The 85,900-nt window shown below is 48.1% G+C and carries 95 protein-coding genes, 3 tRNA genes and 5 pseudogenes (2 of these 103 running past the window's edge); 44 read left to right on the top strand and 59 right to left on the bottom strand.

The window, feature by feature from the left end; all coding sequences use genetic code 11:
- From mer to FZP57_RS01345, 3 genes are all read left to right on the top strand, one after another.
- A protein-coding gene (gene mer, locus FZP57_RS01355) for a 5,10-methylenetetrahydromethanopterin reductase (protein ID WP_074358437.1) crosses the window boundary here: on the top strand, positions 1-104 show its end. It extends 862 nt beyond the left edge of the window; 104 of the gene's 966 nt are visible here — the last part of the coding sequence; the start codon falls outside the window, past its left edge; it ends in the stop codon at positions 102-104.
- Between the two features lie 175 nt (positions 105-279).
- Positions 280-1,347 carry an archaeosine biosynthesis radical SAM protein RaSEA gene (locus tag FZP57_RS01350; protein ID WP_074358436.1) on the top strand — a complete coding sequence of 356 codons (1,068 nt, stop codon included), beginning with the start codon at positions 280-282 and terminating at the stop codon, positions 1,345-1,347.
- A 27-nt stretch (positions 1,348-1,374) separates the two neighbouring features.
- Complete coding sequence (locus FZP57_RS01345; protein ID WP_191216352.1) at positions 1,375-2,658, top strand: adenylyltransferase/cytidyltransferase family protein; 1,284 nt, start codon at positions 1,375-1,377, stop codon at positions 2,656-2,658.
- Between the two features lie 52 nt (positions 2,659-2,710).
- Here the strand turns inward: FZP57_RS01345 and FZP57_RS01340 are convergent, their stop codons facing one another.
- From FZP57_RS01340 to FZP57_RS01305, 8 genes are all read right to left on the bottom strand, one after another.
- Positions 2,711-2,902 (bottom strand): hypothetical protein, encoded by a 192-nt coding sequence (locus tag FZP57_RS01340; protein WP_074358434.1) that lies wholly within the window; start codon positions 2,900-2,902, stop codon positions 2,711-2,713.
- A 145-nt stretch (positions 2,903-3,047) separates the two neighbouring features.
- Positions 3,048-3,857 (bottom strand): NAD(P)-dependent oxidoreductase, encoded by an 810-nt coding sequence (locus FZP57_RS01335; protein ID WP_074358433.1) that lies wholly within the window; start codon positions 3,855-3,857, stop codon positions 3,048-3,050.
- A 50-nt stretch (positions 3,858-3,907) separates the two neighbouring features.
- Positions 3,908-4,501 (bottom strand): cytochrome c biogenesis CcdA family protein, encoded by a 594-nt coding sequence (locus FZP57_RS01330; protein ID WP_191216351.1) that lies wholly within the window; start codon positions 4,499-4,501, stop codon positions 3,908-3,910.
- Positions 4,502-4,510: 9 nt separating this feature from the next.
- Positions 4,511-4,945 (bottom strand): thioredoxin family protein, encoded by a 435-nt coding sequence (locus FZP57_RS01325; RefSeq protein ID WP_074358431.1) that lies wholly within the window; start codon positions 4,943-4,945, stop codon positions 4,511-4,513.
- Positions 4,946-4,954: 9 nt separating this feature from the next.
- Positions 4,955-5,815, bottom strand: a complete 861-nt coding sequence (locus FZP57_RS01320) for a DUF89 domain-containing protein (protein ID WP_074359695.1) — start codon at positions 5,813-5,815, stop codon at positions 4,955-4,957.
- A gap of 16 nt (positions 5,816-5,831) precedes the next feature.
- Complete coding sequence (locus tag FZP57_RS01315; protein WP_074358430.1) at positions 5,832-6,032, bottom strand: MoaD/ThiS family protein; 201 nt, start codon at positions 6,030-6,032, stop codon at positions 5,832-5,834.
- A 35-nt stretch (positions 6,033-6,067) separates the two neighbouring features.
- Complete coding sequence (locus FZP57_RS01310) at positions 6,068-6,988, bottom strand: TIGR00269 family protein (RefSeq protein WP_074358429.1); 921 nt, start codon at positions 6,986-6,988, stop codon at positions 6,068-6,070.
- Positions 6,989-7,126: 138 nt separating this feature from the next.
- Entirely contained in the window at positions 7,127-8,698 is a 1,572-nt protein-coding gene (locus FZP57_RS01305) for a dihydropteroate synthase-like protein (RefSeq protein WP_074358428.1), read from the bottom strand.
- A gap of 86 nt (positions 8,699-8,784) precedes the next feature.
- Between FZP57_RS01305 and porC the strand changes: the two genes are divergently transcribed.
- The 7 genes and pseudogenes from porC (at position 8,785) to FZP57_RS01270 (ending at position 13,411) form a co-directional block, all read left to right on the top strand.
- Positions 8,785-9,318 carry a pyruvate synthase subunit PorC gene (gene porC, locus FZP57_RS01300; protein ID WP_074358427.1) on the top strand — a complete coding sequence of 178 codons (534 nt, stop codon included), beginning with the start codon at positions 8,785-8,787 and terminating at the stop codon, positions 9,316-9,318.
- 5 nt (positions 9,319-9,323) lie between these two features.
- Positions 9,324-9,569: a pyruvate synthase subunit PorD gene (gene porD, locus FZP57_RS01295; RefSeq protein WP_074359694.1), complete on the top strand. Its 246-nt coding sequence runs from the start codon at positions 9,324-9,326 to the stop codon at positions 9,567-9,569.
- Between the two features lie 12 nt (positions 9,570-9,581).
- A complete protein-coding gene (gene porA, locus FZP57_RS01290; RefSeq protein ID WP_074358426.1) occupies positions 9,582-10,733 on the top strand; it encodes a pyruvate synthase subunit PorA in 1,152 nt (383 codons plus the stop codon).
- Positions 10,730-11,596 (top strand): pyruvate synthase subunit PorB, encoded by an 867-nt coding sequence (porB, locus tag FZP57_RS01285; RefSeq protein ID WP_074358425.1) that lies wholly within the window; start codon positions 10,730-10,732, stop codon positions 11,594-11,596. Before porA ends, porB begins: the two co-directional genes overlap by 4 nt.
- Positions 11,597-11,608: 12 nt before the next feature.
- Positions 11,609-12,097: a 4Fe-4S dicluster domain-containing protein gene (locus FZP57_RS01280; RefSeq protein WP_074358424.1), complete on the top strand. Its 489-nt coding sequence runs from the start codon at positions 11,609-11,611 to the stop codon at positions 12,095-12,097.
- Positions 12,098-12,108: 11 nt separating this feature from the next.
- Complete coding sequence (locus FZP57_RS01275; RefSeq protein WP_074358423.1) at positions 12,109-12,540, top strand: 4Fe-4S dicluster domain-containing protein; 432 nt, start codon at positions 12,109-12,111, stop codon at positions 12,538-12,540.
- A gap of 29 nt (positions 12,541-12,569) precedes the next feature.
- Positions 12,570-13,411: pseudogene (locus tag FZP57_RS01270) on the top strand (fumarate hydratase).
- 250 nt (positions 13,412-13,661) lie between these two features.
- On the opposite strand, the gene phoU reads toward FZP57_RS01270, so the two are convergent.
- The 8 genes from phoU to FZP57_RS01230 all read right to left on the bottom strand — a co-directional run bounded on the left by phoU (position 13,662) and on the right by FZP57_RS01230 (position 19,744).
- Positions 13,662-14,321, bottom strand: a complete 660-nt coding sequence (gene phoU, locus FZP57_RS01265) for a phosphate signaling complex protein PhoU (RefSeq protein WP_074358421.1) — start codon at positions 14,319-14,321, stop codon at positions 13,662-13,664.
- Between the two features lie 11 nt (positions 14,322-14,332).
- Entirely contained in the window at positions 14,333-14,767 is a 435-nt protein-coding gene (locus FZP57_RS01260; RefSeq protein ID WP_074358420.1) for a DUF2226 domain-containing protein, read from the bottom strand.
- Positions 14,768-14,805: 38 nt separating this feature from the next.
- On the bottom strand, positions 14,806-15,453 hold the full coding sequence (locus tag FZP57_RS01255) for a phosphate uptake regulator PhoU (RefSeq protein WP_238338031.1): 648 nt from the start codon (positions 15,451-15,453) through the stop codon (positions 14,806-14,808).
- A 23-nt stretch (positions 15,454-15,476) separates the two neighbouring features.
- Entirely contained in the window at positions 15,477-16,229 is a 753-nt protein-coding gene (gene pstB / locus FZP57_RS01250) for a phosphate ABC transporter ATP-binding protein PstB (protein WP_074358418.1), read from the bottom strand.
- Between the two features lie 10 nt (positions 16,230-16,239).
- Positions 16,240-17,091: a phosphate ABC transporter permease PstA gene (pstA, locus tag FZP57_RS01245; RefSeq protein ID WP_191216350.1), complete on the bottom strand. Its 852-nt coding sequence runs from the start codon at positions 17,089-17,091 to the stop codon at positions 16,240-16,242.
- A 10-nt stretch (positions 17,092-17,101) separates the two neighbouring features.
- Positions 17,102-17,977 (bottom strand): phosphate ABC transporter permease subunit PstC, encoded by an 876-nt coding sequence (pstC, locus tag FZP57_RS01240; RefSeq protein ID WP_074358416.1) that lies wholly within the window; start codon positions 17,975-17,977, stop codon positions 17,102-17,104.
- An 11-nt stretch (positions 17,978-17,988) separates the two neighbouring features.
- A complete protein-coding gene (locus FZP57_RS01235) occupies positions 17,989-18,816 on the bottom strand; it encodes a phosphate ABC transporter substrate-binding protein (protein ID WP_074358415.1) in 828 nt (275 codons plus the stop codon).
- A gap of 112 nt (positions 18,817-18,928) precedes the next feature.
- Entirely contained in the window at positions 18,929-19,744 is an 816-nt protein-coding gene (locus FZP57_RS01230) for a phosphate ABC transporter substrate-binding protein (RefSeq protein ID WP_191216349.1), read from the bottom strand.
- A gap of 177 nt (positions 19,745-19,921) precedes the next feature.
- Between FZP57_RS01230 and FZP57_RS01225 the strand changes: the two are divergent.
- Positions 19,922-20,798, top strand: a pseudogene (locus FZP57_RS01225) (citryl-CoA lyase).
- Positions 20,762-21,031 (top strand): annotated as a pseudogene (locus FZP57_RS09270) (2TM domain-containing protein). Before FZP57_RS01225 ends, FZP57_RS09270 begins: the two co-directional pseudogenes overlap by 37 nt.
- A 31-nt stretch (positions 21,032-21,062) precedes the next feature.
- Here FZP57_RS09270 and FZP57_RS01215 read toward each other — a convergent pair.
- The 5 genes from FZP57_RS01215 to FZP57_RS01195 form a co-directional block, all read right to left on the bottom strand.
- Positions 21,063-21,980 (bottom strand): phosphate uptake regulator PhoU, encoded by a 918-nt coding sequence (locus FZP57_RS01215; RefSeq protein WP_074358412.1) that lies wholly within the window; start codon positions 21,978-21,980, stop codon positions 21,063-21,065.
- Positions 21,970-22,584, bottom strand: a complete 615-nt coding sequence (locus FZP57_RS01210; RefSeq protein WP_340222511.1) for a hypothetical protein — start codon at positions 22,582-22,584, stop codon at positions 21,970-21,972. The genes FZP57_RS01215 and FZP57_RS01210 overlap by 11 nt, the downstream gene beginning before the upstream one ends.
- 158 nt (positions 22,585-22,742) lie before the next feature.
- A complete protein-coding gene (locus tag FZP57_RS01205) occupies positions 22,743-23,531 on the bottom strand; it encodes a metallophosphoesterase (RefSeq protein ID WP_074358410.1) in 789 nt (262 codons plus the stop codon).
- Between the two features lie 24 nt (positions 23,532-23,555).
- A tRNA-Thr gene (locus tag FZP57_RS01200) sits at positions 23,556-23,628 on the bottom strand.
- A gap of 35 nt (positions 23,629-23,663) precedes the next feature.
- Positions 23,664-23,746, bottom strand: a tRNA-Leu gene (locus FZP57_RS01195).
- A 101-nt stretch (positions 23,747-23,847) separates the two neighbouring features.
- On the opposite strand from FZP57_RS01195, the gene FZP57_RS01190 reads away from it, so the two are divergent.
- The 5 genes from FZP57_RS01190 to FZP57_RS01170 are packed head-to-tail and all read left to right on the top strand — an operon-like array spanning position 23,848 to position 29,069.
- Positions 23,848-24,000, top strand: coding sequence for a 4Fe-4S binding protein (locus FZP57_RS01190; protein WP_202879477.1), 153 nt, complete (start codon positions 23,848-23,850; stop codon positions 23,998-24,000).
- Positions 24,000-25,160 carry an NAD(P)/FAD-dependent oxidoreductase gene (locus FZP57_RS01185; protein ID WP_238337943.1) on the top strand — a complete coding sequence of 387 codons (1,161 nt, stop codon included), beginning with the start codon at positions 24,000-24,002 and terminating at the stop codon, positions 25,158-25,160. Before FZP57_RS01190 ends, FZP57_RS01185 begins: the two co-directional genes overlap by 1 nt.
- Positions 25,161-25,200: 40 nt before the next feature.
- Entirely contained in the window at positions 25,201-25,734 is a 534-nt protein-coding gene (locus FZP57_RS01180; protein WP_074358409.1) for a glycosyltransferase family 39 protein, read from the top strand.
- Between the two features lie 53 nt (positions 25,735-25,787).
- Entirely contained in the window at positions 25,788-27,701 is a 1,914-nt protein-coding gene (locus FZP57_RS01175; protein ID WP_191216348.1) for a DMT family transporter, read from the top strand.
- A 51-nt stretch (positions 27,702-27,752) separates the two neighbouring features.
- A complete protein-coding gene (locus tag FZP57_RS01170) occupies positions 27,753-29,069 on the top strand; it encodes a HEAT repeat domain-containing protein (protein ID WP_238337942.1) in 1,317 nt (438 codons plus the stop codon).
- Positions 29,070-29,122: 53 nt separating this feature from the next.
- Here FZP57_RS01170 and FZP57_RS01165 read toward each other — a convergent pair whose 3' ends face one another.
- From FZP57_RS01165 to cdhA, 7 genes are read right to left on the bottom strand one after another with little or no spacing between them, the layout of a single operon-like run.
- Positions 29,123-29,581: a 4Fe-4S dicluster domain-containing protein gene (locus FZP57_RS01165; RefSeq protein ID WP_202879483.1), complete on the bottom strand. Its 459-nt coding sequence runs from the start codon at positions 29,579-29,581 to the stop codon at positions 29,123-29,125.
- A gap of 17 nt (positions 29,582-29,598) precedes the next feature.
- Complete coding sequence (gene acsC / locus FZP57_RS01160; protein WP_074358405.1) at positions 29,599-30,978, bottom strand: acetyl-CoA decarbonylase/synthase complex subunit gamma; 1,380 nt, start codon at positions 30,976-30,978, stop codon at positions 29,599-29,601.
- A 12-nt stretch (positions 30,979-30,990) separates the two neighbouring features.
- Positions 30,991-32,145 (bottom strand): CO dehydrogenase/acetyl-CoA synthase subunit delta, encoded by a 1,155-nt coding sequence (gene cdhD, locus FZP57_RS01155; RefSeq protein ID WP_074358404.1) that lies wholly within the window; start codon positions 32,143-32,145, stop codon positions 30,991-30,993.
- A gap of 10 nt (positions 32,146-32,155) precedes the next feature.
- Positions 32,156-32,911, bottom strand: a complete 756-nt coding sequence (locus tag FZP57_RS01150) for an AAA family ATPase (protein ID WP_074358403.1) — start codon at positions 32,909-32,911, stop codon at positions 32,156-32,158.
- Positions 32,912-32,926: 15 nt separating this feature from the next.
- Positions 32,927-34,309 carry a CO dehydrogenase/CO-methylating acetyl-CoA synthase complex subunit beta gene (gene cdhC, locus FZP57_RS01145; protein WP_074358402.1) on the bottom strand — a complete coding sequence of 461 codons (1,383 nt, stop codon included), beginning with the start codon at positions 34,307-34,309 and terminating at the stop codon, positions 32,927-32,929.
- 12 nt (positions 34,310-34,321) lie between these two features.
- Positions 34,322-34,834 carry a CO dehydrogenase/acetyl-CoA synthase complex subunit epsilon gene (gene cdhB / locus FZP57_RS01140; RefSeq protein ID WP_074358401.1) on the bottom strand — a complete coding sequence of 171 codons (513 nt, stop codon included), beginning with the start codon at positions 34,832-34,834 and terminating at the stop codon, positions 34,322-34,324.
- Between the two features lie 4 nt (positions 34,835-34,838).
- On the bottom strand, positions 34,839-37,187 hold the full coding sequence (gene cdhA, locus FZP57_RS01135) for a CO dehydrogenase/acetyl-CoA synthase complex subunit alpha (protein ID WP_084531115.1): 2,349 nt from the start codon (positions 37,185-37,187) through the stop codon (positions 34,839-34,841).
- Between the two features lie 335 nt (positions 37,188-37,522).
- Between cdhA and cbiM the strand changes: the two genes are divergently transcribed.
- From cbiM to FZP57_RS01115, 4 genes and pseudogenes are all read left to right on the top strand, one after another.
- Positions 37,523-38,173, top strand: coding sequence for a cobalt transporter CbiM (cbiM, locus tag FZP57_RS01130; protein WP_074358399.1), 651 nt, complete (start codon positions 37,523-37,525; stop codon positions 38,171-38,173).
- A complete protein-coding gene (locus tag FZP57_RS01125) occupies positions 38,170-38,490 on the top strand; it encodes a PDGLE domain-containing protein (protein ID WP_074358398.1) in 321 nt (106 codons plus the stop codon). The genes cbiM and FZP57_RS01125 overlap by 4 nt, the downstream gene beginning before the upstream one ends.
- Positions 38,491-38,522: 32 nt before the next feature.
- Complete coding sequence (gene cbiQ / locus FZP57_RS01120) at positions 38,523-39,308, top strand: cobalt ECF transporter T component CbiQ (RefSeq protein WP_074358397.1); 786 nt, start codon at positions 38,523-38,525, stop codon at positions 39,306-39,308.
- Between the two features lie 62 nt (positions 39,309-39,370).
- Positions 39,371-40,305 (top strand): annotated as a pseudogene (locus FZP57_RS01115) (energy-coupling factor ABC transporter ATP-binding protein).
- A 32-nt stretch (positions 40,306-40,337) separates the two neighbouring features.
- On the opposite strand, the gene FZP57_RS01110 reads toward FZP57_RS01115, so the two are convergent.
- Positions 40,338-41,444 carry a type II secretion system F family protein gene (locus FZP57_RS01110; protein WP_191216347.1) on the bottom strand — a complete coding sequence of 369 codons (1,107 nt, stop codon included), beginning with the start codon at positions 41,442-41,444 and terminating at the stop codon, positions 40,338-40,340.
- 12 nt (positions 41,445-41,456) lie between these two features.
- On the bottom strand, positions 41,457-43,028 hold the full coding sequence (locus FZP57_RS01105; protein ID WP_191216346.1) for an ATPase, T2SS/T4P/T4SS family: 1,572 nt from the start codon (positions 43,026-43,028) through the stop codon (positions 41,457-41,459).
- A 41-nt stretch (positions 43,029-43,069) separates the two neighbouring features.
- Between FZP57_RS01105 and FZP57_RS01100 the strand changes: the two genes are divergently transcribed.
- Positions 43,070-44,017 carry a hypothetical protein gene (locus tag FZP57_RS01100; RefSeq protein ID WP_238337939.1) on the top strand — a complete coding sequence of 316 codons (948 nt, stop codon included), beginning with the start codon at positions 43,070-43,072 and terminating at the stop codon, positions 44,015-44,017.
- 69 nt (positions 44,018-44,086) lie between these two features.
- Here FZP57_RS01100 and FZP57_RS01095 read toward each other — a convergent pair whose 3' ends face one another.
- The 5 genes from FZP57_RS01095 to pth2 all read right to left on the bottom strand — a co-directional run bounded on the left by FZP57_RS01095 (position 44,087) and on the right by pth2 (position 46,824).
- Positions 44,087-45,325 (bottom strand): tripartite tricarboxylate transporter permease, encoded by a 1,239-nt coding sequence (locus FZP57_RS01095; RefSeq protein ID WP_191216564.1) that lies wholly within the window; start codon positions 45,323-45,325, stop codon positions 44,087-44,089.
- A gap of 18 nt (positions 45,326-45,343) precedes the next feature.
- Entirely contained in the window at positions 45,344-45,613 is a 270-nt protein-coding gene (locus FZP57_RS01090; RefSeq protein ID WP_074358395.1) for an elongation factor 1-beta, read from the bottom strand.
- Positions 45,614-45,661: 48 nt separating this feature from the next.
- Positions 45,662-45,823, bottom strand: a complete 162-nt coding sequence (locus FZP57_RS01085; RefSeq protein ID WP_010877306.1) for a zinc finger domain-containing protein — start codon at positions 45,821-45,823, stop codon at positions 45,662-45,664.
- A complete protein-coding gene (locus tag FZP57_RS01080; protein ID WP_238337938.1) occupies positions 45,824-46,390 on the bottom strand; it encodes a delta 1-pyrroline-5-carboxylate synthetase in 567 nt (188 codons plus the stop codon). It abuts the gene before it with no gap.
- A 95-nt stretch (positions 46,391-46,485) separates the two neighbouring features.
- Positions 46,486-46,824, bottom strand: coding sequence for an aminoacyl-tRNA hydrolase (gene pth2 / locus FZP57_RS01075; protein WP_074358392.1), 339 nt, complete (start codon positions 46,822-46,824; stop codon positions 46,486-46,488).
- A gap of 30 nt (positions 46,825-46,854) precedes the next feature.
- On the opposite strand from pth2, the gene FZP57_RS01070 reads away from it, so the two are divergent.
- From FZP57_RS01070 to FZP57_RS01060, 3 genes are all read left to right on the top strand, one after another.
- Positions 46,855-47,076: a hypothetical protein gene (locus FZP57_RS01070; RefSeq protein ID WP_191216344.1), complete on the top strand. Its 222-nt coding sequence runs from the start codon at positions 46,855-46,857 to the stop codon at positions 47,074-47,076.
- Positions 47,077-47,080: 4 nt separating this feature from the next.
- Complete coding sequence (locus tag FZP57_RS01065) at positions 47,081-47,287, top strand: histone family protein (protein WP_191216343.1); 207 nt, start codon at positions 47,081-47,083, stop codon at positions 47,285-47,287.
- 121 nt (positions 47,288-47,408) lie between these two features.
- A complete protein-coding gene (locus FZP57_RS01060; RefSeq protein WP_191216342.1) occupies positions 47,409-49,184 on the top strand; it encodes a ribosome biogenesis/translation initiation ATPase RLI in 1,776 nt (591 codons plus the stop codon).
- 95 nt (positions 49,185-49,279) lie between these two features.
- Here the strand turns inward: FZP57_RS01060 and FZP57_RS01055 are convergent, their stop codons facing one another.
- The 3 genes from FZP57_RS01055 to FZP57_RS01045 form a co-directional block, all read right to left on the bottom strand.
- Entirely contained in the window at positions 49,280-50,440 is a 1,161-nt protein-coding gene (locus tag FZP57_RS01055; protein WP_191216341.1) for a pyridoxal phosphate-dependent aminotransferase, read from the bottom strand.
- Positions 50,441-50,625: 185 nt separating this feature from the next.
- On the bottom strand, positions 50,626-51,330 hold the full coding sequence (gene radB, locus FZP57_RS01050) for a DNA repair and recombination protein RadB (protein ID WP_074359690.1): 705 nt from the start codon (positions 51,328-51,330) through the stop codon (positions 50,626-50,628).
- An 81-nt stretch (positions 51,331-51,411) separates the two neighbouring features.
- Positions 51,412-52,029, bottom strand: a complete 618-nt coding sequence (locus FZP57_RS01045) for an L-threonylcarbamoyladenylate synthase (RefSeq protein ID WP_074358387.1) — start codon at positions 52,027-52,029, stop codon at positions 51,412-51,414.
- Positions 52,030-52,171: 142 nt separating this feature from the next.
- Here FZP57_RS01045 and pgsA point away from each other — a divergent pair, with 142 nt between their 5' ends.
- The 4 genes and pseudogenes from pgsA to FZP57_RS01025 all read left to right on the top strand — a co-directional run bounded on the left by pgsA (position 52,172) and on the right by FZP57_RS01025 (position 54,294).
- Positions 52,172-52,741, top strand: coding sequence for an archaetidylinositol phosphate synthase (pgsA, locus tag FZP57_RS01040; protein ID WP_074358386.1), 570 nt, complete (start codon positions 52,172-52,174; stop codon positions 52,739-52,741).
- 27 nt (positions 52,742-52,768) lie between these two features.
- Positions 52,769-53,002, top strand: a complete 234-nt coding sequence (locus FZP57_RS01035; protein ID WP_074358385.1) for a DUF357 domain-containing protein — start codon at positions 52,769-52,771, stop codon at positions 53,000-53,002.
- Between the two features lie 9 nt (positions 53,003-53,011).
- Positions 53,012-53,664: pseudogene (locus tag FZP57_RS09685) on the top strand (TIGR00153 family protein).
- Entirely contained in the window at positions 53,665-54,294 is a 630-nt protein-coding gene (locus FZP57_RS01025; protein WP_074358383.1) for a DUF434 domain-containing protein, read from the top strand. It begins immediately after the preceding pseudogene.
- A gap of 40 nt (positions 54,295-54,334) precedes the next feature.
- Here FZP57_RS01025 and fbp read toward each other — a convergent pair whose 3' ends face one another.
- The 12 genes from fbp to FZP57_RS00965 all read right to left on the bottom strand — a co-directional run bounded on the left by fbp (position 54,335) and on the right by FZP57_RS00965 (position 66,197).
- Complete coding sequence (gene fbp, locus FZP57_RS01020) at positions 54,335-55,432, bottom strand: fructose-1,6-bisphosphate aldolase/phosphatase (RefSeq protein WP_074358382.1); 1,098 nt, start codon at positions 55,430-55,432, stop codon at positions 54,335-54,337.
- A gap of 107 nt (positions 55,433-55,539) precedes the next feature.
- The gene (thiI, locus tag FZP57_RS01015) at positions 55,540-56,640 is read right to left on the bottom strand and encodes a tRNA uracil 4-sulfurtransferase ThiI (RefSeq protein ID WP_238337935.1); all 1,101 of its coding nucleotides are present in this window, start codon (positions 56,638-56,640) and stop codon (positions 55,540-55,542) included.
- A gap of 157 nt (positions 56,641-56,797) precedes the next feature.
- Positions 56,798-58,039 carry a methanogenesis marker 16 metalloprotein gene (locus tag FZP57_RS01010; RefSeq protein WP_191216340.1) on the bottom strand — a complete coding sequence of 414 codons (1,242 nt, stop codon included), beginning with the start codon at positions 58,037-58,039 and terminating at the stop codon, positions 56,798-56,800.
- A 1-nt stretch (position 58,040) separates the two neighbouring features.
- A complete protein-coding gene (alaS, locus tag FZP57_RS01005; protein WP_191216339.1) occupies positions 58,041-60,740 on the bottom strand; it encodes an alanine--tRNA ligase in 2,700 nt (899 codons plus the stop codon).
- Positions 60,741-60,830: 90 nt separating this feature from the next.
- The gene (gene rpl12p / locus FZP57_RS01000; RefSeq protein ID WP_191216338.1) at positions 60,831-61,139 is read right to left on the bottom strand and encodes a 50S ribosomal protein P1; all 309 of its coding nucleotides are present in this window, start codon (positions 61,137-61,139) and stop codon (positions 60,831-60,833) included.
- 49 nt (positions 61,140-61,188) lie between these two features.
- Positions 61,189-62,196: a 50S ribosomal protein L10 gene (locus FZP57_RS00995; RefSeq protein WP_074358377.1), complete on the bottom strand. Its 1,008-nt coding sequence runs from the start codon at positions 62,194-62,196 to the stop codon at positions 61,189-61,191.
- Entirely contained in the window at positions 62,197-62,835 is a 639-nt protein-coding gene (locus FZP57_RS00990) for a 50S ribosomal protein L1 (RefSeq protein ID WP_074358376.1), read from the bottom strand. It abuts the gene before it with no gap.
- 78 nt (positions 62,836-62,913) lie between these two features.
- Complete coding sequence (locus FZP57_RS00985) at positions 62,914-63,396, bottom strand: 50S ribosomal protein L11 (protein WP_074358375.1); 483 nt, start codon at positions 63,394-63,396, stop codon at positions 62,914-62,916.
- Positions 63,396-63,875, bottom strand: a complete 480-nt coding sequence (locus tag FZP57_RS00980) for a transcription elongation factor Spt5 (RefSeq protein ID WP_074358374.1) — start codon at positions 63,873-63,875, stop codon at positions 63,396-63,398. Before FZP57_RS00980 ends, FZP57_RS00985 begins: the two co-directional genes overlap by 1 nt.
- Before the next feature lie 48 nt (positions 63,876-63,923).
- Complete coding sequence (locus FZP57_RS00975; RefSeq protein WP_074358373.1) at positions 63,924-64,103, bottom strand: protein translocase SEC61 complex subunit gamma; 180 nt, start codon at positions 64,101-64,103, stop codon at positions 63,924-63,926.
- Between the two features lie 120 nt (positions 64,104-64,223).
- Positions 64,224-65,369 (bottom strand): cell division protein FtsZ, encoded by a 1,146-nt coding sequence (gene ftsZ, locus FZP57_RS00970; protein ID WP_191216337.1) that lies wholly within the window; start codon positions 65,367-65,369, stop codon positions 64,224-64,226.
- Positions 65,370-65,636: 267 nt separating this feature from the next.
- Entirely contained in the window at positions 65,637-66,197 is a 561-nt protein-coding gene (locus FZP57_RS00965) for a pyruvate kinase alpha/beta domain-containing protein (protein WP_191216336.1), read from the bottom strand.
- 222 nt (positions 66,198-66,419) lie between these two features.
- Here FZP57_RS00965 and comA point away from each other — a divergent pair, with 222 nt between their 5' ends.
- The 12 genes from comA (at position 66,420) to FZP57_RS00905 (ending at position 75,105) form a co-directional block, all read left to right on the top strand.
- A complete protein-coding gene (comA, locus tag FZP57_RS00960; protein WP_074358371.1) occupies positions 66,420-67,196 on the top strand; it encodes a phosphosulfolactate synthase in 777 nt (258 codons plus the stop codon).
- Positions 67,196-67,975 (top strand): ATP-binding cassette domain-containing protein, encoded by a 780-nt coding sequence (locus FZP57_RS00955; RefSeq protein ID WP_074358370.1) that lies wholly within the window; start codon positions 67,196-67,198, stop codon positions 67,973-67,975. The genes comA and FZP57_RS00955 overlap by 1 nt, the downstream gene beginning before the upstream one ends.
- Positions 67,976-68,019: 44 nt before the next feature.
- A complete protein-coding gene (locus tag FZP57_RS00950) occupies positions 68,020-68,721 on the top strand; it encodes a GTP-binding protein (RefSeq protein WP_074358369.1) in 702 nt (233 codons plus the stop codon).
- 16 nt (positions 68,722-68,737) lie between these two features.
- Entirely contained in the window at positions 68,738-69,415 is a 678-nt protein-coding gene (locus FZP57_RS00945) for a (Fe-S)-binding protein (RefSeq protein ID WP_191216335.1), read from the top strand.
- Between the two features lies 1 nt (position 69,416).
- A complete protein-coding gene (locus FZP57_RS00940) occupies positions 69,417-70,256 on the top strand; it encodes a coenzyme F420-0:L-glutamate ligase (RefSeq protein ID WP_084531105.1) in 840 nt (279 codons plus the stop codon).
- A 109-nt stretch (positions 70,257-70,365) separates the two neighbouring features.
- The gene (tfe, locus tag FZP57_RS00935) at positions 70,366-70,884 is read left to right on the top strand and encodes a transcription factor E (RefSeq protein WP_315901950.1); all 519 of its coding nucleotides are present in this window, start codon (positions 70,366-70,368) and stop codon (positions 70,882-70,884) included.
- Between the two features lie 23 nt (positions 70,885-70,907).
- Positions 70,908-71,384, top strand: a complete 477-nt coding sequence (locus FZP57_RS00930) for a TIGR00295 family protein (RefSeq protein WP_074358366.1) — start codon at positions 70,908-70,910, stop codon at positions 71,382-71,384.
- 218 nt (positions 71,385-71,602) lie between these two features.
- Positions 71,603-73,048 (top strand): glutamate synthase-related protein, encoded by a 1,446-nt coding sequence (locus FZP57_RS00925; RefSeq protein ID WP_074358365.1) that lies wholly within the window; start codon positions 71,603-71,605, stop codon positions 73,046-73,048.
- Between the two features lie 14 nt (positions 73,049-73,062).
- Positions 73,063-73,977 (top strand): DUF5591 domain-containing protein, encoded by a 915-nt coding sequence (locus FZP57_RS00920; protein WP_191216333.1) that lies wholly within the window; start codon positions 73,063-73,065, stop codon positions 73,975-73,977.
- Between the two features lie 111 nt (positions 73,978-74,088).
- Complete coding sequence (locus FZP57_RS00915) at positions 74,089-74,382, top strand: metal-sulfur cluster assembly factor (protein WP_074358363.1); 294 nt, start codon at positions 74,089-74,091, stop codon at positions 74,380-74,382.
- Between the two features lie 5 nt (positions 74,383-74,387).
- Positions 74,388-74,945: an adenylate kinase gene (locus FZP57_RS00910; RefSeq protein ID WP_074358362.1), complete on the top strand. Its 558-nt coding sequence runs from the start codon at positions 74,388-74,390 to the stop codon at positions 74,943-74,945.
- Positions 74,946-75,031: 86 nt separating this feature from the next.
- Positions 75,032-75,105: transfer RNA gene (locus tag FZP57_RS00905), tRNA-Ile, on the top strand.
- Positions 75,106-75,168: 63 nt separating this feature from the next.
- Here FZP57_RS00905 and trpD read toward each other — a convergent pair.
- The 7 genes from trpD to trpE all read right to left on the bottom strand — a co-directional run bounded on the left by trpD (position 75,169) and on the right by trpE (position 81,876).
- Positions 75,169-76,254 (bottom strand): anthranilate phosphoribosyltransferase, encoded by a 1,086-nt coding sequence (trpD, locus tag FZP57_RS00900; RefSeq protein WP_238337934.1) that lies wholly within the window; start codon positions 76,252-76,254, stop codon positions 75,169-75,171.
- Between the two features lie 14 nt (positions 76,255-76,268).
- On the bottom strand, positions 76,269-77,060 hold the full coding sequence (gene trpA / locus FZP57_RS00895) for a tryptophan synthase subunit alpha (RefSeq protein WP_074358361.1): 792 nt from the start codon (positions 77,058-77,060) through the stop codon (positions 76,269-76,271).
- 37 nt (positions 77,061-77,097) lie between these two features.
- On the bottom strand, positions 77,098-78,276 hold the full coding sequence (gene trpB, locus FZP57_RS00890; RefSeq protein ID WP_191216332.1) for a tryptophan synthase subunit beta: 1,179 nt from the start codon (positions 78,274-78,276) through the stop codon (positions 77,098-77,100).
- Positions 78,277-78,347: 71 nt separating this feature from the next.
- On the bottom strand, positions 78,348-79,052 hold the full coding sequence (locus tag FZP57_RS00885) for a phosphoribosylanthranilate isomerase (protein WP_074358359.1): 705 nt from the start codon (positions 79,050-79,052) through the stop codon (positions 78,348-78,350).
- A gap of 49 nt (positions 79,053-79,101) precedes the next feature.
- Positions 79,102-79,932 (bottom strand): indole-3-glycerol-phosphate synthase, encoded by an 831-nt coding sequence (locus FZP57_RS00880; RefSeq protein ID WP_238337933.1) that lies wholly within the window; start codon positions 79,930-79,932, stop codon positions 79,102-79,104.
- A gap of 4 nt (positions 79,933-79,936) precedes the next feature.
- Positions 79,937-80,515, bottom strand: coding sequence for an aminodeoxychorismate/anthranilate synthase component II (locus FZP57_RS00875; protein ID WP_074358358.1), 579 nt, complete (start codon positions 80,513-80,515; stop codon positions 79,937-79,939).
- Positions 80,512-81,876, bottom strand: a complete 1,365-nt coding sequence (gene trpE, locus FZP57_RS00870) for an anthranilate synthase component I (protein WP_074358357.1) — start codon at positions 81,874-81,876, stop codon at positions 80,512-80,514. Before trpE ends, FZP57_RS00875 begins: the two co-directional genes overlap by 4 nt.
- A 105-nt stretch (positions 81,877-81,981) precedes the next feature.
- Here trpE and FZP57_RS00865 point away from each other — a divergent pair, with 105 nt between their 5' ends.
- Positions 81,982-82,485 carry an amino acid-binding protein gene (locus tag FZP57_RS00865; protein WP_074358356.1) on the top strand — a complete coding sequence of 168 codons (504 nt, stop codon included), beginning with the start codon at positions 81,982-81,984 and terminating at the stop codon, positions 82,483-82,485.
- A gap of 104 nt (positions 82,486-82,589) precedes the next feature.
- On the opposite strand, the gene FZP57_RS00860 is transcribed toward FZP57_RS00865, so the two are convergent.
- Positions 82,590-82,838 (bottom strand): HypC/HybG/HupF family hydrogenase formation chaperone, encoded by a 249-nt coding sequence (locus FZP57_RS00860; protein WP_074358355.1) that lies wholly within the window; start codon positions 82,836-82,838, stop codon positions 82,590-82,592.
- Between the two features lie 123 nt (positions 82,839-82,961).
- On the opposite strand from FZP57_RS00860, the gene FZP57_RS00855 reads away from it, so the two are divergent.
- Positions 82,962-84,245, top strand: a complete 1,284-nt coding sequence (locus FZP57_RS00855; RefSeq protein WP_074358354.1) for an NAD(P)/FAD-dependent oxidoreductase — start codon at positions 82,962-82,964, stop codon at positions 84,243-84,245.
- A 54-nt stretch (positions 84,246-84,299) separates the two neighbouring features.
- On the opposite strand, the gene FZP57_RS00850 is transcribed toward FZP57_RS00855, so the two are convergent.
- Positions 84,300-85,355 carry a glycosyltransferase gene (locus FZP57_RS00850; RefSeq protein ID WP_074358353.1) on the bottom strand — a complete coding sequence of 352 codons (1,056 nt, stop codon included), beginning with the start codon at positions 85,353-85,355 and terminating at the stop codon, positions 84,300-84,302.
- Positions 85,356-85,468: 113 nt separating this feature from the next.
- On the opposite strand from FZP57_RS00850, the gene FZP57_RS09255 reads away from it, so the two are divergent.
- On the top strand, positions 85,469-85,900 hold the beginning of the coding sequence (locus FZP57_RS09255; protein ID WP_238337932.1) for an AarF/ABC1/UbiB kinase family protein. It continues 567 nt past the right edge of the window; the window shows 432 of its 999 coding nt (coding positions 1-432); the start codon lies at positions 85,469-85,471; the stop codon falls past the right edge of the window.

Genomic DNA, 85,900 nt, shown 5'->3' with positions numbered 1-85,900 from the left:
CTCTCGGTGAAATGGGCGTAACCCAGTATGTTGCTGGTTCACCAATAGGTCCGGACAAAGAAAAATCAATAAAACTCCTGGGAGAAGTTATAGCAAGCTTCTAAACTCCCTGAATTTTTCTTTTTTTAATTATAATCTTTCTTTATAAACCTGCTAACTGATTTTTATACTAATCTCAAAGACCCGCGTCTTATTTATCCATATAAATTTCAGTATTAAAAGTTTATATAAATCAGAATCAGATCTATCAACAATAAGAACTATTTTCAAGAGATTAAAATGATGGGTAAACTCGTATTCAGAAACAGGAAAAGGGCCATTAAAAGGATGAAGAAGAGGAGCCCTGAAGAACTGGCAACAGCCTGGATGCAGAATGACCTGCTCTATTCTGGGCCTGGAAAGGCAATATTCATGATACTCCCAACCATCGGGTGCTCATGGGCCCTCTCCGAGAGTGGCGGCTGCACAATGTGCAGTTACATATCAGATTCACACCTTGAACCTGTAGGATCAGATAAAATCATTGAAATCTTCGAGAAACTCATCTCAAGGTACGATATACAGGAAAAGACCGCTGTGAAGATATTCACATCAGGAAGCTTCCTGAACCCCGCCGAATTCCCTGAAGATGCAAGAAACCACATACTGGACCACCTTAACACAGTTGATGGTGTTGAGGAGATAATATTCGAATCAAGGCCAGAGTATGTTAAAGAAGAGATACTCAGGGAATGCTGTGCCAGGGCCCCTGATAAAATCCTTGAGGTCAGTATGGGTCTTGAAACACTGGATGAGCGGACAAGACTCATTAAGATAAACAAGGGCTTCAGTAACAGGGACTTTGAAGATGCTGTTAAGATTATAAACAGATTAAAGGATGGATTCATGGTAAAATCAAAGGTTTACATCCTTGTAAAACCCATACTCACCTCAGAGAAGAATGCTATAAAAGAGGCCGTTGATACGGCAGTCTACGCTGAAAAGATTGGTGTTGACAGGGTTTCATTCTGTCCTGTGACCATACACCGGGGAACTTTGCTTGAGGATCTCTGGCGGAGGGGTGCCTACAGACCGCCATGGATATGGAGCCTTGTTGAAATAATAAACAGGACACGTGAATCAGTTTCAATACCATCAATAATGGATACATCGGGTTTTGGAACTTCAAGGGGGCCTTTCAACTGTAAAAAATGTAACAGAGACCTTAAAAAGCTTATAATACGGTCCAACCTTGAACAGGTCCCTGTTCCTGAATATGAATGTGAATGCAGGGCCAGGTGGAGTGCTGAAAGGGAATTTTCAGAGCTCACGGGTTCAGTTGAAATAAGGTACAGTGAAGACACCTGAAACCCTATAGATCATTCGAGGATTCATATGATAGGTATAAGTGCTGATTTTGACCCGGTCCATCTTGGACATGTCCGGCTGATAGAGAAGGGACGGGAAATAGCTGATGAAACAGGAGACGAAGTGGTTATATACCTTAACAAGGATTTCAGTGCAAACCACGCCCCATTCTTTGTCCCCTACCATGCCCGTAAGGAAATGGCCCTTGCTGCAGGCGCTGACAGGGTTGTGCCCATAGAAGGCCTTCATTACAGGCTCACACTGGCCTACACCGTCCCCATACGGATAGCCATGATGATAGAGGATGGAGTGGTTGACTATGTTGATGCTGCCAACGTATCCCCTGACCTGATAATCCGGAAGGCCAGGGATTTCGCATCAAGGGGCATATTCAGCGGCATACCCCGTGAACTGCCAAACAGGAACGTTATAAGATGGTTTGCGGTTAATGAATTCCTTTACGGTAAATACGGCAGAAAGATGAGATTCCATATAATCCCCGAGCTCACGGTTAATGGTTCAAAGATTTCAGGGAGAGAGATAAGGCAGCGCATAATTGAAAATGATATGGAAATACCTGAAGATGTGCAGAAACTCCTACCAGAGACCACGGTGAAGATCCTTGAAAGGGAAATAGATAGGGGAACCGTACCAGGCAGGAGGGACCTTGAAGCCATAACCGGCAGGATGAACAACCTCTCCCAGGCGGATCTCATGAAAATCGCCTACCTGAATGCTGATGCCGTTAACTCCATCATAAAAAACAGGAGATACTACCGGGAGAATCAGATATGGGCTGCCTTCAGGAGGGCAGGTTACGGTCCGGTCCTGACCAGACTTGCCATGAGTTCCCTTGAGATGAACGTTGAAAGGTCTGAGGTGAAGGACCTCATTGACCATTATACAGTAAAGGGGTGGATCCCTCCCGAGCAGAGCACTGAAAGTGTGATGAAAAGGGCATGGTTTGTTTCAGAGAAGGTAAGGGAAGGTATGGATTCCCGTGAAGCCAACAGGATATTTATGGAGAAGCGCCCTGATGTTACCCCCATCAGGTCCTTTGAGGCTGGCTTAAATCTCAGAAAACATGAGGTTAAAGTCCTGAGGGATGGTATGGATGCGGGGATCTACGTGGACCGGCAGGGTGTTCTATCATGTCAGATAAGGGATGGTGTTAAGATAAGGAGCCCCCTTCACCTCAGGGCTCAGCTTGCAACCTACCTGAGATTCATAATCGACTCACATATAATACCATTCCATGGGAAGGTTTTAAGGAAGAAGGAAGGTTTCAGGATTCTTATAGATATCGGTTAAACTCAAGTATTCCCTTTTTTCAGCAGCTCCCGGCCTGATTTGTCAATTATCATCATTTATTCCTTTTTTCAACAACAGGACATTTCCAGTCCCTGCAGAAAGTCATAACCATCTTACCGGAATCTGTGATGATATAAATCCGCCAGCACTCATCGTCATACACCTTAAACCTGACATCAACCACCTTTCTGCCAACGAGCTCCATAAGATTTTCAGCACATTCCCTCTCAAAGCTGGATGTCATCTAGTCACCATAGGGTTATATGTGTCTCCTTATTTATATCAGTGTCTATAATTACATGACCAGCCCATGGCGGCCCCCAAGGAACTGATAAATGGATAATCACCCGCCTACTCCTTCATCTCAGCAGATGCCATTAGATTCCTAATCACCTTACTGCTTCAAGTATGTCCCTGTAATCTTCACTTTCATGGGGTAATTCCATACTTGAGATTCTCTTAAAGACCTTCATGATACAGCCGGTCATGACAGGGTCCATCACGGTTGATAGCATTTTTTCAATTTCATGAATTTCCTCGTAACGTCTTTCTGCGTGTCCTGCTGAACTCTTAATCCTTGAAATGGATGATTTCCTGAAATCATCCCCTTCAGTATATTCAAGGACCTCCAGAACGTCCTCTTCCAGACCCATCCGGTATGCTGCAAGGAGTGTCTCCCATAGGAGTGCTGAAACACCCTTGGTGTAGCTGCTACGGAGCATTTTAAGGGCCGATGCATCCCCCACCCTGGAACCCCTCAACTCAATATTGAGGCCGTAGTCGTTGAGTGCCATGAAATCCCCTGCATGTTCACCGGAGGCTATTATCCTCACATCCGCCCCTTTTCTCCTTACACTGCCCATTATGGCTGCATCCACAACCCTCCCATTTTCTATGTATGAAAGGGCCCTTTTAACTGTCAGGGGTGCGATATTATTTACATCAACATATGTTCCCCTCACATGGGCTCCTGCCATCCTTGCAGCATCAACTGCAGAGGCCGGTGTTACAGCGGATATTATTATATCTGCAGAATAGACCTCCTCTGGTTCTGAGTCAGTTACACCAAGTTCCCGTGCTCTCCTCATGGTCCCCGGGCTTCTGCCCTCCAGGGATGTGAATACCTCGGCCCCCTCCTGGATCAGACGAGCAGCCAGTGTGTGGGCGACCTCACCGAAGCCTATGAATCCAACCCTCAAAGATATCACCTCTTCCTATGATCCTATTGAATCATCATTAATTAAATACATCACCGGATGATGAGCTGGTAGAGCATGTAGACCCCTGCAGTTATTATCAGGGCACCTGAGAACTTCCTGATGTATTCAGTCCCTGCCATGACCCTTCTTATGGTGATATCTGCTGCCAGGTAGACCATGAATAGGGCTGACCAGAATCCTGCTGTGTAAAGGCCCATGTTAACTGCGCTGAAGATTACAGCTTCTCCTGCAGCAGAGTATGCCATGAGACCAAGGAGGTAGGGACTGTAACATGGCGTCCATGCAAGGGAAGTTAACAGTCCCTTCAGGAATGGATTTTCTGTTAAAGGGACTCTGAAGGACACTCCTGGAGTCCATTCAGTTAAAAGTAAGTAACCCATCAGAATCAGAAGAGAGGAGCTTACAATCCTTGCATAGAGGAGATAGTGGGTGACTGCTGCTGTGAATATGGCTGTGAGTGTGATTATGAAGATAAATATGGTCATGAAACCAGCGAAGAAGATTATCGTGTCCTTCCCCCCGCCCCTTACCGCCTCTGAAATAAGGACCGGTACGAGGGGTATTATGCATGGTGACAGGACCGAAAGGACGCCTGCCATGAATGAAAGGATGTATGTCTGCATTTGGACTCCTCAGAGGAAGGACATGAGCTCCTGGGGGCTCATATAGCCCTCAGATCTCCTTATCTGGTTTCCAGATGAGTCGAGTATTATTATGGTTGGAACACCGTATATCCTGTACTCTGATGATAATTCAGGGTTTGAGTCTACATCGATTCTGACACCGATATAGTTCTCTGAAATCCTTTTCATTACCTCATCATTCTGAAGGGTGTCCTCCTCCATCTGCCGGCACGCAGGACACCACGAAGCGGAGAATATAACCAGAACATCCTTACCGGTCACTGATGCCTTCTCAAGGGCCTTATCAAGGCTTGTGTGCCATTCAAATCCATCTTCCTTCACTGCAGGGTCAGGGCTGCTGTGGGGCTGTGAAAAGTAAATTATAAGCACAGCAAGGACTCCCATCAGAAGACCTGCCATGACCCATTTTTTTAACTCATCCATAAATGACTCCTAAATTTTTACTGCGACATTATCTCCCCTTTCAACTCCCATGTCCCTTGCAATTGCATGGCACTTGGCATTGAGGAGGCAGAATGTTTTCCTTGAGACCTCAGGCATCTCAGTGAGGCCCTCGTAGTTGCCCATGCCCTTTGCAATTACAAGTTCTGCTTCCTCAAGGGTTTTCCTGAATTCATCTGAGATTTCACTGTAGACAACACCGACCGAGTCCGTGCCTGTTGTAATGATGTCAGCCAACTCATCTATACCCGCCTCAAGGGCATCCTCCATGCATGCATCATTGAGTATGGGTCTGCCCTTAACAGCAACCTTCACGCTGACATCATAGTCGAGTAGTTTTTCGATGAGAACCCTGTCAAAGAGTATCTCACCGGTATTGTCCACCAGGTAGAGGACCTCACCGGCATCATCCAGCATCTCCTCAAGGAGGGGGACATGGTTTATCCTGAGGGGTGATCTGAAGGATTCCTCTATACCTGTATGGTGGTCGAAGTCCATGCCGAGGGCTCCGAAGTCTATTATGTTTCCTGTTATAGCAACCCTGACGTGGCTTTCAAGGTCCCGGTGTTTCCTGAGGTACTTCTCTGCCACGGGAATGAATTTCCCTGCAATATCAGTGGATCTCCTCTTGAGGGGGAGGTAAGGATCCTTTATACCCGTCATTTCCTTTATTAATCTGTGGACTGCGGTTCCAATTTCATTTGAGACCATCCCATCAGTGAACCTTTCATTTAAGAGTTCAAGGATCTTCTCCATGACCCTGAGTTTGAGTTCTTCATCATCGGTTGCAAGGTCCAGGGCCTCCCTTGCCTGCCTCATGAAGCATGGTGCGCATTCATAGTAGACCTTCATCCTGATAACCCCCGGTTCATCCACCGTATATTACCCTTATAACCTCAATGATGTCTCCATCACTGATTTCATCTTCCTCGATTATCAGTTCACCGTTCTTCCTGATAACAACAGTTTCGATGGGAATTTCAAGTTCATCCAGAACATCCTTAACTGTTTTGTTCTCTTCTGATTCCATTATCCTCTTTTCATCATCGATTATGACCGTGAATTTCATGCTTACACCACCTTTTTGCTCATATCAGGGTGCCTTCAGTCCTCACCCTTCAGTTCTGAGAGGAAAGTGCATGCCTTGCACAGGTCTCCTGCTGAGGGTTCACCGCATTCCATACAGGTCCCTGATTTCTGTGTGGATGAGAACTCTGCCCTGATGACGTCCCTTATCCTATCAAATCCCCTGAGGGTGGAGTACATTATTGTTGGTCTCTTGACGGATATCTGTTTCAGGAAGTCCCCAATCTCCCTTCTGAAGGATCCTGATGCATAGGGACATCCTGCCAGGTGAGCTTCAAGTCCCCTGGCAAGGACATAGAGGCCCACCTCCCTTTCCGGGATCTCCCTGAGGGGTTTTATCTTCGGTATAAATTTTCCGCCGGCGGATGACGTTATGGGACCTATCCTTGTGAGGTTCTCGATGTTTCCTTCAAGGTAGTTCATGACTATGGCCTGGGTTTCATCGTCCAGGTTATGGCCTGTGGCTATCTTTGTTGCCCCTATCTTTTTAGCCTCCCTGTTGAGTATCCACCTCCTGAAGACACCGCAGTAGGTGCAGGCCCCCCTTGAGGGGTTCTGCATGATCTCATCAAGGGTTATGCCGAGGTATTCCCTGAAGCTCACAGTCCTGTGGGGTATCTCCCTCTCAGTGCAGAACCTTTCAGCTATCCTCACACCGTCCTCACGGTAGCCTCCTATGCCCTCGTCTATGGTTACCGCTTCCAGTTCTATCATGTTTCTCTGCCGGAGCTCGTCAAGTATATCCGTGACCATGATACTGTCTTTTCCTCCGGACAATCCCACAAGTACCCTGTCACCGCGTTCTATGAGTCCCTGTCTCCTTATATCCCTCATAACCTTCTTTCTGGTGGTCTCTATGAAGCACTGGCTGCAGAGTACCTGTCCTGAATATTTCCTATTTATTATAACCTTTTCAGAGCCACATCTCGTGCACTGCATCAGTTAAACTCTCCCTGTAAAACCTTTATCCAAACCACATCCCGTAAATGCAACGGTTGAACTCTCCCTGTGAAAGCCTTATCCAAACCACATCCCGTACAATACATCAGTGAACTCTCCCTGTGAAAATGAGTGCATTTACATGGGAAAGAGTTTTCTGAAGAGTTCAAAGTCCTGTACGTAACCTTTACCTGTCTTCAGGGCGATTTCAGCCTTCTGTAGTTCTGCCCCAAGGTATGCTGCATGTTCCATTCTGCTTACAAGATTTCTATTGATGATTTCCTCATATATTTTTTTAGCACTGTCTGATGTGATGGTCACCACAGGCTCCATTTTATCGTATAGAACCGCCCTTATCATCCCATCCTCCACCGTAATCTTGAAGCTGCCCTTCCTGTCCCTTACGAATTTCATACCCCCCTCGGCCATGATTACAGGTACATTGATGTCCTCCTTTATCCCCCGAACCGGTCTTTTGTCCTTGAAGAGTACAAGGTTTATTCCAAGGTCCTTGGGCACGGATCCCCTGTTCTCTGCAAGGAACATCATCTTGGATGCCACAGAGAGTTCATAGACGCTTCCCCTTGTCTTGCCGCTCTCTTCGGGTGTGAAAAGTACGCTGACACCAAGTTCCATTCCAATACTTGCAAGGAGTGCGTTGACACCTGTTGAGTCTGTATCAAGGAGTTCTGTGACGTTCCCGATTCCAAAGAATACAGGTTCAGGGTTTCTTTCAGCATAATTCCTGCAGGCGATGATGGATTCCACTATGCTTCTGCTGTTAACCGGGTCAAGGACAGGGTCTGCAATAACATCCAGTCCATGGCATTTTCTCCGGAGCTCCTCAAGGGATCCAACCCTCTCCTCAGGTGTCTCAGGGACCCACCCCTCACTGTAATCTGTTGGGAGGATCACCGCCGGCACACTGTTCTTTTTAAGGACACCCATGACCTCCCTGTAGTTTCCATGGTCAAGGCTGAGGATCATGTCAGCACCGCATTCTGCCGCGACTTCAATTTCAGAGGGGTTGAGGCTGTCAATGCTGACCGGTGTGTTGCCTGCAGCCGAACGTGCAGTTTCAATTATCTCCGGGATCATGTCTGAATTGTCCTCTCCTGCTATCATTCCAAGGTCGATCATGTCTGCGCCGCTTCTTATGAAATACTCTATCCTTGCCTTCAGTTTTTCCTCAGACAGGAAGGGTGCGTTTGCAACCTCTGCAAGGACCCTCATTGGAAAGTCCCTTCCAACAGGCAGTCCGCCGACAAGTATGTTTTCATCCCTTTCAAGGAGCCTCTTCCTCCTTTCAACATCCTTTTCAAAGTCTTCTATGAACTTCAGGGCTCTTTTTCTCTGCTCCTCCTCTATTAATTTATCTGCAGGTTTCTTTGTTGATAGTTTAAGTTTTTCAAGGAGGTCCAGGACTATGGGGAGGTCAGCTGCATCTGTAGGGCCCTTATAGGCAGGTATCCCTGTTTCGTCCTTTATTATTCCGGCATCCTTCGGTATGAGTCCTGGTATGATTATGATGTCTGGTTCATCTGATGCCGAAAAGTTCATCTTACTGATCTCAGATATTATCCTTCGTGGTGTTAAAAAGGCCGCGATCGGGATTTCAACGACGTGAACATGAACCTCATGGTCTGAAACAGATGATGCCTGCCTCACGGTGCTTTCTGCGAGTTTTCCTGTGATTATAAGGACCTTCATTTCATTACCCCTATTAATTTTAATGGACCAACATGTATATATATTAAAAATTTATAATGATTAACAATGAGAAATGGAGGTAAACTATGATCGAAATTCGCTTTCATGGACGCGGTGGGCAGGGCGCTGTTACAGCGGCAGAGATTCTAGCCAAAGCTGCCTTCGAAGATGGTAAATATTCACAGGCATTCCCCTTCTTCGGTGTTGAACGTAGAGGCGCTCCCGTTATGGCATTCACAAGAATTGATGATAAGCCAATAAGAAGGCGTTATCAAGTTTATAATCCTGATTATGTACTTGTACTTGACGAAGGACTTCTTAATGTTGTTGATGTATTCTCAGGTATAAAGGATGGGGGTGTGGTCTTACTGAACACCGCAGGGACTTTCAGTTCAGAGAAGGCCGAGGTGTACACAATCGATGCCACAGGAATAGCCCTTGAGAAACTTGGAAGACCCATCGTAAACACGGTGATGCTTGGTGCCTTTGCAGGGGCAACAGGTATCGTTGGTATTGACTCCCTTATAAAGATCATAAAGGAAACCTTCCCCGGCGCCATAGGGGAAAAGAACTCAGAGGCTGCTGAGGTCGCCTATGAAAAAATGAAGGGTTCAAGGTGAAGATGATGGAATCACTTGGAGCAACTGTCAGGGAACCAGGAAGCACACGTAAAAATAAGACGGGCAGCTGGAGGACATTTAAACCTGTTCTCGATAAGGATAAATGTATAGACTGTGATAACTGCATCCTTTTCTGCCCCGAAGGCTGCATAAATAAGGAACATGACATTGACTATGATTACTGTAAGGGCTGCGGGATATGTGCAGAGGAATGCCCCGTTAAAGCAATCAAAATGGAGAGAGAAAAGTAGGAGAGACTTTAAATGGTTCTTAAAGTTATATCCGCAAATCAGGCCGTTGCAGAGGCTGTTAAACTTGCAAAGCCAGAAGTCATCCCGGTCTACCCCATAACCCCCCAGACATCCATATCAGAGTACCTTGCAAAGTTTGTAGCCGACGGCGAACTCAGAGCAGAATACATAAGGGTTGAATCAGAGCACAGCGCCATGAGCGCATGTGTGGGTGCTTCAGGCGCCGGTGCCCGTGTATTTACAGCCACATCATCCCAGGGGCTGGCACTCATGCATGAGATAATCTATGCGGCAGCAGGGCTCAGGAACCCTATTGTAATGGCAAATGCAAACCGTGCCCTCTCAGCCCCGCTTAGCATATGGAACGACCAGCAGGACTCAATAGCTGAAAGGGACTCTGGATGGATGCAGATATACGTGGAGAACGGGCAGGAAGCCCTTGACTCAGTACTCCTATCCTACAGGGTCTCGGAGGACAGCGACGTGCTCCTGCCAAGCATGGTCTGCTTGGATGGATTCATACTGACCCATACAGTTGAACCCGTAGATATACCCTCCGAGGATGATGTCGCGTCATTCCTGCCCGAATTCCAGCCACAGGCTGTCCTTGACCCTGAAACACCCATGTCACTGGGGACCTTCACGGACCCTGAATATTACATGGAGGCACGATACGAGATTGAAATGGCCATGGAGAATTCCAGAAAGGTCATTGAAAGGGCTAACAGGGAGTTCATGGAAATATTTGGCAGGGAATACGGTTTTGTTGAGGAATACAGGTGTGAAGATGCAAGCATAGTGCTTGTGGCTATGGGATCAGTCTGCAGCACCATAAGGGAGGTTGTTGATGACCTCAGGGACAGGGGAGTTAATGCCGGACTCCTCAAGGTGAGGATACATAGACCATTCCCTGTCAAGGAGATTGAGAAGGCTGTTAGGAATGCTGATAAAATCGCGGTGCTTGATAAAAACATAACCTTCAGTGTTGGAGGAGCCCTCTACACAGAGATCAGGGCAGCCCTTCCTGATAAAGAAGTTTATGGCTTCATAGTGGGTCTCGGTGGACGGGACATCACACCGGCACATATTGAGGAGATTGTTGAAAAAACAGAGAATCCTGAAAGGAATGTTACATGGATTGGCCTCAAGGAGGAATCACGATGAAAATACCTGAAGAAGAATTTCTGGCCCCCGGACACCGCGGATGCGCTGGTTGCGGTGCAACAGTTGGAGTCAGACTTGCGCTAAAGGTTCTGGGTAAGAACACGGTCGCGGTTTCAGCCACAGGATGCCTGGAGGTTATAACAACCCCCTATCCTGAAACTGCATGGGAAATACCCTGGATACATGTGGCATTTGAAAACGCTGCTGCGGTGGCATCAGGGGTTGAGAGAGCCCTAAGGGCAAAGGGAAAGGACGATGTTAATGTTGTGGCCTTTGCAGGTGATGGTGGAACAGCAGACATCGGACTGCAGGCACTCTCAGGTGCAATGGAGAGGGGCCATAACATAATCTACATCTGCTATGATAACGAGGCCTATATGAACACGGGTATACAGAGGAGCGGTTCAACACCCTACGGTGCCTCAACAACAACATCACCCCATGGAAAGGAAAGCTTCGGTGAGGACAAGCCAAAGAAAAACATGCCCCTTATAATGGCGGCCCACGGGGTGCCCTACGTTGCAACAGCATCCATATCCTACCCTGAGGACTTCATGGAGAAGGTTAAAAAGGCAGCTGAAACAGATGGTCCCGCATACATACACCTCCATCAGCCATGCACAACAGGGTGGGGCTTTGATCCGTCAAAGACCATCGAGCTTGGAAGGCTTGCAGTTGAGACAGGATCCTGGATACTGTATGAGATAGATGATGGGGAGTTCAGGGTCACCTACAGGCCCGTCCAGAGAAAACCAGTTGAGGAATACCTGGACGCCCAGAAGAGGTTCAGGCACCTTACAGAGGAAGAGAAGGCGAAGATCCAGGAGTATGTTGACAGGGTCTGTGCGGATCTCAGGATATGAGGGGGATGTGGTTTGCAGAAAATCGTTATTCAGCCAGAACTCTGTGATGGCTGCAGGGACTGTGAGGAGGCCTGTGAAAAACTTTATGGCGCCTCAAGGATAATGATCCGGGAGGTTGAAGGAGTATACTATCCAATAATATGCCAGCAGTGCGAAGACGCCCCCTGCAGAACAATATGTCCCACCGAGGCCATTGATGATGACGTTAACCCTGAAAGGTGCATCGGATGCGGGCTCTGCATGCTGGTATGCCCCTTCGGTGCCGTGGTTATGGAGGGCCGCAAGGCCCAGAAATGCAACCAGTGCCCTGACCTTGATACACCTGCATGTGTAAAGGCATGTTCAAAGAGGGCCCTCAGCAAGATAGACACTGAGAAACTCAAACTTGAAAAACAGAACAGGTTCATATCAAAAATGTCAGGTGTAAGTAAGGGTCAGAGGAGATCCGACGTCCTGGACATCCTCACAGCCAAGAGGAAGGCCCGGCAGAAACTTGAATAGGAGGATAAACAATGAAAGAACTGGTTTCAAGCCCGGAACTCTGTGACGAGTGCATGCGCTGTGAAAGGATCTGCCCCAGAAACGCCATAAGGGTCATAGATGGTGTTCCTGTTTTCTGCATGCACTGTGCCCCTGAGAGAGCCCCCTGCCTTAACATATGCCCTGAGGATGCCATAACTGAAATCGATGGGGCCATAGTCATCCTCCAGGAGAAGTGTATTGGTTGCGGACTCTGCCGGGACGCATGCCCCATAGGCGCAATAACCATCAACGAGAGGGGCTGTGCAGTGAAATGCGACCTCTGCGTGGACAGGGAGAAACCCCTCTGCGTTGCTGTATGCCCGAAGAACGCCCTCAGTGAAAGTTCGGAGGACATGATGGCAGCGAAGAGGGAGAAGATAGCGGAGGAGCTCAGCCGCCTCAAAAAGATAATGAAATACTAAACTTTTTTTTAGATTTATATGGTGATTCCATGATAGGTCAGGAAAGAATCCAGGAGACAGTGTGCCGTTTATTTAAGGAGGCCGTTACCAGTATACCAGAAGACGTTACCCTTGCACTTAAAAAGGCCTATCTCAGGGAGGAAGATGAGCTGGCCCTCCTTAACCTGAAGGCAATCCTTGATAACATCGAAATGGCCCGAAAGGAGGAGGTTCCTGTGTGTCAGGACACGGGACTCCCCATAGTATTTGTAAGGCTCGGTGACGTGAAGGTTGAAAACCTCTATGAAGCCGTGGCTGAGGGTGTTAGAATGGCCACCATGGAGGTGCCCCTCCGACCGAACGTTGTGGATCCCCTTAGCAGGGAGAATACAGGGACAAACACCGGCCACCTCATACCCCAGATTGATGTGGAACTCGCTGACACCGACAGCCTCGAGATAACGGTGCTGCCCAAGGGCTTTGGTTCTGAAAACAACAACGCCCTCATGATGGGTCTTCCTGGAGATGGAATTGATGGTGTTAAGGACTTTGTGGTCAGGACCGTGCTTGCTGCCGGTGGAAAGCCCTGCCCCCCGTGATTGTTGGCGTTGGTATCGGGGGATCATCAGACCTTGCAATGAAACTCGCCAAGAAGGCCCTTCTTGGACGCGTGGGTGAAAGAAACCCTGATGAAACCCTCGCAGCCCTTGAAGAGGATATACTGAGATCAATAAATGACTCAGGGATAGGACCCATGGGTATGGGTGGGAGGACAACCGCCCTGGATGTTAAAATAAAAACAGCCCATACGCACACTGCGGGTCTCCCTGTGGGTGTCTGCATACAGTGCTGGGCGGCAAGAAGGTCAACCACAATCCTCAAGGATGAATAATCAGTATGCGAGTGCTGATTCAGTTCTTAATTTTTCCAATCCACCAAGTTAAATCATTATTTTTTAAGTGAATAACAGAATCTGATGTGTGGGTTTAGAAATATATTATTTTAAGTGAATAACAGGATTTATCTGATTTAGAAGGCTAAATCATTATCTGGTACTGAAAAAAAGCCATCAGTGAAGAGCAGAAAGCACCTTAACTGAATAAAAAACATATGAGGAAAAATAAAAGGTGTGAGTGTCAGGTTTATGGTTTTTCACAGGTTATCATGAAGATTGTCCTGTTGGCTATGCTGACTGCCCTGTCCCCGACCCTCTCAAGGAATCTTGCTATGAATAGGAGGTTAACCAGGTAGGATATTGCCTCCTTATCCCTGAACATGCTTGCTGTTACATGTTCAAGGGTCTGGTCGAAGAGATCATCAACCTTGTCATCGTCGTGTCTGAGTTCCCTTGCCATGTCCATGTTCTGGTCAAGGAAGGCGTAGATACCCTTTGAGAGCATCATCTGGACAAAGTCAGACATGTGCTTCAGGTCCTCAAGGGGTTTTTTCGGTATCTCCTCATCCTTCAGCTTCTCAGCGGCCTCTGCTATGTTGGCTGCCAGATAACCTATCCTTTTAAGATGGCTTCCAACCTTGATACATGCCTCTATGAATCTCAGGTCACCTGCAACTGGCTGTTCAGCTGCAATAAGGCTTATTGATTTTCTTTCAAGGTCGAATACCATTTCATCGATGAGCTTGCTGTTTCTGATGACCTTTTCCTTCTTTTCATCATCATACTCCATGAGGAGGTCAACAGCGAGTTTATGAGTCTTCAGAGTTTTCTGTGAAACCTCCTCCATGTCCTTTCTGAGATCCTTAAGTCTTTTGCGGAACAATATCCGCGGGTATTTCTTTTCCATTAAAAACCCTCCTATGATTTATAATCGTTGATAAGTCTTTCAATGGCCTCGTCACCTGGGACCTGTATCCTGTACTTTTTAAGGAGTTCCTCCCTGGAGGATACATCAGGAAACATCTCATTGAGTATAATTTCTGCCTCAATGGGTATTGAAAGTTTTGATTCATCGTTCAGTTCAATGAGTGTCCTGAAAAGATCCTCATCGGCTTCATACACCTCAATGAGTGAATCCTGGTTTATTTCAATTTTTTCCATGGCAGTATGGCCATTGTTCTCCTCAAGGGTGTTGAGGTCAAGGTGCCATGCCCACACTATCCTTTCATTCTCAAGGAATACTATGGACTCGGTGTCACCGTTAAGTACCCTTATATATGCAAATTCAGGGAGTGATGACCTTTTAAGGACGCTGTAATCCATCTTCTTTGGGTTGTCAAAGGGTAACCACATTTAATCCTCCCAATACTTGCAGTAGAACACCATTAGACCTACTTCATGAGCACACTGTAGAAGACCTTATGATGTATCACCCGTTTACCCACTATCATGTATGCTATCCTGTCATCCATACCCAGTACATGGTGGCCCATACTGAGAAGGTTCCTTGCAACAAGAAGGAGGTTGCCTGATGATTCGATGAAATCCTTCTGGGATTCATAGAGCTGATTATAGAACTCCTGAAGCTGAAGGTAATTCTTTGTGGAACGTTTAAGGAGCTGGATGTCCCTGTTCATAAGGGCACCCAGACCATCCTTTATCATCTCCTGTACCGTCTGGGACATGAACTCGATGTGGGGGGGTATTACAGAATCCTGGCTGTCAATGGCATACCTTGCAATATACGCTGACAGTATGTTTATCCTTTCAAGTTCTATGGCTGTTCTAAGTATGCTTGACGCCAACCTGAAGTCCTTTGCAACCGGCTGGTGCAGTCCGAGTATTTTAAGGCATTCATCCTCTATCCTGTAGCTCCTCTCATTAACACCGGATGTTGTCTCTATTAGTTTCCTTGCAGCCTTCACATCCTTTTTAATATAAACTGATACGGATCTCCCCACCCTGTCTGAGGTTTCCGCACCATACACCACAGCCTCATTAGCCACCTTTAAAAGCTTGTTCTCAAGGATAACACCCATCAATTAGTTCACCATTAAAATTTTTAGCCGAATCTGCCGGTTATATAATCCTCAGTCCTTTTATCCTTGGGCTCTATGAATATCTTCTCTGTAAGGCCGCTTTCAACGATTTCACCGTGCAGGAAGAAGGCCGTGTACTTTGAAACCCTCGTTGCCTGCTGCATGTTGTGGGTTACGATGATTATGGTGTAGTCCCTTTTCAGTTTATGTATAAGGTCCTCTATCTTGGTGGTTGATATCGGATCAAGGGCTGAGCATGGTTCGTCCATCAGTATAACCTCAGGTTCAATGGCTATGGTCCTTGCAATGCAGAGCCTCTGCTGCTGACCCCCTGAGAGTCCGAGGGCTGATTTATCAAGTTTGTCCTTGACCTCATCCCAGAGGGCGGCTGCCCTGAGGCTCTCCTCCACCCTTTCCTCTATGAAGTCCCGGTCGGTGTAACCGTGGACCCTGAGACCGTATGCAACGTTCTCAAATATGGACTTGGGGAAGGGGTTGGGTTTCTGGAATACCATCCCCACCTTCTTACGTAGCTCAACAACGTCCATGTCAGGGTCGTAGATGTCCTTTCCATCAAGGTAAACCTTTCCCTCATGTCTGAAACCGGGGATTACATCATTCATCCTGTTAAGGGTCCTTACGAAGGTGGATTTGCCGCACCCTGATGGTCCTATAAGGGCTGTGACCGTGTTAGTTGGAATCTTCAGATTTATGTCCTTCAGTATATGGGCCTCGTCAAAGTAAACATTGAGGTCTTCAACTTCGATTCTGTACATTTTATCACCTCTATCTTCCCATCATCTTCTGCCTGTACCTGTCAACGAGGGTATTGGTCAGGACCGTGATTGCAAGGACGATTATCACCAGGACCGCCGCGGTTCCATAGGCATTCTGAAGTGAAAGTCCCTCCGTGGCAAGGATGTACAGGTGAAGCGGCAGGGGCCTTCCAGGGTCGAATATCGAGACAGGCATTGCAAGGGCTGATCCCACAACGAACATCACCGCCGCTGCCTCTGATATTGCCCTCGCCATCCCCAGGATGACACCCGTTGTTATACCTGGCAGGGCTGCCGGTACAACGACACGGTAAATTGTCTCCCATTTTGTTGCCCCCAGTGCAAGGCTCCCCTCCCTGTATGACTGGGGAACTGTCTCAACCGATACCTGTGCAACCTGGAATATTGTGGGGAGGGCCATGAGGGCCAGTACAAGGCCCCCTGAGAGGATGGTCCATCCAAGACCCAGGAAAACCACGAAGAATGATAGGCCGAAGAGCCCGAAGACTATGGATGGGATGGATGCCAGTGTCTCCGCGCCGAACTTTATGAGTTTCACTATCCGTTCTTCTGTGGCGTATTCTGTCATGTATATTGCCGCACCCACTCCCATTGGTGTTGCGATTATACCTGCAATGAGGGTTACGTAGATGCTCGATACTATCATGGGGGCGATTCCGCCGGCCCTTCCAGAGTCAACCGGTTCTGATAGGATGAACTCTGGGGTCAGTGCCGGGAACCCCTTTAAAATTATGTAACCGATTATAACGAGGAGTATGAGTACCGTTACAAGCCCTGAAGCCCAGAATACTGCGTTCATGATTTTCTGGCTCGTCTTTGGTGATATTATCTTGAATGACATGGTTATCCTCCTAGAGGTATCCTCCACCCACCACTATCTTCTTCTTGTAGTGGAAGTAGTTTGCAATGACAAGAAGGACCATTATCATCACAAAGAGGATTATGGCTGTCCCGAAGAGGGCGCTGTAGTGCAGTCCTGTTGCGTATCCCATTTCAAGGGCTATGTTTGATGTCAGGGCCCTTACAGGGTCTAATATGGATGATGGGATCTGGGTAACGTTTCCTGCGACCATTATAACGGCGAGGGTCTCCCCGATTGCCCGGCCCATCCCGAGGATTATGGATGTGATTATGCCTGGTATGGCTGCCGGGAATATGACTCGCCTTATGGTCTGCCACTGGGTTGCTCCCAGGGCTAGGGATGCCTCCTTGTATTCAAGGGGCACCGATCTTATGGCGTCCTCGGATACGCTTATTATCGTTGGCATTATCATGACTGTGAGTATCAGTGATGCTGTGAGCATCCCGAAGCCTGTGCCGCCAATGTTTTCCCTCACAAAGGGGACCAGTATTATCAGGCCAAAGAAGCCGTAGACAACTGAGGGTATTGCGGCAAGGGTCTCTATAACAGGTTTCAGGATTTTGCGCATCAGTTGAGGCGCCACCTCAGCCATGAATATTGCGCATAGAATTGATAATGGAACTGCTATTGCAAGGGAGAGGAGGGTGATGCAGAGGGATCCTACAATCATGGTGAAAACACCATATTTACCATCAGATGGCGCCCAGTCCAGTCCAAATATGAACTGAAGGACCCCATATTCCTGCAATACCGGGAATCCTTCCCTGAAGATGAAGATTATGATGAGAAGGATCGTGATGATGGAAAAGATTGCGGCTATAAAAAGACCCCTCTCAATCAACATTTCCCTTGTTCTGCTAATCATTCCTATACCTCCTATGTGTCATCTGAAACATTTGCTATTGCAGGAACAACCTTCTGGCTCCTGACGATTGCCTGACCCTCAGGTGAAAATACCCAGTCTATGAAGTCCTTAACAGCACCTTCCGGTTCTCCCTTTGTAAGGAACTCGAAGGGTACAACAAGGGGGTAAGAACCATCTGCCACCGTGGTCTCTGAGGGTGTGACACCATTCACCTCAAGGGCCTTTACATCAGGGCTCATGTGGGCCATTGAAACAAATCCTATGGCATACGGATCACTCTTTACTGTCTGCTTTACAGACTCGGTGGATCCCTGTACGATTGCATCGGATCTTATCTTCGTATTCTTCATCACAAGACTCACGAATGAACTCCGTGTTCCTGATCCTTCCTCACGGACTATGACATGTATCTCGGCATCAGGACCGCCAACTTCCTTCCAGTTCCTGATCTTGCCGCTGAATATGTCCCTGAGCTGTTCATCTGTAAGATCATCAACGGGGTTTCTGTGGTTTACCGCTATTATTATGCCATCCTTTCCTATTACGTACTCCCTGAGATCATCCTTTTCTTCAGGTTTAAGGGCCTTTGAACTTGTTCCTATATCAACCACTCCCTGCTGAGCCGTCCTTATACCCATACCTGAACCGCCACCCTGAACATTTATCCTTACGTTTGGGTGTTTCTTCATGTATTCAGCGGCAAGTTTCTCTGCCACCGGCTGAACAGAGGTTGAGCCTGCAATTTTGATTCTCTCATAGTTGGCTCCTGGCTTTATCATGAAGTAAGCAAGGGCTATGATAATGATGATTATGATAAGGTTCCTGATCTTTACATCCATCTCCATCACCTTCACTTTATGATTTCACCTATTGCCTAATAAAGTTCACCGGAGTGGAGGTGACGGGATGAAAAATAAATAATGTACCGGGCCCCTGAGGGCCGCTTTAAGATCATGCCTTTGCAGGTACAACCTTTTCTGATTTGACTATTTCCTGACCTTCGGGGCTGAGTACCCAGTCAATGAAGTCCTTGACTGCTCCCTGGGCACTTCCCTTAACCAGGAAGAGGAATGGCCTCTGTATCTTGTAGGATCCATCTGCCACTGTCTGCTCAGATGGTGCTACTCCACCAATCTTCAGGGCCTTTACTGTTTCATCGAGGTTTGCAAGGGATATGAAGCCTATGGCATTAGGGTCCTGTTTCACTGCCTGTTTAACAGCCTCTGTTGAGCTTTCGACGATTGCGTCCTTCTTGATCTTGGTTTCCTTGCCCATGACTATTTCTTCAAAGGCCTTCCTGGTTCCTGAACCATCCTCACGGGTGACAACTGTTATCTTTGCATCTGCTCCGCCGACTTCTTTCCAGTTGGTTATCTTACCACTGAATATGTCCTTCACCTGGTCGGCTGTAAGGTCTTCCACGCTGTTCTTGCTGTTTACGATGATTGCTATTCCGTCCTTTCCTATGAGGTACTCTGTAAGACCCTTTTTCTCATCATCCTTGAGTTCCTTTGAACTTGTTCCAATGTCTGCTGTGCCATCCTGGGCACTCTTTATACCTACACTGGAACCCCCACCCTGAACGTTTATTTTAACGTTCGGGTGTTTCTTCATGTATTCAGCGGCAAGTTTCTCTGCCACCGGCTGAACAGAAGTTGAACCAACGATATCTATCTTTTCCTGCTGTCCGCCACCTCCAAGTGCCAGTACAGCTCCTGCAATTATTACAATTGCAACGACTACTCCTATGATCAATCTGGTGTCCATTTTATCACCTCACACTTTACCTTGTCACGACCCTATTTAAAATTTACTATTTTAGTGTACTTGATTACCTATTTTGTGAACTAAATTTCTGACAGGGATAATTTGGTTCACAATAAGTGAAAACTGATACACCAAATGTACCAAAATATAAATACGGGTAGATATTATAGGAGATCCATGATAACTGAAGGAATGATAAACGATATACTGAGAACCCGAAACCCAAAGTGGAGGACTTCTATTACTCGTGTTGAGCCTAATCGTATTGTTACCAGGGGTTATTCTCAGGAGGAGCTTATTGGTGGTGTTTCTTTTTCTGAGATGGTGTATCTTCTGATCAGGGGTGAGCTTCCCTCTGAGAATGTGGCCAGGATGCTGGAGGCTGTTCTGGTTTCCTTCTGTGATCATGGTGTTACTCCTCCCAGTACTCAGGCTGCGCGTATGATTGCTTCTGCCGGTTCTCCGGTGCATGCCTGTATCGCCGGGGGGGCTCCTGGCCTTTGGTAAGAACCATGCAGGGGCCATTGAGCGTTCCATGAAGCTCTTCCAGGACACCATCTCAAAATGCAGCTGTGAGGATGATATACCCTCTGCTGCCAGGGAACTGGTTGACGACCACCTCAGGAGGAACCGGAGGATTCCTGGTTTCGGTCACAGGTACCATAACGCCGATCCCCGCGCCATCAGGCTCCTTGACCTGGCCGAGGAGTACAGCTGCATAGGACCCCACACCCGCCTGGCTATGGAGGTCCAGGAGATACTTGTTGAGGAGAAGGGCGTCCGGATGAACGTTGACGGCGCCAACGCAGGAATACTCTCGGACATGGGATTCGACTGGAGGACAGGAGCAGGATTATTCATGATAGGACGCCTGCCAGGACTCATATCCCACGTATACGAGGAGAAGGTCAGGGAACCCGCCTTCAGGAAATTCTTCGACATCGAAGAAATACACTACGACGGAGAAGAAGAAAGAATAATAGGAAGTTCAGAGAAAACACTTTATGGTGTTGAAAAATGCAGGACCCATACGAGAAAGCCCGGAAAAGAGTGAAGGAACTTAAGGAATTCTACATGCACCTATCTGTTTTTGCAGCCGTCAACCTCACCCTTTTCCTCATAAATCTTGTTTCAACCCCCGGACGCTGGTGGTTCTACTGGGTGACGGTATTCTGGGGTATAGGACTGATATAGCACGCCTTCGGCGTATTCATAGAGGATAGATTATTCGGGAAGGAATGGGAGGAGAAAAAGATAAGGGAGTACATGGAGAAGAACAAAAAATAATTTTTTTCTAAACCCCCAGATTTCTAAAGGCTTATTCAAAATCAAACTCTTTCTCCCGTCTTCTGAAGCGTTCAGGTGTTGTGGTCCTTGGAATGTTTCTGTAGTACTCGCCTGCCGTGTCAAATATCTCTATGGATATATCCGCAATCCTCTCAAGGGTTTTAACGATCCTTGAAAGGGAAATATAATAGGTTGAACGCTCCTTATCCTCAAAGGGTGTCTCCGCCATCTGAGTCGCCACACAGTTAAGGGCGCTCTTCTGGACCCTGTGTATCTCATCTTCAAGGGACATGAGGCGGCCCTTGAGTTCAAGCTTCTCATTCAGAAATGCTTCCATTGCGGTTTCCAGCATTTCAATGGCGATGGAAAACATTTTCCTGAGGTAATCCATCATTGCAGGGTCAACCTCATAGGCCTCCTTTATAACAAAGTTCGGCATTATTGCAGAGTGGTCACCTATCCTTTCAAGGTCATAGGCTATCTCGGTGAAGTTCATGGTCTTGCTGAACTCTGAGTATGGGTTCATTGATATGGCGGTATCAACAGACGCCCTGACCTTCTCATGCATCGTGTTTGTTATGTAATCCATCTTAAGGGCATCATTTGCAAGTTCCTCATCGTATTCCTCAAGGGATTTAAAGGAAGCCCTGAGCTGTTTGCAGACATGACTGGCCATGTCCCTCAGCATCTCCTTTATGAAGAAGCTTCCAGCATATTCCCTTGAGGTTATCTCCTCATCAAAAAGATTAGGGAACTCCTCTAATCTCTTGATGTCCACTATATACGCCCTTCTCACCAGGCCCTCCTTTATGAGTGGCTGGAGGAGCTTGGTAACGTACCTTCTTGTTATCCCAAGGCGTTCCGCGATTTCATCCTGGGTTGATGGACTCTCATAGAGTATAACATCTATTATGGATTTGAGTGTTGCATTCTTTGTCTTATTTTTCATTCTCTTCAGACACCTCTTCTTCCCTTACGATAACAACTGAATCCTTCAGTATTGATATGACCATGTAACTCAGGACCAGGATCACTGCTAAAGCAATCAGGATATCAAATTCATAGAAAACCGTCCTGTAAATTGTCACAATGGGTGACTGCACATCCACAAGGCCCCTCAGGAGAATGATAAATCCCATGATGATGAGGATGTGTCCATAGGACTTCTTTATGGTCTCAGGCTGCAGAAGCGGATATATCCCCATCACCATAAGCCCGACCCCCACCGACCTGAAGAGGTTCCATGCTGTTGCCTCCTCAAGCAGGTAGAATATCTGCTGGGGCTTCCAGTAGAAATTGCCGAGGAGGTATATGGCTTCAATTACTACTATTATCATGAGGGGAATTGCAAATACAACTCTGCTCTCAACCCTTTCAGTTTTAACATTCTTGAGGGGCTCCCTGAAGTAGTATGAAAGGAGCTGATATAGCATTGACCCTATAACGGCACCTATAACTGTTCCTCCGACTCCTATCTTTGAGGTTGTGAATGCGACTATTCCTGATATGATCCCCGCCATGATTATGTCAAAGGCCCTGGTCAATGCAACCACCCTCTTCATATTTTGAGTATTTAGTTTCTCTATTAGAGAACATTAGGTCATGGTTATATTAATCCTTTGCCATGATATGCCCAGATATTGGTGATGAAAAAACATGAGCCAATTTCTTCAGCTGCATGTGCATGCTGAACACATCTAGGAGAACATCATCATACTGAATGTCTGTAGGAGCATATCCGGTACTCATCATTCTCCACACTGACAGAATAATTTGCGATCTCCCTCTTTGAACCATTCTCAGTATTTATAAGGTCCACTGCAATCATTTCATCGTTTATTCTGAGCTGGTTATGGGATGGGAATGTTTCACCCCTCAGTTTCCTTGTTGTCGCTGTTCCCGAGTTGAGTGTCACCATACCCTCAATCATCCAGACATTTGGGACATGTTTGTGGCCGTTAAGGACAAAGTCAACGCCGTATTCATTAAGAAGCCTTAGAAGATCCCCTGAATCAAGGAGTATGTTCCTTTCACGACCGGTGTTGGGTATGGGAAGGAGGTGGTGGTGGAAGGTGACTATCTTACAGAGATGATCAGGGACTCTATCCAGCTCCCTTCGAAGCCACTCGAGCTGATCCATACCTATCTGGCCATCATTTATATCGGGTTCCGATGAATCCAGGCCTATAACTGCAAAGTCTGAGTCATGGTGGACAAACTTCCTGTTGCCTATGAGCTTCTCGAAGTGTACAAGTCCAACATTCCTAGCATCATGGTTGCCCGGGATTATGTAGGTTGATGTTATCTCCCTCAGCGCATCTGCAAAGGCAGCTGCAAGTTCATATTCATGGGCATAGCCCTCTGTTGTCAGGTCACCTGAAACAACTATGAGGTCCGGGTTTTCATCCTCAAGCTGCCTGATAAGGTTATCCTTGAGGGTGTCTGAGAAATTCTTTTCACCGAAGTGTATATCAGAAATCTGTGAAATCTTTTTATCCATTAAAACACCTTAAAATCAATGAAAAGCCTTAGGCGGGATTCGAACCCGCGACCTATGCCTTACCAAGGCATCGCTCTACCACCTGAGCCACTAAGGCACTGTATTTTAAATAATAAGGGTTGAAATTCATAGTGCAGGGGAAGGGATTCGAACCCTCGAAGGCCTGCGCCAGAGGATCTTAAGTCCTCCCCCTTTGGCCGCTCGGGCACCCCTGCATAGTAATTGATAGTAGTAAAAAGTGATATATTAATTTAACGGTCATAATAAACTGACCGTATAATAAATATGATCATCATATCTACTCATGGTGATCTCCTTGAAGCATGAAAGGTCAAGGTGTATGCTCTGCGGTGCGTGCGAAAACGTCTGTCCATATGACATAATCGAAGCCGGAGCGAAGCCTAAAGATGAATGCAGAGGCTGCGGACGCTGCGCAGCAGTCTGTCCCGTGGATGCTATTGGGTGTTGATGATGAACTACGATGTGGTTGTTGCCGGTGGACGGGTGGCTGGATCCATATTCGCATATCATGCTGCAAAGAAAGGGCTGAGGGTGATTGTGGCTGAAAAGAACCCTGAAATAGGAGTCCCTGTCCAGTGTGCAGGAGGAGTCAGCGACAGTTTCTTCAGGTCCATGGACATCAAACCCCTCCCTGAATTCACCTACACAAGGATAAGGGCCGCGGCCATCAACTCCCCATCCGGTGCAAGGATAATAACAGAAAACCCCATCATAAGGGGATATACAATTGAAAGGAAGGTCTTCGACAGGTACCTTGCATTGAGGGCTGCTGAAGCTGGGGCCGACATAACCGTAAATACAAGGGTGGAGGGCCTACTCCTCGATGAAGGCTCCGTCACCGGTGTGAATCTCAGGGGGCCAGATGGCAGCAGGGATGTGAGATGCAGGATGGTCATTGCAGCGGATGGCATCAGCTCCAGGGTTGCCAGGATGGCCGGACTGGACACTCGATTCAGGCCAGAGGACATCTGCTCCTGTGCCCAGTACGAGATGGTGGGTGTTGATGTTGAGGATGATATGATGGAATTCTACTTCGGTAGCCAGGTGGCGCCCTCAGGTTACCTCTGGGTGTTTCCCCGGGGCGATGGGAAGGCTAATATAGGACTAGGTATGCGGAGAAGGAGCTGCTCAGAAAGGGGGCCCCTCCATTACCTGAAAAGATTCACGGAAGGAATGGGATATCAGAGGACAGAGTTTGTTGCTGGTGCAGTTCCTGTTGGAGGTCCTGTGGAGAAAACATACACAGATGGCATCCTTGTTGTGGGTGATGCTGCAGGACAGGTAGACCCCCTTACAGGTGGAGGCATACACATCGCAGCAGAATGTGCAAAAATAGCGGCAGATGTGTCTGCAGATGCAATAGAAAGTGACAGGACAGATAGCGAGTTCCTTTCAGAGTATCAGAGAAGATGGTATGATAAAATCGGGCGCAACCTTAAAAGATCACTTAAATATAGGAGGGTCCTTGATGATCTTGGTGACGATGAACTTGATCAACTCATAGGATCCTTAGAAGGAAAAGACTTAAGTTCAATCTCAAAGATATCTCTTCTGAAAGCCCTCAGGGAATATCCTTCAATAATTAAAATACTGAAGGAGATGCTCTGAAACTAATAATTCTAAAACATATATCATTACAGGTGATTCTGTGTTCAAAGCTGGAAGGGAAAGGCTGTACCTTGCAATTATACTGTTAGCTTCATTCATAGTGCGACTTATACCAAGCAGAAACCTCTCATTTGCAGGTAATGATGCCTATGTACACCATGATATCGTGATGAGAATCGTTACAGAGGGTCCCGGAATAGTTTCACATGACATCCCGTCACTTATGGGCCTCAAAGCATATGCATACCCCCCATTATTCCATCTGATAGCCTCCGCACTATACACGGTATCAAGATCAGACGCCGTATTCTTTCTCCTTCCTGCATTTTTCGGAACGGCAGCCGTCCTTGTAATCTACATGATCTCCCTTGAGATCTCGGGTAACCATGAGCAATCACTCCTATCAGCCCTTCTTTTCTCCATGACCCCATCCTTTGTTACAAGGACCTCCACATTCATGCCTGAATCCCTCGGTATTCTGCTATTCACCGGGATCCTGTGGATGATTGTAAGATACATTAAAACCGTGCCGGGTACCCGGATATCAATAACTTTGAGCTTGGAGGGTTTCTGAACCTCTTCAAGGGTAATGCGAGGTACCTCCTTGGAGCTTCAGTTATATTCATAATGTACCCCTTCACCCACAGGGGGTGGATTTTCCTTGCAATCGCGGTCCTGATCCTTATTGCCACATTCCTGACACCCTCATTCAGGAAAAGGCCCCTTGAATTTGGCTTGATATTTGCAGCCATGGTAGTCTTCCTCGTTGAGTTCATAGCATTCGCTGCAAGATTTCAGGCCGTGCCTGTTACAATACTTGGATTCCCAAAGTGGATGGGAGTACTGCAGCTTGTAGTTGGACTCTACGGCGCCCTTATTCTTTTAAAATCCCGGAATCCTGTTCATCGATTCCTGATAATCTGGGCGGCGGTCTTCATGATAATAGGAACCTACTCATTCAGGTTCCGAGACCCCTACGCGGCAATACCCCTCACACTGATTGCCGGTTACGGACTCATGTCAGTAATCATGAAAATAAGGGATTCTGAAGTCCTAAAAAGGTATCCTCTCCTTAAATGGGACATCGGGCCTTCGCTGAAGAGTGGGGCGATTCTGCTCCTGATACTGGTACCCGTAAGTCAGGGCGCCGCCATGGCATACTCAAACGTAATCACACCGAGCCCTGAACAGATCTCTGCATTCAGCTGGATAGAGAAAAACACGCCTCAGGATGCTGTTTTCATGGCAAGAATCAATGAATCTTATCTTTTAATTGGGAACACCCATCGAAGAGACGTTCTTCTCTGGAATACGGTCTACAGGGGTTTCATGGGGGATGCTCCATCCGTAAAGGAGAACCGGATGATCCAGAAGGAGGTCTCAACAATCTTTGATTCCTCGATACCCCCAGAGGCCTATTACCTCATTGAAAAAAACAATATAAGCTACCTGTACCTTACAAGGAATGATCATAAAAGCGGTATAGGTCTCTACGCCCCCTACGACCCCCACTTTAAAACTGTCTTCGTGTCGGGGGATGTCTCGGTTTACCGCTACATCAGAAATCCGGAGCTTGAATCAAATACATCAGAAATAAGGCCCCAGAATAACAGATACGGTGAAATTATAGGCTTTATCGAAAAATTCTGGAATGGCTACTCATATTCAGAGGCTGGTGGTAATGGATACAACGACCCTGCAAGGGACCTCGAGTTCGGCAGCCTCTTTAAGGGTTCATATGAAAGTAACGCCATGATAGCAGCTCTCTATCTCCAAATGGGGGATGAAACAGGGGATGCAAGCCTCACAGAGAGGGGGAACTATCTCATTAAATGGCTGTCTTACAGGCAGATGGATAACGGTTCATTCCCCGCTGGCATGCCCCCTGCAGAATATACACTCACGACAATGCAAACCATTCACCCATTAATGGCTTTGAAATCAACTGAAAGCAATGAGATTGTCAGCAAAGGTCTAAGGTTCGTTGAATCCCAGACTGAAAAGGATGAAATCAGTATAGCGCCCGGCAAAACCTCTTCCACAATCCTTGGACCGGATTATCTCAAACTCAAAACAGAATCCCAGGTATCCGGCATGAACCCCGAAGGTAAAGGGGAAGTTGTGAACTCCATTATCCGGGAACAGGGCTTTGATGGTGCCTGGAGTTCCAGGGAATACGAGAACATCGGAATACTGAAGGGACTGGCACTTTACTACATCTCCACAAAGGATGAACAGGTACTTGAATCAGTTCAGAAGGGTGCGGAATGGCTCAGGAACCACCAGAACACTGACGGATCATTCCAGGGTGATGGGGAGGAGGATGTATACTGTTTAAGCCATTACTCCGATGCAGCCCTGATCTACAGCGTTGCCGGGGACAGCGCATCCCTTGAGAGAACACTCAACCATATCACTAAAAGGGGCGTTGAAAACGACCCGACACCCCTCAGATCCTTCATGACCCTCATATGGGATATGAAGCTGATATATGGTGATGACAGGGCCCTTGAGATTGCAGGTAAAACTCTCCACGACTGAAACACAAAATTTATTTTTCATATCCTCCAATTTATTATGGGGGATAATTCATTGGGATCTTCTATAAACACTGAGGTGCTCCTCAGGAGGGGGGATGTTTACGGCCTCATGGAGGCCCTGGAAGATGATGACTTTACCGTCAGGAGGGATGCTGCCGAGGCCCTGGAAACTCTGGCAGATGAAAGGGCCCTTGAAGCCCTTATCAGATCCCTGAGATATGAGGAATGGCAGGAAGAATATCCTGTGCTTACAGGGGTGAGGGCGGCTTCAGCGAGGGCCCTTGGAAGGATAGGAAACCCTAAAGCCGTTGATCACCTCATAATGGCCCTTGATGACACCGACATCGACGTTAAAATAGCGGCCATCAGGTCCCTTTCAGGGTTCCCTGAGGAAAGGGTCTTCGAAGCCATAAGGAGATTTATAGACCATCCCGACGAGAACGTCAGGAAAAATGCTGTTTGGGCCCTCATAAAACTGAACCCTGAAAGGGGGCTCAGGTATGCCTCCATGGCCCTTTACGATGAATCATGGGTTGTTAGGAAGACTGCTGCCAGGTCAATGATAGGAGTGGCAGACGAGGGCTACCTGGACATCCTCATTGATAAACTTGGCGACCCTGATTCCGATGTCAGGAGACAGGCTCTTCTTGCAGTTGTGAATATAGGGGAGGCAGCTGTTAAGCCACTCATCCAGAAGCTTGAAGATCCCTCCTGGCAGACAAGGGCCATGGTTGCGGAGGCTCTTGGTGAGATAGGATCAAAGAAAGATGTTAAACCGCTTAAAGGGATGCTTTCCGGGCGTAAAAGGGATGAAAACCGTTATGTCCGCGGTAAGGTAGCCGAGGCCCTTGGACTCATAGGCGACCCTGAAGCCGTCGAGGCCCTCCAGAGGGCCGCGAAAGACCCCTACCCCTTTGTAAGGAGGAAGGCCCGTGCAGCCCTTGATATTATTGATGCCAAACCTGACCTTGAGGTATTTGATAACGGGGAGCTGAGGTTCAGGTACCCCCGCTTCTGGGATCTCAGTGAGGCCAGTGAGGATGAAAGGCTGGTTGAAGGATCATGGGACGACAACCTTGAATTCGTTATAAAGCGAAAGGAAGTTCCTGAAATCACTGCAGAAGAGTTTTCAGAAGTCCTATTTGATGTACTGGTTAGGAAAGGATTTTTTAATCTTTCAAGGGATATAATAAGAATTGATAATGAACACGGGTATATAATGACGGGTGAAACAAAGGAAAAAAGGGTTATTGTATTTGTTTTTAAAAAGAAAATGAACATATACTACATCTACTTCAGGGGGCCCCTTGAGAGAATCAGGGACTCATACCGGTATATCAGGGTGTTTATCAACACCCTCCATGCTTAACCATGGCTTCTCCTCCAGAGACTCCTCATCCACTATTGTCCCTGACCCATCCACTAACTTTTCCTGTAAAACTTCATGGCCTCCTCAAGGATGTCGCTGAACTCCAACCGGTCATTCAGTTCCGCAAGGTCGTCCACTGAAATAAGCTTGAGGACGTTCTCCTTGCAGGCGTCAACGCACGCCGGGATGATGCAGTCGGCGTCCATGCAGAGGGTGCATTTCTCTGCAGATCTCTTTTCAGGGTCCATGACTATCATGCCAACGGGACATGCCACCATGCAGAGCTTGCAGAGTATGCATGCGTCTTCATCGATTACAAGGGCCCCGTCAACCTCCCTTATGGCGCCAACAGGGCATATGCGTGCGCATGGTGCCTTTTCAGGGTGGCACTGGAGACAGAACACCGGCATCTTATTTCCCTTCTTTGCCCTTGCAGTTCCATGGGTGTTCCTGCATGCATTGATACAGTCATCGCAGCCACTGCACCTTGCCGGATCAAGAACCATCAGCATCTTCACAGGTACACCACCTACTCTGATGCGAGTTTCTCAAGGAAATCAGGTATCCCTGATGAGTCCCTTGGTCCTACAAGCACCCGCCATCCGGTATCATCCTCTATCTCACCACTTGCCGGTGCTACAAGGCCCGGTATGATGAGGACCTTGTTTTTAACCCTTTCCTCTATCCCGGTATCCTTTATGAGGTCAGCCACTGCAGGACCGTTGAGCTGGCCCCCTGCCAGGGAAACATCCACAGCCCTTCCCTCTGTGTCAAGGACAAGGAGGTAGGCTGTAACATCCCCTGACTTGAGGTCCCCCTCCACTGTATAGTATGTGAGGGAGAAGTTAGTTGTCAGTATAACAGGTGAATCCTCATCCACCTCTCCGAACTCATATACGCCAGGGTCGACGGTCTGCGGCTTCCTTGGATCAGTGTAGAGTCCCTGTCTGAGTGTTAAAAGGGGCATTAACTCCCATATCTCCGTGCCCCCCAGGATGAGGATGTCCGCGTACCTGTTCATGAGGGTTGCTGCCACCGTAGCCTCCCTTATGTTTTCCTCCACAGCATCCCCTTCTCCTGAGAGCCTTGAAAGTGCAGGTACCCCCAGGATCGGGAACCTGAAGTCTGCATCACGCTCCTCAACTGCAAGCCGCCTTATCATTACGAAGTTGTCAATTGTATCCCCTATTCCCTCACCCGTAAATGTGCCAGGGTCAAGGATAATGTCAGCAACGCCCATTGAACGAAGCTTCCAGGAGAGTCTCTTCATCCCTTCAAGGTCGCCCGGCGCAAAGAGGACGACGGGGCATTCATATTTAAGTGCGAGTTCTGCCATTTCATCCAGGTTCTCCTCTGTTGCAGCATAAATGATGGGTCTCTGGTCACCCACCACCCTGAGGGCTGCCTCCATTGCCTCAGGGTTGAAGCTGCACAGTAGGAGGGGATATCCCATTCCTCCAAGTCTTTCTGCCGCTTCAGCAAATTTTTCAGGGCTTCCTGACTTATTTCTCAGGGCTATTCCGTCAAGTGTCAGTGTTTCCCCTGTTCGTTCGAAGCTCAGTGTCTGGATATCCTCGGCCCTCCCCATGAATTCATCCTCTGGGAGATCATCCGGTAAGTCTATCACGAGGGCTGTGGGGTTGTAGTATGTGAGTTCATACCTATAGAGGACCTGATCCCCTCCTATAGTAACCTTCCTGTTTTCAGGGCCGAAGCTGATCTCTTTAACGGCCGGTGCAAGCAGCTCTTCAAGTTCCTGTCTTTCATCCCCGCTCAGCTGGGGGCAGTCATCGAGGGTTAGCTCCTTTTCAATGAGTTTTGTGGCAAATGCCATGCATGAAGCCTCATTACATTTACCACAGTTGCTCTTTGGCAGTAAACGATACACATCCATAGCAGTGACCTGCAATTTTAAAACCTCCTAATAATCCAGTTCTGTTATCCATTCCCTCAGGTCAGGTGTCTCTGCAGTCATGTATTCCCTTGTGAAGGTCTCCCCTATTTCCCTTAGAAGCTTCACGGATGTTGGGTGAAGCATCATGAATATGTCCACACCTGACAGCATCATAGTAAGTCCGGTTACAATCTCCCACAGCGGACCCCTGTAGTCGGTGGGTCCCCATTCATCCTTCTTCATCCATGCCTCCCTTGAACCCCAGGCATTGGTTGTCCCTGAGGACATTGGCATCTGCAGATCGGCGTCTCCCTTGAGGGCTGCAAGCCTCGTCCTTGTTATTACGTCTATGGAGAACTCTATACCGTAACCAAGTGCACATGTGGTGGGGTCCATGACAATGTCCTCCCTTGTAAGGCCCTCCTTCATGAGGTACCTGTTGAGGGTCTTCTGCATGTTAACGTCGGTGATGGCCCATGACAGGACGGCATGGTTGTAATCAATGGCCGCCCTTGCAACCTTCCTGTAATCAAGGTCAAGGTTCGCTGATGCCAGGAGGCACCTCTCACCCTCGGCGGCCTCCGCGGCCTTTTCAAGTACAAGAGGGTCCTTTTCAGGGTCTCCTGATCCTCCAATTACAAGGGGGACATCCACGGCCTGGAGGACCTCCTCAATGTCCCTTGCAGCGTCCCTTGGTGATTTGTCCATGACCTTTGGCCCTGTACCTATCAGGTGTATTGTGACCATGTTGGCACCGTACTCCTTCACAGCCTTCCTTGCCCAGTCACCCGGGTCCTCCATCACGTCACTGAAGTGTTCCCTTATCGGCCTTGGAAGTCCCGGCATTGGTATGTCAAATACATCGAAGGTTACGACTGGAGGGTTTGGCTGGGGCTCCTCAAACCTGTAAAGGGCCTTCTGACCTCCAAGGTAGACAGACTTTCTTGTTCCATCCCCCAGCTTTACCTGGGCAACTTCGCCTGGATAGGATCTTACTGGCGGGTTGAATTCTTCTTCAGGGAGTGCTTCAACCTTCTCCCTTACTTCAACCGTCTTCTGGATGGCCTGCTGGACTGCAGGCATCATGTAGAGTTCAAGTTCATCAACGTCCATCCTGAACTCCTTTATCTCAATGGATTTTGTGTTCTGAAGCAGCTTCAGAAGCTCCGTTAATTTATCCATAAACACACCTCTATAGATTTAGTATCCTTTCAGCCACCTTCTTTATGGCCCTGAATGATGCGGAATCTTCAGGTAATTCATAGAGTGGTTTTCCCTCCATATCATACTCTGATACCAGAGGGTCCTCGGGTATGACGCCTATAACCTCAATACCCTCCCTCTCCACGCCCTCTTTCAGTCTTTCAAGGTCCTCATCCCTTACCCTGTTGAGGACAAGGAATATCTCCCTGAAGCGTATTTCAAGCTGTTCTGAGAGTTCAAGTATTCTCCTTGCAGTCAGCACCCCCCTCTTTGAGGGGTCGGTTACAACTATCATGACGTCAACGTTCTGTGTTGTCCTCCTGCTGAGGTGTTCCAGACCTGCTTCCGTGTCAATTACGATGTAGTCGTAGTTACTGGCTATGTTCTCAATTATCTTTCTCAGCATTGTGTTAACAGCGCAGTAGCAGCCGCTTCCCTCGGGTCTGCCCATTACAAGGACGTCAAAGTCCTCTGTTTCAACTATTGATTCCATCACACGATAGTCAAGCATGTCCCATTTATTTGCTGATGGGGGTATCCTGCCCTCTGCGGTGTCCCTCTTAAGCTGTTCCCTGACATCACCCACCGTCCGGTCAACGGACACACCCAGGGCCTCTGGAAGATTTGAATCGGGGTCAGCATCTATTGCAAGGACATCTGCCCCTGTTGATGCAAGTATCCTTATAAGGGAAGCTGAAAACATTGTTTTTCCGGTTCCGCCCTTTCCACTGACTGCTATTATCACAGGATCACTCTTGACCTATTCACGTTTTATTATCACGCTTTCAGCGTAGATCTTGGCATTTTTGAGGATTATTCTGAATCCACCGGCAACTGGGACGCTCATTTCAGGGGATGAAACTACGGGTACTGTTGAGGGGGCCTCTTCCATGGTTATCTCTTCTGCCTCCTCCTCCTCTTCAGCCTCGGGTTCAGGTTCTGCAGCCGCCCTTTCAAGGACAGGGTGGCCCTTCTCCCTTAGGAACCTCCTGATCTCCTTTATGGATGTTGCATCCTCCTCGGTTGCTATCTTATCCCTGAGGTCCTCTGGAATGAATTCTATTAATGAATCCTTGAGTTCCTTTGGCATCCACACTATCCTTGAGTATCCTCCATCTGCCTGGAGGAATTTCGGTGACCTCATATATTCCAGGCTGAGGCCTGAGAATCCTTCAACCTGTTTTCCGCCGGAGCACTGGCCTGCCATCGCCGAGAATGGTATTCCCAGGGGTGTTTCTCCCCTGAAGTCCCTGTTCACTATACCTATACCGTCCAGTTCGGGTATGTAGAATGCCACTGCCTCGAAACATCCGCAGGATGTGTGGGGGTATCCGAATATGCTGTGAAGGTAGACCCTCTCTGTTGTTCCCTGTGAATGTTCTGCAACTGCAGCGTTAATGCCTTCATATTCTCCCTTCTCTGCGTCAAGCACTTCTCCCTTTTCAATCTCAAATATTGGTCCCTCAGGATCCATCTTGTATGCTGCCCTGCAGTCGAACCAGTTTATTGCTCCGCACAGGGCTGTTCTGTCTGGTGTCACTGCACATACATGGGTGGGTGCAAAGGACTGGCACATCAGACAGCCGTAAAAGACATCAACATCCTCGTCTGAGAGTTCCCTTGCCCTGGAGTCCCTTAAATCATATTTTTCCCTTGCGGTTTCAAGGAAGGATTCAACCTCCTTTTCATCTGTGATTATGGTCACGGATATTGACTCTATTATGGGGAATTCCTCCTTGAAGAGAACCGAGAGTGCCCTTGCAAGGTGTTCAAGTCTGAATCCTGCATCCCTGGCCTCTGTGCTTACACGGCACCATATCTGGTCCCTCTGGTTGAGGTGCATGAATCCCTTGACATAGTTGCAGAGCTCGTGGACCCTTCTTTCAATAACACCCTCAAGTTCCTCCTCAAGTTCCCCCCCACCTATCTCTATGCTTATGGCAAAGGGGTAGATCTGGCCCTGTTCCATTTCAGGGATGTCCGGCCCTATAACCTCTATCTTTCCATCCTCGACACTGTCCTTTACCTGAACCAGCTCGGCTCCTATTGATTTGGGGCCTGCCAGTTCAACGAACATGTTTGCTGATCTTATCCTTTCCCCCTCATGCATTGGACTTACATCAACGGGTATGTCTTCAAACATTGAATTCCTCCATCAATCTTCATGCATCTTTTCAAGGTATCTGAACCATTCCTCATCATCCATGTTAGGGAATGATGCATCTGCGTTTGAATGGAATGTTTTGCATATTGTGAGTGTCTTTATATGTGGTGCGAAGTGTTTCAGGGTTGACAGGCCCTGGGATGCGATGTAGTATATGCATCCTATGAATATCACGAGGTCATGCTGACCCTCACCCCTGACACCCCTCCATTCAGGGTCCTTCAGGAGGTTGGTTATCTCAACTATGCCGTAGGGCTCTGTTTCAACACCCCTCTCATTGAACACCCTGAAGGTGTCTGCAGTTGTTACAACAGGCAGATCCCACCTTTCCATTATCTTCAGTGTGTGGTCAAGTACTGGCTGGCGTTTTGCAAGGGGACCCACCACCATGAGGGGTCTCTTGGCCTTTTTAATCATCATTACGGCTGTTTCAGGGGTTACGAGCATTGCCTGCTTTGGCCCTGCTATAACCGTTGGCTGCCATGGTATTATACGGTCATTCATGGGATCACCCCTTCTCCATTTCCATAAGGGATGGTTCCTTTGGAACCTTCCTTGGCTTCCAGTTTTTCTCTTCAAGTATCTTCATCACGTCCTTCTTGTAGACTATCGGGATGTCCTTCTCTGTCCTTATGAACTTGTCGATGTCGTCAGGTATCGTGCCGAAGTACTTCCTGTGGAGGTCTATGTAGTTACTGAGTTTCATCTGGCGTCCCTTTGGGGTGTCCGTTGGCCTTATGCAGAGCTTTGCTATCATGACCGTGGCCTCCTCCCTGTTTTCTGCGGCGTAGAGGAGGTGTTCGGGGGCGGGTTCGCCGTCGATAACCTCTCCGGTTCTTAGATCGTTGAGTTTCCATTTTTCTTCATCATCGGCCCTTCCAAGGAATAATCTGCGGTATTTTGATCCGTGGGGTCCGAGTACTACAGGTATCCCCCACCTGTTGACACCTGTTGCTATTGCAGCCGCCTTCTGGGAGTATGCGCCCCATGCAACTCCACATGCACCGACACGGTTGAGTATGTAGTCTGCTATCTCCTCAAAGTTTCCCTCAAGGGGTTTCTGTGCGAATATGTTTGCTATCTTTATTGCGGCACCTGAAATGTGGGCATTTGAAACGCAGGACCCCATATTCACGAGTCCCTTTGCATCAAATTCTCCACCATATTTCTCATAGAGGGTCTGTCCGTCTTCATCCCGGTATTCGCCTATGGACATTGCACCGCAACCGGTTGTTACCACTATGTAGTTTCTCTCAAGGAACTCCTTTGCCATGAGGGCAACATCCTTTCCGCCCGCAGGGTAATTTGAGCACCCTACGAAGGCCACCACGCCAGGGATGTCGCCCAGTACTATGGGTGCCCCTACACGTCTTATTTCAACGTCCTGGGCAGGGCCCCTTCCTGCCCTTATTTTGTATTTCTCGTCCTTGACCCTTCTCTCACCGGCCTTTGTGACCATGGAGACTATGGGTATTCCCCTTTCGCATTCCTGTTCGCATCTTCCGCAGGTGTAGCAGAGCTCCTCAACCGCCATTTCCTCGAGCTGGCTGAGGTCTCCCTCTGCAGCCTTCTTCACAGCATCCATAACAGGCAGGCTGTTGGGGCATGCACGCTGGCACCAGCCGCAGTCGGTGCACTCTGATGCCAGTTCAATTATTTCCTCCACATCTGGAAGCTTCTTAAGGGGTTTTCTTTCCGGGGCGAGTTTAATTGCTGTTTTAACAGCCACTTCACCCACCTTTTCAGGGTCAAGGATGAGTGCACCCTTTATGTTTCCCTCGATGAGGTCCCTGACGATCCTATCAGGGTCCTCGTCTGTCATGTCCGGGAGGCCAAGGCACATCTTATCGGTTGTTGCAATCACCGCGGACCTGTTCTTGAGGGCCTCTTCAAGTACGTCCGTCCTTACGCACTGTTCGTCAACAACCACCACGTCTGCAACGCCGCTTCTTATGAACCGCAGCTGCTTTGACAGAGGTCCCACAACCTTGGCTGCATCGTTGTACCTTGTTATGTCGATGGCTGCGCAGCATATCCCGCAGACCTCCACATCCTCTTCAAGTCCCTTTTCATCAAGGTAGTCCACTATATCCGCACCAGGGAGTACATTGTGTCCTATGCAGAGGACAACCGGTTTTTCTGTGTCTATTGTCCCGAATCCGAGTTCAATGAGGGGTGCGTCCTCATCACCCTTTGGAAGGTCCAGGGCAACTATCTGGGCTAGATCCGCAGCCTCCCTTGCAAGGTCATCCATGAGGCCTGCATGGAATGCCTTTGATTCGAAGTCCTTGCTGTCACCCTCCTGTCCTGTGTGGCATGCTGATAGGAGGTGTGACATCTGCTCTTCAACGTAATCCATGACCTCCCTGAGGTCCCCCAGGGTCCGGGGTCTTTTACCCATGACTGTCCTTGTTATAGGGGCCTCTATATCCACATTCATGCCCAGGTCTATCTCATGGTCTTCCCCGAGTTTTTCTATGAGGTGTTCTAGGAGGTGCCTTGCGTGTCCTGCATGTGCTGCTGTCCCTATCAGGCATGCCAGGAGCACCGTTCTTGCCTGCTGGGTGGCTGCGTCTATACCGCAGGCTCCCTTCTTCCCCAGCAGTTCGCACTTACCATAGGTACACAGACAGCACATATCACAGAAGGGTGCATAGAAGGGTTCGTATCTTTCAAGGAGTTTCATGTCCCATGATCTGAGGTCAGTCACATGGGGCATGGGTTTAGGCCCCCTGACTTCCTCAGGGGGCTCCTCCTCTGTTATTACTTTTCCTATGGATATCTGGATGTTCTTAGCATCCCAGAAATCCCCTTTCAGGTCTTTGGCTTTTTTTGATTCAGGTGCCACATCTATCACCAGTATTACTAAATCCCGATTGGCAATTATTAATGATTTATAATGATGTTTTTCATTTTATGGAAAAGGTATATAAATTTTGTGTATTATGAGCAATAACATAAAATCCTCCTGATTTTTAATAATCCATCCCATCATCTCCTTAAGGTCTGTTTCCCCCTATAGATTTCAGAATACCTGCAGGGAGGGTCCCTTCACCTTCCTGCCCTCAGACTGATTATTACTGTAATATAAATTAAAAGAAAAAATAGTAATACTCATAATAAGCTTTATATTATATAAATCATGATATAGGTCATGGAAATCATAATAATAATTTAAAGGAGGCGAATATTTTGCATATCCCCGATGGTTTCATACCATTCCCCCAGTATCTCGTATACTGGATAATAGCCATTGTAGCCCTCTACTTCAGTCTGCAGTGGGCTAATAGAGATCTTAAAGAAAGACAGATTCCGCTATTTGCAGTTCTTGCAGCGGGAATCTTTGCAATACAGGCCATGAACATACCGATACCATGGGGTACCAGTGGCCATATGGTCGGAGCTGCCCTTGTTGCAATAGTCTTTGCAAGCCCATGGGCTGCCGTGCTCCTTCTATCGATAGTACTCATACTTCAGGGACTCATATTCGGTGACGGTGGAGTCACAGCCCTGGGTGCCAACATCTTTAACATGGGCATCATCGGTGGTTTCACAGGTTACTACCTATTCAGGGCAACTAAATCCATTGGAGAAGTTCCTGCAGTTTTGATAGCATCATGGGCATCCATATTCCTTGCTGCAATCGCCTGTGCAGTGGAAATGTGGATTGCAGGGACATTCCCGCTGAATGAAGGCCTTGCATTCATGGGACTGTACCATGCAGTCATAGGCCTCATTGAAGCCGCGATAACGGTCATCGTTGTCCTTGCAATAGAAAACGCCCGCCCGGATCTCTTCTCATTCAAGAGCTGGGGAAAACCAAAAGAGGTGGCTGCAGAATGAAAGCCAGAGACAAAAAGTTCCTGATTGGCGGCCTCATAATCGCCCTGGTGATAGCTGTCCTTGCACCATTCCTTGCCTCTTCAAACCCTGACGGACTTGAGAGCACTGCTGAAAAGCTTATGCCAAACCCTGAAACCGAGCCCGTTCTTGAGTCACCCCTCCCTGATTACACATTACCTGCGCTGGGTGACAGTCCCCTTGGAGGGGTTATATCACTCGTCCTGGGCACAGTCCTCGTCCTTGGAGTTGCATATGGAATAGGTGCCATATTCAAGGGTGATGCAGGCGAAGAGGGAAATGAGAGTTCGGAGGATTAAAATCCTCCATTTTTTTCTACAGGGGAAGTTGAATGGAAGACCTTGTAAACATTGAAAGGGAAACACTCAAGGAAAGCCCCGTCCATGGACTTGATGGACGGGTGAAGCTCATCATAACATTCATGATAATAGTCTATGCTGTTGGAACCAGCAATATCCTTATTCTTGCCATCATGGAAGTTTACCTTCTCACATTGATATTCATCTCAAATGTATCCCTTTCCTATGCTATTAAACGTCTTATCCTCATACTGCCCTTCGGGGGCTTCATAGCCCTATTCCAGCCCTTCATAAGGCCCGGTGATGTTATATGGGCAGGTCCCCTAGGACTCCAAATCACCATGCAGGGACTCAATTTTGGATTGCTTCTACTCTCCAAGATCACCGTGAGTGTAACAGCGGTGATACTCCTATCCTCAACAACATCCATGCAGGAACTTGTTGGTTCGGCCAGGAGGATAGGGGTACCCGCGGATCTCGCCATGCTCCTCAACCTCACCGTAAGGTACCTGTTCTTCTTCTACGATGAACTGGAACGTATAAGGAACGCCCAGAAAACAAGATGCTTCGACATATGGAATGAAAGAACACCCTACAGGTGGAGGCTGCGGAAGGTCGGTGAAACCATCGCCATGATGTTCCTTAGGGCATATGAACAGGGCGAAAAGGTTTACCTCGGCATGCTGAGCCGGGGTTACAGCCCTGAAAGCAGGATGTACACCATACACTCCAGGATCAGCAGGGGTGATGTGATATTCATAGCAGTGAACATTTTCCTCCTTGCAGCCCTCTACCTGATCCAGCCGGCCGCCGGATAACAGAGAGTGAACATTCCCCGGCACCGATCCAGGCAAAAAATGAAACTTCCAGTGATGCCAGTATGATAGAAATAAAGGACCTCAGCTACAGTTACCCTGACGGCATCCCTGCCTTAAAGACATAAACCTCAGGATAAAGAAGGGGGAGCGAGTTGCTGTGATAGGACCCAACGGTGCCGGTAAATCAACGCTCCTTCTGCACCTCAACGGTATACTGAAACCCAAAGAGGGCAGCATCCTTATTGATGGGGCTGAAATTGACTACAGCAAGGATGGACTGATGAAACTCCGTCAGAGGGTGGGTATAGTATTCCAGAACCCTGATGACCAGCTATTTTCACCCACCGTGTTTGAAGACATGGCATTCGGACCGGTGAACCTTGGACTTGACGATGATGAAGTTGAGAGACGGGTCAGGGGATCCCTTGAAAGGGTTGGTATGGGTGGATATGGGGACCGGCCCCCACACCACCTCAGTGGCGGTGAGAAGAAGAAGATTGCAATTGCAGGTATCCTTGCAATGAAGCCTGAAATAATGGTTCTTGATGAGCCAACCGCCGGACTTGACCCCCAAGCAGCCGATGACATCATCGACACACTCCTTGAGCTTGGCAGGGATGGGATAACCGTTATCATCTCCTCCCATGATGTTGAAATAATAAGCCAGTTTGCAGAACGAATAATCGTACTGAACGATGGTCGGCTAATTGCCGATGGGGGGTCTGAAGAGATACTCAGCCGCCCTGAAATCATCAGAAGAGCGAATCTCAAGCTTCCAAAGACTGCCGACCTCATGAACCGCCTCAGGAATGCTGGATTCAGGGTTGATGTTAAATTAACAGTTGAGGATGCATACCACGAACTCCTCCATACCCTTGGAGAAAAGAAGTACCATGAACTCCTCCATGTCCTAGGGGAGGAGAGGCAGCATGAACTCATCCACCTGCTTGGAGAAGAAAAATACCATGAACTTCTACATGCACTGAAAAAAGATTAAATTTTGAACTTCAGTCACATCATCTAAAAAGACTAAAGCTTCGGCTCCAGTCTCTTTATCATGAATGCCATGAAGCCCACCAGGAGCGGGAAGAGGAAGAGGTATATGAGTATGATGGCCATGGGTGGTAGAACCGGTCCCATAACCGTTGATGCTGCAAGGAGCATGACAAGGAATATAACAGGGCCCAGGATGGCCAGGAACATGTAGATCATTGTAAAGGAGTTCAGTTTCTGGGAGTAATCCTTGAGCTTCATCCTCATTTCATATGCTATATCATCTGCAATTACATTGAGGGTCTTTGAAAGGTCACCACCACTGTTAAGTGTCCTTGTAATCTGGTAAACAGCCCTCTTAAGACCATCCGATTCTATCCGGTTACTCATCTCAATAAGGGCGTTCTCGGTTGTCTCACCGTATTTGATTTCCTCCAGTGTCCTTGCAAACTCCTCAGAAAGAGCCCCGTAACCTGACATTGCAACCGACCTCATGCTGTCATGCAGCCCCAGCCCTGACTTGAGTTCAGTTGCCATCTGACGGAGGGCGAAGGGGAGCTCCCTTGATGCTTCAGTGGAACGTTTTCCCTTCCGAAGGTTGGGGAGAAATATCATGATCATGGCCATGAAAAGGACCGCCATCATCACCGCAAGTCCTATTTCTATTCCAAAACCAAGGATGACCATCACGACCAGTAGAATGGCGCCGGAACACCCTCCAAGTATCATGATGAGTTTGGGGTCCAGCTGTTCCTTCTCCTCCTCCCTGAGAAGTTCCTCAAGGGAAGCCCTCTGATATGTCTCCCGGGTAACAGAATCCTCCCTTTCCTCGAGTCGTTTATCGGCCTCTATAAGCCCCTTGAATACTTCTATCTCCTCAGGAGTCATTTTCATTCGACTTATAGGCCTTAAAGATCCCCTTTTACCCAGGAACCCCTTTTTTGGGGAAAATTTTCCTTTGAAAAGTCCTCCTCCTGATCCAGATCCTCTCCCGAATACTCTTCCCGGTTTTCCTACCGGAGGTTTGGGGGGCTTTATCTCACTGATCTTCTGGACTGGTTTCTGAACACCCTCCCCAACCTTCTTTGAGGATTTAAGGGTCAGTCCGCCCAGTTTATCAAATAAGTCCTTGATGGATGCCATGATATCATCGCTCTAGAGAATGCTGTCCAGGACACCGTCAGGGTCCCTGTAGTACTCGTTTATGTAATGCCCCACCTCATCGATTGACCTTATGTTCTCATCAGCCATGTATTCAAGAACAAGTCTTCTCCTCTCGATCTCCTCTTCAATCTCGTTTATGCTGATGGCCCTGAGTTCAGCTATCTCCCTGAGGGTCTGGCTTGCTATTCCAACATATTCAACCTTGTCTGTTACACTGTTCCACTCGAAGACCCTGTTGAGCTGGACGTTGCCCTCCTCCATACCCACAACCTCGGCAACCTCAGTTATCCTCCTTATGGAGCCTCCCTCAGGCCTGTACATCCTGTTCTGCATTATAATGAAGTCCAGGGCAGGTATCATTATCCTCGGCACATTCATCGGAGGGTTTATGAGACGGGTTATGGTCTCCCTCGCCGTGTTGGCGTGGAGCGTTCCGAATCCACTGTGCCCTGTGTTAAGGGCTGTGAAGAGGGTTATGGCTTCACTGCCCCTGACCTCACCGACAATCACCCTGTCGGGCCTCTGACGGAGGGAGTTCTTAACCAGGGTGTCCATGTCAAGTTCACCCTTACCCTCAATGTTGGGTGGTCTTGTCTCCATCCTTAGGACATGGGTGTGAGGGAGCTGAAGTTCAAGGGTGTCCTCAATTGTTATGATTCGCTCGGTTGGGGGTATGAATGCTGATACCGTGTTGAGGGTGGTTGTTTTACCTGAACCGGTACCCCCTGCGACTATTGCGTTGCAGGGTTTGACACCAAGTCCATCTGTGCACACCCAGAGGAATGCCGCCAGATGAGAGGACATTGTCTTGAAGTTTATAAGGTCAACAACCGTGAAGGGGTCCTTCCTGAACTTTCGGATGGTGAGTGTGGAGCCATCAGGAGAAACCGGGGGAATTGTTGCATTGATCCTTGAACCATCAGGTAGCCTTGCATCAAGTATCGGTGTCTGCTGGTCAATACGTCTGTTTACCTGCCTTGCAATGAGGTCTATGATGGCCCTTATATCATCGTCCTCCTTGAAGACGACGTTTGTCAGCATCATCCCCATTTTACGGTGGTAGACAAATACTGGCTTGTTGACACCGATTACCATGATCTCCTCAAGGTCATCGTCCTTGATGAGGGGGTCAAGTTCACCGTATCCAAGCATCTCCTGGGAGATCTGCTTGGCAAGTTTATCAACATTGCGAACCCCCTTCATTTTAAGGAATTCCTTAACCTCCCCCATGAAGGTGGATTCATCGATCCTGAAGTCCTCCCCCTTGGATACGGCAACTTCAACGAGTTTTTCACGTATCTCATTGAGGAGTTCCCTTTCCTTCTCAGAGAACTTTGGAAGTGAGACCTTATATTTTGGTATGAGATCCCCCTCTATGATCTCAACATCCTTTATAGCTGGACCTCGCGGTACGGGCTTCGGTGATGGTTTTTCAAGCACCTTTTCAACCTTAAATGATGATTCATCTTCCTTTGAAGGTTTTTCTTCCTTATGAGATGTCTCATCATCTGCTGCAAATTCTCCAAGAATCTCCCTGAGAATTTCCTTCCTTTTATCCCTCATGTTATCTAAAGATTAATATGTGTAGAATAATATTTAAGGATATGTCAGTTTACTGCCCTGTCTGTGGTGAGGTCCTTGATGGCTGTGATGCAATCATAAGAAAAATCGAAGGATTATATGATCCATGCCCGCTATGCACTCCCCCTGGACTGAGCAGGTTCAGGTCCCTTATGGACCAGGTGCAGGGTTCAGGGGAAGTCTGCGGGTGTGGAAGGAGGCACCTTGACTCTGTCATGGCGGATGTCTGCAGTATAATGATATCCTCTGGACTTATTGGCCCTGATTCCAGTCTCAGGGATGCTGGCGTGCCCCTCATAACACCTGCATTTCCACTCGGTTCGCCGCCGTTTCTTCCTGAAAAATCTCTTGTTCTCCTATCACCAAAGGTTGACCGTGAAACGGCCAGAGAAATACTGAAGGAAGTTCCTGAGGTGAAGGGTGTTATGAGGGGTGACCCTGGGAAAACTCCGGGGATCTTCAACTCCAGGGCAACCCCCCATGTCTATGAACTCCTTGCTGGCTGTGATATGAGATGTGACTTCATGAAGACTCCCTCTGGAGGTTTATGCATATACCGGAGGCAGAGCAGACTCCATATTGAGTTCCCATCCCATGAAAATCCAAAGATAAATGCTGTTGCCAGGGAACTGGAATCCAGCACGCCAGAAAGTGTTGTTGATGCAACCTGCGGTCCCGGCACCCTTGGAATATTCTCACTGCTCTCAGGGGTTGGAAGGGTTGTTTTTAATGATCTATGGGGCGATGCATGTGATATGACACGCCTGAACCTTGAGGTCAATGGATTCAGTTCTGCCAGGAAGACAGGAGGAAGATCCTTCAGCATATACAATATGGACATAAGGGACCTCCCCGATGTCCTTGATGAAAGGTTCGACCTCTGCATCATCGACCCCTTCCCTGGTGCTGACCTCAAAGAATTCGCAGAAGCCGCCAGAAAACTTGCAGAAAGGATTCTGATAATACAGTGAATAAAGCCAGCTTCAACCGTTTCAAATTAAAGCTGAAGGTACCCCCCAATGGACTGCCTGTCACCCCCTTTAAATCCCTGTATAGATGATGATGGCCGGTATGATGAGTACACCCATGAGGTGTGATTTGCTCACCCCCACAGAGTGTGGAAGAAGACCGAAGGCTGTTGATGCTATGAGGGTGGCTGCAATGAATGGGATGCTTGCACCCTCCTTTAAGGTGAAGAAGAGGATGGATCCCACCATGAATATCATGACATAAACCGATATCCTCCCATAATCCACCACCCCCATCACCCGGCAGATATAATCCCCTGCCCTGAGTGCTATGATTGATGCTGCTGAAACAGCCAGGAGTGAAGCTGATATGAAGAGCATCAGATGGGCGGTGTCCACCCCCTGAATTATCTGGGAGATGTAGACCGCGATTCCGCTTCTGGGATTACCTATAAGGTAGAGTGTAAGTAGCGAGAATAGTGCGTCCGATGTGTTAAGACCGCTCAGTGCAACAATGAATGTTTCAGGAGAATCTTCTCTTGCCCCTGCAAGTGACTGTGCCAGTATTCCGCCCTGTGCCGGTCCGAAACCAGGGAGAAATCCAAGTAGTGTTGATGCAAGTCCACCTGCAGCCACCGCCCTTAAAATTTTTCCATCAACAGTCACTCCCTCGAATTTTCCCTGTTCCGGTATGGATGGTTTCGAACCCAGACTGTAAAGGATTGTGCTGAGGCCGAAAAACCCTGTGAAGAGTGTCATGAGCCCAAGACCAGGGGATAATGGTGTGCTGAACACCTGAAGCCCCATCAGACCTGAAAACATAAAAAGAATCACTGCCCAGAGCATGGATTCATAGTTCCTGCTGAGGGTTATCAGCATGTAAAGCGAAACAAGAACAAGTAAAATCCACATGTAAGGTTTTATAAGTCCATAGAGTGGTGGGAGTACAATGAAAAGTGGGTGTAACATGATTAAGGTCAGTATAATGCCGCCGGCAGCGCCGATGGTTGCAAGCCTCATGGCCTCCATGGCCCTTCCCTCAAGGACCATACGGTGGCCCGGTAGAACCGAAAGTGCGGTCCCATCATCAGGCACTCCCAGAAGCAGGGAGGGTATGAACTCAAGGAGTGCGTGTGTCACAGAGAGAGATAATAAAAAAACAGCAAGAAATTCTGGTGAAAATAAGCCAAGGATGTATGATGCTGATGAAAAAGCAAAGGCTCCCACGGTGTTGACATGGACCCCAGGGATAAGGCCTGTTAGTACTCCCACCAGAATTCCAAGAAAACAGGCAAGAAGGATATCGAGTATCCCCATCACCATAAAGGTCTACATTAACCTTCTAACATCAGTTACTTCTATGTTGCTTATTCCTTCAATGCCTGCAAGGTTCTCCTCTGCGGCCTCTGTTCCTCCCTCAGCGTCATCAACAACGACCATCACATTGAGGGCCACAAGACCGAATGCTATGGGCTCCTCATCTATCCTGTGAAGCTCTGTGCCCTCGGGTATCCTTGCCCTGACCTCCTTCTTGAGGGCTTCAAGGTCAACTTCAGGGCTTTCTGGCATTAACTTTATTGTTGCTACTACCTCTCCCATGAAATACCTCCAGAATTTAGTATTAATTTAATACATATTTATATCTTATTATGGCCCTTCGAAGCCACACTTGCACCTGTAGGTGTGTCCGAAGGTCCTGCACTTCTGGCACCTGTAGATCATCTCACCGCACATTGGACATTCAAATTTCACGTATGTCTCAACCAGAGGTATCTCCTGTTTACAGGATGTGCATTCCATCTTGGTCATCTAATCACCTCTTATAACTGTACATATTCCGGCTGAAGCACCTGCCCTTAAAATGGATAGCACCCTGGACGGATATTTCCCATTCACAACGTAACAATCAGATTTGAATTTAATTAGAAGTTCAGGTAGTGCTTCATCCACTGATGTCTCACCAAAAGATAGTAAGTCTTTAGCACTTATATCATTTATAAGTTTAGCATCACTGGCAGGTGGTCTTTCAGTATATATACCATCTACATCAGTTGCTATTAAAAGTTTCGCTCCAAGCATGTGGGCCACTGCAAGTGAAAGGGAATCAGAAGTAACCCTCCATGAATGTTCAGCAGGATCCGTGTAGCGTAGAAGCTGGGAGGGTAAAAGAACTGGAGTAAAACCATCATCTATAGCATTTCTGCATTCCTGGAGGGTTCTAACGGTCCTGGAAGAATCCACAAGGTCTGATAGAAGCCTTCCTGTAATATCCATGCACAGAATAGCCGCTTCATGAGTAGCGGATGCAGAGAATCCCTTCCTTTCATCATGGTGTCTCACCATATCAGCAAAGTCTCCGCCGCCACAGATCACCACAGATTCCTCCCCCTCAGTTTTTCAAGTAGAACCGCTGCATGATCCGGGAAGAGGCTGCCGCCTATCTTCACAACCCATTCCATGGAATCACCTGCTCATAGCAGCTTAAGCTCCCCTGTTATCCTGTCTATTCTCTCATCAGTGTCAGGCCCTATGCCCAGACATGTTACTGTTCCTGCAGGTATCTGGGTATGGCCTGCATCACGCACAAGGTAGTGTGAAATGTCCGTCCTCCGGACAGCCTCATATATCTCCATCAGTTCTTCAAGGCCGGGTACCGAGAGTACAACCTTTTTTGAGCCTTCCATCTCCCATTCTCTTATTTTATCAGGGTCTGTTTTTTTGTATGATCCTATAGAAGCGTGACATGCCTGAGCAGCGATTTTACCTCTGCCCATTCCAAGATCTGACCTTACTATTATGACCTGTTTCATTTTCACACCTGTGGCGGTTTTATATTGATCATGACTAATAACGATTTCCACCATCCACCCCATCTGGAACTTGATGACCTTCATATGACCCGTGCGGTGCCGGTGCTAACCCATGAGAAAGAGCCGGTCTGTATCATGGTTACAGTGAAGTTCATGGTACCGGTGGAGCAGAGAATCGGGAGGGGAATGGAAAATAATGCTGAAAAAACGATAAATTTAAATACTATGGATTTAAATATAAAACTGAGGTGATATTATGGCCGAATTACCTATAGCACCAGTTGGGAGAATAATAAAAAATGCCGGTGCCCAGAGAATAAGTGATGATGCAAGAGAAGAACTTGCAAGGGTCCTTGAAGAAGAGGGCATGAAAATTGCAAGAGAAGCAGTTAAACTTGCAAAACACGCCGGCAGAAAAACCGTGAAGAAATCAGACATCGAACTGGCCGTTAAAAAAGTATAAATGGCCAGATTTTTCTTATTTTATTCTTATTTTCCATTAACCCTCCTCAGCCATAGGCAATTTTTATTAAGCACCACCACCATAATCAGTTCACTGATTCTAACTTCTCACGGTGATAAAATTGACCAGGATTTCAATACTTGACCATGACAGGTGTCAGCCAAAGAAATGTAATTACGTGTGCATAGACTACTGCCCTGGAGTGAGGATGGGTGAGGACACGATAACGGTGGATGAAAAAACAAAGAAACCATTGATATCAGAGGAACTCTGCTCGGGGTGCGGTATATGTACCAAGAGATGCCCCTTCAACGCGGTTAGTGTAATAAATCTTCCGGAAGCCCTTGAAAACCCCGTGCACCGTTACGGTCAGAACCTCTTTGAACTCTTTGGACTGCCCTCTGTAAGCGAGGGTGACGTTGTGGGACTCATGGGCCCCAACGGTATAGGTAAATCAACCATAATAAGGATACTCTCGGGTGAACTTAAGCCCAATCTTGGTAACTTCCAGGACCCGCCGGAATGGGACGAGATAATAAGCTATTTCAGGGGCTCGGAGCTCCAGAACTACTTCAGGAACCTCAGTGAAGGTAACGTGAAGGTGGTTCATAAACCACAGATGGTTGACAGGATCCCCCGTTACGTTAAGGGGCGTGTTGAGGACCTGCTGCTGAGCATAGGATCAGAACGGACAGACGAGGTCATAGAAGCCCTCGAGATCGGGGGTATAATGAAACGTGACATTTCAAACCTGAGTGGAGGAGAACTTCAGAGCGTGGCGATTGCCGCCGCAGCCCTTCGTGAAGCAGACTTCTACTACTTTGATGAACCAACATCCTGGCTTGACGTCCGTCAGAGGCTGAATGCAGTCAGGGTTATAAGGTCCCTTGCAGATGCTGGTAAAGCCGTGATGGTAATAGAGCATGACATGGCCGCCCTGGATGCAATGTCAGACTATGTGCATATACTCTACGGTAAACCCGGAGGATATGGGATTGTATCAAACAGGAGGGGCGTCCGTGTTGGTATAAACACATACATAAAGGGTTTTCTGAGGGAAGAAAACGTGAGGTTCAGGAGAGAGGCTATTGAATTCAAGGTCAAGCCCCCAAGGGTCAGTGATGAGGGAGATGTCCTTGCAGAGTACTCCTCAATGAAGAAGTCATACCCTGAATTCAGCCTTGAGGTTGATGAGGGGACAATATACTTCAACGAGATCATAACAGCCTTCGGCCCCAACGGTATCGGTAAAACAACCTTTGCAAAGATCCTTGCAGGGGTTGAGAAGCCGGACACAGGGAAGGTTAAGAAGAATATAAAGATATCCTACAAGCCCCAGTATCTCTCCTCAGACTACCCGGGTACGGTGGATGAGTTACTCTATGAAAAGGCTCCGGGATACGGTTCAAACATATTCAAGAGCGAAATAATGAAGCCATTCAACCTTGAGGAAATCCTTGATAAGAAAGTTGAGGAGCTGAGCGGGGGTGAACTCCAGAGGCTTGCCGTTGCAGTCACACTGTCACAGGAGGCTGATCTTTATGTCCTCGACGAACCAACAGCATTCCTTGATGTTGAACAGCGCCTGATGGCTGCAAAGGCCATAAGGAGGATAGTAGAGGGACGGAATTCATCTGCAATGGTCATAGATCATGATATAATATTCATCGACTATGTCTCTGACAGGGCCATGGTATTCAGCGGTAAACCCGGTTTTAATGGTCATGCAGGAAGCCCGACAGAGCTGAGGGAAGCCATGAACCGTTTCCTGATGGAGGTGGGGATAACCTTCAGAAGGGACAAGGAGACCAGAAGGCCCAGGGTTAATAAGATCAACAGTTTCCTCGACAGAAAGCAGAAGGAGCTCGGGGAGTATTATTACCTCAAGGCCGAATAACTAATTTCTATTTTCAGGGTGAGAAATGTTCAATATGGGAAGCTTTCCTGCGAGATTTAATAAAAAAAGGAATGGTCTGAAGAAAATCAGGAACCCTAATTTGAAGGCCTCAGGAATTCCATGACATCCACAAAGTTCTCTGCGAATATCTCAACCTGTTCCCTGGGTATTGAGAAACTGAGGCGTATGTACCTGTCCCCGAAGGCCCTGCTTGTGTAGGCGCCCTGCCTTACAAATATCTTCCTTTTAAGGAGGTAATCTGCAAGGTCAAGGGGGTCAACACCTGTTTTGTGGATGTCTATTGCCATCATGTTCCCGCTTGATGGGTAAACAGGGATGAATGCACCGTCAACCTCATCAACGGCGTCCTTTATTATCTTCTGGTTCCTGAAGGTTGTATTTCTTATCCTGTCAACCCACCTGTTCTTTGATCTGAGGGCTGCGATTGCCCCTGCCTGTGAAATGACATTTGTGCCCAGATCATTTATAACGATACTCTTTATGGATTCGATGAGGTCTGATGTTGCCACAATAGCCCCTATCCTCAGACCTGCCATGCCACATATCTTTGAGAAGCTGTAAACGGTTACCGTTTTCTCAGGGGCATAGTCTGCTGCAAGGTGATGGTCCATTGCAAAGTCCCTGTAGGTTATATCATGGAGGAGGTAGATGTCATGGTCATTGGCTATATCTGCAAAGGCCTTTATCTCATCCTTTGTGTATGATGATCCCAGGGGGTTCAGGGGATCGATGAGTGATACCATATGGGTGTTCCTATCCATGTTCTCAAGTACAAGTTCGGGTGTTAATTTGTAGCCACACTCCCTGCTGTAGATTGGAATCGAGATGACGCTGCATGCGAATCTGCTTGCGAAGTTGTCAATTATGAGGTAGCCAGGATCACATGTTATGGCGTTATCTTCAGGTTCAAGTATATCATTCATGCAGAGATAAAGGGACTCGGTACCGCCGGCGGTTATAAGGGCCTCGAAGCCATCCCCAAGGCCAAGGTCCCTTACAACAAGCTCCTTGAGTTCAGGGAACCCCTCCGGCGGAGGATACTTGCAGTAGTTACCCTCATTTATACAGTCAATCATGGCTTCCGCTATTTCAGAATGATCATGGAGATGGTTGGTGTTCTGACCCATCCATATCATTTCTTCATCCTTAAAAACATAGTTGAAAAACTCATTTGTTGTTTTAAAGCCATTAGGCGATACCTTAGCGGCCTTAGCATATTTTTTAGGAGAAATCATTTTATCACATCAGCACCAGAGCATATACCATGAAAGAGAAGCAGGCTTCTCTTATTACTCAGAGGCTGAACCTCAAATCATAAGCTTCATTATTCCAGTGTCTTATATCATATTAAACAAACCACTTAATAAACTTTGTTCAGAAAACAGGGGGCTGTAATAAAATGTATCCTTTAAATACTACATCATATGATGCCATCGGCCACGATCCTGAACCCTGTTCTCAGGCCCTCCGGCCTGTTCCTGTGCCTCCTGAGTATGGCCAGCCTCTCCCCTGGTGAATCCCCCATCTCAAGTTCAACTATAACCTTGGACCAGTAACGCAGGACCGTTCCACCAACAGGGTTAACCCGGTCCTTTCCATCATTCCCTGTAATTGAATATATCTGGTTTGTTATGACGGCCGCAAGGTCGAACCTCCTTGCCATCTGAAGGAGGAGGAACATCTGTCTTCCAAGATCAACATTTAAATTTGAGGTTTTACCCTCCTTAAGCCTGTAAAGGGCGACGGCAGAATCAAGGACCACCAGTTCAGTTGATTCGCCATGTGTCTTAAGTAGGGATGATATCCTTGAGAGGATTTCTCCCTGTTCTGTGAAACTTGATGGTTCGAATACGATTATATTCTCTGCAACGGTATCAAAGAACTCTCCTGAAACCTGTCTTATCCTCTCAACTGAGATTCCACCCTCAGTATCAATGAAAAATGCCTTTTTACCCTTCCTTGCAGTTTCAACAGCAAGCTTAATTGCTATATTCGTCTTACCTGAACCTGGAGGTCCGTAGAACTGGGTTATGCCCTTCTTTTCCACTCCTCCACCCAGTATTTTATCAATTGAAGATTCAGTCGGTATCTTCCGGTTCTCACCAATCTCACCTAATGTCTTCATCTGCCCCATCACCCTGAATCCGGAAATCATCTCTCCCTGTATGTCCTAAATTCATTGATCTTTCCATGCACCACCAACACATCAATCCATAATATCCTTGAGGAACTCCGTGCCGCCCCTCCCCATTCTCACTATCCTTGGTGGATGAACCGTAAGGTCAATTACAGTTGACGGCTCCATACTGGCCGGAGCCCCTCCATCAATGGCCATGTCAGCGTCAGGGATATCCCTGATTATCTCATCAAGTGACGCCCCCTGGGGTTTGCCTGAGATGTTTGCACTTGTACTTGTAACAGGAAATTCAGCTGACAGAAGAGTGCATACCTTCTCATCCGGGACCCTCAGGCCAACCTTCATTGAACCCGCAGTCAGGATATCGGGGATTCTATCATTCTTCTCCAGTACAACCGTATAGGGACCAGGGAGTATCCTCTCAATTATCTCCATTGCCCGGGGGGATGGCCTCGAAAATTCAGGTATCTCCCTGACATCAGCGAGACAGATCGAAACCGGCTTATCCGGGTCCCTCCCCTTGATTCTGAAGAGCCTTTTTACCGCCCTATCATCAAGCGCATTAACACCAAGCCCATAAATCGTGTCTGTAGGGTATATTACAACCCCGCCATCCCTCATGATGCCTATGGCCTCATCAATCACGGTCCTTGATGGTCTATCCCTCTTAATTTTTCTGATAATCATACCAACACTCAGAGTCCATTTATTGCACATTCAGATGATTGAAGAGTTCAGCGACCCTCAGATTCATGTGGGTTATATCTGGAACATGCTTTGGTGGTTTAATAATTCAAGTTATATATCTGCATTTATTATAAATGAAAGTATGTTAAACCAGTTCAGACCGATAATCAGAAAGTTCATTGATCCAGTTGCAGAGAGAATCGCGATTCCAGCAGATTACATAACCCTTTTAGGATTCCTTGTTGCATGCGCATCCGCAACCATGTATGCCTCTGGAAGCCTCCTTAATGGTGGTCTGCTACTTGCCCTGAGCGGATTCATCGACGTCCTCGATGGTGCCGTTGCCAGGAGCCGGTACACTCCAACCAGATTTGGAGGCTTCCTTGACTCAACACTTGACAGGTTTTCGGATGGGATAATAATTATCGGTATCACAGCAGGGGGGTTCACTGGGGCCCTCACGGGTATGCTGGCCCTCCACTCGGCCCTTATGGTGAGCTATGTTAGGGCCCGTGCAGAATCTGAGGGTATAGGCTGCAGTGTGGGTATTGCTGAGAGGGCTGAACGCCTAATAATCCTCCTTGCAGGATCCATCACTGGATACATCTATGGTCCATGGTACATGTCAGCCGCCATAATAGTCCTCATATTGCTCGGATACTTCACGGTGCTCCAGAGGATTATTTATGGCTGGAAAAAAATGAAGACCTGATCTCAGAGGCGATTTTGGGGTGAGTTTATGGAATACGCTGAGCGAATAAAAAAGGACCTTGAGCTCCTTGAGAAAAATTTAATGGAAATGAAATCCATAGAATTCAGCAGGGATGAAGAGGCTGTGATTGAGAGGGCCCTCAATTACAGGGATGACTCCATCTACTACCTTGAAAAGAAGGACTACCTCACATCCTTTGGATGCATAACCTATGCACATGGCCTTCTTGACAGCCTCAGGATGCTGCACAAGCTCATATAATGGGATATAATGAAATTCTTCCTCAGAGAGAGTAAAGTTGAGAAGTATGGGCGGGAGCACCTTTTAAAGGTCAGTGAATGTTACCTGAAACTCGAAGAACTCATGGAAGCATTCTACCAGGGAAACTTTAAAAGGGTTTCTGAACTGACAAAGGAAATAGCAATAACCGAACACGAAGCCGATGAGATAAGAAGGGAGATGGAGATCGAATTCTACGAGGGTGCCTTCCTGCCCTTTGACAGGGAAGACCGTATAATGCTTGTTGAGAGCATAGACAAGGTTGCGGATGTTATTGAGTCAACGGCCTTCACGGTATCCCTGGGACAGGTATCGCTCCCCCCGAGTTCAGGGATGATTTCAGGAGGATGATGGAAACCATCAAAGGCACCATGGAGGCCCTCATAGACTGCGTTGAACTCCTTGAGAAGGACCTCGGTGAGGCCATGAAGAAGGCCCATGAGATTGAAAGGCTTGAGGACAGGGCAGATATCATTGAGCGGGAAATCATAAAAAGACTTTACAGTGCCTACAGGGAAAATCAGATCGGTGTTGTTAAGTTCCTTGACCTTAAGGAGATAATAAGAAAACTTGCAAATATAGCTGACAGGGCCGAGGATGCCTCAGACCGTGCCCTCATAATGGCGGCGAAGAGAAGGGGATAAATGAAGCTTAAAATGGCTGCAGAGGACCTCAAATACCTGCTTAACAGGGGTTACCGTAAGAGTGTTGCGCTCAAGTTTGTTGCAAACCATTACCTCCTCGGGAGGGATGAAAGAAATTACCTTGCAAGGTACGTTTTTCCTGACGACCTGATAAAAGTCAGAAAGTCCAGGATGGTTGGTCCCGACTCCCTCAGTGGTTCTTCTGTTTTTATTGATGGATACAATGTCCTCATAGGCACCGAGAGCGTCCTATCGGGTTCAGGTTTTTTCATTGCCCAGGATGGTTATTTAAGGGACGTCAGGGGGGTCTTTGGAAATTACAGGATAACTGAAGGCACATTCAGGGCCCTTAGACTCATAATTGACTTCCTCGAAGACTCCGATGTGGAGAGGGCTGTTTTCTATTTCGATAAAAACGTGAGTCACAGTGGAAAGCTCAGGGGCATGGTGGAAAGTATTATGGAGTCCAGGGGACTTGATGGTGTTGCCGTGCTCTCCCCTTGTGTGGACAGGAAACTGAAGGGCCATGAGGATGGTGTTGTTGCAACAAGTGACGGGGCTGTGATTGACAGCGTCCGGCGGGTGGTTGACATACCACAGGAAATACTTAAGAAGAGAAAAATCAGGTGACTGCCTGCAGAAACCCAAGAAAAAAAGGATTTAAGAGGGGTTATTCAATATCCTCGAACCTGTCCCCGAGTTTTTCAAGGACACCTGGTAGTGATGTGTACTCCATTTCATCTGATGGGAGTCTGTGTGGCTCAAAGGGTCCGTGTCTCCTCATGTACTCTGCGACTTCAGAGGCGAGTGCCCTTGATCTGTCGAATGCAGGGTCATCAAACATGTCGACAGGTCCCACGAGTTTGCAGTCTGCAACCTGGAATCCGAGACCGATAACCCTTGGGGGTCCATCGAATCTCACCGGAGTCGCATCCCTCTGGGCGACCGGCATTAGCGGACCGTTGTGTGATCCCCTCATCCATCCACCGACAAGGTGGGGGAATGCGAATGGTTCGACGACTTCACCTGCAGCAGGGAAGCCTGACTGGGCCCTTACAATTGCAACAGGGTCGTCCTTACCGATGTATTTACCTGCCATGAGGTTGAGTCTCTCTGTACTTACAGATGCTGCGATTTCACCATCATCCCTTCTGTGTATCTTCTTTATCACATAGCGGCTGATTGAACCCAGAAGGGCCAGGAGATCATACATCTCATCAGGACAGGACATCTTAACCTTCCTGTGTTCCACGACATCAAAGACCTCGAATTCGTATCCGTTGTGGAGTGAGGGGTCAATTACAAGGCCTGCAGTGTTGAATGGGTCTGCGAACATCCTGAAGAGTGGCAGGTTAAAGGCTCCTGGTTCTGTTTTGTCACAGCAGAATATTATCACAGGGTCGCTTGGTCTTTCCTTAAACTCCATCTCCGCACATCCAGGCCCCATACCCTTTATGTTACCTGAGAATGTGTCTGAGAGCAGATCCTGACCTGCACCATACAGTTTAAGGCTTCTTGCTACATCTGTAGCCTCCCTGAATGCGTTCCATGCTGTCTGGTGGACTTCCTCGTTTTCTTCACCGTTGCGGTGTGTCATTATAAGGTCAATGTCATCACCGCAGTTGGTGATATAATAATCTTCAAGGATTCCTGTCTCCTTTGCCTCTGCAAGGATCTGGGAGCATTTATCCTTAAGGGCCTCATGTGCAACAGCATGGCCTGCTACGCTTCCAACGTCTGCTTTAATTACACTAATGGTTGTTTTCATGTATTACACCTCCAGAAAATAGTGAGTGAGTTAAACATGTACCTATATAAAGATGGCATCTGATTACTTAAAAAGTTATCCGCATAGATCCATGATGGTGATTGAAGCTACATTATCCTTTCAGATCCGGATTCAAGGACCCTTATGATTTCATTCTTGAGATCAATATCCCGGGCTGCATCCAGAACCCTTTGCGGGTCTGCTGCGGTTGACGGGTGTGCCGGGACCGCGCTGCATCCTCCGTCAGGGATTATTGATATATCGTAGGTTCCTATCTTCCTTGCAAGGTCTTCTATTTCAACCTTGTCCATTCCTATGAGGGGGCTGAGGACTGGCATTTCAACGTTCATCCTGGTTGCAAGGAGGTTCGGGAGCGTCTGGGACGCCACCTGTCCAAGGCTGCTTCCATCCACTATTGCAAGGGCTCCCTCTTCACGGGCAACCATCTCAGCCAGGGTGTACATTCCCAGCTTACAGAGGACGCATGTCATCCTTTCAGGACCGCTTTCACGACACTTCTCAAGGTATTCCCCGTAACTGAACGTTCTGAATTTGAATTCAACTCCTGCAGAGTATTCAGCAAGTTTTTCGGCTATCTTTTCTGTCTTGTCCCGGGCCTCGGGGCTGGTGAAGGGTGTGTTGTCCATGTGAAGAGCTATGACCTGGCATCCCCTCCTCATCATGAGGTAAGCTGCAACCGGTGAATCAATACCCCCCGAGAGAAGTGCAACCACCTTTCCCTGGGTGCCTGCAGGAAGACCCCCGGGTCCGGGTATTACCCTGTGGTATATGTAGGTTTCCTGGTCCCTTACCTCAATGTGGATCTCCATGTCAGGGTTTCCAAGGTCAACCGAGGCCCCTGTGTTCTTTAAAATAACCGATCCTGCGAACGCCGCCATCTCCTGGCTCGTGAATTCATGCTGACCCGTCCTCCGGCACCTTACCGCGAAGGTGGTTCTGGTGTTTATAAGACCCTCCGATCTGAGTTCATCAGTGTACCTGCGTAGCGTGTCTTCTATACTCTCAAATTCTGTCTCTGTTGTTACTGCTGGTGAAAAGGATACGAGACCAAAGATCTTTGAGAGCCCCTCAAGGGCCTCCTCCATATTATCAGGGTAGATGAATATCCTCCCATTCCTGACGGTAGCCCTGCAGTCCAGAGCAGATCTTATATTGTGAACAAGTTTTTTCTCAAATCTTCTCCTCACTGAAGGGCTTTTAAGTCCAACCTCACCGTACCGGGCCAGTATAACATCGTATGCTAAAATATCTCACACCCCCTGCTGAAAGTTCCAAGCTTTAATCTTCTCCTCATGACCTGAAAGAACCTGCAGAAATGCAATCCTGGGATTCGTGACTATGGCATCAGAAACCCCTTAAAAGGAATTCGCCGGCCTCAATCATTTCCTTCAGTCTAACTGAAAGTTCATTTGCCCTCACCCTGTCTGACTGTCGGCATATAACAGGGACCCTCCTTTCTGCTATCACAACATCCCCTGTTTCCATCTCATAGGCGCCGTGGGGACAGGATGATGCGCACATGCCGCAGCCAAAGCATTTCTCAGCATCAACGCCTTCCGGGCTTATTGCGTGTGTGGGGCAGCTCATGGCAACGGTGCACCTTAAACAGTCCCCACACCTTTCAGGACTGTATGATGGCCTCTCATCACCCACCCATACATCCCCGTAGGTTATCTCTCCAAGGATCCTTGAACGATCCCTTATATCTGCAACAGGTAATTTTATATCCGAATTCATTACAAGGAGGTTTTCAAGGACTCTTTCACCCGTCACTGGTATCGGAACCGCCACCGTGTTGAACACCTCCGGGCCTGCCGCTGTCCTGAAGCCGCCGATGTACTTGGGGCTCATCTCCTTAAGGTCCCCGCTGAGCATGAGGTTTGGTTTCATGGGGCTGCTCCTTGTACCCTCACCGAGCACGAGCCCCGCAGCGCCGTTAAGAAGGACTGCCGTGCCTGGCTTTATCGTCTCCATGGAGGGGTCGTTTTCAAGGGGGTTTATGTCCCCGCACCCTGAAAAGGAGAGACCTCCCCAGCCTCCTGGCATTTCCACCGCATTGAATATTGACTTCACCGGCTTTCCGGATGGGTTTACAAGGGCGGTGTAGTTCCTGAAGGCCATCCTTGTGCCTATGATTCTTGCTGTTTCAAGTTCATCTACACTTATCTCTGACTCAATGAGATCTCCATCACTGGATCTCAGGGTGACCTTGACCGCAGCCCCCCTGAGTATGTCCCCCAGGAGGAATCCACCACCATAGTCAGGGTCATGGATGCTGTGGCCGGTGCCATAGAGGAAAAGGTCAACCGAACCCAGGTTCTCATTGGGACATGGTCCAGGATAGGCAGGGACTCCGTTAAGGTGTACTGAAGCGGCCTTTCTGAATGAACCAGGTTCCGAGACACGGAAGTGCATTACAGCGGCAGTCCCTGACATTACTCCACAGGTCCCGGTCGTGACCACATCAACATCCTCATGGGATGGGACATCCCCTTCAAGAACCATCTCCTTAAGCTCAGCTGCCGTTAATACCACTGCCTCTCCATCAAGTATCCTTTCATTTATGCTGGAGATGGTTTTGTCCAAGTTATCCCTCTTTGAACTCTTCTATAATTTTCCTGGCCTCTTCAAGGGCCCCTTCAACCCTGTCCTTCTCTGGTCCGGCTCCCTGTGCAAGTCCAGGTCTTCCTCCGCCTCCGCCGCCAAGGACCCTTGCAGCCCCTGATATAACCTCATTTATCTTCATCCCCCTCTTTACGGCGTCGTCTGATGCTGCTCCAACCAGTTTACCGTCCCTGTTTGCCAGGACCGCTGCATCAGCTTCATCTACAAGTTCAAGGGCCATTTTCTGCATTTCGTCCATGTCGGCGTCGACGGTGGCTATTATTACCCTGAACCCGTTTATTTCCTCTAAAGTCTCCTTTATTTCAAGGATCTTCAGTGCTGCAAGTTCCTCCTTGAGCCTTGACAGCTGGTTCCTGAGGGACTTCCATTCTGTGAAGAATCTTTCACAGGTACCTGGAAGCTGTGATGGTGTTACCTTGAATACATCCGCACCTGCCCTGAGGATGTCCCTTTCCCTCTGAATCAGTTCAACTGCTGCCTCGCCTGCAGAGAACTCTATCCTTTCAACACCGTCCTGTATACGTTCCGTCCTGTTGATCCTTATGAGGCCTATGTCACCGGTGCGCTTCACATGGGTCCCTGCACATGCCTGGACATCGATATCATCAATCTTAACAACCCTTATCCTTGAGCCAGGCACAACCCCTCCCTGGTAGAGTATGAAGCCATACCTCTTCTCTGCAAGGTCCCTTTCCATCCATTCCACTGAAACAGGGATGTTCCTCATGACGTATTCATTGGCAAGCCTCTCTATTTCATCAAGTTCATCCTTCGTGATCCTCCTGTAGTGTGAAAGATCTATCCTTGATCTTTTAAGGCCCTTCTGAGCCCCTGCCTGCCATATATGATCCCCAAGGACCTTTCTTGCCGATGATACTATGAGGTGGGTTGCTGTATGGTTCCGTGTGAGGGCTGCTCTCCTTCCAGCGTTGATACGGCCCCTTACACGTGTTCCTGGTTCAAGGTCAGCCTCCTGCTCTGTCCAGTGCACCACAACGTTGCCTATCTTCTCAGCGTGTTTTATGCTGAATTTCTCATCCCCCGCCTCTATGAATCCCATGTCTGATGGCTGTCCGCCCCCTTCAGGGTAGAAGAGGGTCCTGTCAAGTATTATGCCTCCCTCATGGATTCCTATAATCTCCGCCTCGAATTCAATGGCTTCGGGTTCCTCATAGAAAAGGAGTTCCGTTGGGGGGTAATCAAGGTCTGTTTCCACAGCAGGGAGGTCCTTCTCTGTTTCATTCATCTCCGCAACCAGTGTGTAGAAGTTGTCTGGAATGTTAACCTTGAATCCCTTCTCCTCGGCTATTTCCTTTATGGTCTCGGGAGGTATCCCGTGGGAGTCATAGAGTTTTATGAGGATTTCAAGGGGCATCTCGGTCTTTTTATCCCTTTTAAGGTAATTAACAGTCTTTTCAACTATCCTTCTACCCCTTTTAACGGTCCTTGCGTAGCGGCGCTCCTCAAGGTCTATTATGTTCAGTATGTGTTCATGGTGGCTCCTTATCTCCGGGTACTTCCCTTCAAGGAAGTCTATCTGGATGTTCATAAGGTCCCTGAGGGACTCCTGCATCTCCAGCTCCTTCATGAGTCTGATGGTCCTTCTGATGAGTAGCCTTGCAAGGTAGCCCTCCTTCACGTTTGATGGTATCACGCCATCTGCAAGCATGAATGCCAGGCACCTTGTATGGTCAGCTATGGCGTATATGGATTCCATTGGCCCTATTGCCTGTTCAAGTTCGTCCACATCCATTCCAAGTTTATCGGCCACCCTTTTTCTGAGTTCTCTGAGATCTGCATAGGTCTCTATATCCATCATGCCGGCTACCTGTGCATTCTCTGCAAGTATCTTCTCATCAACACCCACACCTGTGAGTTCAACAAGTCTCTGTATCACAGGACCAAAGGATGCGTCGTAGGCTGTTGGTGTTCCCTGGGATATCCATGCGAACCTTTCAAGGCCATAACCAGTATCCACTATCTTCAGGGGGATCTCCTCCCTGCCCCCATCAGGGAGGTTCCTGTACTGTATGAATACGAGGGTTGCGAGTTCAACTCCACGGACACATACCTCATAGCATGGACCTGAGTTTCCTCCTCCCTCCCACCATGACTCGATAAAGGTTATTTCCTGAGGGTCAATACCGATGTGGGTTAAGAATTCATGACAGTAGGCTATCGTCTCATCCTCCCAGTATATTCTTTCATTCTGGGAGTTGAACGCGTGGTGACCCCCCATTGTAAAACAGGTCATGTGCCTTCCGGTTCTGCCCACATTGTCAACATCGTTAAGGCGTATGGAGGGCTGTGCAACAACAAGGGGGTTTGCAGGGGGCTTAACAAGCCCTGAGGTTACCCATGGCTGAAAATTGTATATGGATGCTCCAACAAGAAAAACATCATCCCGCCAGCGCTTTGCAAGTACAGGGTACCTCCTTATGGGTTCATGGCCCCTTTCAGCAAAGAAATCTATGAATTCCTCCTGTATCTTGTAGAGGTCATAGCTCCTGCTGGTCGCAGGGTTACCTATGAATTCATATTCATCGCAGGGCGCGTCTCCACATGTTCTGCGCTCTTTCATTGACCAGAATGTGTTCCCGCAGGATTCACATTTATACCTTTCATATCCTAGTTCCTGGAGCTGGCGAGACATGGTAATCATTGAGAACAGTTATTTAATGATAAAAATTAGTGTGAGAAAAATAAATATTTTTTGCCATTCATTCAAATGGCAGTATCATAAAAGGAGAAGTTAGCCGAAGAGAGCGCCAAGACCGGCTGCTGCTTCTTCTTCAGCTTCCTCTTCTTCCTCTTCTTCTTCCTCTTCAGCTTCTTCAGCTTCTTCAGCTGCTGCTGGTGCTGCGGCTGCTGCTGGTGCTGCGGCTACAGCTGTTGTTTCCATTGCTTCTTCAATGTCAACATCTTCAAGGGCTGCTATAAGAGCCTTGACCCTTGCATCGTCCACTTCAGCACCTGCTGCTTCAAGGACGCTTTTAACGTTTTCTTCATTGATCTCTTTACCGGTTGTGTGCAATAACATTGCTGCGTATATGTATTCCATATGATCACCTCAAATATTATTTTTTTAGTTATTTATGCCAGTAAATGTTCTATCCGAAGAGGGCCCCCAGACCTGCTGCGGCATCCTCTTCCTCCTCTTCTTCTTCCTCTTCTTCCTCTTCCTCTTCAGGTTCTTCTTCTGCAGGGGCTGGCGTTGAAGCCCTTGCAGATAACTTATCCCTCAGTTCATCATCAACTGCATCCCCATTGACCTCTGCAGCTGCTGCTGCAAGTGCAAGCATCTGGGCATATGCCTTCGCCAGGAGAAGGTCTGCAGTCTTTGATGTGAGGATTGATGCATTGTATGCGAGGTTGAAGGATTTTGAAGCTGCATTCTGAATGATTGCAGGCATGGTCTCCCTGGTGTATATAACCGCATTAACTGAGAGATTGAATGCCTGTGAGAAAGCCCTCTGGATATCAGAAAGGGTCTTCTCTTCATCAATTGTCAGTATGTCTGCTGTGTAAACAGTCTGGTTTTCATATGCTGCCCTGAGGTCTATACCAACCTCAAGTGGCTGTATATCCAGTCTTGTAAGGATTCCAGCCACCTTTGGTGGTATCTCCTCCCCTTCCTTCACAACGGTATGGTCATTTGAGACCACTATTTTACCCTTATCAATCTTGGCAGGGATACCTATCTGCTGCAGTTCCCCGAGTATTGGACCCGGTGCGAATCCGGTGTCCCCCTTGGGGACAACTATATCTGCAGGGGCTATCGCGCCCGGTTTTGCAGGGGCAGGAGTTTTACTATCCTCAAGGATCTTGAAGAGTTTGAATGGATTCATATCCGTGAATATGAGTGCTGACTGGCCTTCCATATGCTCTGATAGTGACTCTATATTCTCCATCTCTTTGCCAGCGTTCTCCAGGGCAAGGCTGATCAGGGTCTTCTTGGACATTCTTATAAGTGCACTGTCACGGAGTGTCTGGCGCATCTTCTGAAGCTGCCTTGCAGGTATATCTGCAAGGTTAGCTATACCAACCACTTCATGACTTTTAATAAGGTCCTGGAGCTCCTGAACCTCTTTCTTCTTCCATTCAGCCACGTGAGCCATCTAAATCACCCTCACTACCGGGCCCATGGTTGTCTTAACGTACATGGACTTTAACTGGTTCCTGCCCTTTTCAAGTTTGCGGTCGATTGTCTGGAGGACCGCCTCTATGTTCTCGGCAAGTTTTTCATCGTCCATGTCCTCAGTACCCACCACCGTGTGAACCACAGGCTGATCCTTTATCCTCACCTTAACGGTGTCTCTGAGTTTTTTCAGGATGGGCTCCGGATTTATTGTTGCTGGCACTGGTTTAGGCATCTTCTTTCGAGGACCGAGAACAGGCCCCAGGAATCGCCCCACCAGAGGCATCATATCTGCCTGAGCCACGAAGAATTCATACTCGTTGGCAAGTTTCTTTGCCTTTTTCCTGTCCTTACCAAGTTCTTCGAGCTCTTCCTTGGTTATTACAAGGTCGGCTCCTGCATTCTTGGCCTGAAGGGCCAGTTCACCGTCAGCGATCACGGCGATCTTAACATCCTTGCCGCGCCCGTTGGGTAGAGAAACTTCCTCGTCAAACCGGTTCTCTGGTTTATTGACATCCAAGTCCTTGATGTTCATGATAACATCCATGGACTGTGTGAAGTTTCTCGGCCTTGACAGTTCCTTGGCCTTCTTCACCGCTTCCATTATCTCTTGTTTCATTATAAAATCCTCCATGAACTCAAAAAAATAAGTTCATATGGTAGGTTTAGTTATGTGATTCTCAAGATTTATAAATTTTTATGATGTTAGGAGATCATCGTAGGCTCCCTGGTCAACCTCCTTCTGGACTTCCCTGGGGTCCTTACCCTCAACGGTTATGCCCATGCTCACGCAGGTACCCATAATCTCCTTAACTGCCTGTTTGTATTCATTGGATAGCAGTGCATCGAATTTCATCCTTGCAATCTTAAGTATCTGCTCCATTGAGATGTCCGCTATCTTGTCCATTCCAGGGTCCTGTGACCCCTTCTCTAATTTGAGTTCATCCATGATCAGTGCAGTTGTTGGTGGTGTTCCCACTTCAACTTCGAACTCCTTTGTGTCGCTGTCCACGATGATCTTGACAGGAACCTTCATCCCTTCAAAGTCTGCGGTTTTCCTGTTTATCTCTTCAACAACCTGCATCATGTTAATTCCAAGCGGACCAATCGCAGGACCTAGAGGTGGTCCTGGAGTGGCTTTTCCACCATCAATAAGAATTTCAACGGTTTCTTTAGCCATTAATCAGCCTCCTTTTGTATTATTCTGATCTGATCACCTTTAACAGTTACAGGTATCGGGACCGCGGCCTCTATGAGTTCAAGGACAACCTCCTCCCTTGACTCATCTATACGTATAACCTTGGCCCTCTCACCCTTAAATGGACCTGATATCAGTTCAACGATACTGCCCTTCTTAATGGAGGATATTATTGGTTCTGGTTTAAGGAATCTCTTAACCTCTTCAAATTCTATCTCGGCTTCGCCCTCTGTTTTACCTTCCACAACACCCCTGAGGTGGGGAACCCTTATCGCAGGGTTTCTCATGTCAATTTTTGATGAGGACTCCACCAGAATATATCCTCTGAGTGATTCCGGGACGAGAATAGCGTTTATCTCAATACCGCTGTCCCTGACCTTCCTGGCCAGCATTCTGGCCACGTTTTTTTCCTGACCCACAGAGGTCTTAAGGGCGTATATGGAATTTTTACTATCTTCCATTAAGAACACAACCTTATATATATAATTCACTGTAATATGAGCATGCAGTCAGCGCCCGAGAAGCTGGGCAATGATACTGATTATGAAACCAACAACTCCTATTATTATTATACCTATACCCGTTACCTTTGACACGTTGATATATTCTTCCCTTGTGGGTTTTTTGGAAACCTTCAATACTCTTTTTGACTGTTTTATAAAATTCAGAATAGACTCCTTGTATTTCATGATTTATCCCCGCTAACGTAATATTATAAAAACAAGGATCGGGTCGGGATGAGTGATAGAGTACTCTATCACTCAAGATTTATAAATGTTTTCATTAAGTGGGGGTGGCTGGAAGAGATATCAGAATACTCCGTCTATAAATTCTTCCAGTACAGATTCATCAACTGAATCCTTACCGCGCTGTTTTTCCTCAATGAATTCCTTCTCTGCAGAAGCATGGGAACCATATATGTAGGGTGATCTCACACCCGCCACCACTATGGTTGTCCTTATGACATTCTGCAGTTCATCCTGGATCTGGGCACCCCATATTATGTTTGCATCAGGGTCCAGTTCCTCTGCAACAACCTCAACTATCCTTTCTGCCTCCTGGAGTGTGAGGTCGGAGCTTCCAGAGATGTTTATAAGGGCCCCCTTAGCATTGGATATGTCAAGGTCAAGCAGTGGACTGTTAAGGGCCTCATAGACAGATTCAAGGGCCCTGTCCCCGGATTCCGCTTCACCCATGCCTATCATTGCCATGCCTGAACCCTTCATTATGCTCCTCACATCAGCAAAGTCCAGGCTTACAAGTCCCGGTTTTGTTATCAGTTCTGTTATGCCCTTAACCGCCCTTCCAAGGATTTCATCAGCGACCATGAATGCCTTGTTAAGGGGCAGGTTGGGTGCCACCTCCAGGAGCTTGTCATTGGGTATGACGATGACGGTGTCCGCAGCGCTCTGGAGCTTCTCAAGGCCCTTCTCAGCGTTCTCCCTTCTTTTAAGACCTTCAGCACTGAAGGGCATTGTTGCAACGGCTATGGTAAGTGCACCTGCCTTTTTGGCAAGCTTCGATATTACGGGTGCAGAACCTGTTCCTGTACCTCCTCCAAGGCCACAGGTAACGAAAACCATGTCTGCCCCTTCAAGTTCCCTGCGAATATCATCCTCGCTTTCCTCTGCGCACTCCTCTCCAACTTCAGGGATGCCTCCGGCCCCAAGACCTCCGCAGACATTCCTGCCGATGAGCAGTTTCCTGTCAGATACCGTGTAGAAGAGGTCCTGTGCATCTGTATTGATGGCTATTGTTTCAGCACCCTCAACACCAATCTCACTGAGCCTTGTCACGGTATTGTTACCCGCGCCACCTGTCCCAACAACATATATCCTTGCCCTGCTGTTTTCAATTATTTCCCTAAGTTCACTGTCGATGTCTGAATTCATTGAGCTGGAAGGTGGTTTTTCCCTTTTTTCAGATTCCTTTATGGCATCGTTAATGAATTTCAATTGCTACCCCCACAGTTATCTATGAGATATGTTATCGTAATAAGATATATTTAAAAGCAACGGTTATTCTGCCACTGATGGAGCCATCGCTCCTATTTCAAAATAAAAATCGGGTTCTGTGACCTATGAAAATACCGCCTCAAGGTTGGGGCCAGAAATGAATTTACTGTGGGGCCATGGGCACCGGAAGACGGTGGATTCACGACCCCTGTGATAAAAAGAATTTCTCACCAGAGGCAGTTATCAGCCCCCAGTACACCTTAAAGATCATGGACGGGGCATTGCAATGATCTCATGTATCCTTAGATCAAATACGCTGTTCATATGGGCCGGTGTTAGAACAACTGCTGTATCAGCACCCCATGCAGTGCCCCCGATGGCTATGACCTCCTCATCCACAGGTATTAGGCCTGCATCTGCAGCCATGATGGATATTTCAGCGCATACCTTGAATCCCTGTGAAACCATCCTGAGGGTCTCTGCCATTACTTCGACAGGGGTTACACCGCCAAATTTATTTGAAATACCCCTCCCCACTCCGCTGAGGGCATGTGAACCTGCATAGACCTTGACTCCCCTGCTGGTGAGCTTTTCCTCCATCTCAGGTTCGAGTTCAAGTTTTCCCTTCTCCCTGAAGCCTGCATGGTGCGTTATAGATACAATATTTCCCTCAACACTCTCAGATAATTTAAGGGCTGTTTCACCTGAGACAGATGCAACCACAAAGTTCCTGATCCCCAGCTCAGCTGCCCTTTCCTTCACAAGTTCAATAACCTTCTCGGTGTTTTCCTTTCCCGGACTTTCAAAGTAGCATATCTTACCCATCATAGGTACCAGCCTCATTCATTCAGGTAGCATGCTCTCCACAAGATGCCACCTGACAGTTTATATATGCAGCATTAATTATATCAGTTATCAGAATAAATTTTTTATAAGGATAGTAAAAAGAGAATTCTGATAATATGTCCCTTATAAAAGTTTTTATAAAGCAGGGAACATAGCAACTACCAAGTAAATGGTTTCTTCCAACCCACGCATGAAGGTGATAAGATGAACGCCTTTAATTTTCTAACACCCCCACGGGGTGGAAAACCCCGGAAAGCCGGGATAACCATGGTCCTTGATAAGGGAATGGGCCTCCAGGCAGCCCGGGACCTCATGGAAATATCATCAGATTACGTTGACTTCATTAAATTCGGGTGGGGAACCCTTCCCCTCCACAGACGCGATATTGTAATGGAAAAGGTGGAGATGTATCGTTCATTCAATGTTGAAGCCTACCCCGGCGGTACTCTCTTTGAAATCGCATACATCAATGGTATGGTTCCCGAGTACCTTGAAGAGGCCGGTGAAATTGGCTTTAAAACACTTGAAATATCCAACGGGACCGTTAACATTTCAAACGATGAAAAATGCCGTTTCATTGAGATGGCCGTGGACACTGGCTTCAATGTCATATCAGAAGTTGGTAAAAAGGACCCTGCACTTGACAGCCAGCTTGACCCTGAAGAACGTGTGGAACTCGTCTCTGAAGACCTCAATGCAGGGGCATCAATGGTGCTGATGGAAGCCAGGGAGAGCGGGCAGAACATAGGTATATATGACAGTAATGGAAACGTTAAAGAGGATGAAGTTAATTATCTAATTGAAAAACTCCCCTCAGATAGGATAATATGGGAAGCTCCCCAGAAAAATCAGCAGGTTTATTTCATTTTAAAAATTGGTCCAGATGTGAACCTTGGAAACATACCCCCCGAAGAGATAACAGCCCTTGAAACCATACGAAGAGGCCTTAGGGGAGACACTCTCGGAAAGGTGAATCTTTAATGATAGAGAAAATCATGGTAATTGGCGGCTACGACAAATACGGCGAAAAAGAGCCTGTGGAAAAGGTTGAAATAAAAAAAGGAGAAATATTTGGTGTTGTCGGTCCCACCGGCAGTGGTAAGAGTTCGCTCATAGGGGACATAGAGCAGCTGGCCCAGGAGGACACCTTCTCAAAGAGAAAGATCCTTGTGAATGATGAAGAACCGACCTACGAGGACCGTACAAATCCAAGGAAGAAGATGGTTGCCCAGCTATCCCAGAATATGAACTTTCTTGCGGATATGACCGTGGGCGACTTCCTAAGCCTCCACGCCAAGTGCCGGGGGGCCAGTGAAAAGTGTGTTGACAGGGTTATAGAACTTGCAAATACACTGACAGGCGAGCCGATAAAAAAGGAGAATGACCTCACCATCCTGAGCGGGGGGCAGTCAAGGGCCCTCATGGTTGCAGATGTGGCCATAATCAGCGACTCCCCAATCGTACTAATTGATGAAATCGAGAATGCCGGTATAAGAAAACATGACGCCCTCAATGTGCTTGCAGGTCACGGTAAAATAGTCCTAGTTGTAACCCACGACCCTGTCCTTGCCCTAATGACGGATAAGAGGATAGTCATGAAGCATGGGGGTATGCAGAAGATAGTTGAAACAACCCCCGCAGAGAAGAAGATATCCAAGGAACTCAACAAGATTGATGAGCTCATGCTGAGCCTCCGTGAAAAGGTGAGGAGAGGCGAACTCGTGGAGAGCATAGACCTCACGGACATAATAAAAACATAAGAGCAGAACCCAATCCACCACAAACCTTATGAGAAGTGAATCCTATGAGAATGGTAATTGTTGCTGGAACACCGGGATCCGGGAAGACCTCGGTGCTCATACACGCACTTAAGAGCCTCAAGTCAAGGGGACTGAAGTCATCCGTCGTCAAGATAGACTGCCTGTACACAGATGATGACAGGAAATTTGAAAGGATAGGTGTGCCGACCCTTGTTGGTCTATCAATGGACATGTGCCCGGACCACTACGCCATATACAACATAGATGACATGATAAAATGGGCTGATGCCAATGAATCTGATTTTCTCATAATTGAAACCGCAGGGCTCTGTCACCGATGCGCACCCTACACAAAGAACTGTCTTGGAGTATGCGTAATCGATGCAACAAGCGGTCCCAACACACCCCTCAAGGTGGGGCCCTTCCTCTCAACAGCAGACATTGCAGTTGTAACAAAGGGGGATATGATATCCCAGGCCGAGAGGGAAATATTCAGGGAACGTATACTTGAAGTTAATCCATCAGCCAAGATAATCGAGGCCAACGGTCTGAGCGGACAGGGATGCGTTGAACTTGCAGATGAAATGATAGAAAGCCATGAGGTGTCTCTGGAGAATGAGGAACTGAGACACTCAGCACCCCTGGCTGTCTGCACCCTCTGTGTGGGTGAGACAAGGGTGAACAAAAGGCACCACCGGGGAATACTCCGGAGGATAGATGGTTTCCAGAGCTATGAAGGAGAATAAGGAGAGGATCTTTTAAATGCCAGGAGATAAATCCCTTAGAGATACCATCACGGATCTGCTTCCAGGTTACAACTGCGGTATATGTGGTTATGCTCGCTGCGATGAATACGCCGCAGCCCTCCTCAAGGGCCGGACTGAGGTCGACCGATGCCACTTCATGTACCAGGAGTTATTCTCAGAGAACCTTAAAAGGCTCCAGGAGATTCTTAGAAAGGAGAACGTGATCCCTGAAGAGAAAAAAATAATAGGCGTCCTCGACGGCTACGAGGCAGACTTCATACTGAAACCCCTCCCTGAAGAAAACTCCTGCAGGGAGGTTCTCTTCCCCTTCACGCGCATGGAACTCAAAAAGGGGGATGTGATACGTTACAGGCCCCTGGGGTGTCCGATAACCCACTTCGCAGAGATAATAGATGAGAACCATGGACTGATAACGGTGCACATCGTGGGTCCCTGCCACCGCCTGGGCAGGGAGGACTTTGAATTCAAGGATGTTGGTGTCTGCATGGTGGGGGGCTTCGAGGGCATCATAGAGGGTGAAATCCCCAATATAGGTGAAACGGTCCGTTTTCTCCCGGCCCACTGTATGATGCAGAAGGTCCACTCAGGAGTGGTGGTGCAGATTGAAGGTAAAAGGGCCATAATAGAGGGTATCGACCTCAAGGTATGGGCCCCTCCAGTAAAGGCCAGATAGGATGCCTTCAATGAAATACTCTGCAATACCCGTAAAGACAGGCTACATCAGGCCCGGTGAGGGTATCTCAATGATCGTGGAGAGGGCCGGTGAACTGGTACTTGACGGCGATTTTCTTGTCATATCCGAAACCCCCGTCTCGGTTGCCCAGGGAGACCTTGTTGATGAGTCAGAGTTCGAACCATCCCTCCTTGCAATCTTTCTTGCCGATATCTGGTCAAAGTACATCTGGGGGTATCTCCTCGGACCACTCCTTGGAATTAAAGAAAGAACCATAAGAAACCTGAGGAGACTGCCTCCAGAGGCAAGGTCCCATAAGGAGGTTGTCCTCAGATACTACGGCCTTAAACACGCCCTTAAACCTGCATCAGAGGCTGGAATAGACCTGAGCAATGTCCCCGGGACCCTTGTATCTCTTTTACCTGAGAATCCAGCCGAAGCTGCCCGGAGGGTCGCTGATAAATTGATGGATGACTTCGACAGGGAAGTTACCGTGGTCATAGCCGATACCGATGCAACCTACAGGCTCCTGGGCCGGTACTTCACAGCCCTCCCTGTGGCCGCACCCGGAATAATACATGATACCGGAATTCTTGGCTACCTTGCAGGAAGGTTCTCATCAGGGTCATGGCCCACACCACTGGCATCATCAAGGCGCCTTGATGTTGAAACCCTCCTTGAAGTGGTATCTGTTGCTGAATCCTATCAGATGAGTCATGGTCCAAGGAGCACTGTTTATGAAATGGCTGAGGAACTGGAGGAAAGCCCCGGGAGGATCACTGCTGAGATGCTTGAATCCGTTGAACATACACCTGCCATCATAGTGAGGCCGGAATTATAAAATTTAAATAGGATTACCTACATAAATGGATGTGCGCCAGAAGATTTTAGCACAATCAGTGCAGTTACTTTTCAATGCTGGAGGATTTCAATTGGTTGATGAACAGGCAGTGCAAGAGTTGATCCATGAAATTATCACCGAAGATGAAGAAGAAGAGGCAGTGCCGGTCCTGAAGTGTCTCATGGAGGGAACCGTTACAGACGAGGAGATATCAGAGAAGACCCAGCTCAAGCTCAACATAGTTCGAAGGGTGCTCTACAAACTCTATGATGCCGGTGTTGCAAGCTACCGGCGGAGCAAGGACCCCGAGACACAGTGGTACACCTACACATGGAAGTTTGAACCAGGGAAGGTCACTGAAATGATAAAGAAGAAGCACAGTGAGATCGTGGAAAAGCTCAGGGAGGCCCTTGCATTCGAGGAGAACAACATGTTCTTTGTCTGTGTAAACGGCCACTACAGGTTCACCTTTGATGAGGCCGCTGAGGAGAACTTCACCTGCCCCGAGTGCGGCTCTGAAATGGAATTCATGGACAACTCTGAAATAATACAGCAGATAAAACACGAGCTCAGCCTCTATGAGAACAACGGTTTTGATGGAGGCCCCGACCCCGGGATGAATTCATAGAAAGATTCATTGCAGGTGTCCTGTTGAGCATCCAGCTACTTAGAAGTGTGGGCTGTCCCGACTGGGTCATAGAACACTCCCTTGCAGTTAAAAAAAAGGCCATGGAGCTTTCTGAGAACCTGCCCGTTGACAGGGAGCTTGTTAAAACCGGGGCCCTGCTGCATGATATCGGTCGTTCGGTGAGCAGCGGAGTTGACCATGCAGTTGAAGGCGCCCGCATACTCAGGGACCTTGGTTATCCACCGGAGGTTGTGCGGATAGTTGAAAGGCATGTTGGAGCCGGCATACCCCCTGATGAAGCCGAAACCCTTGGACTCCCCCCTGGGGATTACATGCCCGAGACCCTTGAGGAGAAGATTGTTGCCCATGCAGACAACCTCCTGAATGGTTCAGAAGAGGTTGATATTGATTTTGTGATAGAAAAGTGGAGCAGACGCCTCGGCAAGGACCATCCATCAATAGAAAGGCTTAAAAAACTCCACGCCGAGCTTCTGGGCTAATCCTAGAATGACTTTTCTGAGTCCACTGCAGAACCCAGAGCATTATTAAAACACGGACTCGGTGCAAAGAAAAACCTTTAAATGTTGCCAGCTCAAAGAACAACATTTCAGACCGATAAAGACTTCCCAATAAATTCCCTGAAAGACCGCTGCATATACTACAAATATTATGATGCCAAAAAAAGAATCATATAAGATCATTCTAGTGGGGGTTAATAATGAAGGATGAGAAGAAGGAGTGTCTGTGTCCGCGATGTCCCAGTTACCCTGATCATGGAGATGGGGAGGTCCTCTTCTGTGCCCGGGGAAGTAGCAGGTACGAGGTTAATGAGATGGGATGTCTATGCGCATCCTGCGAGATATACAGGGAATACGACCTTAAAGAACTCTATTTCTGCAACACAGAACCCTATGATGGTATAAGAATGCGCAGGAGACGATCATCCGAGGACCCTGCGGATTACAGGAAGATAATCCATATAAAAAAGGCTGCAGAGAGCGGTGAAAGCGTCGTTGAATCCATGGGATCTGAAAAAAGACTTCCTGTTGGCCTTGATGACCTCCACTTTATACCGGCTCAGGTTTCAGAGATCCCCCTTAACCCTGACGAAAATGTTAACACCGGAATAATTATCGGTAAGGATTCCAGAAGGCCCCTGAAGCTCAGTTCACCTGTAATGATAAGTGGAATGAGTTACGGTGCTGTCTCCAGGAAAACAAGGCAGGCCATTGCATCTGCTGCCAGGGATCTCGGGATAGGCTTCAACTCAGGGGAGGGCGGTGTCCTTGAATATGAACTCAATGAGGCTGGCAGGCAGCTCATAGTCCAGTACTCAACAGGGAGGTTCGGGATCACCGAGGATATACTCAGAAAGGCTGCTGCCATAGAGATAAGATTCGGTCAGGGGGCCTACCCTGGTAAGGGGAGTTATCTTCCACCAGAGAAGATCAGCAGGGACGTTGCAAGGGTCAGGGGTCTTGAAGAGGGTGAGGGATCCTATTCACCGGCCCATCACCCTGACATCAGGGACCCTGAGGAGCTTGCAGAAAAGGTTTCATGGCTCAGGAGCCTGAATCGTGGAGCCCCTGTGGGTGCAAAAATAGGGTGTGGGAATGTTGAAGATGATGTCAGGACCCTGATTGAAGCAGGTGTTGATTTCATAAGCCTGGATGGCTTCGGCGGAGGTACCGGTGCAGTTAACCCCCATATAAGGGACAATACAGGGATCCCCCTGGTTGCAGCCATACCCCGGGCCGTTAAAACAATTATCAATGAGGGCTCTGGAGACAGGGTGTCCCTGATTGCCGGCGGCGGCCTGAGGACAGGTGCAGATATTGCCAAATGCCTTGCACTTGGTGCCGATGCTGCTTATATAGGCACAGCCGCCCTGATAGCCATTAACTGTCAGCAGCACAGGCTCTGCCACACAGGTAAATGCCCTACAGGTATAACAACACATGATCCCAGCCTGCTGCGGCACATGAACCCTGAGGAGGCTGCTGAGAGATTGAAGAACTATATAAAGGTGCTGAACCATGAAATTGCAGACTTTGCAAGGATCGTGGGGAAGGATGATGTTAAAAAACTCAACCATGAAGACCTTGTGGCCCTCACCAGGGAGACCGCTGAGCTCACAGGCACAAGATGGTTGAACGGTAACTGAAGGTGACATGAAAAATGAAGGTCCTCTGTTCAATTGAAGAATCACTACACCGGCCTGAGGCTGTAAGGTGGCGGGAGCGGATGAGGCTCCTTGAACCCCTGGGTGATGTTATCGTGATACTCCCATGCAGCATGAAGAAGCCCTACTCCACCTCAAAATCCCACAGAACATTCATGAAGGTTACAAGGGGTTTTCAGGAGCTTATACTCACATCACCCTTTGGAATATGCCCCAGGGAGATGGAAAACACATACCCCATATCATCCTATGATGTTTCAACCACCGGTGAATGGTCATATGAAGAGAAAAGGGTTGTTGGTGAGGTCCTCAGGGAATATGTTGGTGATGCCAGCGTCATAGCCCATGTTGATGGTGGATACCTGGAGGTATGCATGGAATACCTTGACGATTTCACACCAACCGCCATGGATGCAAGGCCCACCTCACCCGGGGCCCTGGCTAAACTTAAGGATGCCCTCTCAGGTTATGACAGGAACAGGCCATGGGAACGGATGCTCCACATGCTGCGCTCGGTTGCAGTCTACCAGTTCGGAAGGGGAGGCGAAAAACTCATACCTGAAGACTGCAGGGTCACCGGGAGGTCTCATAAGAAGGTCCTGAATTCTGACGGGACTGAAATCTGCACACTGATGATGGACCGTGGTCTGTTCTCCCTTGCCCTTGAAGGTGGCCGCATTTTGGGTGATCTGAACCTTAAATGGGTTGAAATAGACTTCAAGCTCGAGACAGGGACACTGTTTGCCCCTGGAGTCAGTGACGCCGACCCTGACATTATACCCGGGGATGAAGTTGTTATAATGTACAGTGGCGATGCTGTGGGTGTCGGCAGGGCCGTTCTCAGTGGGGAGGAGATGCTGAGGGCCGGAAGGGGTGTTGCCGTAAGGGTGAGGCGAAGAAAGAAAACGTGAATGCTCACCCTGATTACATGGGCGCATCCAATAATAAACACTTTTAAATATTCATTTTGATAATAGAAAATCACTGCAGTGATTATCAAAATACCATCTGAGGTAATAATGATGTCAGAAGAACTCTTGGAAAAGGTTAAGGAAGCTCTTAAAAAGGTAGCCGACCCCCACATGGGTATAAGCATAGTGGAGATGGGTCTTGTTGAAAACATTGAGATTGATGAGAAGGATGAGACCATTGCAAAGATAACCATAAGGCCAACAAACCCTGGCTGTATGAGCGCCGCCAGGATGGCCATGGATGCTAGGAACGTTGCGGAACAGGTTGAGGGTATAGACAGGGCCGAGATAACCGTGGAAGGACACATGATGGCCGATGCCATAAGTGAAATGGTCAATAAATAAATTTCATGTCATGTTTCCCTGAAACCATTGCAGTTGTCGGTGTGCCGGGTGCCGGTAAGACCACCGTCTGCAGGATACTCTCAGGGAGGATCCGGCACAGGTACATTAATTACGGGGACCTGATGCTTAAGATCGCCACTGAGAGGTCCATGGCAGGGACCCGGGAGGAGCTCTTTTCACTCCCCCTTGAGGACCAGCACGGCATCTGGCTTGAAGCCGCCAGCAGGATACAGGGGACCGGGTGTGTTCTCGTTGATCTCCACGGCCTTGACCAGTCCCCGCAGGGGTACATAGTATCCCTTCCTGTGGAGTTTATAGATCCGGATCTCATCATAATCCTTGAATCGGACCCCCTGACTGTGCTTGAAAGGAGGATGGCCGATACAAGGAAGCGGATAATCGAAACTCCCGAAAGCCTTAGGGAGCATATGGAGATGCTGAGGCTATCCATGGCTGTATGTGCAGCCCTCAAGGGCTCCGCCCTCAGCATAGTAAGCCACAGGGACCCTGAAACAACCGCAAAAAAGATCATCGGGATCATAGAATCTCTGGGTGATCGCTGAAAGACTAACTGTACAGGATGATAGAAAAGCATATATATGATGAACTTCAAAAGTTGGAATCACCCCTATTTCTTAAGAGTTGATATGGGCCCGTGGCTCAGGTGGTTAGAGCGCACGGCTGATAACCGTGAGGCCCTGGGTTCGAATCCCAGCGGGCCCATCCATAACAGTTTCTATGCCAATAGAGACATCCAAAACCCATATCCAATTAAACCAAAACCCATCACACTCGCATCTTCTGTGTGAAATCTGCAAATTTTTTGAGTAACCTCACCGCGGCACCTGACTTTACTGTTTCCCGTGCTATTCCAGTTCCACCTGGGAGGGTTTCGGCCATCCCTGCAAGGTAGAGTATGGCACCGGCATTTACAAGGGCCGCGTCAAGCCGTGACTTCTGTTCTGCAGTGGTCTCAGTTCCCTGAATTACATCCATGAATATCCTGAGGTTCTCCTCCAGATCTTCACCAGCCCCTAGATGTTCAAGAACACCCCTTTCAACACCAAAATCTTCAGGTTCCAGTCTTTCAATTCTTATTTTCCCGTCTTCAAGGAATGCTACAAGTGTGGGTCCTGCAGTTGATATTTCATCCATTGCAGGCTCTAGGCAGCTGTCAAATCCATGGACAACCATTGCACGTTCTGCCCCGAGATTTCTAAGGACCTCAGCCACCGGTCCGACAAGATAGGGGTCAAAGACACCCAGGAGCTGTATGCCTGCAGATGCAGGGGAGGTCAGGGGTCCAAGTATGTTAAAGACCGTCCTGATACCCAGACTTTCCCTCACCCCCCTAACCTTTGCAGTTGCCCTGTGGAAGGCCGGTGCAAACATGAAGCCAATGCCAAGTTCCCTGATGGACCTTTCAACCCCTCCTGGTTCAAGTTCAATCCTCACGCCTGCAGCTTCCAGTATATCCGCACCTCCACATGTCCCTGTAACTGCCCTGTTACCGTGCTTTGCAACCTTCATCCCTGCAGCCGCGGCTATTACTGCAGCCGCGGTGCTTATGTTAAAGGACCTGAATCTGTCACCCCCTGTCCCGCAGGTATCCACAACCTTCATGGAGCCGGGGATGTGAACATGGAGGGAAGCATCCCTCATGGCCCTTGCAAAACCCGTTATCTCCTCAACGGTTTCGCCCTTCATTGCAAGGGCTGTGAGGATGGCTGCCACCTGGACATCATCCAGTTCACCCTCCATTATCATCTCCATGAGTCCATAGGCCTCATCCTCACTGAGATTGCTGAAGTCCATGACCCCCTCAAGGAGTTCTTTAAAGCTCCTTTTCCTGTTTTCAGCCATTTCAATCATTAAAATCCCCCTGATCAATCTTCAGTTGCCTTTTTCATCAGTTTAACCATTTCATGTATCCTCTGAAGCATCCTGTCCCTGTCATCAAGGTTTTCGGATATAATGTCTATTATCGCGCTTCCAACTATGACACCATCCGCACCTGCTTCCTTTATCTTCTTAACGTGCTCTGGCCTTGAAACACCGAATCCTACCATCACAGGGAGTCTGCTTTCCCTCCTCACCCTCTCTATAAGGTTGATGGTGCTCTCCTCAACCCTTGACCTTGCACCGGTAACTCCCATCACCGATACAAGATAGTGGAACCCTGAGGAGTTCTCTGAAATCCTTCTGAGGCGTTCATTATCAGTTGTGGGGGCCACTATGAATATCTGGTCCAGGCCATATTTTTCAGCGGCCCTGATCGCATCTGAAGCCTCTTCAGGCGGGAGGTCCGCTGCGAGTATCCCTGTTACCCCTGCCTCCGCGGCCCTCCTGTAGAATTCATCAACACCCATATGGTAGATGAGGTTATAGTAAACAAGGAGGCCTACCGGTACTGAGGTGAACTCCCTGACCTTCTCTATGATCCTGAAGCACTTCTCCGTCGTCATGCCTGCCTTCAGTGCCCTTATATCTGCCTCTTGGACACTTGTACCGTCTGCTATCGGGTCTGAAAAGGGGAAGCCGATTTCAAGGGCATCGGCCCCTGCATCCACCATTGTCCTTATTATCTCAATGGATGTTTCAGGGTCAGGGTCGCCTGCAACGGTGAAGGGGACGAATGCGCATCCCTTCAGACTCCGGAACATTTCATCATAATTCATGGTATCACCTCAATGGGGCGGGGGAGAGCTGCATGAATCATAGAGCCACCCCCATCAGGCCTGCCACAATGGACATGTCCTTGTCACCTCTCCCTGAAAGGTTAACAATAACCGTTTTACCCTTATTCTCAGGTTTAGCCGCATACTTTTCAAGGCATGCGATTGCATGTGCACTTTCAAGTGCCGGTATTATCCCCTCATACTTTGATAAAAGTTTAAAGCCCCTCAGAGCTTCATCGTCCAGAATGGGTTCATACCTTGCCCTCCCTGTCTCCATCAGGTGAGAGTGTTCGGGTCCGACGCCAGGGTAGTCAAGGCCGGCCGAGACCGAATGGGCCTCGCTTATCTGTCCATCGCCATCCTGGAGTACATATGATAGCGAACCGTGAAGTATGCCCTCAGAACCGGCAGATAGGGTTGCTCCATGGTTTCCTGATTCAATTCCGTGCCCTCCTCCCTCTGCACCGATGAGTTCCACATCATCATCAATGAACGCCGAGAATATCCCCATAGCATTACTTCCACCCCCAACACAAGCTATTACGGTGTCGGGGAGTTCTCCCTCAAGTTCAAGTATCTGTTCCCTGGCCTCCCTTCCTATTACGCTCTGGAAGTGTTTAACCATGGTGGGGTAGGGGTGCGGGCCCATGGTTGACCCTATAAGGTAGTGGGTGTTCTCCACTGTACTTATCCAGTCCCTCATTGCCTGGTTTATGGCGTCCTTGAGGGTCCTTGATCCTGAATCAACAGGGATGACCCTTGCACCCGAGACCTCCATTCTGAGGACGTTGAGTTTCTGTCTCTCAACATCCTCCGTGCCCATGTAAACATCCACTTCCATCCCCAAGAGGGCCCCTGCAGCAGCCGTTGCTATACCATGCTGGCCGGCGCCTGTCTCGGCTATCAGGCGTTCCTTGCCCATGTAGCCTGCAAGGAGGGCTTGGCCTATGGTGTTGTTTATTTTATGGGCCCCTGTGTGGAGCATGTCCTCCCTTTTAAGGTAAACCCTGCATCCAAGTTTCTCTGAGAGGTTGCGTGCATGGTAGAGGCCCGTGGGTCTTCCTGCATACTCCTTCAAGTAATATTCAAGGTCCGATACGAATCCCCTGTCGTCCCTGTAACGGAGGAAAGCTGACTCCAGTTCCTCAAGGGCGGGGATCAGGAGTTCGGGGACGAATATTCCTCCAAATTTTCCAAATTTTCCATCCATTATCATGATAAACACCTCATTAGGTCAGATAGCGCATAAGTTCCTGTTCATTCAACCTTCTGATCAGAGATCAGGATTCATTCATTCCCTACGGGATCTGTCCGAACATTCCGGATTACATCCATGAGCTGGATCATCCTTCCATGGTCCTTTATACCCGGCGCCCTCTCAATGCCTGAGTTGAAGTCAAGGCAGTCGAACCTTGATACGTAGGCCATCCTGTTCTTTACGAATTCCGGTGTAAGGCCCCCTGCAAGGGTCACCCTCACTGCCGGGTTCCTCCTCCGGATCTCATCAAGGAGCTTGAGGGCTGCGGATTCCCTTAGCCTTCTGCCTGTGCCCCCTGTCCTGCCCTTAATGGCAGAATCAAGGAGTATCCCTGAGGATTTCCTTGTGAGTTCCAGTATATCCTTAAATGAATCCCTTTCAGGTGACACAGCCACGGTTATCTCCGCCATGATACCCTCATCATGGAGGATTCCCTTTATCCTGTTAAGATCGGAGGCGCTTACCGAGTGTAACTGTATCCTTGTAATCCCTGTTTTCTCCACCGCAGCCGGAACATCCTGGGGGTCTGATGGTTCAAGGACAAGGACCGCCTTCTCTCCGGCTTCATCTGAAAGTTTCCTTATCTTCCTGAGCTCAAGATTTCTGGGGGACCTTTCAATGTTTATGAAGCCAAGGAGGTCTGCTCCAATCCTTTGCCCCATGAGGAGGTCCTCCCTCCTTGTGATGCCGCATATCTTTATCTTCATGGCTGGGGGTTCATGCAAACTGTTCAAAGAATTCACCGGAACATCTACTCGAGAAGGCCCATAACTTGATCCGGTTTTATGCGAACTGTTCAAAGAATTCATCCCCGCCGTACCTCTTTCTTCCAGGCTTGCATAATGCTGCGACTTCAGCTATCTCCTCAAGGAGCTCGCGCGGCTCAGGTGACGACATTACAGCCGTCCCGATAAGGAGTGCGTCAGCACCATAATTCAGGAGTATCTCGGCATCCTCAGGGCCCATGACTCCGCTCTCTGAGACAAGTATAACCTCATCCGGGACTAGGGGTGCCAGTGCCCTTGTGCGTTCAAGGTCCACCGTGAAGTCTTCAAGGTTCCTGTTATTCACACCTATGACTTCTGCACCGGCCTCAATCGCCCGGTAGATATCGATTGCGCTCCTGCATTCAACCAGAGGCTCCATTGAGAGTTCCCTGCAGGTCTCGATTCCGGCTTCAAGGTCAGGGTATACTTCAGGGATCAGGAGGACTGAAGCGGCTCCTGCAGCCCTTGCCTGGTAAATCTGGTACTCGTGGACCAGGAAATCCTTCATCATGACAGGAATTTCATATTCGGATGCCTCCCTGAGGTACTCGATACCGCCATTGAAGTGGCTCCTCTCGGTTAGAACCGAAACTGCATCTGCAAATTCCATGAAGAGCTCCATCATCTCAGAAAGGCTCTTTAATGAAATTTCACTGGCTGAAGGAGACGCCCTTTTATACTCATATATTAGGGCTGCCCTGTTCCCTTCAAGGGCCCTCAGAAAACTGGGGGGCTCCTTAAGGTCCTTTATCTCCCTTTTGAGTTCCCTGAGTGGTTTTTTCATTATCGTCTCATTAATTTCTGTCTTCCTCATGCTGACGATATCTTCAATGGTTACCCTGGACACTTGATCACATCCTCAGGAAATTTTCAAGTATCTTCCTTCCACTGGGTGTCCCTATGGATTCTGGGTGGAACTGTAACCCGTAAATAGGGTGTTTTACGTGCTTAACCGCCATTATAATCCCGTCATCTGTTCTTGCCGTTACCCTGAGATCAGGGGGGATGTTAATGTCGCTGCAGGTGATGGAATGATACCTTGTTGCCCTGAAGGGGCTGGGGACTCCCCTGAATATCTCCGAACCGTCATGGGTTATCAGTGCTATCTTTCCATGGACAGGTTCCCCGTAGTCTATTCTCCCCCCGAAGGATGAAAATATCCCCTGATGTCCAAGGCAGACCCCCAGTATGGGTCTATCATGGAATATTCTAATTACATCCCTGCATATCCCGAAATCATCCCTTCTTTCAGGGGTGCCTGGGCCCGGGGATATGATTATCTTTGCCGGATCCAGTTTCTCCACATCTGAGATTTCAAGTTCATCGTTCCTGAAGACCTGGATTTCCTCATCACCTGTTTCCAAGATTTCACCCACCATCTGGTAGAGGTTGTGGGTGAATGAGTCATAGTTATCTATTATGAGTATCATGACCCCTCACCTGCCAGTTCAAGTGAATTTATAAGGGCCCTTGCCTTGTTCTGACACTCAAGGTATTCATTCTCAGGCACGGAGTCATGTACTATCCCTGCTCCTGCCTGTATTCTCCCTGTTTTTCCACTGCATACCATTGACCTTATGGTTATTGCAAAGTCTGCATTGCCGTTGAGTGAAAGGTACCCCAGGGCTCCTGCGTAGGCATTTCTCGGAACACCCTCCAGGGATTCTATTATCTCCATTGCCCTTATCTTTGGTGCTCCGCTTACGGTCCCTGCAGGGAAAAGTGCCCTGACTGCATCCAGTGCATCCATGTTCCTCCTTAGGCGTCCGGTTACATGGGAGAGTATGTGCTGTACATGGGAGAACCTTCTTATCTCCATGTACTCGGGTACCTTCACCGATCCGAACTCTGACACCCTTCCGATATCATTCCTTGCAAGGTCAACCAGCATGAGGTGTTCTGCAAGTTCCTTCTCATCAGATAGAAGTTCAGATGCAATCCTCCTGTCCTTATCTGGTGTTCTGCCCCGGGGCCTTGTACCTGCAATCGGAAATGTTTCAACCTTCCTGTTCTCAACCCTCACAAGCATTTCCGGACTTGAACCTATTATCTCCCTTTCTCCAAGTTTCAGGTGGTACATGTAGGGTGATGGGTTTGTCCGCCTGAGTGCCTGGTAGAATGCCAGCCTGTCACCCCTTAACCGGTAATCTGTGGCGTTTGAGAGCACTGCCTGGAAGATTTCACCCCTTCTGATTTTCTCCTTGGCCTCGAGGACCATGTTCTCATATCTTTTCCTTGAGAAGAGTGTCCCTTCCTCTGAATATCTGAGTCTGCCTGTGGGAACCGCATCCCCCATGACTTTCCTGATCTCATCAAGGCGGTTTTCCCCGAGGGTTATGTAGGTGCAGTTTCCGGTCAGGTGGTTGTATATTATTCCATCCAGAAAGAGTCCGAATTCGAAGTCAGGGAAGTCCCCTGGGCTCAAACAGATCTTATCAAATAATCTGGCTGCCTGGTATGATATGTAACCTACCAGGCCTCCGGAGAATCCCCTGGAGTTTTCGGTCATTCCTGAGATGTTCCTTAGGATTTCAAAGGGGTTTTCTGTGTCAATGAACTCCGAAGACCCGTCCCTTTCAACCTCCACCGTGGTTGATTCTGCCCTTATGATCATCCGGGGGTCGAAGCCAAGGAAGGAGTACCTTGCAAGTCCGGTGTCGCTTTCCATTGATTCCAGAAGAAAACATGAATCAAAGTTCCGGTACACATTCCTGAAGAGTTCAAAGGGGTCCCCGAGTTCTAATCTTTCTCTTCGGGGTTTCCTTAAGTTTATGCTGCCAAAAACATTCACTCCTGTACATGGTTATCAACCTTCACTAATCCACAAAGTACTTATACATGGAAGTACTATTTAAATCTTGTCTGTATAATAATGTACATTGATGTGGTGGTGTGTATGTGGAAGCAGATAAAACATAGATTCGAAAGGTACCCTGCCCGTATGAACGTGGCAAGGAAGATCATAGAACTTGGTTTCAGGATAGACAGTAACGGCAAGGTCTACTGTGATGATGTTGAGATAAGTGACGTTGCCCTTGCAAGGGCTGCTGGGGTTGACAGGCGCACCATCCGGGCAACGGCGGAGATCATACTCAGGGACGAAAAACTATCAGGCATATTCCAGAACATAATGCCTGCAGGCTCCCTCCTGAGGAACGTGGCGGATGACCTGGAACTGGGGGTTGTTGAGATAGAGGCCAACGCCAGGAACCCTGGTATACTTGCAGCCGCAGCAAGGCTCATCTCAGAGAAAGGTATAAGCATAAGGCAGGCCCATGCAGGGGACCCTGAACTTGATGAAAACCCGAAACTCACCATAATAACCGATAAACCCATTCCCGGTTTTCTGCTGAAGGAGTTCCTGAAAATTAAAGGTGTGAAAAGAGTCTCAATCTACTGAATAGGACCATAAAAATTAAAAATATGAAAAGAGTGTGGTGAAAAAATGTGCCCTGGGCCCGGAAGCCCATCAATAAATCTATTTTCGCGTGAACACCTGAAGCATCATAACTCCAGGTTATCCTCTTCTTCAAGGGCCTTTAAAAGTTCATCCCAGGCTTCAAGTGATTCCCTGGCTGCCTCATCAGACATCACCTCAATTGCATAGCCTGAGTGAACAAGGACGTACTTGCCCTCCTCAACATCATCCACAAGATCAAGTTTAACCTGTTGCCTCACACCACCAAAATCAACGGTGGCAACATTATCCTCACTGTCAATTTCAATAATCTGAGCAGGTGCTGCAATACACATTCAATAACCCTCTCCAACTTATAGGATAACAGTCAAAAATACACACTAGTAAATAGATAAAGACTGGTGGCATATAAAGATTTGTGGGAAACCACATCGAAAAATTAATACCGGGTGTTTCAGATGCGCTGTGCTGTTATAGGGGGAGGTCCAGCTGGAAGGGCCGCTGCAATGGAACTGGCTGCCCTCGAAAATGAGGTTACACTTATTGAAAAAAATAGTATTGGTGGAACATGCCTCAATGAAGGCTGCATGGTTGTATGTGGCCTGAATGATGTTGCAAGGCTCCTTAATGATGCAGGACGCCTGCGTGACCTTGGGGTGCTTGACATTGACTTCACCCCTGACTATCCCAGGATTGCAGGGGGTGTGAAGGATGTCCTGAACAAAATCAGGCACGTCACAGAAGGGGAAACCAGGGAGGCCGGTGTTGAAATAATATACGCCGAGGCCATGGTGGAGGATGGTCGTGTGATTGCCGGTGACGATGAAATCCAGTATGACCGCCTCATAATTGCAAGCGGCGCAGGCCCGATGATACCACCATTAGATGGTGCTGAGAATGCAATAACCTACAGAGACATCCTCAACATCCCTGAACTTCCAGAGAAACTTGTTATAATTGGTGGGGGAGTTATAGCCGCAGAATTTGCCTTCATATTCTCATCATTCGGATCGGAGGTCACGGTGGTCTCAAGGAGCGGATTCCTGCATGACCTCGACCCTGTAATAAGGGTCTATGTCACCGATAAACTCCTTGATGATGTTAATATCCTTGAGGACACACCCACCCTTCGTATGGATGAATTCGGTGCTGAAACCTCCAGGGGTTACATTGAGGGACTGCCACTTCTTGCAACGGGTCTTAAACCAAACTCAGAGTTTCTTGAAGGATTCGTTGAACTTGGAAGGGGGGGTGCTGTCCTTGTGAATGACCGGATGGAAACATCAAGAAAAAACGTTTATGCCGCAGGTGAGGTTACAGGAGGACCCGGCACAACCCCCATTGCAAGGCTCCAGGGCAGTGTGGCGGGGCTTAATGCAGCGGGGATTGAAAGGAGGATAGACTACAGGCACATACCACGCTCCATCTCCCTCGGCTATGATGTGGGCTTCATCGATAACCGTGATATTGATGGAGTGGAAGCAACAATACCAGGACTTGCAGGACCCGGATCATTCTGGGGCGTCCCTGAGGGTAAGACAGGGCTCACCAGGGTTAAACTGGCGGAGGACGGCGGCGAAGCCAGTGTGTACTCCGTTGCACCGGGGGCGAGGATAGGTATCGCCTACCTATCACTCCTCATGAGGCTTGGAATATCCCTGTATGATTTCGACAGGTTCATTGAAACCCACCCCTCAACGGATGCCGTCTACAAGATCATGAGGTTCCTCTCAAGGTACTGATGGAGATGAAAGTAAAGAATAGGTGAAGGAAGATTGATCACCCCTATGAGCCCATCAGCCATCCTTGGAGCGCCTGGATGCCTCCTCTGCTATGATGCCTGCTATCCTGTCTGCAGCGGCAAGAACATCATCACTGTACTTCCTTGCCGCCGCCTTAATATTCTCGGAATCACTGAGGGCCCTTGATATGGCATCAACAACATCATCATTGCCTGCCCCGATAACCGCGCTTGGAAATACCGATGCCATGTTATGGTACCTTCCATATTTAACACCCCTCAGGGCCACGACCGGGACCTGTAATGCTATGGCCTCATGGACCATGACACCATCATCTGATAGCACGGCAAGGTCTGCCAGGCTGTAGAGGTCACTGATCCAGTCAATGTATCCAAGGTTGATTATCCCCTCATGATCGATGATCCTCATGTACTCCTCCCTCAGGGGGTGGCCGACAGTGACTATGTTTGCATCAATACCGGATTCGGCTGTTTTAACTGCCGCCTCAGCCATCAGCCTGAAGAGTGATGATCCCGATGAAAAAACAATGGTCGGTTTCTCCGGATCAAAGTCAGTGGGCATCCTTTCAACCGCCCTTTCAGGTTCTCCACGGGTTATTTCAGGGTTTATTGGTGAATAAATGCTCTCAACACCCCTGTAATTTTTTCCAAAGAGACTGGATTCAGGGAGTGCTATGTTCCTGTTAAGGCGGGTGCAGACCCTTGCATCCAGTGGTGTTATAAGTATACCCACAGCAGGCACCCTGGCAATCCTTGCAGAGAGGCAGCCGACAATCGCACCGCCACCTATGACACCAACAACAACATCGGGTTCTGTTCGTCTTATAAGCTTCAGGGTTTCGTAAACGGCCCTAAGAGTGCTTAAAGCCGCCTTAATGGTGTTTTTTAATGTTGCTGCATGGCCGCCTGCCTGTGGTATCCTTACCCTGTGCCACTCAATACTCCTCTTCCTGAAAAGGATTCCCGGGGCGCTGTGGTCAAGGGCGAACTCACATTCAAATCCTCTTTTTTCAAGTGCTCTGGCTATGTTAAGCGCTGTTATGGCGTCGCCTCCCATTCCACGACCTGTTACAGTGAATAGTGCCTTCATATAATCACCATGACCCTCTGATTGATTGAATTGACTGTACGGTAACAGCCTCGTTCTATGAGAACATTCTTCTGAATACCTTTAAATACTGATACATTAAATAAGTGCTTAATATGAAGGTGCCCCCCTATAATACCCGCCCGGATATGGGACGCCTCAGGGAGATCATAGGGGTTATGGGAAAATACCAGTTTGGAAACATCCTTGAGGCTGTCGGACTGAAAAACAGGTTCTTTGAGACCCTCAAACTCTATATAAGACATCCGGATGAAGTCCATGAGCCCGCTGCTGTCAGGTTGAGGCTTGTTCTTGAGGAACTCGGCACCACCTTCATTAAACTGGGACAGGTCCTCAGTACCCGCGCTGATCTCGTTGGAAAGGAGCTGGCAGATGAACTCTCAAAGCTCCAGGATGAAGCCCCCCCATTCCCCTTTAGGGACGTGAAAGCCGTCATTGAATCAGAACTTGGGGAACCCCTGGAGGACGTATTCGCTGAGTTTGATGAGGAACCCCTCGCATCAGCGTCAATAGGTCAGGTCCACAGG

It is taken from the genome of Methanothermobacter sp. THM-1 (assembly GCF_009914355.1).
In the GTDB taxonomy this organism is placed as follows: domain Archaea; phylum Methanobacteriota; class Methanobacteria; order Methanobacteriales; family Methanothermobacteraceae; genus Methanothermobacter; species Methanothermobacter wolfei.
This window is presented reverse-complemented; position numbering and strand designations above follow the sequence as displayed.

Coding starts and splice junctions, on each gene's coding strand:
- FZP57_RS01350 (WP_074358436.1), top strand. CDS start 280: ATGATGGGTAAACTCGTATTCAGAAACAGGAAAAGGGCCATTAAAAGG.
- FZP57_RS01345 (WP_191216352.1), top strand. CDS start 1,375: ATGATAGGTATAAGTGCTGATTTTGACCCGGTCCATCTTGGACATGTC.
- FZP57_RS01340 (WP_074358434.1), bottom strand. CDS start 2,902: ATGACATCCAGCTTTGAGAGGGAATGTGCTGAAAATCTTATGGAGCTC.
- FZP57_RS01330 (WP_191216351.1), bottom strand. CDS start 4,501: ATGCAGACATACATCCTTTCATTCATGGCAGGCGTCCTTTCGGTCCTG.
- FZP57_RS01325 (WP_074358431.1), bottom strand. CDS start 4,945: ATGGATGAGTTAAAAAAATGGGTCATGGCAGGTCTTCTGATGGGAGTC.
- FZP57_RS01320 (WP_074359695.1), bottom strand. CDS start 5,815: ATGAAGGTCTACTATGAATGCGCACCATGCTTCATGAGGCAGGCAAGG.
- FZP57_RS01315 (WP_074358430.1), bottom strand. CDS start 6,032: ATGAAATTCACGGTCATAATCGATGATGAAAAGAGGATAATGGAATCA.
- FZP57_RS01310 (WP_074358429.1), bottom strand. CDS start 6,988: ATGCAGTGCACGAGATGTGGCTCTGAAAAGGTTATAATAAATAGGAAA.
- FZP57_RS01305 (WP_074358428.1), bottom strand. CDS start 8,698: ATGAAGGTCCTTATAATCACAGGAAAACTCGCAGAAAGCACCGTGAGG.
- porC (WP_074358427.1), top strand. CDS start 8,785: ATGATCGAAATTCGCTTTCATGGACGCGGTGGGCAGGGCGCTGTTACA.
- porD (WP_074359694.1), top strand. CDS start 9,324: ATGGAATCACTTGGAGCAACTGTCAGGGAACCAGGAAGCACACGTAAA.
- porA (WP_074358426.1), top strand. CDS start 9,582: ATGGTTCTTAAAGTTATATCCGCAAATCAGGCCGTTGCAGAGGCTGTT.
- porB (WP_074358425.1), top strand. CDS start 10,730: ATGAAAATACCTGAAGAAGAATTTCTGGCCCCCGGACACCGCGGATGC.
- FZP57_RS01275 (WP_074358423.1), top strand. CDS start 12,109: ATGAAAGAACTGGTTTCAAGCCCGGAACTCTGTGACGAGTGCATGCGC.
- phoU (WP_074358421.1), bottom strand. CDS start 14,321: ATGGAAAAGAAATACCCGCGGATATTGTTCCGCAAAAGACTTAAGGAT.
- FZP57_RS01260 (WP_074358420.1), bottom strand. CDS start 14,767: ATGTGGTTACCCTTTGACAACCCAAAGAAGATGGATTACAGCGTCCTT.
- FZP57_RS01255 (WP_238338031.1), bottom strand. CDS start 15,453: ATGGGTGTTATCCTTGAGAACAAGCTTTTAAAGGTGGCTAATGAGGCT.
- pstB (WP_074358418.1), bottom strand. CDS start 16,229: ATGTACAGAATCGAAGTTGAAGACCTCAATGTTTACTTTGACGAGGCC.
- pstA (WP_191216350.1), bottom strand. CDS start 17,091: ATGTCATTCAAGATAATATCACCAAAGACGAGCCAGAAAATCATGAAC.
- pstC (WP_074358416.1), bottom strand. CDS start 17,977: ATGATTAGCAGAACAAGGGAAATGTTGATTGAGAGGGGTCTTTTTATA.
- FZP57_RS01235 (WP_074358415.1), bottom strand. CDS start 18,816: ATGGATGTAAAGATCAGGAACCTTATCATAATCATCATTATCATAGCC.
- FZP57_RS01230 (WP_191216349.1), bottom strand. CDS start 19,744: ATGGACACCAGATTGATCATAGGAGTAGTCGTTGCAATTGTAATAATT.
- FZP57_RS01215 (WP_074358412.1), bottom strand. CDS start 21,980: ATGAAAAATAAGACAAAGAATGCAACACTCAAATCCATAATAGATGTT.
- FZP57_RS01205 (WP_074358410.1), bottom strand. CDS start 23,531: ATGGATAAAAAGATTTCACAGATTTCTGATATACACTTCGGTGAAAAG.
- FZP57_RS01185 (WP_238337943.1), top strand. CDS start 24,000: ATGATGAACTACGATGTGGTTGTTGCCGGTGGACGGGTGGCTGGATCC.
- FZP57_RS01175 (WP_191216348.1), top strand. CDS start 25,788: ATGTACCCCTTCACCCACAGGGGGTGGATTTTCCTTGCAATCGCGGTC.
- FZP57_RS01165 (WP_202879483.1), bottom strand. CDS start 29,581: ATGCTGATGGTTCTTGATCCGGCAAGGTGCAGTGGCTGCGATGACTGT.
- cdhD (WP_074358404.1), bottom strand. CDS start 32,145: ATGGATAAATTAACGGAGCTTCTGAAGCTGCTTCAGAACACAAAATCC.
- cdhC (WP_074358402.1), bottom strand. CDS start 34,309: ATGTTTGAAGACATACCCGTTGATGTAAGTCCAATGCATGAGGGGGAA.
- cdhB (WP_074358401.1), bottom strand. CDS start 34,834: ATGAATGACCGTATAATACCATGGCAGCCAACGGTTATAGCAGGGCCA.
- FZP57_RS01125 (WP_074358398.1), top strand. CDS start 38,170: ATGAAAGCCAGAGACAAAAAGTTCCTGATTGGCGGCCTCATAATCGCC.
- cbiQ (WP_074358397.1), top strand. CDS start 38,523: ATGGAAGACCTTGTAAACATTGAAAGGGAAACACTCAAGGAAAGCCCC.
- FZP57_RS01110 (WP_191216347.1), bottom strand. CDS start 41,444: ATGGCATCCATCAAGGACTTATTTGATAAACTGGGCGGACTGACCCTT.
- FZP57_RS01105 (WP_191216346.1), bottom strand. CDS start 43,028: ATGAGGGATAAAAGGAAGGAAATTCTCAGGGAGATTCTTGGAGAATTT.
- FZP57_RS01100 (WP_238337939.1), top strand. CDS start 43,070: ATGTCAGTTTACTGCCCTGTCTGTGGTGAGGTCCTTGATGGCTGTGAT.
- FZP57_RS01090 (WP_074358395.1), bottom strand. CDS start 45,613: ATGGGAGAGGTAGTAGCAACAATAAAGTTAATGCCAGAAAGCCCTGAA.
- FZP57_RS01085 (WP_010877306.1), bottom strand. CDS start 45,823: ATGACCAAGATGGAATGCACATCCTGTAAACAGGAGATACCTCTGGTT.
- pth2 (WP_074358392.1), bottom strand. CDS start 46,824: ATGAAACAGGTCATAATAGTAAGGTCAGATCTTGGAATGGGCAGAGGT.
- FZP57_RS01070 (WP_191216344.1), top strand. CDS start 46,855: ATGACTAATAACGATTTCCACCATCCACCCCATCTGGAACTTGATGAC.
- FZP57_RS01065 (WP_191216343.1), top strand. CDS start 47,081: ATGGCCGAATTACCTATAGCACCAGTTGGGAGAATAATAAAAAATGCC.
- FZP57_RS01055 (WP_191216341.1), bottom strand. CDS start 50,440: ATGATTTCTCCTAAAAAATATGCTAAGGCCGCTAAGGTATCGCCTAAT.
- radB (WP_074359690.1), bottom strand. CDS start 51,330: ATGAAGACATTAGGTGAGATTGGTGAGAACCGGAAGATACCGACTGAA.
- FZP57_RS01045 (WP_074358387.1), bottom strand. CDS start 52,029: ATGATTATCAGAAAAATTAAGAGGGATAGACCATCAAGGACCGTGATT.
- pgsA (WP_074358386.1), top strand. CDS start 52,172: ATGTTAAACCAGTTCAGACCGATAATCAGAAAGTTCATTGATCCAGTT.
- FZP57_RS01035 (WP_074358385.1), top strand. CDS start 52,769: ATGGAATACGCTGAGCGAATAAAAAAGGACCTTGAGCTCCTTGAGAAA.
- FZP57_RS01025 (WP_074358383.1), top strand. CDS start 53,665: ATGAAGCTTAAAATGGCTGCAGAGGACCTCAAATACCTGCTTAACAGG.
- fbp (WP_074358382.1), bottom strand. CDS start 55,432: ATGAAAACAACCATTAGTGTAATTAAAGCAGACGTTGGAAGCGTAGCA.
- alaS (WP_191216339.1), bottom strand. CDS start 60,740: ATGATTACCATGTCTCGCCAGCTCCAGGAACTAGGATATGAAAGGTAT.
- rpl12p (WP_191216338.1), bottom strand. CDS start 61,139: ATGGAATACATATACGCAGCAATGTTATTGCACACAACCGGTAAAGAG.
- FZP57_RS00995 (WP_074358377.1), bottom strand. CDS start 62,196: ATGGCTCACGTGGCTGAATGGAAGAAGAAAGAGGTTCAGGAGCTCCAG.
- FZP57_RS00990 (WP_074358376.1), bottom strand. CDS start 62,835: ATGAAACAAGAGATAATGGAAGCGGTGAAGAAGGCCAAGGAACTGTCA.
- FZP57_RS00985 (WP_074358375.1), bottom strand. CDS start 63,396: ATGGCTAAAGAAACCGTTGAAATTCTTATTGATGGTGGAAAAGCCACT.
- FZP57_RS00980 (WP_074358374.1), bottom strand. CDS start 63,875: ATGGAAGATAGTAAAAATTCCATATACGCCCTTAAGACCTCTGTGGGT.
- FZP57_RS00975 (WP_074358373.1), bottom strand. CDS start 64,103: ATGAAATACAAGGAGTCTATTCTGAATTTTATAAAACAGTCAAAAAGA.
- FZP57_RS00965 (WP_191216336.1), bottom strand. CDS start 66,197: ATGATGGGTAAGATATGCTACTTTGAAAGTCCGGGAAAGGAAAACACC.
- comA (WP_074358371.1), top strand. CDS start 66,420: ATGAACGCCTTTAATTTTCTAACACCCCCACGGGGTGGAAAACCCCGG.
- FZP57_RS00955 (WP_074358370.1), top strand. CDS start 67,196: ATGATAGAGAAAATCATGGTAATTGGCGGCTACGACAAATACGGCGAA.
- FZP57_RS00950 (WP_074358369.1), top strand. CDS start 68,020: ATGAGAATGGTAATTGTTGCTGGAACACCGGGATCCGGGAAGACCTCG.
- FZP57_RS00945 (WP_191216335.1), top strand. CDS start 68,738: ATGCCAGGAGATAAATCCCTTAGAGATACCATCACGGATCTGCTTCCA.
- FZP57_RS00940 (WP_084531105.1), top strand. CDS start 69,417: ATGCCTTCAATGAAATACTCTGCAATACCCGTAAAGACAGGCTACATC.
- FZP57_RS00925 (WP_074358365.1), top strand. CDS start 71,603: ATGAAGGATGAGAAGAAGGAGTGTCTGTGTCCGCGATGTCCCAGTTAC.
- FZP57_RS00920 (WP_191216333.1), top strand. CDS start 73,063: ATGAAGGTCCTCTGTTCAATTGAAGAATCACTACACCGGCCTGAGGCT.
- FZP57_RS00915 (WP_074358363.1), top strand. CDS start 74,089: ATGTCAGAAGAACTCTTGGAAAAGGTTAAGGAAGCTCTTAAAAAGGTA.
- FZP57_RS00910 (WP_074358362.1), top strand. CDS start 74,388: ATGTCATGTTTCCCTGAAACCATTGCAGTTGTCGGTGTGCCGGGTGCC.
- trpD (WP_238337934.1), bottom strand. CDS start 76,254: ATGATTGAAATGGCTGAAAACAGGAAAAGGAGCTTTAAAGAACTCCTT.
- trpA (WP_074358361.1), bottom strand. CDS start 77,060: ATGAATTATGATGAAATGTTCCGGAGTCTGAAGGGATGCGCATTCGTC.
- trpB (WP_191216332.1), bottom strand. CDS start 78,276: ATGATAATGGATGGAAAATTTGGAAAATTTGGAGGAATATTCGTCCCC.
- FZP57_RS00875 (WP_074358358.1), bottom strand. CDS start 80,515: ATGATACTCATAATAGATAACTATGACTCATTCACCCACAACCTCTAC.
- FZP57_RS00865 (WP_074358356.1), top strand. CDS start 81,982: ATGTGGAAGCAGATAAAACATAGATTCGAAAGGTACCCTGCCCGTATG.
- FZP57_RS00860 (WP_074358355.1), bottom strand. CDS start 82,838: ATGTGTATTGCAGCACCTGCTCAGATTATTGAAATTGACAGTGAGGAT.
- FZP57_RS00855 (WP_074358354.1), top strand. CDS start 82,962: ATGCGCTGTGCTGTTATAGGGGGAGGTCCAGCTGGAAGGGCCGCTGCA.
- FZP57_RS00850 (WP_074358353.1), bottom strand. CDS start 85,355: ATGAAGGCACTATTCACTGTAACAGGTCGTGGAATGGGAGGCGACGCC.